This is a genomic window from Vreelandella neptunia, assembly GCF_000712975.1.
Classification (GTDB): Bacteria; Pseudomonadota; Gammaproteobacteria; order Pseudomonadales; family Halomonadaceae; genus Vreelandella; species Vreelandella qaidamensis.
This window is the reverse complement of sequence record NZ_JHQL01000002.1, coordinates 515,675-629,590: the sequence shown is the minus strand read 5'-3', so window position 1 is coordinate 629,590 and position 113,916 is coordinate 515,675. Positions and strand designations below refer to the sequence as shown.

The window sequence follows — 113,916 nt, the reverse complement described above, 5'->3', positions numbered from 1 at the left end:
GGGTTAAGCGTCAGTGTTTGTAGGGTGCGCCCTAAAGCAAGCTGAATACCTGCTGCTTGAAAAGCGTTACCCAGTGCTTGGCCTAACGGTTCGGGCAGTAGACGTGGCAGCGGCGCGCGCTCTGGCGCAATAAGGGTGACTTGATGGCCGCCAGCATATAAGTCATTAGCGAATTCACAGCCCACCAAGCCAGCCCCCACAATTGCTACCCGTGCAGGCGCTGTCGCCAAGGCATCATAAAAGCGGCGATACTCGTCTAAATCGTTCACCGTAAAGCACCGTTTGGCGACGTTTTCCGGCACGCTAAAGGGTGTACGTGGCGCCGCGCCAGTCGCTAGTACAAGGTCATCGTAGTGAAGCTGATGACCGTTACTGAGTACTATGCGCTGGTTACCCACATGCAGGTGTACGACCTGGGTGTGGGTAATTAGCTCGGCATTAAGCTCTTCGGCAACGTCGCGGGCGCTGCGCTGTGCCAGCTGGTCGGGCGTTAAGCGCTTCGCAAAGCCGGTGGAGAGCAGCGGTTTACTGTAATCATCGCCGCTATCCGCGCTGATGAGGGTAATGGTGCGTGTATCGCCTTGCCGGCGCAAGGCTCGTGCAAGGCCAATCCCCGCCATGCCAGTGCCAATAATAATCAGCGCTGAATGTGAATTGGACAGTAGTTGTGTATCGATTGCGGGCATGCAGTCACCAAAAGTCGGTGGAACAAAAGCCAGTATGGTCACCATGTTACACTAGCTCTATATGTATTGACCGCCTCGGAGACCCTGGTGAACGCCCCTACTTTTCGGCAAGCCTCTCTAGTCCCTCACCAACTCGTTACTCATCGACTATTTACTCATTGGCTACCCGTTGCGGCGGCTCGTCCTGGGATGAGCGCCCCGTGGTGGCAGTGGGTAGCCTCGAAGGATTCCTTGACAACACGGCTAACCGTCGCAGGCGACACCAAGGCGTTTCGGGTGCAACTGCTGCGCCAAACGGTTGGTTTTCCCCTGCGTGATGAAGCGCTGGCGCTGGGCATTGCCCCGCGACGCTATGCCTGGCTAAGGGAAGTGGCACTGTGTGTGGGAAATAAACCTTGGGTGGTTGCGCGCTCGGTAGCGCCACTTAGCCAGTTACAAGGCAAAGGCTTGGAAGGGCTGGGCGAGCGCTCGTTAGGCAGTTGGTTGTTTCGACAGCCCGATCTAGTGCGTGGACCGCTTTACGCTACCCGCCATCAGCCACGTTTTGTCGTCGAACAGTCTGCGCTATTGGCAGACAGTGTATGGGGGCGGCGCTCAGTGTTTCAGCACAGCGGACTGTCGCTATTGGTACAGGAATACTTTTTATCAAGCATGGCAGATGATCTTGACCTGCCTTCGCGCTAGGCTAGTGCCAGCGTATTCTTTTTGAGAGGTAAGCATGGATCGTTCTCTGTTGCGGCCAACGGGATGGGCCCGAGTGGCAGATTTTTTACATTTAATGCGCTTAGATCGCCCGATTGGCACCTGGCTACTGATGTGGCCAACGTTATGGGCGCTTTGGATAGCGGCTGATGGTGTGCCTGAGCGTAATGTGCTGCTAATTTTTATTGCTGGTGTGTATGTGATGCGTGCCGCGGGCTGCGTGGTCAATGATTACGCTGACCGTCACTTTGATGGCCATGTAAAGCGCACTAAGCATCGCCCATTAGCCACTGGGCGTATCAGTGAAACCGAAGCGCAGCTACTGTTTATCGCGCTGGTTGCCGCCGCTTTCGTTTTAGTGTTGCTGACCAACTGGTTTACGGTGCTGCTTTCAATCGGCGGTGTTGTTTTAGCGTTTATTTACCCCTTTATGAAGCGGTATACCCACTTCCCACAAGTGTTTTTGGGAGCGGCGTTTTCTTGGGCGATCCCCATGGCATTCGGTGCAGTATTGGGGTACGTTCCGTTTGAAGCGTGGCTGTTGTTTAGTGCGAACGTTTTATGGACAGTGGCTTACGATACCCAATACGCCATGGTCGACCGCGACGATGACCTTAAAATTGGCATTAAATCTACCGCGGTGCTGTTTGGTAGTGCTGACCGCTTTATCATTGGTGTGCTGCAAGCAGCGACATTGTTGCTACTTGCATGGGTGGGAATACGCGTTGGTTTGGGAGGGTTTTTCTGGCTTGGGTTAACGGGGATGGCCGCTACGTTTGCCCACCAACAGCGGCTAATTGCTGGCCGTGAGCGTGACCGCTGTTTCCAAGCATTTCTAAACAATCACTGGTCTGGCTTATTGATTTTTGCAGGAATAGTACTGAGTTGGTGGCCAATCACTGGCTAAATATCGTCTTTGTCATAGAATTGTCATCAAGTCATGGTGTTATCGTCATTGACATGTCACTGAACTGTTTTGTTGAACTGTTCTTTCGAACCAGTTTTCATTGAACACCGTGAGGCCCCTGGAATGACCGCCAAGACCGTTTTGATTGTCGATGATGAAGCGCCTATCCGCGAAATGATCGCCGTGGCGCTTGAAATGGCTGACTATCGCGTACTTGAAGCGGATAACGCCCAGGATGCCCACGCCATGATGGTTGACCATCAGCCAGATCTACTTTTGCTGGATTGGATGATGCCCGGTACCAGTGGTATTGAACTGGCAAGGCGTTTGAAGCGTGAAGAAGCGACAGCAGAAGTGCCTATAATCATGCTAACCGCCAAAGGCGAAGAGGATAATAAGATTCAAGGGCTTGAAGCTGGCGCTGATGACTATATCACCAAACCTTTTTCGCCCCGTGAGCTGGTAGCGCGCTTAAAAGCAGTGTTACGCCGTACTACGCCTCGTGGCGTCGAAGATCCTATCGAAATCAATGGCTTGCTTTTAGACCCTGTCAGCCATCGGGTGAGCGCTTATGGCAAAGCATTGGAAATGGGGCCGACAGAGTACCGTTTGCTGCAGTTCTTTATGACCCACCAAGAACGCGCGTACACACGTAGCCAGTTACTTGATCAAGTGTGGGGCGGTAACGTGTATGTTGAAGAGCGTACCGTAGACGTCCACATTCGTCGTTTACGCAAGGCCCTCGGGGAAGCCCACCAAAACCTTATTCAAACGGTGCGTGGCACTGGATACCGCTTCTCTGCCCGGGTGTAACCGTGCGTTTGTGGAGCCGAGAACTGTGGCGCTTTGTTTTGTGGGCAATGCTAGGCCTTTTCCTAGGGTGGCTGGTGGCAGTTCCAGGCATCGGTCTAGCGGCGGGCCTTACCGTTTGTCTTGGCTACCATTTACGTCAACTACGTGCGCTATTTAAATGGTTAACGCTTCATCCCCATGATGAACCCCCTGCAGCGAACGGGATATGGGGTGAGCTATTTGATCGCTTGTATCGCTATCAAAAAAGCCAACGGATTACCCAGAACCGCTTACGCGCGACGTTGGCACGTATTCAGGAATCATCTGAAGCAATGCGTGATAGCGTGGTTATGTTGGACCGGCATGGTGACCTAGAGTGGTGGAACAGCGCAGCGACAGAAATGCTGGGCCTACAAACGGCTCATGACCGTGGCCAGCACATTACCAACCTGCTTCGTGACCCAAGATTTATCAGCTATTTTAACGCGTGTAAGTACGGTGAGCCGCTAACCTTGACGTCGCCCATCGATGAACGGCGCATCCTTCAATATCAAATTACCCTTTATGGCGATGATGAACGCTTAGTAATGGCGCGAGATATTACTCGCCTCCATCGTTTAGAGCAGATGCGTCGTGACTTTGTGGCGAACGTTTCCCATGAGCTACGTACCCCGCTTACAGTGTTAACGGGGTATTTAGAAACCTACGGCGAGCTGAAAGATCAGTTGCCGCCGCGGTTAGGTCGCGGGATTGGCCAGATGGAAGAGCAGACTAAACGCATGCAAAATTTGGTCAATGATTTGCTGCTACTTTCGCGGTTAGAAATTGATCAAGGGGGAGAGGATCACCAACCGCTAGCGGTAGGACCGTTACTCGATAATATCCGCCGCGATGCGCTTGCACTTTCTAATCAACAACACAGTGTTCATGTTGTGCTTGAGAGCGATGCGCGGCTCATTGGTAGCGAACAAGAGCTGCATAGTGCTGTTTCTAACCTTGCCTTTAACGCTGTGCGGTATACCCCAACAGGTAGTCAGATAACGCTTCGCTGGAAAACGCTACCGAATGGTGGCGCCTGCATTGACGTTGATGATGACGGTGAAGGGATAGACCCGGTTCATATTCCACGCCTAACAGAGCGCTTTTACCGTGTTGATAAAGGGCGTAGTACAGCAACGGGTGGCACGGGCCTTGGCCTTGCGATTGTGAAGCATGTACTACTAAGACATGATGCACTGCTACACATTGAATCCCATCCTGGCGAAGGAGCCCTCTTTCGCTGTGTTTTTCCCTCCTCCCGGGTTGTTGAAAACGAGCATAGCCTGACATAGGGCTTGTAAATACAAATATTGTATAAGTGTGCCATGCTGTCATATAAGTATGGATACATAATGCTCATGTGCCATTTCTAACCAGTTTGCCCCCCTTATTTCGAAAGACTTATATTGTGCTTGCGCCTCTTTTTTTTCCTTAAGTTTTTGTTTATTAAAAATATTATTGTTTTTTTTGGCTTTTGGCATAACGAATGCAAGTATATGGGTAAGAGAGAACACCACAGGAATTGGTAAGCCGAAAGGCAATCTTTCTTACCATTTAAGCAGTATTGAACAGCGATCGAGGAGATGGAATATGATGTCCAAGGAACTACTCAAGAAAGCTGGTATTTTAAGTGTAGCGTTCGGTCTAGTTGCTAGTCCTGCGGCATTCGCTCAAGAGCCAGCAGACCCAGCGAATAATATTTCTCCAGATGAACAGCCGGTTGGTAGCCAGTCTGATGACGCGTCAGGCACTACCGGAACTGCTGGATCTACAGGAACTGGTGAGTATGACAAACAAGATTTGACCCATGACGAAGGCGATAACGCTAGCGACATGGAACCTAACTCAATGGAACATGGCGAATCAGATGCTGGCTATGACAGCACGGAAGAATTGCCAGAAGAAAATAGTGGCATGTAAGACTTACCCGTCTAGTATTAACTTTAGTAACTGATATTTTCTAAAGTCAGTATAGCTCTTACTCTTATGGATGAGTCATTTAGCAACACGGATGTTTCATTGCACGGATGCTCTTAAATTCAAGGATTGAATTATTCGACGATTATCACGCTGGTTAGGGTTAATTCCAAGGTTGGAGTCCCTCAAATGGATAGGAAGCCAGCAGTGCACATCGCGATCAGTAAGAGCGCTCAAGACCCCACCTCGGTGGGGTCTAATTTTTTGCGTAGATTAATTTTTGTGTGTAGCTCACATTTTATTGGTAGTTGAAAGGGGGTTCATACCCTATTGCCTTGTTAATGCCTGAGTTATAGTGAGTGCTTAGAGCTAATATATTCAAATATAGTGCTTGGTGACTGACAAAAAGGTATCTCGTATTATTAGCCTGTCGGTTACTCCATGTAGTAGGTGGTCAAGGAGTTTTAGGTATGTTGTTGACATCATTAATTAAAAAAGCAGCTGTTGTAGGTTTGTTGTTTGGTCTAATCACTAGCCCAATGGCATTTGCGCAATCTTCTATAGAGCTGAATCAGGAACGCGCTGATAATCAAGAAATTATTCAGCCTGAATCGCGCAATACCTCGGGTCCTGCGAGCTATTCAGCTAAGGATTTAATCAACGATAACGAAAATACGCTGATCTACTCTCCTTCTAGCCGTAATAGCAAAGATGATGAAGAGTCTAAAGCTAGATCAGGTTATCGTGCTGAAGAGCTAAATCGTGAAGAGGGGAGCAGTACACGCTGGTAACCAGTGTGACGGCTAAATTTATGAGGTAAAGCACGCGTGTTTATTAATAAAGCCCCACTTCTATGGGGCTTTTATATGGTGGCACCGCTCAGGGCAACGCACGCTGTGGTTATTGCTGATGATGGTGATCAGCATCTGTGCTTCCTTGCTGGGCATCTTGTACCCAAACCTCTATTTCAATGTCGTCTTGTTGAGCAAACTCTAACGTAATGGGAAAACGCTCACCCTCTACCAGTGGCTGGTGTAAGCCCATTAACATCAGGTGATAGCCGCCACCCGGGCGCATCGTCAGTGTTTCATCTTTAGCGATTTCAATGGCGCTGACATGGCGCATTGTCATCATATCGCCATCCATTTGCATGTCATGCAGCTCAACACTGTCACTCACAGGTGACTGCGCACCAACTAGTGTGACGGGTTCTGTACGAGCTGTAATATCCAGATAAGCGGCACCGTTTACCACGCCAGGAGGAGTTGGTGTGGCAAAAGGGTGAACAATCCTTAACTGGTCGGTTTGAACGTCGTGAGCCGATGCAAAAGAGACGCTGCTAGAGAGGAGAGCCGTTAGCCAGAGTGCGCGGGTCAGCATGGTCGTATTCCTTGTAGGAGCCTTGTTTCTTAACAAGGCTTATGCTTAATCTTGATAACACTAGGTAAGCCAAACAACCTTAAGGTAACAAATAGGTTGGGCTAGCGTTATAGCAGATAGGCCATTAGCGATGAGACGTAATGTCGCGCGTACCACGGTAATGGTCATCCCACATTAATACGGCACCTGCCACCGCGCCGGGAATCAAGAACAGGTTGGCGAGGGGGATCCAGGTCACTAGCATAATTAATCCGCCGTAGGTGAGACTGGGCCACCACCGTTGCGATAGTCGTGTGCGCATATCTCTAAAAGTTATCTTATTGTTATCCATGGGATAATCTAAATAAGTAATCGCCATGATCCAGGCAGAAAAGAGTATCCATAAAATAGGGGCTATCAGGTTTAGGCCGGGTATCCAACTAATGACAAACAGTATCAGCATACGAGGCAGAATATAGCCGAGTTTGACTAGCTCGCGGCCTAAGGCGTCGACGGCGGTTTTGGCTAGCCCGCGGTCGTCCAGTGGTTCACGCCCTGTCGCTTGGCGTTCTACCTTGGCTGCTAAAAATCCATAGAAAGGTGCGGCAATTAAGTGGGTAACCAGGGTAAAGGTAAAAAAGATTACCAGCAGCAGACTGATAAAGAACAGAGGCCAGATGAGCCATGACAACCACTCTAACCAGCTTGGTACCATCATCATGGCGCTGTCTAGCCAGCCAGAAAAGCGGTTGACTACAAAACTCAGCATGCCAGCATAAACGAAGATATTGACCAGAATGGGTAGGAAAATATAGCGCCGCAAGCCCTTTGTGTACACCAGACGTGTACCTCGACTTAGCGCTGTTATCGCATCCAACATGCCTGCTCCTTATAAAAACGCCCAGATAAATTATCTGGGCGTATTGCAGGAGGAATTGAGTGCTAGGTCAAGATTTTTTAAGCACTTGCGGGTCGATAGAATCGGGGTCGCTGTGGCGTATATCTAACCCTTTTACTAGGTAGACGACGTACTCAGCTAGGTTATTGGCATGATCACCCACGCGTTCCAAGGCGCGTAGCACCCACATGATGCTAAGCACGGAGCTAATCGAACGCGAGTCTTCCATCATAAAGGTCATTAGCGAGCGCATGGCGCTACCGTACTCGTCGTCAACGAACTCATCTTCGCGGACAACTTGCATCGCAAGTTCGGTATCAAAACGCGCGAAAGCGGTAAGCGCATCGCGTAGCATTTTACGCACATGCTCGCTAATATGGCGCACTTCTACTAGACCGCGAATATTGCCGCTATTTTCGCTTAAAAGTAATGCATTTCGAGCAATTTTGCTGGCTTCGTCGCCGATGCGCTCAAGGTCAGATGTTGCGCGAATCACCGCTAGCACCAAGCGCAAATCGGAAGCCGCTGGCTGACGACGAGCCAGTACGCGGGTGCATTCATCGTCAATCTGCAGTTGCAGGTCGTTTACTTGGCGATCATTATCGCGCACTTTTTCAGCAAGACGGCTATCGCCTTCAAGTAGCGCAAAAACTGCATCTTGCACTTGTTTTTCCACCAGGCCGCCCATGGCCATCAGGTGGGTTTTTAGCTCTTCCAATTCTTGGTTGAATTGGCGAGAGATATGCTGGCTGTGGGTATCGCTCGTAATATCCATTGAGCACTCCTGACGTAATGTCTTTAGGGCCTAGGTAATGCGGCCGGTGATGTAGTTTTCGGTGCGTTGTAAACGCGGGTTGGTGAACACTTGATCCGTTGGCCCGTACTCAATGAGTTCACCGTGCTGCAAAAAAGCCGTGTAGTCAGAAACCCGCGCGGCTTGCTGCATATTGTGGGTAACCAGCACCAGGGTTAGCTGTGACTTTAGGTTACGGATTAGCTCTTCGATTTTTAAGGTTGAGATAGGGTCTAGCGCTGACGCTGGTTCGTCGAGTAGCAACACATCTGGCTGCACGGCCAGCGTACGAGCAATGACTAGGCGCTGTTGCTGGCCTCCGGATAGCTGCCACGCCGAGCGATGTAACCGATCTTTTACCTCATCCCATAGCGCTGCCGATGTTAGAGCCCATTCGATGATGTCGTCTCTTTTTCGCTTGGGTAAACGCTGTTGTAAACGTAGGCCAAAGGCAACGTTTTCATAAATCGACATAGGGAAAGGGTTTGGCGTCTGAAACACCATCCCAACGCGCCGCCGCAACTCGGTGACATTCATGTCTGGTGCATGAATATCTTGTCCTTCAAGCTGAATATGGCCGCTATGTGTTACCGATTCATTAAGGTCGTGTAGCCGATTGATTGCGCGCAACAGCGTTGATTTACCGCAGCCAGAGGGGCCAATAAAGGCCGTTACGCTGTGGCGCGGTAGGTCTAACGTTAGGTCGTTTAACGCCATTTTCCCCGCATAAGCGAGGTGAAAGTGGTGAATGCTCAAACAGCGTTGTTCAGCTGAAAAATGCGTCACGGGTGTTGGAGCCACCTTGTCGGACGATAAGGACGCTAACATTCGTTTCCTCGCTGACGCCTTAGATAATGACGCAGAAATATGGCAGTTAGGTTAAGCACTAGCACAATTAACACCAGTAGTAGCGCGGTAGCGAAAACCAAGGGAATGGCAGCCTGTACATCTTCACCGTGAAAGGCAGTATCAAATAAATGATAGCCGAGGTGCATAAATTTGCGCTCTAGATGAAGGTAGGGAAAGTCGCCATCTACAGGCATTTGAGGCGCTAACTTAGCAACGCCAACTAACATTAGTGGCGCTACTTCTCCAGCCGCTCTAGCAATCGCCAAAATTACCCCGGTTAGCATGGCGGGTGTTGCCATGGGCAGCACAACCCGCGTCAACATTTCAAAACGCGTAGCGCCCAGTGCAACCGCGCCTTCCCGTTGTGCATCGGGTATGCGAGCAAGCCCTTCTTCGGTAGCAACAATCACCACGGGTAATGTGAGCAAAGCCAGTGTTAGCGATGCCCACAATAGGCCACCGGTGCCAAAAGTGGGTGAAGGCAACTCATCACTAAAAAACCAGCTATCGATAGAGCCACCTATTCCGTATACAAATACCCCAAGACCAAACACGCCATAAACAATCGAGGGCACGCCTGCAAGGTTTCGTACGCCAATGCGTACCAAACGTGTTAAGCGGTTTTGATGGGCAATTTCGTTAAGGTAAATAGCAGCGAGAACTCCAAATGGGGTAACGATCACTGACATCAAAATGACCATTAATACGGTGCCAAAAATGGCTGGCCACACACCTCCGCCTGTATTCGCAGCACGTGGGCCTTCACTTAGAAATTGCCAGATGCGCTGCCCCCAGGCGATGGTTTTTTCCCCCCAGGACATAGCGTTCGGCGATTGAAAGTGGCTAACATTCGCCAGCGGTTGACGAAGGGTTTGGCCGTCTGCGGTGGCTAGCACTAACGTTCCAGGGGGCCGTTGGTTGACGGGTAAGGCAAGCGCATCTTGGATGAAGGCCCAGGCTGCCTGGTCTGTTAGTCGTTGATCGCTACTCTCCACAGCGGTTAAACGGCCGATAAAATCGCCCCATGGGGTACGCGTTAAGCGGATAAGATCTGCTGGCTTGGTCTGCTGGCTAATGTCATCAATGGCAATCCAGTGCCAGTTGCTTCCCGTCACCTCTTGATTACCAGTGAAATAGAGCCGCTCAGTCCCTGCTCCTTTAGGCAGCGCCATTTCACGTACCGGTTGTCCAATCACAACCTCACCTGAATTTAGGGTGACTTCCTCAAGAGATGCTGGCCAAAAATGGCCTAGCCCGCGAACCGCCAATAGCGTTATTAATGATGCCAACATTAATAACGAAAGCGACACACAGGCAGCACAAAGCCACGGCCAGAGCCCGCTACCGTTTATGTTTGAAAAACTGCTTTTTGACAAGCCAACACGCTGCCAATGCATTAGCGTGTGCCTCCTAAGCGTTGATAGCGTCGGCGCAGGCGTTGCCTGACTATTTCAGCTAACGTGTTCACCACAAAAGTAAAAATGAATAAGGCCAGTGCTGCCATTATCAGCAAGTGGTAGGTCAACCCACCCGGTGATGCCTCGGGAAGTTCAATGGCGATAGAGGCTGATAGTGAACGTAGACCTTCAAACGGACTGGCGCTAAAGAGCGCGGTGTTGCCGCTGGCCATTAAGACAATCATGGTTTCGCCAACGGCGCGGCCAGCACCAATCATCACGGCTGAAAAAACGCCGGGCGCTGCAGTGGGTAAGGCAACTTTCCAAAGCGCTTGCCAGCGACTAGCCCCTAGTGCCTGGGCGCCTTCCATTAAAGTAGGGGGCACATCCGCGAGCGCATCTTCTGCAAGCGAATAAATGCTGGGTATCACCGCAAACCCCATGGCAATGCCTACAATTAATGCATTTCGCGTGGCGTAATCAAGACCGTAACGTTGATCCAACAAACGACGCAGATCGCCGCCAAGCCAATGCTGCTCGATAAGGGGAGCCATCCACATAGCCAGAACCGTCATGCCGGCCAGCCAGGGAAGAAGCCATAAACCAGCCCAGGAAAGCGGCAGCCGCTGGCGAAAGCGGGCAGCAATCCGGTGCCACAGGTACCCCGCAAAGACGGCGCTAAGTGGTAACCAAATGATGATTAGTAGGGTGCTGGCCAGGTGTCGCTCTACCCAAGGGGCGAGTAGTAAACCGGCAATAAAGCCAATGACAACACCTGGTACTGCTTCCATCAGTTCAAGCGTTGGCTTTAAACGGCTACGAAGACGTGCTGACATAAATAGCGCTGAGTACATCGCTGCACCCAGGGCAATGGGTGTTGCGAATAGCATGGCAGCCAGTGCGGCTTTTAACGTGCCCCAGGCCAGGGGCGAAAGTTTATTGAAAGAGACTGTGTCGCCAAAAGCGAGCAGCGGTAGCGTTTCCCATATTAGGAAAATGCCAATCGCTAAAATGGCCAATAAGACACCAATACCACCGGCGGTAATAAGCCCAGTGGCAAGTCTGTCTTGCATGTGGCGCAGCGGCTGACGCGAAAAGGGTAGCCGAGGAGGAGTCATGTCGACATCATAGAAAAGCGAAAGCCGTCACAAAAATAAGCATGCATGGTGGAGTCCCCTTACCCTATCGTTTGTTTGTGACAATTAAATGACAGCTCACAGGCGTTGGCGCTGAGCATCGCGTAGGCGTTTAGGGAGCGGCACAAAGCCTGCTGCTTTAACAATCTGCTGACCTGCGTCGGAAAAAATAAGCGATAGAAAGGCTTGTTCCACGGGCGGTAGTGATTCGCTGGGAGGCAGATTAACGTAAAGATAGAGGTCGCGTGACAATGGATAGTTTCCCTGTTGTATGGAGCGTTCGTCAGGCGCAATAGCGGTGCCGTGCTCATCTACTAGGCGAAGTGCACGTACCATGGAATTCAGATGGTTATAGCCTGCATAGCCTATGGCGTTGAAGGATTCACCGACAGCAGCGATGACCGCTGACGAGCCTAGGTGTTCGCTGATATCGCGCCTGAACTCGCCGTTGCAAAGAGCTTTTTCTTGGAAGAGTCCATAGGTTCCTGATGCTAGATTTCGACCATGCGGAGCTATTTGGCCATAGGGCCAGTCTGTTGCTGTCATCAGTGTGCTCCAACGCCGGATGGGCTGGGGAGCACCGCAAGCGAGGCTAGTTGAAAAAATGGCATCGACTTGTTGGAGTGTCAGGGTGTCCAGCGGGTTATGGCGATGCACCACCACGACTAGTGCATCCTGGGCAACGCGAAGTTCAAGCGGTGGATAGCCGTAGCGGTCAATAAATTGCTGGCGTTCTGCTTCGCTCATTGGGCGCGACATAGGACCTAGTCGAGTTGTACCAGCCACCAGGGCAGTCGGTGCGCTAGCTGAGCCGCCAGCTTGAAACTGCAGGTTAATATCTGGATAGCGAGCGCTTAAGGCTTCGCCCCAGCGCAGCACCAAGCCTGCCATGGTGTCAGAACCGACAGCACCTAATGTGCCGCTCACCGAGGCTGGCTGGCTCCAGGCAAAGTTACTTGTCATTAGAAGCCAACCAGTGACAATCAGCAGCAACCGATATTTCCTCGTTCGTCGTAAATTGTAACGCTTCAAACGACACCCCTCTTGTGATTAACTATTACCAGCCTATTGCGATGCAGCAACATCACAACAATAACCTTTTGAAGCGACTACCTTATGACACCGCTGGATACTGATTTGGACGATGTACCTGCTCCGCAGGGGCAGCTCACCTTAAAGTTACTGGCTTCTCGGCAAGATACCAATCTCTATGGTGATATTCCGGGTGGCTGGCTAGTTAATCAAATGGACCAAGCCGCCGAGCTGGCCGCAGGCAGAGAGGCAGGCGGCCGCACAGCAACCGTAGCAATTGAAGCGATGGATTTTTTAAGCCCAGTGCGTGTAGGTTCAATGGTAAGTGTTTACACCAGCGTGCGGGAAATAGGCCGTAGCTCGATTAAGATTAATGTTGAGGTATGGGTGCGTCCTCCCCATGGTCGCTATTTGGAAGAGCGACAGAAAGTGACCGAAGCACGTTTTGTCATGGTGGCGTTAGACGATAATGGACGTATTCGTGCAGTACATGGCTGAAAACGTTGACAATCATTAGAAATGAAAAGGGCGCCTTGGCGCCCTTTTTTAGTGCTACTAACAGACCGTGGTGTCTCTAGGCACCGACATTATCGCGGTTTTTCAGGTAAGCGTATTCACCTACATCGCTGAACGGACGCACTACTTTTTGAAAGGCTGAGTAGGATTCATAAACACGGCGTGACTCTTCGTCATTGTCTACTTGGCGTTGAATGGCCTCTTTTGAAGATTCATACAGTGCCGCCATTACATCTTCCGGGAAGGTGCGTAGTTGAACGCCATGCTCATCGACCAGAGTTTCCAATGCCTGGGCATTACGATAGGCAAATTCGCTAATCATGGCGAGGTTAGAGGCTCGCGCGGCTTCACGAATAACATCTTGAAGGTCTTCAGGTAGCGCATTCCAGGCGTCTAGATTAACAGTGCCTTCTAGTACGGCTGTTGGTTCATTCCAAGCAGAGGTGTAGTAGTAATCCGCCACTTGGTGAAGACCAAATGCCATGTCATTGTAAGGCCCAACCCAGTCAGCGGCATCGAGAGCGCCGGTTTGCAACGAGGTAAAAATTTCTGAACCAGGCATGTTGACAGTACTAACGCCAATGCCGTTCATGGCTTCGCCAGCAAGGCCCGGAAGACGCAGTTTCAGGCCCTGCATGTCATCTAGGGAGTTGATCTCTTTTTTAAACCAGCCGCCCATTTGTGTGCCGGTGTTGCCGACAGCAAAAGGCTTTAGGTTATGGTTGGCGTAAATTTCATCCCACAGTTCCTGACCGCCACCGTGATACAGCCATGCGTTCATTTCAGTGGTGTTCATACCGAACGGTACCGCGGTGAAAAACTGTGAGGCTGCGACCTTGCCGCGCCAGTAGTAGGACGCGGAATGTCCCATCTCGGCAGTACCAGCAGCGACTGCATCAAACACTTCAAGTGCAGGAACAAGTTCACCAGCGCCGTGTACGCGTATGCGCATGCGGCCATTGGAGAGTTGCTCAACTCGACGTGCGAAGTCATTGGCACCTGTACCAAGCGCGGGGAAGTTTTTCGGCCAGGAGGTGACCATGTCCCAAGTGTAGGTTTCGTTGGCGCTAGCGGTGGAAACAAAAGGCGCAGCAGCGACACCGGCGGCACCTAGGCCGGCGGTTTTGAGAAATTGACGGCGTTGCATGGCGGGCATAACTCCGAAATTATCTGATGTTTTTTTATTAACGCGCAGTGAGCGCAGTGTCCACTAGCCAGTATGCGCTAAGCAGGTTTTAATGGGCAAGTGCTCGCCTACAGCTTTACGCTTACGTTAACACCGATCAAAGTGGGGCGAGTTTGGCAAACCCTAGTACGAGCCATTTCACCCCTTCCCCTTCAAAGCTGACTTGAACCCGAGCGCGGGCTCCTTCGCCTTCTGCATTAAGAATAATGCCTTCGCCAAACACTGGGTGCATTACCCGCTGGCCAACATGTAGAGCAGGCAGATCGCCGTCGCTTTCAACACGCTGCTGCGTAAAACTTGAGCGTGAAGCGGTAACGGGACGCGAAATATGACCACGTAGGCGGACTTCTTCCAATAGATGGGGGGGAAGTTCACGTAGAAAACGCGATGGCCTGGGAAACACTTCTTTGCCGTGCAGACGGCGGGTTTCGGCATGGGTCAGGTAGAGTTTCTGCATTGCGCGGGTAACGCCGACATAGCAAAGTCGCCTTTCCTCTTCGAGTCGCCCTGGCTCTTCGATCGACATTTTATGAGGAAACAGGCCCTCTTCAACGCCGGCAATAAACACCACGGGGAACTCCAAGCCTTTGGCAGAGTGCAGTGTCATCAATTGCACACTGTCTTCAAACTCATCGGCTTCATGGTCGCCTGCGTTAAGCGCCGCTTCAGAAAGAAATGCTTCCAGCGCCGCCATTCCTTCCCCCGCTTCAGGGGTTTCGAAGGCATCGCCATGGGTAAAGGCGCGAGCAGCGGTCACCAGTTCTTCCAAGTTTTCCACGCGCGCTTGCCCTTTTTCGCCGCGCTCGCTCTTGTGATGCTCGATAAGGCCAGTATGAGCGGTGACATGGTCGATAATTTCATGCAGTGGCAAGCCAGATGCATCGTTGTCTAATTGCTCAATGAGGTTGGCAAATGTCTGCACGGCGTTGGCTGCACGGCCTTTTAGCGTGCCGTCTTGGATGGCATCGTGCAGCGCCTGCCACAGTGAAACGCTTTGCTCTCGGGCGCGATGGCGCACAATTTCAACCGTGCGGGTGCCAATCCCGCGGGTGGGCACGTTAATCACGCGCTCCAGAGAGGCATCGTCATCACGATTAAGCAGTAGCCGCAGGTAGGCGAGGGCATTTTTGATCTCTAAACGTTCATAGAAGCGATGTCCTCCGTAAATACGGTAGGGCATCCCTTGGCGGATCAGCGTCTCCTCCAGTAAACGCGACTGAGCATTAGAGCGGTAAAGAATGGCAATATCGCGGCGATTAAACCCTTCATCGACCTTTTCTTTGATGGTATCGACGATATAGCGGGCTTCTTCTAAGTCGTTAAACCCGGCGTAGATAGAAATAGGGTCGCCTTCGACACCGTCAGTCCACAGGTTTTTGCCTAGCCGCTCACTGTTATGACTAATCAGCGTGTTAGCGGCCTCCAGAATCGCGCTAGTGGAACGGTAGTTCTGCTCTAGGCGTACAGTGTGCGTATCAGGAAACTCCTCCTCAAAGCGGCGAATATTTTCCACTTTAGCACCGCGCCAACCGTAAATTGACTGGTCATCGTCACCGACAGCGGTCATCGGTGTTTGCTGCCCGGTGAGAAGCTTTAACCATGCATATTGCAGCGTATTAGTGTCCTGAAACTCGTCTACCAATACATGACCAAAGCGTTCGCGGTAATGATTGAGAAGTGGCGGGTTGTCGCGCAACAGCTCAAGACTGCGCAGTAGTAGTTCGCCGAAGTCCACTAGGCCGCCGCGTTCGCAGGTAAATTGATAGCGCTCATATAGCTCGACCATCTGGCCAAGATAACCATCGCCGTCCACGTTTACTTGATGTGGGCGGAGCCCTGCCTCTTTGCAGCCAGAGATGAAGCCCTGCACCTGACGGGGCGGGAAGCGCTCATCATCGATGGCGTAATCTTTGAGCATTCGCTTTACCAGCCGTAACTGGTCATCGGAGTCGATGATTTGAAAGTGCTGTGGTAGCCGAGCATCCTGCCAGTGAGTGCGCAGCAAGCGGTGAGCGATAGAGTGAAAGGTGCCGACCCATACATGGCGCATGGAGATACTTAGCAGCGCTTCCAGACGGGTGCGCATTTCCCGCGCGGCTTTGTTGGTAAACGTAACCGCCAACAAGGCATACGGTGAAAGCCCTTCAGCCTGCATTAGCCAAGCAATGCGATGAACCAGCACGCGGGTTTTACCGGACCCGGCTCCCGCCAGTACCAGTAAGTTGCCTTGGGGCGCGCTTACCGCTTCGCGCTGGGCAGGGTTAAGCTGATCAAGTATCGCCGTGACGTCGTCCATATAAGCCGCTGCCGGTTCGAAAAATGGGCGGCCAGTTTAGCACAGCCAGCGAACTGGCTGTGCATACAGTCGATAGGCACTACGACTCTTCGGGGTAACGCAGCGTATTCAGGCTCTTCTTGACGGCTTTCAGTTGTTCAGCAAGCTTTGGGCCACGCGTTTTGGCAACGCCAACGGCAAGGACGTCGATCAGTACCAAATGGGCGATTCGTGAGCTAAGCGGAGTGTAGATTTCGGTATCTTCATGCACGTCGATGTACAGCGGCAGGCTCACTTCGCTGGCCAGCGGCGAGTCACTCGGGCACAGGCCAATAACGGTGGCTCCTGCCTCACGCGCTAAGCGAACGCTAGCGACCAGCGCTTTGGTTCGGCCTGTTTGTGAGATGGCGACCACCACATCACCCTCTTTGAGCGTGACCGCCGACATGTTCTGCATATGAGGGTCGGCATAAGCTGAGGTCGATATTTGCAGGCGGAAGAACTTGTGTTGGGCATCGAAAGCCACGGCACCGGACGCCCCAAAGCCATAGAACTCGACGCGGTTTGCCATGGCAAGCGCATTGACGGCCCGCCCAAGGGCATCATTATCAAGACGGTCGCGTACCGATAAAAGCGTGCCCACCGTGGAGTCAAAAATACTGTGGGAAAACTCAGCAACCGAATCGCTATCGTTCATCGAGAACTGGGCAAACTGACTGCCACTGGCCAGCATTTGGGCAAGCTGGAGCTTAAAGTCTTGGAACCCGTTGCAGCCAAGCGCGCGACAGAAGCGCACGACGGTGGGCTCGCTGACTTTAGCCTCTGTTGCGAGGTCGACAATCCGCATGTGGATGACCTCGTCTGGGTTGCGCAGTACAAACCGCGCAACCTTTTGTTCGGAGCGACGAAAATGCTCCATGCGGCGTCTCATTTCATCGAACAGGGCGCGGCTCACGTTCAGCTCCTTAAATTCTCTTTAGTGCTTATGCAGGCATACTGATAACAGTATGCCTGAGTGTTCTCTGCAGCGTACGTTGCAGAGGGCACGATGCAGAAACAGTATAAATGCGATTTACTCATGCGTTTAAACGTCGTTAAGACATTTCAGCAGGATTCGTCATCATTTTGTCAAGTAGGTTATAGTAAGAAGTGAAGTGCCGCACTGCATCATTTGAAAAACAGTCGTCACGGATGCAGGTGGACGTAGGCATATTCACCTGGAGGAACGTCGATTATGAGAAATATCGAACGAATTACCTCGGTAAAAAGCGAACTGCTCGACATCTTTATGAGTATAGAAGTCGATGAACATGTTCAACGTCGGCGCAGTGCAGCCCAGCGCAGCCTGCGGGCGCGTCGGGGAATTGAACTGCATCGGGAGTTTCAGAAGTTATCGCGGGATATCGCTCCCTTGCCAGATGATGAAGAACAGCAAGAGAGCGAATTGCATTAATTAAAAAGCGCACTTAGAGATAAGCGGGCGGTGCATCAGATCCGCCCCGTTCACGCTTAGGGCGGTATCCTGCGTTACGGTCGTCAGCGAAGGCTTAAAGTAGCCCGGTGACAAACACAACAATAACCCCCGCGGGCGCTACGAAGCGTGCGATGACATTCCATACGCTAACGCCAGTGGATGAAAGCCCAAGCTCGGCTTCTACGCTGTCGCGCTTCAAACACCACGCAACAAACACAATGGCCCCTAAGCCGGTTAGTGGTAGTAGGATCTTGCTAGTAAACGTATCGAGTAGATCGAAAATATTGAGGCCGAAGAACAGTACCTCTGACCATACGTTAAACGACAACAATGCGGCAACGCCAAGCAGCCATACGCCAATCCCGCTCGCTAATGTGGCGGTGACACGAGACATTGGCGTACGCTCCTCGAGCATTTCTACCGTTGGCTCCAGCAATGAAATCGCTGATGTTAAGGCCGCAAAGGTCAGCAGCAAGAAGAACATCAAGCCCAAAATTGTACCGCCTGCCATATTACCGAACGCCAATGGCAACGTGACAAAAATCAAGCCTGGACCTTCTCCAGCACTAAGGCCATTCGCAAACACAATGGGGAAGATTGCTAGCCCCGCCAGCAGTGCAATCACCGTGTCAAGAATGATCACCGTGCGTGCCGTGCTAATAAGATTAACGTCTTCGCCAAGGTAAGAGCCGTAAGCCATCATGATGCCCATACCCAGCGATAGGGTGAAGAAGGCTTGGCCCATGGCAGCAAGTACGACACCACCATTCAGCGCACTCCAGTCAGGGCGGAACATAAACGCTAGCGCTTCACCAAAATAGCCGCTGGCTACGCCATAGCCCACCAGTATCAACATTAATACCACCAGGGCAGGCATTAGCAGCCGTGCTGCGCTTTCCAGGCCTTTAGTAACGCCTCGCGCCACAATCCCGATGACAAGCACCATAAAGGCGGTATGCCAAAGAAGTAGGGTAACCGGACTAGCCAGCATGCCGCCAAAAAGACCGCTAATTGCGTCAGCATCTTGGCCGTTAAACGTACCAATGACTGAACCTAGGGTGTAGTTCAGTGACCAGCCCCCAATGACACTGTAAAAAGACAAAATCAAAAAGGCTGCCAACACGCCGCTCACGCCAACTAATGCCCATGCTTTTGATTTACCGTGATCAGCAGCTAGGTCAGCCATGGTATTAATTGGGTTTTTCTGGCCACGACGGCCAATCATCCACTCAGCGACCAAAATGGGCAGGCCTACTAACGCCACGCACGCAAGGTAGACAAGCACGAAAGCTGCACCACCGCTGTCGCCCACCATATAAGAAAAGCGCCAAATGTTGCCAAGGCCAACGGCCGAACCAGCGGCCGCCAGCACAAACCCCATGCGCGATGACCACTGTGCATGTGCAAGTTTTGCCATGAAATCACCTGTTTAGTTAATTGTAATAAGGCGTTATTAGCCTAATGTGCCGATTTTCGGAAAATAGAAAGGTTCCAGCGTTATTTTCCGAAAGTACGCGCAATTTATCCGATCATGGTGGGGGTTGCCAGTCAGTTAGCCTAAAAAGACTGATCAAAACAGTTGGCTCTGCTTCTCACCAGCGAATGACGAAAGGGCGGGCAAAGTAACGCGGTGTTGCACTTCATGGTACAAACAGCGTGCTAGTTCTGGTGACGCGTGGTTATCGGCAGTATGCACAAATAAGAAAGGGGTTTTCCCCTGACTTATCCACAGGGCAAGCCGATCAATCCACGGCGTGAAATAGTCTGTATTAATTGTTTTGTCAATATGCCCAATGAAGCGAATGACTGGATAATTTGCTGTGGAAAGCACGTGTAGCGGGAGTTTCGGCTTTTCTTGCTGAGCATGCGCTAAGCCAGGATGGCCATTAGCAGGGGTTGAAAACACCGGACGAACATCAAGCATCACGCGGTTAGCTGAATAAGTTATTAACAAGCGGTTAAGGGCTTTTTCAGCATCGCCTTTGAGGAAAAAAGCGGGGTGGCGTACCTCCACTGCACACGGTAAGTGGGCCGGCCATTGTGCAAGGAGTGTTTCTAGCTGGGGCAGCTCCGAAGGGCCGAATTCGCGCGGTAGCTGAATCATGGTGGGGCCAAGACGATCATGCAGTGGCGCGAGTGCCTCTATAAACGCCCAGGCATTTTCGGGTTGGGTTAAACGCTGGTCATGGGTGATCGTGGCAGGCAGTTTAAAGCAGAAACGAAAATGGGGTGGAGTTTGCCGCGCCCACGCGGCCACTATTTCTGGCTTTGGTGCGCCGCTATAAAACGTTGTGTTGCCCTCAACGCTTGAAAAAACCGCCGCATAGTCATTCAGCAGATCCGTTTTAGCGTGGCGTGGGTACAGGCTGCCCAACCAGTCTTGATTGGCCCACATGGGGAGACCAAGGTATAGCGGTGGCGTCATGGCGGGGTTTTTCATGGGCGTTTAAGCTTCTTTTTTATCTTCATTTTGATCGTTAGTGTAACTCTATTTGGCAACTACCTGACGGAACGAGGGTGGCATAGCGCGTCATGAAAGGCGTTTAAATGAAGGTAAACGCGAAAATTATGAAATTTTTCTGATGCTGGCAGCGCTACTATGCCAACTAGCTCCTCGACAGTCATGTTCGCCATGTCTAAATGTGTTGCCAATCAATAGGACTGCCCATGTGTTCCGATTACGTTAGCTCTGATGATATTCGTGACCAGTTTTCGAAAGCGATGTCAGCGATGTATCAACAGGAAGTACCCCAATACGGCACGCTGCTTTCGCTGGTTGAAGTGGTGAATGATGACGCGCTCAGTCAGGATCCTGCGCTAGCGGATGCGTTAGCGGCCACAGGGGAGCTTTCACGTATTAACGTTGAACGTCATGGGGCGATTCGTGTGGGGCTACCGGAAGAACTTTCGTTGTTGCGACGGATGTTTGCGGTTATGGGCATGGTGCCAGTAGGCTACTACGATTTAGCCGCTGCGGGGGTGCCGGTTCACTCTACGGCCTTTCGGCCCGTCGATGATGAAGCACTGAAGCGTAACCCATTTAGGGTATTTACATCGTTACTGCGCCTTGAATTAATTGAAAACGCGGCGCTACGAGAGCAGGCACGGGAAATTTTGCAGCGCCGTGAGATCGTTACGCCCCAAGCAGTCGCGCTAATAGAGCGCTGTGAACAGCAGGGCGGTTTGAGCACGAATGATGCTGACGCCTTTGTAGAGGCCGCCCTTACGACGTTTCGCTGGCATCACGATGCAACGGTGGATGTCGAGACCTACCACCGATTGCACAAAGAACACCGCCTGATCGCTGATGTGGTGTGCTTTCATGGGCCGCATATCAATCATTTAACGCCACGGACCCTGGATATTGATGAGGTGCAACGTCGCATGCCGGACGTTGGAATTAATCCAAAAGCGGTGATTGAAGGCCCACCGCGTCGGGTGTGTCCTATTTTGCTACGCCAAACCAGTTTTAAAGCGCTCGAAGAAACCATCACCTTTGCTGATAATGCCCAAGGCCACCACACTGCCCGCTTTGGTGAAATTGAACAGCGTGGCGTTGCCTTGACCCATAAAGGCCGCGAGCTTTACGACCATTTACTGGCAGAATCACGGTCATTACCCGTGGCACCGGACAACGCGACTCATCAAGCGCAGCTGGCGGAGGTGTTTCAGGCATTTCCCGATGACGACGCCACGCTGCGGCGGGAGGCATTAGCGTTCTTTCATTACTACGCAGTGCCAGGTAAGCAGGTAGCTTTGCCAGATAACGTGGATGCCGCTGGGGTTGAGGTGTTAATTGAGCAGGGCGCACTGGTTTGTCAGCCGATGATCTATGAAGATTTTTTGCCTGTGAGTGCTGCAGGTATCTTCCAATCGAACCTGGGCGAACATCAGCGTGATGAGTACTCAAGCCATGCGAATCAGGCTCAGTTTGAGCAACACCTGGGGGCTGCGGTAATTGATGAGATTGCGCTCTATGCTCAGCGCCAGCAGGCATCTCTTGAGCAGGCGCTGGCAGTGTTACGAGGAAGGTGATAGAACGGGGCTTTAGCGTTATTTTTGCCGATGAATGTTAGGCCCAATACACCGTTCAGGAGAACGTCATGCGTCAGGGAAAAGTCTTGGTGCTTCATGGACCGAATCTCAATTTGCTGGGGAGTCGCCAGCCAGAGATCTATGGCTACGACACCTTAGAAGACGTAAATAATCTTCTGCGTGAAAAAGCAGTGATGTCAGGTTGTGATATTACATGCCTGCAAAGCAACCACGAAGGCGAGCTGATCGATGCTATCCATGCCGCGCGTCTTGATAGTACCCAGGCGATTATTATTAATCCGGCGGCTTATACCCATACCTCTGTCGCGATTCTTGACGCGCTGAATGCGTTTGATGGCAAAGTAATTGAAGTCCATTTATCCAATGTACATAAACGTGAAGCGTTTCGGCATCACTCCTATGTCTCTTTACGGGCTGATGGTGTGATTGCAGGCTTAGGGGTTCAAGGGTATTGCGCAGCACTGGAGGCAGTGCTGTTATCGTTGGCTAAATAGCCAGGAATGCTGGCGTACAATGCTATGCATATGAATGGACAGGTATCAACGCGTAAATATACAAAAGGGTGCTCAATGAGCACCCTTTTTGATTGTTGCTGTTTAGATTGTTACGCGCTTTTCTTAACGGATGTTTGGGGTTCGCTTTGCTTGCTGTCATTAGCATCGCTTGGCTGTGGGAGCGAAGGCAGTGACTTAGCGAGCATATCGACGCTGTGGCGGTAATAGAGCTGACTTTTGTTGTGCTCACCAAGACTTGCGTAGAGGCGTGCAAGTTCTGCACAAACTTCACCACTAGGACGTTGGCGCTGGCTAGCTTCAAAGTACTCCAGCGCTTTCTCCCATTTGCCAGTCCGCAGCGACAGCCGACCACAGGCCAGCAGGAGTTCGGGGTCGTTAGGACGCTCTTGCAACCACTTTTCCGCTTTTGCTAATTGGCGGGCGGCATCAACGTTGATTAAGCCATAACGTTTAACCAAGCGCGCATCCCAGTGGTTATCCAACGAATGGTTGAGCAAGCGCTCGGCAATCGGCTCTTCGTTGGCTTGTAAAAGCGCTTCGGTGTAAAGCACGATGAGTTCGGTATTGCCCCGTAGATAGTCCGGCATATCGGCCCAGAGGCCTCGCACGCGCTCAATGTTAGTGGGGTTTTTAGCCTCAAAAACAATCAGCTCGCGGTACGCTTTAAACTCCAGTTGTTCACGCTCTTGCTGGGTGATCAGTTTTTGTGCAGCTAGACGCGGTATTAAACGGCGTAGGCCTTCCCAGTCGTTAACGCTTAGGTGGACTTGCTTAAGAAGCTTGAGCACTTGAGGGTGGTTGGGCAGTTTCTTATCCAGCCGGTTCAGAATGGCCAGTGCCTCTTCAGGCTGCTGACGGTCAATCATCAGTTGAGCCTGCATTAGGCCGATGGCCGTGTCGGCTCCGTCGGTGGTGAGCTGTGCTTGATTCAAATGCTCCTGGGATTTTTCATGATGGCCTTGGTAATGCGCTGCCAGTGCCGCAGAAAGATAATTCACAAGAGGTGTGCTGGAATCGTCAGCCGCGCGTACCAACGTTTTCTCAGCTTTTTTCCAGCGGCCTTCAGTTAAAGCAACCAAACCACGCACGGTGCGTTTCATCGCACGACGGTTGCGGGCTCGGCTGTTCCAAGTGCGAAAGCGTCCGACTGGGCGAATAATGCCGGAGAGCAAACGTAGCGCAAAATGCAAAACAATAAACGCGCCTAGCAGCAGCACCAAGCCAAACCAGAATGACGTTTGTAGCGAGGTGTCACCAACGCGTATTAGCCAATAACCAGGCACTGACATCATCAGGTGCCCAAACAGTGCGCCGACCGCGAGACCGGCAACAATTAAGAGAATTAATTTTCTCATGCATCACCTCCACCTTGGCGACGCGACTCAAAACGGTTCTCAATGAAGCTCGCTAGCGCCTGTTGAGAAGCGCTGATATCCGGTAGCTCAGGTTGTACCTGGGTTTGCTTCAATTCTTGCAGGCGAGCAATAACGCTTTGCGTCTCTTCGCGTTCGATGTCGTAGTAGCCGTTGAGCAGTTCCAGCGCCTTATCAATACTTGCTTCGTACAGTTCTTGCTCTTCTTTGAGCAGCGCCAGCTGGGACTGTTCAAGGATCAAGCGTAGGCTTTGACGCAGGTAGGACTCTTGCTCTGGAGTAATCAATGTTTCTAATGCCTCGTCATGCTGACGGATCACTACAAGATCTTTTAACTCTTCACCAAAGCGGGCCAACTGACGTTGGAAGGTGCCCGTGGGCGGCTGCTCAATACCAGAGGTAACGGCACGCTCCTCAATTTCTTGCGATAGGCGTAGGCCAGCGATACGCTCTTGTTGAGCGTTCAGCGCAAGATAGATGCCAGTGCGGTCAACTTGCGGCACGGCGTCAAGAGCAGCCAGTTCATTAGCAATTTCACGGCGTACTGGTGTTAACGCTGGATTGTCGGCATCGACTAAGCGCGCATCAGCAGTGCGCAGCAATGCAGCAGCGCCTTCAACATCACCTTCCAGCTGCAAGCGCTGGTTAGCTAGACGCAGCAGATAAGCGGCTTCGGCGTGTAACCAGTCGCGCTCGTCGGTCTCCTGCTCTTGAGAAAGCTGCGCCAGCACGTTGTCTAGTGTGTTGTTGACCTCACCACGATAACTATCCAGCTCGCTACGTAGTTCACTCATCGTGTTTTCTAGCGCCTGGCTGCGTTCAGCTTCACTGCTTTCAATACGCGATGTTAGATCGTTCACTTCCTGCTGTGAGGCATTGTTTTGCGTTTGCTGGGCGAGCTCGTCAATACGCTGCTGCTGGTTATCCAAGCGCTGCCATCCTTGCCAAGCGACAAAACCAATGGCCAGAGCCAGGATAATCACCAGCACAATGGCGATACCACTGCCTTTGTTACCACCACCACTGTTGTTGCTAGCGTTGTTGGCAGTAGGTGGGACGTGCGCAGCATTTCCAGACGCATGACTGCCACTGTTTGTTGGCTTAGCGCCTGCCGTTTTGGCGCCTGCTGACGGTTTATCGTCTGCTGCTGGCTTTGTATCGGCCGCTTGTTTGGTATCAGCACTTGATTGGGTCGAAGCTTCACCATGGCTGGCATTCGTTGACACTGTGCTGGCGTGGGGAGTGCTGTTGCCTCCCTTGTTACGGCGACGCGAGCGGCTGTTTTTAGCAGCGTAAGAAGATGCTGCCGCATTGCCTGGCGTTGACGTCTCATTGCTTGGCGAAGCTGACGCGGAAGTGTCGCTCGGTTTAGCGTCGCTTTGAGATGCCTCGGCAGACGTGTTCTGTACGCCTTCCTGATCGTTTGGTTGTTTGCTCATCTGTCGCTAGCCCTTATTAAGTTCCTTGATCGACATCGGCACCCTTTGGGTTGCAGAACCGACTTAACGCCGCTGCCAATGCAGCGGGCGTTGCTCCCGACGCCACCTTGAGGTCACGAAAACCCAGTTTACCGGCCAGTTTAGCTAAACGGTGACTGGAAACGATTAGCGGTTGGTTCAACGCTGCGTGTTCACACCATTTTGCCAGATGTTCAAGCAGTTCGCTGCTCGTCACGATTAACGCTCGATAATCGCCGGTTAATAGACGTTGTTGCATGGCTGGTAGGGGCGCTTGATATACGCGCCGGTACACAGCAACACGGGTAACGTTGGCCCCCCGCGCACTCAGCGTCTCGGCTAATAATGTGCGGCCACCTTCTCCAGCTACCAGAAGTACACGCTGATGCGTGAGCGTTTGGAGTGAGGCAAGAGACAGCAGTGCCTCACTCGTGTCTTCTCCATGGCTAGGCGAAGGCATATGAACACGTACGCCTAGCTGTTCAAATAATACATTTGCCGTAGCTCGGCCTACGCTGTAGTAGTCGATGCCCACAGGAAGCTGTGGCCAATAGCGATCAAACGCTTCGCTTAAACAGTAAGCGGCGAAAGGACTGACCACCACTATTTTGTGGTACTGATCAATGTTTAACCATGTGCTTCGCAGGGCGGGATCTTCAGGCAGTGTTTCCAAACGCATGACATCAAGGTGCTCCACAAGAGCACCTTGAGCATGCAGCGTGGCTGCTAACGCCTCTCCGCGGTCACCAGGGCGACAGATCAGTACCGGTAGACTCATACGTTGCGGCCATACACCTCGGCTAAAATATCGCCGGCCCCTTGATCCAGCAGCTCTTCGGCGATACGGATGCCCAAGGCTTCAGGTTCATGGATAGAGCCACTGCCCTCGGCGCGTAGTACCTCGGTGCCTTCAGGATTGCCGACTAGGCCACGTAGCCAAATAGTGTCGTTTGTCTTATCAAGTATGGCATGTCCTGCGATAGGTACTTGGCAGCCGCCTTCCAGGCGAGTGTTCATTGCACGTTCGGCACGCACACGAGTCGCTGTATCGGGGTCATCCAGTGGGGCTAATAAGCCAATTAACTCTGGGTCATGCAGACGGCACTCGATGCCTAGTGCCCCTTGACCACAGGCGGGAAGGCAGATTTCAGGTGGAAGTGCCTGAGCAATGCGCGCATCAAGTCCCAGGCGCTTTAAGCCAGAGGTGGCGAGAATAATGGCATCGAAGTCACCCGCATCTAATTTTGCCAAACGGGTCTGTACGTTACCGCGTAGGTTGAGGATTTGCAGATCAGGGCGTGCTTCTCGCATCTGCAAACCACGGCGCAAACTAGCAGTACCGATTCGAGCACCCTCAGGTAGCTCGTCAATGCTGTTATAATGATTGGATACAAATGCATCGGTTGGGTCGGCACCTTCCAAAATAACGGAAAGCCCTAGCCCTTCAGGAAAATGCATAGGCACATCTTTCATTGAATGTACGGCAATATCGGCGCGTCCATCGAGCATGGCATCTTCCAGCTCTTTGACAAAAAGACCTTTACCGCCAATTTTTGAAAGCGGTGTATCGAGAATCTTATCGCCTTTTGTGGAAAGTGCGATGAGCTCGACTTCCAAGCCGCTGTGTGCCGCCATTAAACGGTCGCGGACGTGTTCGGCCTGCCACATGGCTAACTGACTTTTACGCGTAGCGATGCGCAATTTAGTAATGGATGACACGTTATTCTCCCTTTGCCGCTGACACTGCGCGACGAACTATGATAAGTCTCATCATAAAGCACCCAGCCACACAGTAAAAATAACCGGTCAAATTTATGACGGCACTGTTTGGCCATTCACCCGTTAGGTGGCGCCATGCCCTTTGTTAATCCTCAAGGCAAGCTAGACCAATTCTTCCTGTTGTCACAAGACTTATTCATCTGTATTGATTTCGCAGGTATCTTACTCAACATCAACCCGATGTTTGAAAACTTGCTGGGTTATTCCACTAGCGAATGGGTTGGTAAGCCATGTGGCAAGCTAGTAGACCATCGAGATATCCCGGTTATTGAAGAGGCGTTGTCGCGTCTCCAGTCCCACAAGAAAGTAGCTCCGTTTGACGTTCGAGCACTGACGGCAGAAGGAAAAGTGGTGTGGTTAGAAGTGACCGCCGCAGCGGGTGATCGTGTTATCTACGTGATCGCCCGCGATATTTCCCGCCGAAAAGCCGTTGAGAAACAGCTCATTCGTAATCAACGGCTGTTTCAAATTGCTGGCGAAACGGCGCTGATAGGGGGCTGGTACGTGGATATGGCCGAAGGGTTGCCCATTTGGTCGAATGAAGTGTGCCGTCTACATGGCGTCCCCGATGGTTTTAAGCCGACCATTGAAGAAGCGATGACCTTTTACGCGCCTAGCTCTCGGCCACGTATCCGTGAAGTGTTTAGTGCCTGTTGCGAGAGCGGAACCAGCTTTGATGAGGAGCTAGAAATCGTTACTCGGCAAGCGGTAAGGCTGTGGGTGAGAGTGATTGGCAAAGCCGTACGTGATGAGTTGGGGCAGATTATTCAGGTTCAGGGATCAACCCAAAACATTACTGAGCGCAAGGCGACTGAACGACAGCTCACACTGCTGGAGCGTAGCGTTGAAGCAAGCACAAACGGCGTAATTATCGTTGATGCCCAGCGTCAAGATTTACCGATGGTTTATGTGAACGCAGCCTTCGAGCGGATTACGGGCTACTCCCGCACTAAGGCGTTAGGGCAAAATTGCCGGTTTCTTCAGGGTAAAGAAACGGACCCAGCTACCTTGGCTAAGCTGCGCAAAGGCATTTATGCCCAGCAAGACGTACATGTCGTTATACGTAACTACCGATGTAATGGAGTGCCGTTTTGGAATGACCTATATGTGTCTCCTGTACGAGATGCCGCTGGCCTGGTGACGCACTTTGTAGGCGTACAAAATGACATTACCGCGCAGCGTGAATATCAAGCTCAGCTGCGCCATAACGCCAATCATGATGCATTAACCGGCCTACCTAACCGATTAATGCTTGATCAGCGGCTGTCACAAGGTTGCCTGTTAGCCAAGCGTTATCGCCGATACATTGCCGTGCTATTTGTCGACCTGGATGATTTCAAGCCGATCAACGATACGCTAGGGCACGATGTAGGCGATCACATTTTAATTGAGGTCGCCAAGCGCCTGGAAGAAGAGCTGCGTCCCTGGGATACCGTGGCGCGTTTTGGTGGTGATGAATTTATCGTTTTGCTACCTGATTTGGCTCACGAACAAGATGTGTTGCAGGTAGTGGAACGACTGCTTGCGCGTCTTTCTGCTCCCTACTGGTATCGTGACAGCGAGTTGCGTATTACGGCGAGTATGGGCATTGCCACTGATGATGGAACGATTAGCGAGCCGCGCCAGCTAATACAACAGGCTGATTTAGCGATGTATAAAGCCAAACGGCAGGGGCGCAATACTTATCAGTGGTACACCGATGAGTTAAATCGAAAAGTGACTAATCGGGTTAATTTACGACACGCGTTACAACAGGCCATCGAACAGTCGCAGTTTGAGCTGCATTATCAGCCGCAAATACAGGGTGCTACTGGCCGGGTAACGGGGGTAGAGGCACTGATTCGCTGGTATCACCCCGAGCGTGGTTATATTTCCCCCGCCCAGTTTATTAGTCTGGCAGAAGACACTGGGCAGATCATGCCGATTAGTGAGTGGGTGCTGGAGAGGGCATGCCGTGATGCGGTCGAGCTGAATGCGCGCACAACGATGCCCGTTACAATGGCGGTTAATATTTCGCCGATGCAGTTTCAGCGTGCTGGCTTTTTGCTATCTATTCAGCGTGTGCTTGAGCAGACAGGCCTTGCGCCTGATTTATTAGAGTTAGAGCTTACCGAAGGCGTGCTAATGGACAGTACTGAGCACGCCATACAAACATTGCAGGATCTGCGCGCATTAGGTGTGCATATTGCACTGGATGATTTCGGAACCGGTTTTTCAAGCCTTAGCTACCTAAAACGTTTACCGATCAACAAGCTTAAAATCGATCGTTCCTTTATTCGTGATGTCGTTAACGACACTCGGGACGCTGCCATTGTTGATGGTGTGGTGACCATGGCTGTTAAGCTGGGCCTGGAAGTTTTAATTGAAGGTGTGGAGACAGCCGCACAATATGCGTATCTCAATGCCCGTTATTGTGCGCATTTTCAAGGCTTCTACTTTGCCCGCCCGATGCCCATGTTAGCGATCAGTAGCTACTTAAATGAATCTCACCACCCCCGCAATGATGCTGAGCCGCACCCCATGTGAAAAACGACTAAAAAACGGCATGCCGCTGAGTGCGGCGACTCTGGTACACTTTCTTATAACGATTCCTTTAGTTTTGTCAGCAGGATATGCCTCCGATGAGCCAAGCTACGAACCAGTCTTGGGGCGGTCGCTTTAGCGAGCCCACCGATGCCTTTGTTGCACGCTTCACCGCGTCTGTGACTTTCGATCAGCGCCTAGCGCGTCAGGATATTCAGGGCTCGATTGCCCACGCCACTATGCTAGCGCGAGTCGGTGTACTAACCGATGATGAGCGCGACACCATTATCAATGGGCTCACCGAGATTCAGGGCGAAATTGAGCGTGGCGAGTTTAACTGGTCAATCCCGCTTGAAGACGTGCACATGAATATTGAAGCACGGTTGACGGATAAAATTGGTATTACCGGTAAAAAGCTACACACAGGCCGTTCACGTAACGACCAGGTGGCGACGGATATTCGCCTGTTTATGCGCGATGAGATCGATGTGATCGAAGCGGAGTTGGTTCGCCTGCGCGAAGGCATGATTGAGCTTGCCGATCGTGAAGCCGATACCATCATGCCCGGTTTCACCCACTTACAAACGGCGCAGCCGGTGACCTTTGGCCACCACCTATTGGCATGGCAAGAGATGTTAACCCGTGACCACGAGCGCCTGTTGGACTGCCGCAAGCGCGTCAATGTTATGCCCTTGGGCGCAGCGGCGCTGGCCGGCACCACGTATCCCATTGACCGCCATGTCACCGCCGAATTGCTAGGCTTTGATCGCCCCGCAGAAAACTCGCTGGACGCCGTGTCCGACCGAGACTTTGCGATCGAATTCACCAGCTTCGCCAGCATTTTGTTAATGCACCTGTCGCGGATGAGTGAAGAGCTGGTGCTGTGGACCAGCGCCCAGTTTGACTTTATCGACCTGCCTGACCGCTTCTGTACTGGCTCTTCTATTATGCCGCAGAAGAAAAACCCGGATGTGCCCGAACTGGTGCGTGGCAAAACCGGTCGAGTCTATGGCCACCTAATGGCGCTGCTTACGCTAATGAAGTCTCAGCCCCTGGCCTACAACAAAGACAATCAGGAAGATAAAGAGCCGCTGTTTGACGCCGTTGATACCGTGCGCGACTGCTTAAAAGCCTTTGCCGACATGGTGCCTGCTATTGAACCGAAAAAAGACAGCATGTATGAAGCAGCGCGTCGCGGATTCTCTACCGCCACGGACCTTGCTGATTACTTGGTTCGCAAAGGCGTCGCCTTCCGCGATGCCCATGAAATTGTCGGTCAATCGGTGGCTTACGGCTTGAAGACTAAGAAAGATCTGTCTGAAATGACCCTTGAAGAGTTGCAGCAGTTCTCTGCCACGATTGGGCAGGATGTGTTTGAGGTGCTCACATTAGAGGGTTCTGTTGCCGCCCGTAACCATATCGGTGGCACCGCGCCTGACCAGGTTCGCGCCGCTGCCAGCCGTGCTAGCGAGGCGTTAGCTGCGCTGAAAGGTGATGCATGAAGCGTGTGACTACCATCTTTAGTACGGTGCTGCTGGTCACGCTGTTATTAGTGGGCTGCGGCCAGAAAGGGCCGCTTTATATGCCTGACGAAGACACTCAGGGTTCGGCTGCCGAGCAGGAGGGGTAATGGATCACTTTAACTATCGTGATGGCGTGCTTTATGCCGAAGATGTCCCGCTTACTCAGGTCGCTGCTGATCTTGGTACGCCCTGTTATGTCTACTCAAAAGCAACGTTAGAGCGCCATTTTCGAGCCTATACCGAAGCCCTGGGTGGCCATCCTCATCTGATTTGTTATGCAGTGAAAGCCAATTCCAACTTGGCGGTGCTGGGTTTGCTCGCACGGTTAGGGGCTGGGTTTGATATTGTTTCGATCGGCGAGCTTGAGCGCGTACTGAAAGCGGGCGGCAACCCATCAAAAGTGGTGTTTTCAGGCGTGGCCAAGCAGCCGCATGAAATGGCCCGCGCGCTTGAGGTTGGCATTAAATGCTTTAACGTTGAATCCCGTCCTGAGCTTGAGCGGCTAAATGCTGTCGCAGCAGAGCTTGGCAAGGTGGCGCCGGTATCACTGCGAGTTAATCCAGATGTGGATGCAGGCACCCACCCGTACATTTCTACTGGGCTGAAAGATAACAAGTTTGGTATTCCAGTGGATGAGGCGCTAGATGTTTACAGCCTCGCCGCCAGTTTGCCTAATTTGCGCGTCACCGGGCTAGACTGCCATATCGGTTCTCAACTTACCGAAACTGCACCATTTCTAGATGCGCTAGAGCGGCTCTTGATGTTAATGGAGCGGCTGCGTGAGCGTGGTATTGAAATTGATCACTTGGATCTGGGTGGTGGGCTAGGTGTTCCCTATCGTGATGAAAAGCCACCCCAACCGTTTGATTATGCAAGCCAGCTGCTGGCGCGCCTGTCTCGCTGGGAGGGTGGTGAAGCGCTTACGTTGCTTTTTGAGCCAGGTCGCTCTATTGCGGCTAACGCGGGCTTAATGTTGACCCGTGTAGAGTTTTTAAAGCCCGGTGAAACCAAAAATTTCGCGATTGTTGATGCCGCTATGAATGACCTGATCCGTCCCGCGTTGTATCAGGCATGGCAAGCTATTGTGCCGGTGGATACCCGCCAGCAGCGTGAACGTGCGGTCTATGATGTTGTTGGTCCTGTCTGTGAAACTGGTGATTTTCTCGGTAAAGAGCGCGATCTAGCAATTGCTGAGGGCGATTTACTGGCCGTTCGATCAGCAGGCGCTTACGGCTTTGTGATGGCGTCGAATTACAATAGCCGTCCGCGCCCTCCTGAAGTGATGGTCGATGGCAGCAGCTACCATGTGGTGCGCGCACGGGAAAGCCTGGAAAGCCTGTGGGCCGGCGAAACACTTCTGCCGGAAGGGGGGCGCTGATGCTGTTGCACTTCACCAAAATGCATGGTCTGGGTAATGATTTTATGGTGGTGGACCTAGTTACTCAGCGGGCTCGCCTGCGTGATGAACAGATTCGCCAGCTGGCAGATCGGCGCTTTGGTATTGGTTTTGACCAATTACTGGTGGTTGAGCCACCCCGAGATCCGGAAATGGATTTTCGCTACCGCATTTTTAATGCCGATGGCAGTGAAGTTGAAAATTGCGGCAATGGGGCACGCTGTTTTGCTCGTTTTGTCCGTGATCAGCGCCTGACCCATAAGCATGAAATTCATGTGGAAACTGCCGGTGGGCCCTTGGTACTTAATGTTCAGCACGACGGTATGGTGCGTGTTGACATGGGCCGGCCGCGCTTTAACCCCGCCACACTGCCGTTTGAGGCACCGGGTGATCAGCCGCTACACGCTGTCGATGTCGATGGTGACACGCTGGAACTAGGGGTTGTCTCAATGGGCAATCCCCATGCCGTGTTACAGGTGGAAAGTGTTGATAGTGCGCCCGTTGAGCATCTTGGGCCGCTGCTTGAGTCCCACCCTCGCTTTCCTAAGCGGGTTAACGTGGGCTTTATGCAGGTGGTGTCACCCAGCGAAATTCGTTTGCGAGTATATGAGCGCGGCAGTGGTGAGACGCTTGCCTGCGGTACCGGTGCCTGTGCTGCGGTGGCTAGCGGTATTCGGCAGGGGCTGTTGAAAAGTCCGGTGAATGTTCATTTGCCAGGAGGGCAGCTCAGTATTGAGTGGCCAGACCCTGAATCATCGCTGGTAATGGTGGGCCCTGCCACACGTGTTTTTGACGGGCGTGTCACGCTCAACTAATTCGAGGAGTACGGCGATGTCTCAAGCTCTTGAGCCGCGCAAAACGCTCGACCCTGATCAAGTGGCGTTTTGGCTGGCTCGCCATCCCGATTTTTTTGTTGGCCGTGAAGGCTTGCTGCAGCAGCTCAAGGTGCCGCATCCCCACATCGATGGGGCGGTATCGCTGCTAGAGCGTCTGGTGATTGACTTACGTCAGCGTGCTGAAACAGCAGAGGGGCGGCTTGAGCATCTTCTGGAAACCGCGCGGCATAATGAATCACAGTACCGTCGTCTGCGTGAGACGCTGCTCAGCTTGGTTGAAGCTGAAGATCGCGATACGTTGGCCCAAGCGCTGGCCATCCAATTAAGCGAGCACTTTCAAACCCCCGCTATGGCGCTATGGTGCCCATCTTCATTAAGTGACGATGAACCCACACCGCCCCAACCTCCGCGGCATGTGTTAGATCAGCATGCCAGCGCACGTCTTGCCGCGCTGCTTGATGGGCGCACCAGCCGTTGTGTCAAGCTCAGCGTTAGCGATTGGAAATGCTTGTTGCCGCATACCAAAACACCCCGGCGGGCGGGCTCCTGCGCCATTTCGCGGCTTTCCGCAGGCGAGCAGCTGGGCTATTTACTTCTCGCAAGCCCCGACCCGGACTGTTACCGCGCCAGTATGGATACGTTATTTACCGAGTACTTGAGCGATATCGTGGCACGGCTACTGCTTCGCCTAGATCATCATGGGTAGCCCAGGCTCCTTAACGACGCAGGTCGACGTGTATTTACGTAAACTTGCTGCCCATGCAAGCCCTGCCACGGTGGCGGCGTATCGTCAGGATTTAAACGCTCTGCTGCGTTTTTCTGAGCAACGCGGTGTAACCGATGCAGAGACGTTAGACACTGCATTTCTGCGCGCCTTTTTAGGGGCCGAGCGAAGCCGCGGTCTTGCGCCGAGAAGTTTAGCCCGCCGCCGCGCTGCGCTATCACGTTTTGCTGACTATCTTGTGCAGCAGCACGTACTTGCCGACAACCCTGTGGGATTACTGCGCACGCCAAAGCAGCCAAGCCATTTACCAAGGCCGCTTGATGTTGATGCGCTATCACGTTTTTTAGATACGCCGCACGATGGCACGCCGCTGGCAATACGTGACCAAGCAATGCTTGAGTTGTTTTACTCTAGCGGCCTACGGTTAGCGGAACTTGCTGCGCTGGATGTGAGTCACTTAAATGCCCATCATGTGAGAGTGGTGGGTAAGGGCAGTAAGCCTCGGCAAGTGCCCGTTGGTAAGCGAGCAGATCAAGCGATTAAGGCGTGGTTGCTGTGTCGCTCTGAACTGGCGGCAACGGGTGAAATGGCGCTATTTGTCGGCCAGCGTGGGCAGCGCTTAGGGCATCGTGGTATTCAAAAACGGTTGGCGCAACTTTCTATTGTGCGGGGTTTGCCCGAACACCTTCATCCCCATCGATTGCGGCACTCGTTCGCAAGTCATTTATTGGAGTCCAGCCAAGACCTGCGGGCGGTTCAGGAGTTGCTGGGGCATGCTAATTTATCGACGACTCAAGTCTACACCCGCCTCGATTGGCAGCATTTAGCCGAAAGTTATGATGCAGCTCACCCCCGCGCTAAACGCCGCCCTACACGGAGTTAACCATGGCTTCGCTACAAGCGATTACGTTTGATCTTGATGATACGCTGTGGGACAACCAAGGCGTGATGTTAAAAACGGAAGAGGGCCACTATCGTTGGCTAATTGAAGCGCTGGCGGTGTGGCGCAAAACTCGCCATGAAGCGCCATTAGCGCTGAGTTACCAGCAGGGGCTGGCCGATTACCTAGAGCGCCGCCAAGAGTGGGCCAAGCGAGTGCCAGAACGGCGCGGTGATTTTACCTGGCTGCGCTTGCGGGCGTTAGAAGCACAGTTGGAAGCCCAAGGCTTAACACGCAGTAGTGCATTGCTGTGGGCTGCCGCTGCTATGAATGAGTTTCATCGCCTGCGGGTTCAAGTAACGCCGCACGCTGAAGCCGCTGGGCTGTTATCCGCGTTGAGCGAGCGATACCAACTAGCGGCTATTACCAATGGCAATATTCATCTTAAACGTCAGCCGTTAGCAGCGTACTTCCCAGTCGCTATTGCAGCCGGGGAGTTATTGGCACCAAAACCAGATCCTAAGCCGTTTCTCACTGCCCTGGAGCGTCTTAACGTAGCGCCCCATCGCGCGATGCATGTAGGTGACTCCTGGCAAGAAGACGTAGTGCCTGCCCAGCAGCTGGGCATGCATGCCGCATGGATTGCCGCGCAAGGCGATCAAGCCTTGCCCGCACGTATTCACCGCATTGCCCACGTGAAAGAGCTGCCCGAACTAATCGAGTGGTTAGAACGACGCCCCTAATATAGCGGTTGCGGCGGATTTTAAGTAGCCAGGCTTGGTTGGCAAGATAATGTATCGTTAGCAAGGTTCAGCTTGTTTGGGAAAACTTGGCTTGTTCGGCAAACCTTGGTTTACTCAGGGGTATGCAGCCACTGGTCAAGTTTTTGTGAAAGTGTATCCACACCATCGCGTTTGAGCGACGAGAAAAGCTGAACTGAGACTAGGTCTTCCCACTCTTTAAGGCGAGAGCGGACTTTTTGCAGCGTGGCACTAGCAGGACCTTTTTTTAATTTATCGGACTTGGTGAGCAGAATATGCACGGGCATTTCGCGCTTGTCGGCATAGTTGAGCATCATTTGATCAAATTCGGTTAGCGGATGGCGCACGTCCATTAGCAGTACAAGACCGCGTAGGCTGAAGCGACCGCGTAGATAATCAGACAGGTGCTGCTGCCACTCAAGCTTCACGGCTTCCGGTACTTTGGCGTAGCCGTAGCCGGGTAAGTCGACTAAGCGGCGTGACTCGTCGTTCATGATGCTGAAAAAGTTGATTAGCTGAGTACGGCCCGGTGTACGTGAGGTACGGGCTAAGGCATTTTGTTGGGTAAGTGCATTAATCGCACTTGATTTACCCGCATTGGAGCGCCCGGCAAACGCTACTTCTGCGCCAGTATCATCTGGGCACAGGGCAAGTGTTGGTGCACTGATCATAAAGCGGGCAGTGGGGTAGTTCAGCCGGGCGATTGGGTTATCATTAGCAGTAGACATGGTGTTAATCCTGAAAAACAGACGTATAAGACGGCCCGTTTCACCACGTTAACGTGAGTAAATGACGGTACCGCGACGAATTACCCCAAAAGCAGACCTGGACTTGCATTCCCGCCGCTAGGGTGATTCGTTATAATGCAAGCGGTTTATAACTGCGACCTGGGGCGCTAGTGTACCATCGCGCTCTAGCCAGCAGCGACCAACACGACATGTTGTTCGTTTTGGCGGAGCTGACCCTGGTAAAGTGCTGAACCTGGGCAGCGCCCAGGGTGCGTACCAGTCAATAATCAAACGGCATAGTGGAATAGCAATGAGAAAGTTACTGGCAAGCCTGGCAATTACCATGGGTGCCGTTGGCACCGTACATGCTCAAACCGACCACCAAGCGGACGCGGATGCGGCGGCTGGTCGTGAAATGGCTCAAACCTGCGCGGCCTGCCATGGTCAGCAGGGTATTAGTCCATCGGGCGCTTTTCCCAACCTAGCAGGACAGCAAATGTCCTACCTAGCTAAGCAGATCATGGATATTCGCGACGGTAACCGCGTTGTCGCGCAAATGGCGGGGCTGGTTGACGATTACTCTGATCAAGACGCTTGGGACGTTGCTGCTCATTTCGCAGGACAAGATGCGAACCTTGGTCAGACCAGCGACGAAGATGCTGAGCTTTTAGCCCGAGGTGAAGAGTTGTACCGGGCAGGTGATATGACCAAAGGTATTCCTGCGTGCAGCGCTTGTCATACCCCCACGGGGGCTGGCATCGGTAGTGCGGTATATCCGGCACTTTCAGGCCAGCACGCAGAGTACACGGTGTCTACGTTGCAAGACTTTGCTTCCGGTGAGCGTGCCAACAGCCCGAATAACATCATGGGCGATATCGCTTCCAAAATGAGCGATAACGACATGGAGGCTGTAGCGAATTATCTATTAGGCTTGAACTAGTCGCTGCTAATCAAGGTGCCCTATCTCACTGGTAATTAAAGAGATGGGGAACCTCTGTATATGCTTAGCGGTCATAGTCTCGCTTATTCTTGGAGAATTTTTGCTATGTTGAAAACGTTAATGGTCGCGGTAGCTGGTTTAGGCCTTTCTGCCTCAGTGAGTGCCCAGGAGCTGGTGGAAGGACAGCACTACACGCTGCTTGAGTCGCCGGTAGCAACCCAGGTAGATGAGGGACAGATTGAAGTGACCGAAGCGTTTTGGTTTGGCTGCCCGCATTGTTATCGGCTGCAAGAACCAGTAAGCGAGTGGTACGCAACCCTTGAAGATGACGTTAGCGTTGTTCATATGCCTGCAACGATGGGTGGTGATTGGAATACCCACGCGACAGCGTTTTATGCGGCGGAATCACTGGGCATTGAAGAGCAACTGCACGCTGATTTCTTTGAAGCGATTCATGAAGATGGTCGCTCGCTGACTGACCCAGATGAAATCGCTGAATTTTTCTCTAATTACGGTGTAAGTGAAAAAGAAGCCAAGCAAGCATTGACGGCATTCGACGTTCGCAGTGAGGTCAATAAAGCAAATGGCCGCATGCGTGAAATGCGCCTGATGGGCGTGCCTGCCTTAGTTATTGATGGCCGCTACCTTGTGTCTCCCAGCACCGCCGGTAGCTTGGAGAATATGCCGCAAATTGCGGATGCGCTCGTTGAGCGTGTGCGTAATGAGCGCACACAATAACCGTGTTAGAGCAGGGGCACGCAGGGGGGCAAATAGGCTTGCCTGCGTCATCTCTGGCTGAACGTGGTCACCTTCGTCTGCTGACGTTTAATTTACAGGTGGGTATTCAAACGTCAGCGTATCACCATTATCTTACCCGTAGCTGGCAGCATGTACTGCCCCACCCACAACGTCTTAAGCGCTTAGCGCAAATGGGAAATGTGTTAGCGCCATTTGATGTGGTTGGGTTACAAGAGGTCGATGGTGGCAGCTTCCGTTCTGGCCGTGTTAACCAAGTTGAATACCTTGCTTCCCAGGCGCGATTTCCCCACTACTTTCAACAATTAAATCGTAATTTGGGGCAGTTTGCCCAGCATAGTAATGGGCTATTGTCGCGCATTGTGCCTAGCCATATCGAAGAGCATCGCTTGCCTGGGATGTTGCCAGGTCGTGGTGCTATTCATGCGCGCTATGGAGAAGGGCCAGATGCACTGCATATCTTTGTAGCTCATTTGGCGCTGAGTCACCGCGGACGGGTTCGTCAGCTTAATTATCTGAGTAACATTATCGAGCCGTTGCGTCATGTGGTGGTGATGGGGGATCTTAATTGTACGCCTGAGCAGCTTCATGCCCATGAACGTTTTAGTACGTCGTTGCCGCTTCACCCGGTTAAGCCACTGCTTAGCTACCCCTCCTGGCAACCTCGTCGTGCTCTAGATCATATTCTGCTGTCTCAAACCCTCGAAGCCGCCGATGTGCGCGTATTGGATCATTTGTTTTCAGACCATCTGCCGATTGCTGTGGATTTACCGCTACCTGCAGCTTGCCTGGCGGCAATTCGTCAAAGCGTTTAACGTTAGTTTACTTGGTGGTGTACAGGCGCTGCATTGTCTGCGTATATGCGCTATTGTCTGCCCCCTGACTCCACTAGCCGTTTTACGCGAGACACTTCCATGTCGGACACAACACAACTACCTGCGTTTATCGCTGCGCTGGACCGCATTTCGGAGTGGTTTGGACGTAGCCTTGCGTGGCTGATCATCATTATGATGTTGATTCAGTTCGCGATTGTACTGCTTCGTTATGTTTTCAGCGTTAACAGCATTTTTATGCAAGAACTGGTGATGTATATGCATGCCAGTGTCTTTATGCTCGCTGCGGCCTATACCTTTCGCCACGATGGTCATGTACGGGTTGATATTTTTTATCGTGGAATGACGCCCCGCCGCCAGGCGGTGGTTAATATTGTGGGCATTATCACTTTGTTAATGCCCGTGATGATTTTTATCATCGCTTCCAGCTTTGGTTACGTTGCTAACTCTTGGCGTATTATGGAGACCTCCTCAGACTACGGTGGCATTCCAGCTGTCTTTGCACTGAAAACGTTAATACCGCTCTTTGCTGCGCTGATGATCCTGCAAGGTGTCATTGAAGTGGTGCGCAATGGCTACGTATTTACTGGCCGGATATCCCCGTCTATTGGTGATGACAACCATCTTGAGGAGCGCGTTTGATGCTGGAATTTATGCCAATTATTTTATTTGCCTCCATCTGCATTGTGTTGATGTTTGGCTTTCCGGTGGCGCTTTCGTTAGCAGGTACCGCGCTGCTATTTGCAGGCATGGGATTAGGTTTAGAAGCCATAGGTATCGACGCTAACTTTGATAGTGGTTATCTCGCTGCGTTGCCCAATCGGCTTTACGGCATTATGACCAACCAAACGCTGCTGGCAGTGCCACTGTTTGTTTTAATGGGCGTCTTGCTTGAAAAGTCTAAAGTAGCTGAAACACTACTTGATGCCATGGCGCTGCTGTTTGGTGCTATGCGTGGCGGCTTGGGTATTTCGGTGACGTTGGTAGGAATGCTGATGGCGGCCTCCACCGGTATTGTAGGTGCGACGGTGGTTACCATGGGGCTTATGTCGCTACCCACTATGTTAAAGCGTGGTTATAGCACCTCACTGGCAACCGGTACTATTTGTGCAACTGGCACGTTAGGGCAGATTATTCCGCCTTCTATTGCGCTAGTCCTTTTGGGTGATGTGCTGTCCTCGGCTTATCAGCAGGCGCAGCTCTCTATGGGCATTTTTAGTCCTAAAACAGTCTCTGTAGGCGACTTATTTATGGGTGCCCTGGTGCCAGGGCTGATCCTGGTGGTGATGTATATGATTTATGTTGCCCTGGTGGCGCTATTTCGGCCGCACATGGCACCAGCCGCTAATCGTGAAGAGCTGATGGCAGAGCTTGGGCATACCTCAGGCCTGGGAATGCTACTGTTGAAAGGCTTAGTACCTCCCGTAGTGCTTATTGTGGCGGTACTTGGCTCGATTTTAAGTGGTTTTGCAACGCCTACTGAAGCATCGGCCGTTGGCGCCTTTGGTGCTTTGGTGTTAGCCCTTGCTTATCGTCAGTTGGATTGGGCAACGCTGAAAGACGTGCTGCGTTCAACTACCCATGTGACGACCATGGTGTTCATGATTTTGATCGGTGCTGCCCTGTTTTCGTTGGTCTTCCGGGCTTATGGTGGCGAGCATATGGTCACTGAACTGTTTGAAGGTATGCCCGGTGGGGTAGTGGGCGCGACCATTATTGTCATGCTAGTCATCTTCCTACTTGGCTTTATTCTCGACTTTATCGAAATCACCTTTGTGGTGGTGCCTATCGTTGGGCCGATTCTTCTGGCCATGGGGCTTGACCCGATTTGGTTGGGCATCATGATCGCTATTAATCTGCAAACATCGTTCTTAACCCCGCCATTTGGTTTTGCGCTGTTCTATTTACGTGGCGTGGCACCACCCTCGGTGCCTACTTCGGCGATTTACCGTGGGGTAATCCCGTTTATCTTGATGCAGCTTGCCATGTTACTGATGCTAACGTTTTTCCCGCAGCTCGCCACATGGCTGCCAGGGCTACTCTGACATACGCTGTTTTGATGAGTGCCGAGTTGAAAAATATCGTTACTATCAACGGCACAGAGTGGCAATCTTAAGTAAAGCCGCAAAGCTATAAATAGTCACGGCTTGTAACAGACCGCCTGGCCAATAGTGCTAGGCGGTAATCTCTCTACCCATAACAGTAAAAATAGAAATAAGAGGGTTCGTATGAAAGCCAAAGCTCTACCTGTCGCTATTGCGATGACAACTGCGCTATCCGCTAGCTTGCTGGTGGTTTCAAGTTTTGATAATCAGGCCCAGGCGCAAGAAAACTTTCGCTGGAAAATGGTCACCTCTTGGCCGAAAAACTTCCCAGGTGTAGGGCAGGGGCCTGAGCGGCTCTCGCAGTTGGTGGAAGAGATGTCCGATGGTCGCCTGACCATTGAAGTCTTTGGCGCTGGTCAGTTGGTGCCGGGGTTTGAAGTATTTGATGCTGTATCCGATGGTACCGCTGAACTTGGCCACTCGGCTTCTTATTACTGGAAAGGCAAAGCGCCCGCTGCGCAGTTCTTTGCTGCCGTACCGTTTGGCATGAACGCACAGGAAATGAATGCTTGGCTGCATTTTGGCGGCGGTATGGAGCTTTGGAACGAGCTGTATGATGACTTCGGTGTCGATGTGCTGGTGGCCGGTGCTTCTGGTGTACAAATGGGCGGTTGGTACAACAAGGAAATCAACTCGGTTGATGACCTTGATGGTTTGAAAATGCGTATGCCAGGGCTTGGTGGTGAAGTAATGAGCCGTATGGGCGTAGCGATAGTTAACATGCCGGGCGGTGAAATTTTCACCTCGCTACAGTCTGGCGCCATTGATGCAACCGAATGGATTGGCCCATATAACGACTTAGCCTTTGGCCTGCACCAAGCCGCTGATTATTACTATTACCCAGGTTGGCACGAGCCGACCGTAATGTTTGAAGCTATTGTGAACGAAGAAGCGATGGCTGAACTACCGGCAGATTTACAGGCCATTCTTACCACGGCCGTGCGCGATGTTAATGCTAATGTGCTAGACGAATACACCGCGCGTAATAACGATGCGCTAGTGACGTTGGTCAACGAGCATGACGTTGAGTTGCGCCGTATCCCTGATGATGTTCTTGCTCAAGCCCGTGAGCACTCTGCCGATGTCGTGGCAGAGCTGGCGGAGTCTAGCGAGCTGGCAACGCGTATCTATGAGTCGTACCAAGCGTTTCAGAATAAGGTAGAAGACTACCATGCGATTTCTGAACAGGCGTATTACAACGCGCGTAATCCCGAGGGGGATGCGAGGCAGTAAAGGCCTAGCAGTAAAGGCCTAATAGTGACATAAATATGCTACTGGCATTTTACGCTTGTTGAACATGCAATGGCCGCCTAAGGGCGGCCATTGTTTTATTTAAGCAGCCCTGTCTAAAAAGTCCTTGCTTAAGCAGTTCTTGTTTAGCTGCGCATTTGGGTATGCTAGAGAACTACTGAACCGTTAAGTAAGGAACCCCATGTCTATCGACTCCCGCCTTCGCAATGTACTCACCATCGCGGGTTCTGACCCTTCTGGTGGCGCAGGTATTCAAGCAGACCTCAAGACGTTTTCCGCTTTAGGTACTTATGGCACCAGTGTGGTGACAGCACTGACGGTGCAAAACACGTGTGGCGTGGCAGCGGTGTACCCTGTGTCGGCTCAGGTCATTCGTGAGCAGTTAGCGCACCTGTTAAATGACGTCGAATTAGAGGCAGTTAAAATTGGCATGGTCGCTAGCCGTGAAGTTGCTGAGGTCATTGCTGATGTGTTGCGCCAAAACCGTCCCCGTTGGGTCGTCTTGGACCCGGTTATGGTGGCAAAAAGTGGTGATATTTTGGTTGGCGATGCTGGCATACGCGCAGTGCGCGACATACTGGTACCTTTAGCGGACGTCATTACGCCTAATTTGCCCGAAGCGGCGGTGCTCTTAAATACCGAACCGCCTACTTCACTAGACGATATGGAAGCGATGCTGCCAGCGCTGGTGGAGTTGGGAGCGCCTTACGTGGTGCTGAAAGGAGGTCATCTGCGTGGGGATACTTGTCCAGATTTACTGGCAACCCCAAATGGACACACATGGCTTCCTGCCTCGCGTATTGCCACTGACAACCTGCACGGCACAGGCTGCGCACTCTCCTCTGCAATTGCGGCGTGCTTGGCGAAACTGCCTGCTGATGCAGAGGCCAGCGCGCCTAAGCAGGCAATTGGTGAAGCAAAACAGTGGTTGCATGCTGCATTAGAAGCGAGCGCTCGCCTCAATGTCGGTCGTGGGCGAGGACCTGTACATCATTTTCACGCGTGGTGGTAAGAGAAATGATCTAGCGCAATAAGCATGTAGAGCAGCGGTGGAAAAGGTAAGAGACACCTTGCGGTATGTACAAACGAACACCATGCTGAACAGTGCCTGTATGGCTATCTAACGTGCCTACTGACGGTGCCGACTTGATCGGCCAAGGAGTTGTGCCATGTCTCGCACGCTGCTATTTGCTACGGATCTTTCTCAGGATAACCGCGCTGCCTTTGCCCGAGCTTTACGGCTAGCCTATGCCCAAGGAGCGCAGCTCGACATTCTTCATGTCCTTGACCCCTATCTGCCCCGTCGTGTTCTTCACGACGTTGAAAGCGCGGTGAATGAAGACATCAGCGCCACCCTGACCGATCTGCGCGAAGATTACGCGCTGGAAGCGCCTTCGTTACTCATTCAGACCGTTGTGGGTGCGCCGCATGTTGAAATCGTTCGAGAAGCTCACGAACGCAATGCCTCGTTAATTATTATGGGTATGCACCGTAAACGCGGGCAAAAAGACCTTCTTTTAGGCACTACCGTTATGCGTGTGTTGAGAAGTGCGCCCTGCCCAGTGGTGGTCGCCTCTTATCTACCAACCCAGCCCTGGCAACATATCCTGGTGCCAATCGATTTTTCGCTTACCGCTCGTCAAACACTCAGGGAGGCACTCATTCGCTTCCCTGAAGCGAAGCTGACACTCCTGCATGCCTGGAGCTTGCCTGGAGAGCGCGAGCTGGGCTCTCAGGCTAATTTTGCCCAGTGGCGAGATCATGAAGTAGAGCGCTTACGTAGGACGCTGGATAACGAAATTGAGAGTTTAATGCGCGATCTTGATGGCGTGCCTGATGTCGAGCTAGTGCTTGAGCCAGGGCAGCCCTGCGATGTGCTCCACGATTATATGAAGCGCCACTCACCCGATTTAGTGATTATTGGTAGCCGTGGCCAGCCCCAGCACACTAGCCAAGTGACCGAAATGCTGCTGGGCGAACCTCATTGTGATCTCATGTTGTGTCGCTCTTGGTAATTGTTGTACGGAACCTTTATTTTTATTTTGTGTATGTATAGCTAATATTCCGAGTGAAAGAGGTTTTCGCTATGCTATCTGTACACAAATATCCTTTAGCGCTAGGCGCGCTGTTAACAGTAGGTATTTGCCTATTGGCGCCTAATGTATTGGCCGATAGCGTCACCGAGCGAGGGGAGCGCTTTGAGCGCATCGTGGACAGTGATGGGCAACGTTATGCGTTAATAGGGAGTGGGGTGTTTCGCTACATGATTTGGACGGCGTATGCAGGGGCCTACTATCAGCTTGAAGGGGAAACTGAACCACAGCCGTTGAGTAATGTGCCTCGGCGTCTTGAGCTAGCTTATTTTCATGATATTGAGGCAGCCGACTTTGCTGAAGCGACTGAGAAAACGCTAAAAGCGTCGCTGACACTCTACGAGTTTAATCAGATCGAAGAGGACCTAGAGCGGCTGAACCAAGGCTATCGTGATGTCACACCTGGTGATCGCTATCTGCTTAGTTGGGATGGGGAGGCGCTGCAGCTCACCCTTAATGGTGATGTGGTGTTTGAAGACGAGAGCGTAGAGTTCGCCAGTGCTCTGTTTGGTATTTGGTTGGGCGAGCGCCCACTAAGCGATGACTTTCGTAATGCACTGTTAGGCCAGCGTTAAGACGGTAAAAGGCTTTTGGCTGACGCCTAGGCAAGCGATTACACTATCTCTTCTTGGGATAATATCGTAAGGGGAAAGTGTGAAGGCACTGATTCAGCGGGTGAAAAATGCCAGTGTGACGGTCGAGGGTGAAACAGTGGGAGCCATTGACCATGGTTTGCTGGCATTAGTGGGTGTTGAAAAAGGCGATAGCGAGGCTGATGCTGAAAAACTATTGCATAAGCTGCTGCACTATCGTGTCTTCAGCGACCACGACGATAAGATGAATCTTAACGTACAGCAGGCAAACGGAGGCCTATTGCTAGTGTCTCAGTTCACCCTGGCCGCTGATACGCGCAAAGGACTGCGTCCCAGCTTCTCTAGCGCAGCTCCGCCTGAGGAAGGGCATCGGTTGTTTGATTACTTGGTGTCCAGCGTCCGCTCTGCTTGGCCCACTGTGGCTACCGGCCAGTTCGGTGCGAATATGCAAGTGGCGCTGGTTAACGATGGGCCGGTAACGTTCTTGCTTGAAAGCTAACTTTTTAGCGCTGGAGCGAGAGTGGCGCAACTTTGTAGTGGTGCGGTCTTAGGTGTCTTCGCTGGCCAACAGCTCCGCTTCCATGGTTTCTAACGCCTCCTCTGCTGCTAGCCACTGCTGTTCAGCGTTGTCCAGGCGGCTTTTGATTTTCGCCTGTTGGGCAAGTGCATCGGTAAGCTCTACTTTACGAGCACTGTCGGTATAAAGCATTGGGTCAGCCAGAATAGCTTCTACTTCTTCAAGCTCGCGCTGAGCTTTCTCCATGGTTTTTTCAGCTTGATCGCGCTCTTTTTTCAGCGGCCGTAGTTTCTCGCGCAGTTCCGCCGCTGCCTTACGGGCTGCTTTGCGGTCACCGCTGGGCTGTTGGCTTTGGCGGTCGCTTTTCTCACTGCGCGAATCCCGGCGGCTCTCTTCCAATCGTGCCTTCAACCATACCCGGTAGTCGTCGAGGTCGCCATCAAAGGGTTCTACCCGGTGGTCTGCCACCCGCCAGAACTCATCGACTGTGGCACGCAATAGGTGGCGATCGTGGGATACCAGAATGACGGTGCCTTCAAAGCTTGCCAGCGCCTCGGTCAACGCCTCGCGCATTTCCAGATCTAGATGGTTGGTTGGCTCATCGAGTAGCAGGAGGTTAGGTTTTTGCCAAGCAACCAGCGCGAGTGCCAAGCGCGCTTTTTCACCGCCTGAGTAGGTGCCAACTTCGCCAAAGGCGTCATCGCCCTTAAAGCCAAAGCCACCTAGGAAGTTGCGAATTTCCTGGTCGCTCGCGGTAGGAGAGAGCCGCTGCACATGGACAAACGGTGTCGTGGTCACGTCCAGGCTCTCCAGCTGGTGCTGGGCAAAGTAGCCAATGGCCAAATGCTCGCCAGGCACCCGCTTACCCTCTAGCAGCGCTAGCTCGCCGGTCAGTGACTTAATCAGCGTTGATTTACCCGCGCCGTTGGGGCCTAACAGGCCAATGCGGCTGCCGGGTAATAGCGTAATGTTGACTTTCTTTAATTGGGCGACATCCCCCGTATCGCCGCGATAGCCCAAGGTGGCTTGATCCAGCACTAGCAGCGGGTGTGAGGTCTTATCTGCTGCAGGTAGGGTGAAGTGAAAAGGAGAATCTGTATGAGCAACGGCGATATCGCCCATGCGTTCCAGCATCTTCACACGGCTTTGTGCCTGCTTTGCTTTTGTTGCCTGGGCGCGAAAGCGTGCAATAAAGCGCTCAATCTCTTCACGGCGAGCCTGCTGTTTGGCCGCTTCAGCCTGCTGCAAAGCAAGCTTTTCAGCTCGGGTGCGCTCAAAGCGGGAATAGTTGCCGCGGTAGAGCTCTAGCGTCTGGTGGTGCATGTGCACGATGTGATCACATACGGCATCTAGGAAGTCACGATCGTGCGAAATGAGCAGCAACGTGCCTGGATAGCGGGTTAGCCATTGTTCAAGCCAAAGCAGGGCGTCGAGATCAAGGTGGTTGGTCGGCTCATCAAGTAGCAATAAATCAGATGGCATAAATAGCGTGCAGGCTAGATTCACCCGCATACGCCAGCCACCGGAAAAGTCCGACAAGGGCCGCTGCAGATCCGCTTGCACAAAACCGAGCCCCACCAATAGCTGCGATGCTCGCGACTCTGCCGTGTAGCCATCCAGCGTTTCTATTAAGCCATGCAACTCGGCCTCGCGATGCGCATCGTCTGCTTTGCGTGCAGCCAGCAGATCAGTCTCAGCTTGACGCAGCGCGTGATCCCCATCAAGTACGTACTCCACAATGGGTCGATCCAGTGCTTCCACTTCCTGGGCCATGTGGGCTATCCGCTGGCCACCGCTCATCTCAACGTCGCCTTGGTCAGGGCCAAGCTCGCCTAGCAGAAGTTTGAATAAGCTCGACTTACCGGCGCCGTTTGCCCCGATAATGCCAGCTTTTACGCCGCTGTGGAGCGTAAGATCAGCGTTATCGAGTAGTGTTTGTGTGCCCCGTTGCAGGGCGACTTGGCGCAGTGCGATCATGCATTCTCCCGAGAAAAGTGGGTAAATCAATGTTCGATTCTAACCGATTACAGCGCTTACAGCAGGCTTCGCTATGGGATTTTGCACTGGCATTTTATGCTCAGCCAGGGGTTGAGCAAGCATGCCTTGTGCTACAGGACAGGGCCGGGGTTGATGTGTGTGAGCTTCTAGTCCATGGCTGGCTCTACCAATACGGCCTTCAGATAATGCCAGATGCGTTGGCGGTGGAGCGCAAAGCGAGCAATCACTGGCAGCAGTCAGTGACGGCCGTTTTACGCCAGCTACGTCGTGAACTTAAGCCACAAGCAGTAAACAATGGGGCCGTTGCGCAGTTGCGAAAGACGCTTCAACAGGCTGAGTTGCAGGCTGAGCGTGAGAATCTTCAACGCTGGCAGCAATGGATATTGCAAGCGTCTACCCATAAACAGCGTTTAACAAACTGCGCTATAAGCCAGCATGATGTTGCACAATGGCTGCAAGATAGGCTGTTTTTTGATGCGCTTGCACTTGAGCAAGTGGTTGTGCAACCTGAACGCGAGAAGGTTAGGGAGGCACTTAATAGGCTTGCGACACAGCTTGACCGCTACGAGCGACCGCGCTAGCCTGAAATTAAGCTATTTTTGAATAACGCGTGTTTATAAGAGTGTCATGGCTCTTTTTAACTGTTTTAAAAGCTATTTTTGAAGGCTGTTCTAAACGAATCAAAAAAGACATGCTTTTATGAATAATGCTGATAAAGACAGTTGTTTCAAGAGACCTGTGGCAACGAACGTAGCAATGAGTAGAGTGTTTTAGAGCAGCACGCATTATACAAAAATTGAATACTGGCGCACTCGTACAGCGCGCTTACCACTGCTAGGGGAACTTCGCATGAAGGCAAGCAAGTTAATTTCGACTCGTTCAGTAACGACCAAGTTAATGACGACTGCGAGCATCGGTGCACTTTTATTTGGCCTCAGCGCTGCCGCTCAAGCAGACAACTGGCGTTATGCCCACGAAGAGTACGAAGGCGACGTTCAGGATGTGTTCGCTTACGCCTTCAAAGAATATATTGAAGAGAATTCTGATCACAGCGTTCAGGTTTATCGTTTTGGTGAGCTAGGTGAGTCTGACGACATCATGGAGCAGACACAAAACGGTATTCTTCAGTTCGTTAACCAGTCACCTGGGTTTACTGGTTCGCTTATTCCAGAAGCGCAAATTTTCTTCATTCCTTACTTATTACCTACCGATGAAGAAACTGTCCTCACTTTCTTTGATGAGAGTAAGGCTATTAACGAGATGTTCCCGGAGCTTTATGCCGAGCAAGGTCTTGAGCTGCTGAAGATGTACCCTGAAGGTGAAATGGTCGTCACTACCGATGAGCCGATTAGCTCGCCGGATGATATGAATAACAAAAAAATTCGTACCATGACGAACCCTTTGCTTTCAGAAACTTATGATGCCTTTGGTGCAACACCGACTCCGCTGCCGTGGGGCGAAGTATATGGTGGCCTGCAAACCGGTATTATCGATGGTCAAGAAAATCCGATCTTCTGGATCGAGTCTGGCGGTTTATATGAAGTGTCACCGCACCTTACCTTTACAGGCCATGGTTGGTTCACTACCGCTATGATGGCGAATCAGGACTTCTATGATGGCTTGTCTGATGAAGATAAGGAGCTAGTACGGGAAGCGTCTGATGCTGCATATGATCACACAATCGAGCACATTAAAGGGCTAGCTGACGAAGCGTTAGCTAAAATTCAGGAAGCTTCCGACGAAGTGACAGTAACGCGCCTGAACGAAGAACAGATTCAAGCCTTCCGTGAGCGTGCACCGCAGGTTGAAGAAGCCTTCTTGGGCATGACGGGCGAGCGTGGTGCTGAGCTACTTGAGCAGTTTAAAGCTGATCTCGAAGCCGTAACTAACGAGTGATTTAGCGTTTAGCACCCTCGCTTCAACGAAAAATCACCTAGGGGCAGCCAGCGCTGCCCCTTTTTTGTTCTTAGATGCTTAGCCGGATCTGACGACTACGTAACAAAAAAAGCGCGTAACCATACGTAAAAGACAGAAAAATTTACGTCCATCCAGCGTTGAAGCGGAAAGAGTTATTAACCGTTACGCTACAAAATGAGCAAGGCCGGACACGCTCCGTTCGGTGGTCAGTGAAGGAAGAGGCGCTACGCAGCCCCGGATAGTTAGCCGCCACGCTGCATAAGAGGAGATCGGCGATGACCGAAGAAGAGTCTGAAATAAATTACCGTTCGGGTTTGCCCGGCATACTAGGTGTGATCGACACCGTAATTAGCAAAATCGAGTCAGTGATACTGGCGATGGGGGTTTTGCTAATGGCGTTGAATACGGTCACCAATGTTATTGCCCGCTTTGTATTTGGTAATAGCATTATGTTTTCAGGTGAATTAAACCGTATTTTAATCATTATGATTACCTTTGCGGGTATCGGTTACGCTGCTCGCCACGGCCGTCACATTCGCATGTCGGCAATCTACGATGCGTTACCGGTTGGTGGACGAAAGGTATTGATGATAGTTATTTCGTTATTTACCTCTCTCGTTATGTTCTTTCTGCTTTATTACTCCGTGGTGTACATACTCGACCTGCAAAGCAAGGGTCGCGTATTGCCGTCTCTTGGGATTCCCATTTGGATTATTTATATCTGGGTACCTATGGGCTTTCTGATTACAGGCATTCAATACCTGTTGACGGCGATTAAAAACCTGACCTCTCGAGATGTATATCTCTCTACTGGGGTAGTCGACGGTTACAAAGATACCGAAACTGAAGTGTAAAGCAGGGCTTATACTCTAGGGGAACGCTATGACGACGATAATGGTAGTCACCATGATTGCCCTGCTGCTGCTGGGCTTTCCTATGATGATTCCGCTGATTACGGCAGCGGTAATCGGCTTTTATATGATGTTTAATGGCTTTGGCCAAATGGATACGCTGATTCAGCAGATGATGGCGGGTATCAGGCCAGCCTCGCTGATTGCAGTACCAATGTTTATTCTGGCGGCCGATATTATGACGCGCGGCCAGTCGGCTAATCGGCTGATCGATATGGTGATGTCCTTTATAGGCCATATTAAAGGGGGGCTTGCGGTCAGTACAGCAACGTCTTGTACGCTGTTTGGTGCGGTTTCAGGGTCTACTCAGGCAACCGTAGTGGCAGTTGGGTCACCACTGCGGCCTAAAATGCTGAAAGCGGGCTACTCTGACCCCTTCACACTGGCTCTGATTATTAATGCTAGTGACATTGCCTTCCTGATTCCTCCTAGCATTGGCATGATTATCTACGGGGTTATTTCGGGCACCTCGATTGGCGAGCTGTTTATTGCAGGCATTGGGCCAGGGTTATTAATTCTGCTGATGTTCTCAATTTATTGCGTTATTTATGCTGTAGTAAAAGATGTACCTACTGAGCCGCGAGCTAGCTGGAAAGAGCGCGCAGTCGCCGTACAAAAAGCGCTTTGGCCGCTGGGTTTTCCTGTCATTATTGTGGGTGGTATCTACGGTGGTATTTTTAGCCCGACGGAAGCGGCGGCAGCATGCGTGCTCTATGCTGTGCTGCTTGAGTTTGTGGTGTTCCGTTCGCTGAAGATGAAAGATATTTATGCGATTGCTAAATCCACGGGCTTAATCACTGCGGTGGTCTTTATTTTGGTCGCTGTGGGTAATGGATTTTCCTGGATAATTTCATTCGCGCAGATTCCACAAATGATTCTGGAAGCGGTCGGCGTTAATGAGGCTGGGCCTACAGGCGTGCTGATTGCGATCTGTATCTCTTTCTTTGTTGCTTGCATGTTTGTTGACCCAATTGTGGTCATTCTGGTGCTTACGCCCATTTTTGCTCCTGCGATTGCAGCCACCGGCCTTGACCCTGTTCTGGTAGGTATATTGATCACGTTACAGGTAGCAATAGGTTCGGCGACACCGCCCTTTGGCTGCGATATATTTACCGCGATTGCGATTTTTAAGCGGCCTTACTGGGAAGTCATCAAAGGTACACCGCCCTTCATCTTTATGCTGATTTTAGCGGCAGCGCTGCTGATCATGTTCCCGCAAATTGCGCTGTTCCTGCGTGATGTTGCCTTCCGCTAAGCAGTCACAAGGAGATCGCGGATGTTTAATCGCATATTAATTCCCGTAGATGGTTCAAAAGGGGCGATTAAGGCACTGGAAAAAGCAGTTGGCCTGCATATGCTTACTGGTGCAGAGCTTTACCTGCTGTGCGTGTTCAAACATCACAGTTTATTAGAGGCATCTCTTTCTATGGTGCGGCCGAACAAACTGGACCTGCCTGATGATGCCCTTAAAGAGTACGCTACTGAAATAGCGGTACACGCTAAAGCCTACGCTATAGAAATGGGAGCAGATAGCGCACGAGTCAGAGCATTTGTGAAAGGTGGACGTCCCTCTCGCACTATTGTGCGTTTTGCCCGTAAGCGGGAGTGCGACTTAATTGTGATTGGCGCTCAGGGAACCAACGGCGAGAAAAATCTGCTGCTGGGTAGTGTATCCCAGCGTGTGGCAGGTGCGGCACACTGTCCCACGCTGGTCGTTTAAGCGACTAAACTACGGCATGTAATAGTGGTCTGAGTAACACCCGCCTTCTCAGGTAATGCAGCCTGAGGTGGCGGGTGTTAGTCTTTGAGGCACTCAAACATTTGGCGCGTTGCGCCGTTGGATAAGGTTCTTTTTCATGAAAGCATTGTTTTCTTCAACCGCCCTGGCAAGTTTTTTACTGGTCGCTCCCTTTGCAGCCGCAGCCCCGGAAACTGACGAACAGCGCCTTGCTTATAGCTTAGGCGTCACCCTTGGCGAGAGCATGCAGGCAGATATTGAAGACCTCGACCTTGATGCGTTTACTGACGGTATGCGTGATGTTTTTGATGGCAATGAATTAGCGTTAAGTGAGGAAGAGATGATGGAAGCGCTGGTCGCTTTCCAAGAGCGCTCTATGGAAGAGCGTGAGCAAGAAGCTGCAGAAATTGCTCAGCTTAATTTAGAGGAAGGCCAAGCTTATCTGGCTGAAAACGCTGAGCGTGAAGAAGTTGAAGTAACGGAATCTGGTTTGCAGTATGAAGTGCTTGAGTCTGGCGATGGCGCAACGCCTGGTGCTGAAGACACCGTTGAAGTGAACTATGAAGGTATGCTGCTGGATGGCACCGTATTTGATAGCTCCTTCGAGCGTGGTCAGCCGGTGAGCTTCCAAGTCAATCAAGTTATTGAAGGTTGGCAAGAAGCCCTACAGCTGATGAGCGTTGGCGATAGCTGGATGTTATATATTCCCGCCGAGTTGGCTTACGGTGAAGCTGGTCAAGGCCCTATTGGCCCGAATGAAATGCTGACGTTCCGCGTTGAACTGTTAGGCGTCGAGTAAATGATACGTTCCGCCGCTTCTACCTCTTGCCTGTTTAGCGCGCTCTTACTGTTAGCCAGCACGGCTGTTCATGCTGAAGCAGAAGACATGCCGCAGGATTTGCCGGCACTGAGCGCAGCGAGTGACCATGCTAGCGTGGTCGGTGTCTCATCAGGTGGTTACATGGCTGCGCAGTTGGCGGTTGCTTGGCCGGAACGCTTTAGTGGCGTAGGCGTATTAGCGGCGGGTCCGTGGAGCTGCGCCCAAGGCGCACTTAGCTTAGCTCTTAACCAGTGCATGAACACTCGCCGTGGGCTGCCTTCCCTGGATGAACTAGATCGACGTCGCGAGCGATATGAGTCCCTCGAGCAGGTGGGTGAGCGTGATGCGCTAAGCCAGCTGCGTGCCTATGTATGGCATGGTGATGAAGATGACACGGTCTCCCCAGAGTTGGGACGTTTGTTGGCAGAGCAATGGCAGCGCTGGCTGGCATCGCCAGAACAGCTGCGTTTCGTAAGCAGTGAAAACACGGGCCACGGTTGGCCCATAAAACTGCCAAAGCAGGCTGGTGCTAGCCCCCAGGCGCTTGGCGGTTGTCGACAGGGTGGGGGAAGCCATCTGCTTGCCTGTGATGAAGACGTTGCCGGAGACATGCTTTCATGGCTATATCCTGAGCGTGATGCTGCTGCTAGCGAGGGCGAAGTGATCGCCTTTGATCAGTCAGAGTTTGCTGTTAAAGGCTTGGCTGACGTGGGTTATCTGTTTATTCCTGAAGCATGTGAGGCGGGCGGCTGCCCTGTCACTATAGCGCTGCATGGCTGTCAGATGAGCACGGACGCGATAGGCGATACGTTTATACGCCATAGCGGCTTAAATCGCTGGGCAGCAGACCATGGTCAAGTAGTGCTCTACCCGCAGGCTGAAAGCAGTATGGCCAACCCGCAGGGGTGCTGGGACTGGTGGGGCTTTGCCGAGAGCACTTGGCAACTCAATCCGCTGCATGACACACGGAGTGGCACTCAGGCTAGCGCATTAATGGCAATGCTTGAGCAGCTACAAAGCGCGCCTTAAACTCAGGCGCGTTGTTGGTATGGCGTTTGTTATATTGCTTACTAGCGGGCTAGCTCATTCTCTAGCGCTGACACTAATCCGTGTGGCGCTGGAGAGTAAAGTACTCTCTGTAAAATATCGCCGTCTCTGTTAACCAAAAAAAGCGATGCGCTGTGGTCAATGGTGTAGGCCATGGCGGAATCGGGTGCTTCCACACGCCGCCAAATAACGCCATAGCGCGCCGCGACGTCGTTAAGCTGCTCTTGACTACCTACTAAGCCGATAAATTGCTCGCCAAAGAACTGCATATACTCTTCCATGCGTGGCAGCGTATCGCGTTCAGGATCTACCGTTACCATGATTGGCACGACGCGCTCACGCTGAGTATCGCTTAGTTGGGCTAGCGCTTGGCGCTTAACAGCCTGATTCATCGGGCAAACGTCAGGGCAGTAAGTGTAGCCAAAGGAAACAATCGCAATATCACCTTCCTCTAGCTGAGACAGTGAAAAATCCCCCTGAGTAGACGGCATTTCTATGGGCCCTCCCGACACATCTCCCTCGTCAGGCTGGAAGGCAAACTGGTAAAGGCCGATAGCGGAAACGGTTAGCAGGGCAAATATAAGTAGTAGCCCTAGCCATAGTGATTTACGGTTAATGGGTTTAGCTGCCATGCGCATTAGCTCCTAATCACGTCGAAGTCGAACCAACTGCCCAGCTTGCCTTCTGGCGTCTCCAGGATAACCCGCGCCCGCCACGGCATCACGTCTTGCGTACAAATACCGACCTGCCCTTGGCCATGAAAGTGTCCTGGCGCTGTGGCGGTTAACGCAAAGCGGTGTAAGCCCATATCCATATCGCGACCAATAAAGTCGACTGTTACATGGCTGGGGTTGAGGCCCTCAACTTCGACATCCAGGGGCAGGATATCCAGTGCGTCGATTCGGCCATCGGCATCAACGGTCAGGGTTAAGCGGCCTTTATCTCCTAGAATCGCTGAGCAGGTGCTGGTGTGTAGATTGCAGTTGGCGTTTGGTGTAAACCAGGTGATATCACCATCATCGCGTAGCCAATTGGCGAACACGTACCACGTACAGGCAGCCAGTGCGATGCCAGTAATGAGGATAAGCACTTTAAGCGCAGGAAACCCCGTAAAGTAGGCAGGTTTAGGCAAATTCTTCATGGCAAAATGGTCACTACGCAGGCCGTAAGGTGGAAGTTGGTTTCATGGTAACAGTAATCGGACGGATGTCGCTGTGCTGGGATGTCGCAGTTAATAAGGAATCATAATGGAGAGCATTACTGGCGCACTTGGGCCACTGTTTTTATTGATTTTACTCGGTGCCGCTATTGGCTACTGCCGTTGGCCAAGTGCTGGTTTTTGGCCGCAGATGGAACGTCTGATCTACTTTGTGCTGTTTCCTGCGATGCTGATAAGTACGCTGGCGACTGCCGATGTCAGCCAAGTGCCGGTTGCTCGCTTAGCACTGGTACTGCTCGGCACAATGGGGATTTTTGGCCTAGTACTATGGCGCTTCCGTGGCTATTTGGGACTAACGCCTGCGGCTTTCACCTCGGTGTTTCAAGGTGCTGTGCGTTTTAATACCTATGTAGGCGTCGCAGGGGCCGCGGCACTGCATGGCAGTACAGGAGCTACTGTCGCGGCTGTAGCGGTAGCGCTTATGGTACCGGTAGTGAACGTGATGTGTGTCGCAAGCTTTGTGGCAGCAGGTACGCTGGGTAGTGCAAGCCTTGGACAAAGTGCTCTTGCGTTGGCTAAAAACCCGCTGATTTTAGCCTGCCTGGCGGGAGTAGGGCTTAATCTTTCAGGGGTTGGCTTGCCTGGTTGGAGCCAGGATACGGTAGGGCTGCTGGGTGCTGCAGCGCTGCCGCTAGGGCTAATTGCCGTGGGTGTGGCGCTGCGCCCTGCGGCATTGTTGCGCCTTGACCGTGGCGTGATAGCGACGAATAGCATCAAGCTGCTGCTGATGCCTGCGTTAGTACTGCTATTGGCTAACTTGGTGGGCCTGGAGCCTATCAGCCGTGACGTGGCGCTACTTTTTGCAGCGCTGCCTACCGCCACATCAGCTTATATTCTTGCTCGCCAACTAGGTGGTGATGCAGAGCTGATGGCGGCCATTATTACCGGTCAAACACTGCTTGCAATGCTAACACTACCGTTATGGTTGCAGCTGGTGGGGTAGTGTAAAAACACGAGTTTAAAAATAAATAAAAAGTATTCGCATTTGGGTTGACGGGGTAAATGAGAATGATTATATTGTGATGGTCAGCGTTTGATGAGACGCTGGCAACCAAGACAGCTACTTGGCAAAAATTAGCGCCAGTTTTCTGTCATGGTTTCTCCCTCTCATTGCTAGTCACGGTCTTTTGCCGCTCCCTTTGGAGCGGCTTTCTTTTTTCTAGCAATACTTTTTCCTAGCAGTACCTTTTTCTAGCAGTACCTTTCTTGTTTTTAGTGGCTGCTTTCTTTGACCCCGATGTCTATCTTCTTTGACCTCGATGTCTATCTCCTGCTCTGTTTCAGTAGATAATAGCCAAATTGCCTATGCTGAACTTCCTTCAAGAGCCAGGACTACTGCTATGCGCGTTGCTGTTTTTAGTGCTAAACCTTATGACCAAACCTTCCTTACCCGTGCCAATGCTGCGAATTGTCATGAACTCAGCTTTTTTGATGCGCGCTTGGTCGTCGATACGGCGCCGCTTGCGAAAGGGTTTGAGGGCGTCTGCGCCTTTGTAAATGACCACTTACATGCCGATGTGTTAGAGCAATTACACAACGGCGGTACACGCTTAGTGGCCCTGCGTTCAGCAGGGTTTAACCATGTTGACTTAGCCGCAGCCGAACGGTTGGGTATTACCGTGGTGCGGGTGCCCGCTTATTCTCCTCACGCGGTGGCTGAGCACGCGGTAGCGCTGGTGATGAGTCTTAATCGCATGACGTTTCGTGCCTACAACCGCGTGCGCGAGGGTAATTTCGCTCTGGATGGTCTGCTGGGGTTCGATTTGCACGGTAAAACCGTGGGCATCATTGGTACCGGACAGATTGGGTTGATCTTCGCTGATATCATGCATGGCTTTGGCTGCCGAGTAGTTGCCAACGATCCCTTTCCAAACCCAAATGCCAAGTCGTTTGTAGAGTATATGCCGTTGGCGTCGCTCTATGCCCAGGCGGATATTATCTCGCTGCACTGCCCGTTGACGCCTGAAACTGATCACCTGATTAATGCTGATGCCATCGCTCAGATGAAGCAAGGCGTGATGCTGATTAATACCGGGCGTGGGCGAGTGGTGGACACACAAGCGGTCATTGCGGGCTTAAAAAGCGGCCATATTGGTCGTCTGGGGTTAGATGTCTACGAAGAAGAAGAGCAACTGTTTTTCGAAGATCTCTCGGACAAGATGATTGATGACGATCAGTTTATGCGCCTAACAACCTTCCATAACGTGCTGATTACAGGGCATCAGGCATTTTTTACCGGTGAAGCGTTGACCAACATTGCCGAGACCACACTGGCAAATATTGATGCCTTTGAACGCGGTAGCGGTACGCTGCATCGCGTCGTTTACGATAAGTGAACATAAACGACGCTTAGCTTGCCGTTAATCGCTGCCTTTAATGGCTACTTTTAAACCTCACGGCGGTAGATTAAGTCCCATACGCCGTGGCCAAGCTTTTCGCCGCGGGCTTCAAATTTGGTGAGTGGGCGGAACTCAGGCCGTGGCACGTAGGGCGCTGTTTCTGAGCTAGCAGTATTGGCATAGCCGTGTGCAGCGTCCATCACCTCGGCCATCCACTCGGCGTAGGCTTCCCAGTCGGTTGCCATATGGAAAGTACCGCCGGGCTTTAAGCGCGTGCGAATCAGCTCAACAAACGCAGGCTGCACAATACGCCGCTTGTGGTGCTTCTTTTTTGGCCACGGGTCAGGGAAAAACAGCTGCAGGGTGGTCAATGAACCTTCCGGTAAGCACTGCTCAAGTACTGCTAGGGCATCTTCGCGATAAACGCGCAGGTTGGTTAGGCCGCGTTTATCTACCTCATCTAGCAGCTTGCCCACCCCTGGTGCGTGAACCTCAATGCCAATAAAGTCAGTATCCGGGTGGCGCTCGGCTTGCTCAATAAGTGAGTTGCCCATACCAAAGCCGATTTCTACCACCCGTGGTGCTTGGCGGCCAAACAGGGCGTCCAAGTCCTGGCGCCCATCGGCAATCGTCAGTCCTAAGCGTGGCCAAACGTCTTCCAAGCCACGGCTTTGCGCTGGCGTCATGCGTCCCGCGCGAATCACGTAGCTCTTAATTCCCCGCCGGTGTAATGGGGCATCAGCGTTTTCAGGGCCGGTGGTGGCGGTGTTAGCGCTGTTGGGCACGGTGTCGTTGGTATCGGTCATGGTATCTCTGTGTATCAGCCGTTAATCCGGCCTGCAAAAGGCGAAGAGGGGTCGGCGCTCTGGCGGCGTTGCATGCGGCCCGCTAAGAAGGCATCGCGGCCAGCTTCTACAGCCAATTTCATCGCGCGGGCCATACGCAGCGGGTCACGGGCGTGAGCAATCGCCGTGTTGAGCAGCACACCGTCACAACCTAGCTCCATTGCCATGGCGGCGTCAGATGCGGTGCCAATGCCCGCATCGACCAGCACAGGCACACTGCTTTGCTCAACAATCAGGCGTACATTATGCGGGTTTTGAATGCCGTGCCCTGAGCCAATCAGCGAGCCCAGCGGCATGATGGCGCAGCAGCCCATGGCTTCTAATTCACGTGCCACAATGGGGTCGTCGCTGGTGTACACCATGACATCAAAGCCGTCAGCCAGTAGTGTCTCAGCGGCTTTTAATGTCTCGACCACATTAGGGTAGAGCGTGTGATCGTCGCCGAGTACTTCTAGTTTGACCAGGTTATGACCGTCGAGTAGTTCACGCGCTAAGCGGCAGGTGCGTACAGCGTCTTTGGCGTTGTAGCAGCCTGCGGTGTTTGGCAGCAGCGTGTAGCGCTGAGGGGAAACGACATCGAGTAGATTAGGCGCGTCAGCATCCTGGCCTAAGTTGGTGCGCCGCACGGCAAAGGTGACAATTTCCGCGCCACTTTGGGCAATGGCTGCGCCGGTCTCGGTAAAGTCTTTGTACTTGCCAGTACCCACCAGCAGGCGGGAGCTGAACTCGCGTCCAGCAACGGTAAATGGTGTATCAGTTAGTGGCGTCATAGCGGTTCCTTGTGAAAGCAAAAACGGGTGACGGGCTGCGCTAGCCGCCGCCGATGGCGTGAACGACTTCAATCTGGTCGCCATTGGCTAAATGCGTTTGGGCAAGCTGGCTTTTGGGTACGATTTGTTCGTTAATTTCCACCGCAATGCGGCGCCCAGTCAGGCCTAATTGCTCGATCAGATCGGCGGCGCTAAGGCCGGCTGCCAGCGTATGTGGTTCGCCATTGAGTGTCAGTTGTATCGACTCATGAGGAGTGGACATAACGGTAAGTATTCCCAGTCGGTGAAGCAAATTATTGTCTATTGTAGCGGTTTCGTACCGCTCAAGGTACGTGACCGTGTTAATCAGCTTAGTGGCGTATCGATCGCGTATTTTGGGTACTTGTGATGCGTATTCATAGCAAATACTTATAGTAAGTACTTATAGTCAATAGTTATAAAAGGTAGTTATAAACAGTGGCTATAAACAGTAGCTATAAACAGGAGTAATGCATGCAGCGAGCAGACAAGCCCTGGTGGTGTTTAGTGGCACTCTCAGGCGCATTAATGGTGATATTAGGGGCTTATGCGGCTCACGGCTTAGCATCGCGTACCAGTGCTGCTATGGTCGACATCGTTGAAACCGGCGTGCGTTACCAAGCGTGGCATACGTTGGCCATGCTTGCGGTGCTGGTTTGGCGCAGCCAGGGTCCTCAGCCAGGGCAACAAATAGTGCTGGGGCTATGGGCAGTGGGTATCACAGCATTTTCAGGCTCGCTTTACCTAATGGCCCTCGTAGGGCTTAGCGTTGGTATTGTAACGCCCATCGGTGGTTTGCTGCTGATGGCAGGCTGGTTAGGCTTAGCCGTCACCGCATTGCTCAGTCGTTAGCGCGGTGGTTGGCCCGTTGGGCTGTCTGGCAGCGCATAGCTCGCGGTAATATGCGCAACCGGCTTAGTGTCATCGCTGACAGAAAAAATCTGCACTTCGCCTACCGCTAAACGGCGGCCTAGCTTGATAAGTTTGGCGTGAGCAACAATATCGTGTTCGCCAGAGGCCGCGCGTAAGAAGTGGCAATTTAAGTCGCTGGTGACTGCCATGGCTTCCGGGCCAATTTGCGCCAAAATGGCCACATACAGCGCTACATCGGCAAAGCCCATCATGGTCGGGCCAGACACGCGTGGGCCAGGGCGCAAATGCTCATAACCGACGGTTAAACGCATCGTGGCACACATTTCTCCAACGCTTTCAATTTTGCCCATCCGTTGGGGAAACACCTCATCTAAAAAGTGCTCAATCTGCTCGGCAGTCATTACGGTCATTATTATTGTCCTTTATAAAAAAGCCCCGAGGCGTGCGCCTCGAGGCTGATGATACCGTAAAACGGGTTTACTTCGCTTTATGCACCTGGCGCCATGCGTGGAGTAGCGGTTCGGTGTAGCCAGAAGGTTGTACACGACCCTTGAAAACTAGGTCAGAGGCTGCTTTAAAGGCAGTCGAGCCTTCGAAGTCGGCGCTCATGGCTGTGTAGGTGGGGTCGTCAGCGTTCTGCTTATCAACCACTTTAGCCATCCGCTTAAGCGTTTCTTCTACTCGTGGTGCATCGACAATGCCGTGGTGCAGCCAGTTGGCAATATGCTGGCTGGAAATGCGCAGGGTAGCGCGGTCTTCCATTAGGCCGACGTTATGAATGTCCGGTACTTTCGAGCAGCCTACGCCGTGTTCTACCCAGCGAACTACGTAACCAAGGATGCCCTGGCAGTTGTTATCCAGCTCTTGCTGAATCTCTTCATCCGACCAGTTGGCATTTTCGGCGACTGGCACGGTGAGCAAGTCATCTAAGAAGTCAGGCTCGCCCTGGGCTTCCAGCTCGCGCTGAACGTCCGTGACGTTGACTTGGTGGTAGTGAAGCGCATGCAGCGTCGCCGCCGTTGGTGAAGGTACCCATGCCGTGTTGGCACCCGCCTTGGGATGGCCAATCTTCTGCTCTAGCATATTGTGCATCAGATCCGGCATCGCCCACATGCCTTTACCAATTTGAGCACGGCCACGCAGGCCACAGGCTAAGCCTACCTGCACGTTGTTCTTCTCATAGGCGGTGATCCACGCAGCGCTCTTCATATCGCCTTTGCGAACCATCGGACCAGCTTCCATGGCGGTATGCATTTCATCACCGGTGCGGTCAAGGAAGCCGGTGTTGATGAACACAACCCGAGAAGCCGCTTCAGCAATACACGCCTTCAAGTTGACGGTAGTGCGACGCTCTTCATCCATAATGCCCATTTTCAGGGTGTCGCGGCTCATGCCTAGAATGTCTTCAACGCGACCAAACAACTCGTTGGCGAACGCTACTTCTTTTGGCCCGTGCATTTTCGGTTTAACGATATACACTGAGCCTGCGCGGGAGTTACGCGGCTGATCGGCGTCTTTCTTCAGGTCGTGTAGCGCCAGCAGCGAGGTCACTACCGCGTCTAAAATGCCTTCCGGCAGTTCGTTGCCGTTTTCGTCTAGAATGGCGGGTGTGGTCATTAGGTGACCCACGTTGCGCACGAACATCAGCGAACGACCCGGCAGTTTAACGGTGCTGCCATCAGTGGTTTGCCAAGTACGATCAGCGTGTAGCGTCCGCTTGAAGGTTTTGCCACCTTTGTCGATGTTCTCTTCCAGGTCGCCCTTCATCAGGCCAAGCCAGTTGCTATAAACACCGACTTTATCTTCAGAGTCGACGGCAGCAACGGAGTCTTCGCAATCCATAATGGCAGTCAGTGCTGCTTCCACTACCACGTCTTTCACGTGAGCGGGATCGGTTTTACCGATTGGGTGGCTGTCGTCGATCTGGATTTCAAGGTGCAGGCCGTTGTTGGCCAGTAGGATTGCTTCCGGCGCGGAAGCGTCGCCGTTAAAGCCGATCAGCTTGCCGGAGTCTTTTAGGCCGGTTTCACGACCGCCTTCCAGGCTAACCACCAAGTGGCCGTCACGAATAGTGTATTTCACCGCATCACGGTGAGAGCCTGTAGCCAGTGGGGCAGCACGATCAAGTACGCCACGGGCATAGGCGATAACTTTTTGACCACGTTTTGGGTTGAAGCTGGTGCCTTTTTCAGCGCCATCTTCTTCTGAAATCGCATCAGTGCCGTACAGGGCATCGTACAAGCTGCCCCAGCGAGCGTTAGCGGCGTTCAGTGCATAACGGGCATTGCTGACAGGTACCACCAGCTGTGGGCCTGCTTGGACAGCCACTTCGCGGTCTACGTTGGCAGTAGTGGTTTTAACGCTGTTCGGCGCATCCACTAGGTAACCGGCTTCTTTTAAGAAGCTGCGGTAAGCCGGCATATCGCTCACCGGGCCAGGGTTTTCACGGTGCCAAACATCCAGCTTCTCTTGAAGTGCGTCGCGCTCTTCAAGCAGTTGGCGGTTTTTCGGTGTCAGCTCATGGAACAGCGCGTCAACGCCGGCCCAGAAAGCGTTTTCGTCGACGCCAGTGCCCGGTAATGCCTGTTCATTGATGAAACGGTCCAGGTCTGCTGACACCTGTAAACGGTGACGCGTGATACGCTCGCTCATGGGGTTCTCCTGTGAAGGTGCCCGTGGGATATTATCGTGCCACGGTCAGGGTAAAGGTATATTTGTGGAAAATACTTCCACAACTGCGTGGGCATGTAAACAGCCTATACCCTAAAGCAGCAAAATGCTCGACCAAATGATGAGAGCGGCAATGGTCTCCGCTGTCATTCAGCCAATGGATAGGTGGCGTTCATGGAGAGACGTTGATGCATAATTTCCAACACCTGGAAGGGTTGTTTCGGCAAGCGGCAGGCGAATCATCGCTCTCTCGGCTTAGACCGGGTGACGCGCTAACAGACGCTGTGCACGACTATTTTCGCCACTACGGCTTAGAAACGCTCTTAAACGACACCAGCGAAGTGCACGCAGGTTTTATTGATACTGGACGATTTGCTCTTTGGTGCCAAGTCTGGAGCCCACCTGTTCCCACTGGCACCGCGTTTGTCATTCACGGCTACTTTGATCACTTAGGCCTTTATCGCCATTTGCTAGGTTGTCTGCTAGCCAAAGGTTGGCGGGTAGTATTGTGGGATCTTCCCGGTCATGGCCTTTCCAGCGGCCCACGGGCTGAAATTGAAGATTTTGACGACTATCAGCACTGTCTTGTGCATTTACAGTCGACCTTGCGAACCCTGGGAATGGCACCTATGCCGTGGTTAGGAGTGGGGCAGAGTACCGGGGCGGCGATATTAGCGACTGACGCGCTTACTCGCCGAGAGGCAGCAGGCTGGGCAGGTATTGTGCTGCTAGCACCCTTAGTGCGCCCTTGGCGTTGGAGCCAGGCAAGCTGGCTTCATCTAATTGCCAGCCCCTTTCTAAAAGAGCTGCCGCGTAAGTATCGGCCTAATTCAACGGATGAACAGTTCACCGCGTTTCTGCGTGATCAAGACCCACTGCAACCCGAGCGGTTGAGTGTTATGTGGATCACCGCAATGCGACGCTGGATGCCGCGTTTGCTAGCGTTGGAACCTAATCCGTTGCCCACACTGATTTTGCAGGGTGAGCAAGACCTAACCGTAGACTGGGAGTGGAACCTAGCGGTATTGGAAGAGAAATTTCCTAATGCCGAAATCCACCGCCACCCAGAAGCCCGACACCACTTAGTCAATGAAGCCGAGCCAATTCGACAAGTCTTGTTCGATGCTTTGGATAACTTTGTCGAGAATGTTCACTAGGCTCCCCTTAACAGCCTGTCTAGCTGCCGATAGCCGATGGCTTCGATAAAGTGCGGCTGGCTGGGCTTGGGTTCGCCTTGTAGGTCAGCCAGGGTGAGCGCGACCCGCAGCACGCGATGGTAAGCTCGGGCAGAGAGCTTAAGTTTTTCCAGTACCTCCGCTAACCACATGCGCTCTTCATCGCTTAGCGCGCAGGCGGCTTCTAGGGCTTTGCCACTTAGTTGGCTGTTGAGTGCGCCTCGCGCCATCTGCCGCTCACGGGCGGCCATCACCCGCTCGCGCACCGCACTGGAAGGTTCACCCTGAGTTTGGGCAGTAAGCTGTTCGGGTGGTAGAGCGGGCACTTCTACTTGCAGGTCAATGCGGTCTAATAGCGGGCCAGAAAGCCGTGCCTGGTAGCGTTGAATCTGGCTGGCGCTGCACTGACAGCGCTGGCGTGGGTCACCCAAATGGCCGCATGGGCAGGGGTTCATGGCGGCTACAAGCTGAAACCGTGCTGGGTAACGGCGCTCGTGACTGGCGCGAGATAAATGTATTTCCCCCGTTTCCAGTGGCTGCCGTAAAACTTCTAATACGTTGCGGGAAAATTCCGGCAGCTCGTCTAAAAACAGCACGCCGTGGTGAGCAAGGGAGATTTCCCCAGGTTTGGGCTTTGAGCCTCCTCCTACTAACGCGGCGGCGCTGGCGCTGTGGTGGGGTTGGCGAAATGGCCGCTGGCCCCAGTCTGCTTCCAGGGGCAGACCACATACCGAACGCACGGCAGCCACCTGCAGCGCATCGTCTTCGGAAAGCGGTGGCAGAATGCCCGGTAAGCGACTAGCGAGCATGGTCTTACCGGTGCCCGGTGGCCCTGCTAACAGCAAATTATGGCCACCAGCGGCCGCTACTTCCAACGCGCGGCGCGCTTGGTGCTGGCCGCGCACGTCGGCTAAGTCGGCCATGGGAGCCGTGGATCTCACCGAGGCAGACAGTTGGTGGGGCGGGATTTTCTCTTGCCCTAGCAAATGAGCAACGACCTGCCAAAGGGTGTCGGCTGGTAGAACGGGCAAATCACCCGCTAGAGCAGCTTCATCAGCGCAAGCGCGGGGAATAATCAGTACTTTATTGGCGCGCCGTGTGGCAAGTGCAAAAGGCAGTACGCCAGGCACGGCGCGTAGTTTGCCATCCAGCGCCAGTTCACCAGCGCACTCCATGCCTTCTAGCGCATCCACTGGGATTTGGCCGGAGGCGGCCAGAATGCCGAGCGCTATCGGTAAATCAAAACGACCGCCCTCTTTGGGCAGATCGGCGGGTGCAAGGTTGAGGGTAATACGTTTGGTGTTGGGGAAATCAAACCCAGCATTGATGAGCGCGCTGCGCACCCGCTCGCGGCTCTCTTTGACGGCGGTTTCTGGCAGACCCACCAGTGTTAGCCCAGGCAACCCATTAGCTAAATGGACCTCAACATGCACGGCGGGTGCTTCCAGCCCCACGCCGGCGCGTGTGGCCACAATGGCTAGTGTCATGGCGCTCCCTCGCTAGTTTTAAATTCCTGACGTAACCCTACGTTAACTGGAACGTTTAAAAATAGCGTGCACCCTGAAAGACAACCTTAGTTAACAATTAAATCAGTTATTTGAGTTGTGTCACGTGTCACAAGGGCAGCGGACAGTTCCCGAGCAAAGCGCTGGGCAGAAGGGAGTGCTCCAAAGCTCCAGACCGGCGGTAGGTGCAATAGCTGGGCGTTCTTTACACTGGGTAAATGCTGCCATAAACCGCTGCTTTCGAGCTGTGACGCAACGCCTTCAGGAAGCGGTTCGATGATGGCAAGCGTTGCCTCTGGGTAGCGGGCTAGGGCTTCAATCCCGACTAACGAAAAGCCCCAGGCGTTGGTCGGCTGATCCCAGGCGTTAGGCAGTGCTAGTTGCTCTAGGACAGCGTTGTAGAGGCTGCTTTCCCCAAACACTCGGACATGGCGGGCATCCATAAACTGCACTAGGAGTAATGGTGCGCTCTCGGGAAGCTGGCCTCGCAATTCAGTCATTAGAGCCCGAGTGTTGTTGATCAGCCTTTCTGCCTGGGCGTCACGGTCGGTTAGTTCACCCAGCTGGCGCGTCAGTGTTTGCATCTCCTGCCACGTATCGGTCTCCGGCGAATAGAGCGAAAAGGTGCTGACAGGCGCAATTCGCTCTAGTCGGGGTCTTAATCCGGCAAACATAGGAGATATCAGTATCTGTTTCGGAGGCGCTTGTGCTAGTAGTTCCAGGTTAGGCTGGGAACGTAACCCCATGTCAGTGGCGCTACTGGGTATCCGAGGCTCGCTGACCCAGGTGTGGTAATCGCTGTGCTGGGCAACGCTGCTGACAGGGGCATCTATTGCCAGTAATGTTTCTGCAATGGTCCAGTCAACGGTTGCCCACTGAGCATGGCTAACAGCCGATAACAGTAAGCCCACAACAAGTACAGCGCTGTGTAGGGTATGTCGTAGGGGAAAACGGCACATAGGATCCAAACCTGGCAGTAAGTGCGCTATTTAAACGAGTCTCTTTATCAATTGCAAATAGCAATACTTAAAAACGAGGCTAAGCTGGTGGCGGTCAAGAAAATCACGCGTGTTTGGCCGTTTGGAGCCTATTTGTCACTTAGGCGTGTCAACTAGAAAAAGCACAACCAAAAACGGCCACTAGCTGTATTAGCTAAGTGGCCGTTTTTGATAGTGTTCTTGGTCGGAATAGCAGGATTCGAACCTACGACCTCTGCCTCCCGAAGGCAGCGCTCTACCAAGCTGAGCTATATTCCGAAGGTTGTTGAAACAGTGCCGTTAAAAACGTGCCGAGCAGTGCTTAACAACGGAGCGAATCATACGCAGGCGAAGGGTTTTTTTCAAGTCTCTTTTTACGCGCTGCATTGCTTTGTAGTGCTGACTTTATGCTTTGCGATCAACCGCTAACCGGGCGATATTCGCCATGCTATCGCGGTAGGGGCTGGGCGGTAGGGCATCTAGTTCGGCCAGGGCTTTATCGGCCATCTCAACGGCTCGTGCGCGGGTGTACTCCAGCGCGCCGGTGGCGTTGATGATCTCAAGCACGTCGTCGAGCTGTTCCAGCCCGCCTTTGCGAATCACTTGGCGGATTAACTTGGCTTGTTCAGGCGTGCCGCGTTCCATGGCATGTATCAGTGGTAATGTCGGTTTGCCTTCTGCCAGGTCGTCGCCGACATTTTTGCCCATGGCCTCGGCATCGCCTTGGTAGTCCAGCAGGTCATCGATGAGCTGGAAGGCGAGGCCTAAATAGCGGCCGTAATACTGCAGGGCGCGCTCTTGCTCAGGGGTGGCATCGGCCAGCACGGCACCGCTGTGGGAGGCGGCTTCAAACAGCATCGCTGTTTTACCTTGAATGGTTTCAAAGTAATCCGCTTCAGAAATGCTCGGGTTACCGATATTGGTGAGCTGCAGTACTTCGCCTTCGGCAATCACGCAGGTTGCGCCGGACAGAATTGCCATAATGCGCATTGATCCTACGTCCACCATCATTTGGAATGAGCGCGAATAGAGGAAGTCACCCACCAGTACGGATGGTGCGTTACCCCAGGCATCGTTGGCGGTTTTTTTGCCACGCCGCATGTGCGACTCATCGACCACGTCGTCGTGCAGCAACGTCGAGGTGTGCATAAATTCGATCAGCGTGGCGAGGGTGATGTGTTTGTCGCCCTGATAGCCCAGTGATCGGGCCGCTAGCAGCACGAGCAAAGGACGCAGGCGCTTGCCGCCGCTTTCAATAATATATTGGCCGATGGTTTCTACCAGCGGCACCTTGGAATTCAACTGCGCAACAATGGTGCGGTTTACGGCGTCAAAGTCATCGGCCACCACGGCGTGCAGCGGTGAAGGCGTTGGGCTGGCAGGCGGGGTTTGAGAGACGTTGGCTGTCATGGGTTCCGTTCATCGCGGGGTGGGGTAGTTGGGGCCATGCTATGGGGCTGCCTGTGAGGCGTCAAGGTAGCGATAGGCGTTCGTGGCGCGGTGTATGATTGACAATGCCCTATAGTCTTGTGATAAGCAGTGATAGTCGCTATAATTCGCGACCCACTCATCATGCTCCCTGTCAGATGGCTGCCAAAAGGGGCGCCACTCGCAGCAGGTCGATAAGAGCGGAAGGCGATGAGCGTTGGTTACGCGGGGCGTAACCGGCATTAACGACAAGTCCGGAGAGCGACATGTACGCAGTTATTAAAAGCGGTGGCAAACAGTACCGCGTTCAAGAAGGTCAAACCCTCAAGCTCGAAAAAATCGAAGTCGCTACCGGCGAAACGATTGAGTTTGATGAAGTGCTGCTGGTTGCAGACGGCGATGACGTCAACGTTGGCGCGCCTTTAGTAAGCGGCGCTAAAGTGTCTGCTGAAATCGTTTCCCACGGCCGTGGCGATAAAGTAACGATCATCAAGTTCCGTCGCCGGAAGCACCATATGAAGCGTCAGGGCCACCGTCAGTGGTTCACTGAAGTCAAAATTACTGGAATTTCTGCGTAAGCAGCTGATTTCCTTTAGGAGGATTTTGCAATGGCACATAAAAAGGCAGCCGGCTCCACGCGTAACGGTCGCGATTCCGAGTCCAAACGCTTAGGTGTGAAACTCTTTGGTGGCCAAGCGGCAACTGCGGGTAACATCATCGTTCGTCAGCGTGGCACACGTTTTCATGCTGGCACTGGCGTTGGCTTAGGCCGTGATCACACGCTGTTCGCTTTGAACGACGGCTTCGTGAAGTTCGAGACCAAAGGTCCGAACAACCGTAAATTCGTTAGCATCGTTTCTGCCTAAGCAACACTTGTTGCGCAGGACGAAGATGACGAAATAAAAGCCCCGCCATGGCGGGGCTTTTTTGTCTTTTCGATCCCTTTTGCCCGTTACTAACGGGTGAGATATTGCAGTTAGGGCGGCGGAAGCGGCCGGGAGAATCCAATGCAGTTCGTCGATGAAGCCTCAATTATTGTTGAGGCAGGTAAAGGCGGCAATGGCTGTCTGAGCTTTCGCCGCGAAAAATATGTGCCCAAAGGTGGCCCCGATGGTGGCGATGGTGGCCATGGTGGCAGCGTCTACCTGATTGGTGACGATTCCCTAAACACCTTGATTGACTTCAAGTTTCAACGCTTTTACAAAGCTGAAAATGGCCAGGGCGGTATGGGCCGCCAGATGAGCGGTAAAGCCGGTGAAGACCTGCATGTGAAAGTGCCGGTGGGCACCACGGTGATCGATGAAGATACCCTTGAGGTGATCGCCGATGTCACCGATATCGGTCAGGTGGTATTAGTGGCCGAAGGTGGTCGTCGTGGTTTGGGTAATATTCACTTTAAATCTTCGACCAACCGTGCACCACGGCGCACCACGCCGGGCACCGAAGGCGACCGCCGCAACCTGCGCCTGGAAATGAAGGTCATGGCTGATGTCGGCCTGCTGGGCATGCCGAATGCAGGTAAGTCTACGCTGATCCGTTCGGTATCTGCGGCCAAACCCAAAGTAGCGAACTATCCGTTCACTACCCTAGTGCCTAACCTGGGTGTTGTGAAGCTGGGTATGCATGAGCACTTTGTGATGGCCGATGTGCCAGGGCTGATTGAAGGTGCTTCTGATGGCGCTGGCCTGGGGCTACGTTTCTTGAAGCACCTGACCCGTACGCGGCTACTGTTCCATGTGGTGGACGTGGCGCCGTTTGACGAGTCGGATCCGGTGGAGGCGGCCCAGGCGATTATTCACGAGCTAGGTCAGTTCTCTCCGGCGCTTTCTGAACGGCCGCGCTGGCTGGTACTGAACAAGTTCGATTTGCTGCCGGAAGAGGATCGCGAAGCTCGCGCCCAGGCAATCATTGACGCGCTGAACTGGGATGGCCCGGTGTTCCGTATTTCGGCCATCAGCAGCGACGGCACTGACAAGTTGGTACAGGCGGCGTACCGCTGGCTAACCGAGCAGCAGCGCTTGGAAAATGAAGATGAAGAAGCCCACGCCCGCGAGCAGGAAATGCGCCGCCGCATGGAAGAGGAGTCGGTGGCCCGTACCGAAGCGCGTCTTGGCCGTCGCCGTAAGCGTGACGACGACGATGAAAATGACGACGACTTTGACGATGATGATTACGATGTCGAAGTAGAGTACGCCCCGTAACCGATCCGTCGGCCGAATGGGGAGCGTCAGCAGGGTTGACGGATTTAATCGCGTGAGCGGGATGGCTTGGGAGAGTCGCGACGTGGAAAGCAATGAGCAGTTGCCCGGCCGTGAGGCGTTAAGCGGAGCCCGTCGGGTGGTGGTGAAAATTGGTAGCGCGCTGCTCACCAACGATGGTCGTGGTTTGGATGAGGCGGCCATTGGCGGCTGGGTTGACCAGATTGCCACGCTGCATCAGCAGGGCAAAGAGGTCGTGCTGGTCTCTTCTGGCGCAGTAGCCGCGGGCATGGTGCGCCTAGGATGGCAGGCGCGCCCTAGTGCCGTTCATGAGCTTCAGGCGGCCGCGGCGGTAGGCCAGAACGGCCTTACCCAGTGCTATGAGCAGCATTTTGCTCGCCACGGTATGTTAACGGCTCAGATTCTGCTTACTCACGATGACCTTTCTAACCGAAAGCGCTATCTCAACGCATTGTCGGCGCTGCGTACCTTGGTTGAGATGCGCGTGGTGCCGGTGATTAACGAAAACGATACCGTGGTCACCGACGAGATTCGCTTTGGCGATAACGATACGCTTGGCGCACTGGTGGCTAACCTGTTAGAAGCCGATGCGCTGCTGCTGCTCACCGATCAGGAAGGGCTGTTTGACGCTGACCCTCGTCACGATCCCAATGCTCAGATGATTGCTGAAGGCCGTGCCGACGACCCGCGCTTAGCCGCTGTGGCAGGCAGTGGCGGTGCTTTGGGGCGCGGTGGCATGAGCACCAAAATCCGTGCTGCACAGCTGGCTGCCCGCTCTGGCGCGGTCACGGTGATCGCGAGTGGCCGTCAGCCGGAGGTTATTTCCCGCATCATGGCAGGTGAAGCGTTGGGCACCCTGTTGCGCCCAGACCAAGCGCCCATTGCTGCTCGTAAGCGCTGGCTAGCAGGTCAGTTGCAGGTGCGTGGCACCTTGGTGCTGGATGCCGGGGCGGTGAATGTGCTGCGTGGCAAAGGCTCTAGCCTGTTGGCGGTGGGCGTACGTGACGTGCAGGGCAGCTTTAAGCGCGGTGATATGGTGCTGTGCGTGGATGAGCAGGGCGCACGCGTGGCCAAAGGGTTGGTTAACTACGGCGCGGATGAAGCCCGTCTGCTGGCGGGCCAGCCGAGCCATCAGATTGAAGCCATCCTGGGTTACGTGGAAGCTCATGAGCTGATCCATCGCGATAATTTGGTGGTTGTTTAACGAGATAGTTGCCTAACGAGATGGCTGTTTAACCGCGCGCACGGGGTGGTAGCGGCACTTGGCGTGGCCAGTCATTGGGGACAATGATAAGACGCTCCATTTGCTGTTTCTTTGTTTCTGCCTCCGAGTCGTAGAGCATCACCTGCTGTGGCCCGTAGCGTTCAATCAGCGGCATTACCATGGCCATTTCCTCGTTGGCTGGCTGAAAAGCTGCCTGTTGGGGTGGCGCCAGCCAGTGAGGTTTTTCTAACCACGCCATGTGTAATGACTCGCCTTTTTCGGCCGCAAGCGCTGGCCAATCGTTTAAATAACACCACTTACCACGCCGATGATCGACCGTTGCCCCGATGGGCGGTGGCATTGTCGTGTGCCAGGGATAAAACAACACGCCGGGCATGGCTAGGCGCTGTGTCAGCGGATAATGGGGTAGTGCATGGCCGAGATCTCTAGGGGATAGCCATTGGGCGATGATCGCTTGCGCGATGGCAGTGCTCGACATCGGCAACTGATGATGGCGAAGATGGCTGCATTTCAGTGCTAGGCTATCCAGCCCGCCAGGGCCAATCCAGCGGCTTTGGCTGGTGGCATCTCCAGGGCCTTCTGGTAGTCCAAGGTAGAACTTTATCGCTACTTCCAGATGGATAGGGTTGGGGTTATTCCGCGTTCGATAGAGCATGTCCAACTCGCCCAGGGTATTACGCCGTTGGGTAATGCGCAGGTTCTTGGCGAGCAGTCGAGTGTTAGGTGCGTTATCTAACATTAGGTGCCACAGTCGCTCATGGTAGTGCCCCATGCGCGTCGCCAGCTTGCCATCTAGCGCATTCACCAGTGTTGAAAGACTCGCCAACCAGTCATCAACTGAATCTACTAAGCCAAGCTCCTGGCGTGTTGGCCTGCCTGAATAGGTAATAGGTCCCGATAGTTCAATTACATCAGGCGTGACCAGCAACCACGCAAGGTCACGCAGTACTGCGTGTTCTAAACGGTCGCTTACGCCCTCGTCGGTGGTGGGTAGCAAAGGCATCTCCCTTGGTTACATACGTCTATGCTGAGAGTACGCATTAGGTGGCTAATGGCTATGTTATGCACATTACAATGCGACGTTAACAACGTCCTTTACAAGAAATCCTTTACAGTGCTAACACAAAAAAGCGGGCCGTGAAGGCCCGCATGATGTTTTGCGTTAGTTAATGCCGGATTGTGCTATTCAGTTAATCGCGGTCAATTTCGCTCACTTGAAAGGAGCCTTGGCGCAGACTGATTTCTAGTTCACGGCCATTTTCATCACGGCCTTCAACATCGATCATGCCGCTTTTATCAATGTCGATATCTTCAAATTCGACCATGCCTTCTTGGCTCGCTACTTCTAATGCCTGGCGGATATCATCTTCGCTCATGCCCCAGGCACCGGTAATTAGGCGCTCACGCTCTTCTTTTAGTGTTTCGCCACTATCGATAGAAAACTCAATGTCAGCGTACCATTCGTCGTCTAGCCAACCTTCTACCTCGGCGCGGCCACGACTTTTAATACTGATCTCTTCGTAATGGGTGAACCCATAGTCAGTGGCATGGGTTAGTACACTATCAATCTGATCAACGGGTAACGAGTCAGCTTGCACGCTACCTGCAGCTGCAGTGAGCAGCAACGCGGAGGCCGGAATCAGCAACATTTTTTTCATAGCGTTCATGTCAAATTCCTTCTTGGTTTGTTAAATGACTTGGTCTGTTGAATGAGACAGCATTCGCAGTAAGACAATGAAGTTATAACACCGCGGTTCTTTCCGTAAGCTGACAAAGCCGTTCATCTAACGTTCATGTTGCCTTTGGCATTCTAGTAGAATGAATAAAATGCCCCTCATGCCAACCCTTTCACATTATTGGCAGCGTCTGCCACACATGCGCTTGTGCAAGGTGGTACCTGTGTGCGTCGTTGCAACGGTGTTTGCCATTGCACTGGCCGGTAGTGCCGCCATTGCTGACCAGCACTGGGAAACGTTGCACAGTGAAGTGCGGCGCGGAGACGTCGTGCCCTTAGAGTCCATCCTAGATTGGTTGGAGGCTAATTATATCGGCGAAGTAATAGAAGTAGAGATAGAGCGTGAGGATGGCCATGTGGAGTATGAGATCAAGCTGCTGGGTGCTCAAAATCAAGTGGTTGAGTTTGAGTTTGATGGCCATAGCGGGCAGTTAATGAAAATAGAAGGTGTGCGCATTAATGAGATGCGCCGCCAATAAGGTAGCTATTCATGAAGTGTTTACTGGTAGAGGACGACCAGGCGCTCGCCCGCGAGCTTATTCAAGCGCTACGTGAGGGCGATTGGCTGGTAGAGCATGCTGAAAATGGTCAGGAAGCAGATTTTCTGGTGCGCACGGAAGCCTATGACACGGTAATTCTCGATGTGGGTCTGCCCGATGGTGAAGGCACGCGTTGGCTCTCTGCATGGCGTGAAGATGGTATTGATCTGCCAGTACTGATTTTAACGGCACGCGAGCGCTGGGCGGATAAAGCGGCGGGCTTTACCGCAGGGGCCGATGACTATGTGACGAAACCCTTTGAACCTGCCGAGGTTCTGTTTCGGCTGCGTGCTCTGGTGCGCCGTAGTCATGGTCATGCCCATCCCGTTCTGAAAGTGGGTGAATTACGCTTAGATACCCATACCCAGCATGTCACGTTGGCGGGCCGGCCGGTTAGCATCACTGCTCAGGAAACGCGTCTGCTCAGCTACTTAATGCATGCTGCTCCTCGCGTGGTTAGCCGCAGCGAGCTCTCTGAACATGTTTATGACCGTAATCATGAGCCCGACTCCAACGTAATTGATGTTCAAGTGAGCCGGTTGCGGCGTAAATTAGGTGCGTGGCGGATTGCCACGTTGCGTGGTCAGGGATATCGCTTACTGGCTGAAGAGCCCACCGGCGCATGAGGTCAGCAATTATCCGCTGGGCCCAACGTTGGTCGACCCGTTCGATTACGTTGCGTCTTCTGCTAGCGGTACTATTAATGGTGTTGCTAGCGTTGCCATTGGCGGGCTGCTTGCTCACCCATCATTATCGTACGTCAGCCATACATGCCTTTGATGAACGCTTGGAGACAACGCTGAATGTGATCATTGCGGGCGTTACCTTTGACCCGATCGACCAGCAGATAAGTTTCGATCGATCACTGGGTGATCCGCGTTTTGAACAGGTTTATTCCGGCTGGTATTGGCAAATTACCGACTATGACCACCTTACGAAAACGTCGCGCTCGCTGTGGGATCAGCGCCTACCGGTTATCGATAATAAAAACGTATCGGCTCGCACGTTGAGGGGCCCGCGAGGCCAGCAGTTGCGCATTGTCGAGCGAGACATTTATCTTGCCCCGTTGGAAACCCCGTTGCATGTTAGCGTTGCCGCCCGTGACAACGCGTTGCGAGAAGATATTCAGCAGTTTCAACAAGCTTTATGGCTAGGGCTGGGGGGCCTGGGTGCGCTGTTGCTAGGCGTGCTGGCATTGCAGGTGCGCTGGGGTTTGGCGCCGCTGCGGCGTATGAATGTTAATTTACTTGAGGTTGAGCAGGGGACGTCTGAACGGCTTGATACGCATCTACCCGATGAGCTAGCCATGCTGGCGGAGTCAATGAATGCCGTGCTTGCACGTGATCAGCGCTTAATTGAACGAAGCCGCCATACCGCAGGCAACCTTGCTCACGCGTTAAAAACCCCGCTGAGTGTTATGCGGCTACTGGTCAAGCAATTACCCAGCGAAAGCCGCGCTCATTGGGAGGTTGAGCTTTCGCGCATCGACAACGCGGTGCGCCACCACTTAGCGCGGGCATCCGCTGCTGGTGAGGGTGCGCGTTTCGCCCCTATTGCTGTGCAGAATACGCTGGCGGCGCTGATTGCTGGACTTACGCGTCTGGCGCAGCGACGTCATATTTGCCTGCGGCAAAACGTAGACAGCAGCATGCGCGTCCATATGGATGGGCAGGACCTTCAGGAAATCGTCGGTAACCTGTTAGACAACGCACTTCGCTGGGCGACAAGCGAGGTAAGCATTGGCTTGCAAGCCGATGGTCAAAGGCTGTTACTGCGGGTGAGTGATGACGGTCCGGGTATGTCTGCACAGGAGTGCCAAGCTGCCGTGCAGCGCGGGAAACGTCTCGATGAGCAACGTTCTGGTAGTGGGCTTGGTTTAGCCATCGTGACGGATCTTGTCGCGCTGTATCAAGGGCAAATGCACCTGCAACGCGCCGAAGCAGGTGGATTGGATGTGGTTATTGAGTTACCTGTAGTTGCTCGGTAGTCACTATGCATGACCTAACCAAGAGACAATGACATGACGCAAATCGCCAAGACATTGCCAGACGTGCTGGTGGGGCCACTGCTGCGCCGACTTTCGCCTTCGCGGCTAGTACTGTGGCTAGTCGCTTCGCGTCCGCTAACGATGCAGCTGGTACTTTACCCTGAGCAAATGGGTGCCCAGACGTACCCATTGGATAAGTCGCATCAATGTGTGGCGATTGGTCAGCACGCCTATATTCATTTTATTGACCTGAGTTTGCCGACCGCGCTGCCCACCGATGAGCGAATTGCCTACGACCTGCAGGTGCAGAATACGCAAGGCGAATGGCAACGCTTGCCGGATTGGGCTCCCTGGTTATGTCATGAAAGCGAGATGTACCCAGGCTTTGTATTGGCCTCTCGGCATCACCGGCTAATGCACGGTTCGTGCCGTAAGCCTCATCACAACAGCGCCGATGGCTTGGTGCGGGCAGATACATGGTTAGCCGAACGCCAATCAACTCCAGAAGAGTGGCCAGCTTGGCTGCTAATGACCGGAGACCAGGTCTACGTTGATGACGTTGCCGGCCCGATGCTGCGCGCCGTACACGCACTGATTGAGCGTTTGGGGTTGGTAGATGAGCAGTTGGAAGGAGCCACGGTAGATGATAGCCAAGCGCTTTATTCCGCCCGCGAAAGCTATTATCACCGTGAAGCGTTGTTACCGGATGTGACCAGTAATGCTGCGCTACGGGAGCGTTTCTTTGGCGGTGTTAAAAAGCCCGTATTTACCTCCGCCAATGCGCAAAACCACTTGATGACACTGGCGGAAATGCTCGCCATGTACTGCTTGGTATGGTCCCCAACGCCATGGCGACTCATTGCCGTTGCCCCCCCTGTACTGGGCAACAAAGAAACTGATGCCTACCAGCAAGAGCAGGTGGTGATTGATGACTTTGTTGCCGGGTTGCCTCAGTGTGCAAGGCTAATGGCTCACATTCCCAGTCTGATGATCTTTGATGACCACGATGTCACCGATGACTGGAACTTGACGGCTGACTGGGAGCGTTGTGCCTACGGCCATCCGTTTTCAAAGCGAATTATCGGCAATGCGTTAGTGGCTTATTTATTGTGCCAGGGATGGGGCAATGCGCCGGATAAGCTTAATCCGCTGTTGCTTCAAGCCTCGACACTCTTTGAAGGGGATGGCCCGCTTAATGCGAGCGTCCAGGATAATTTCATTGAGCGATTACTGCGCTTTCAGGGTTGGGAGTACCAGGTGCCTGGCACGCCTGCCCTAATTGTGCTGGATACGCGTACCCGCCGTTGGCGCAGCGAACGTAGCCCTAACCGCCCTTCGGGTTTAATGGACTGGGAAGCGTTGATGGAAATGCAGCAGGCGTTATTGGGTACTAAAAGCGCCGTTATCGTTTCTCCTGCCCCGATGTTTGGGGTCAAGCTGATAGAGATCATTCAAAAGCTATTTACCCTAGCGGGCAAGCCGTTGGTGGTGGACGCTGAAAACTGGATGGCGCATCGCGGGGCTGCCAATGTGCTACTGCATATTTGGCGACACTCAAAAACGCCAGGTAACTACGTGATTTTATCTGGCGACGTCCACTATTCGTTTGCCTACGATATTGTTGTACGCCGACAAAAGCAGGCACCACACCTTTGGCAAATCACCTCCAGTGGGATCAAAAATACGTTCCCCAAACAGCTGCTGAATACGTTCGACCGCTTGAACCGTTGGCTCTATGCGCCGTTATCGCCGCTCAACTGGTTTACCAAGCGCCGCAAGCTGAGCATTCATCCTCGCGACCCGGACCGGGCCAGCGCCGGAGAGCGGCTATGGAATGCTAGTGGGATTGGGCTGGTAAGCCTGGATGAGCAGGGCCACCCGACGGATATTCGCCAGCTAGACGTCGATGGCGGCGATGTGGTGTTTCCGCCCCCCGAGCTCTCTCGTTCTTAGTCGGCCGCTGTTGGTTGTCTTGTCATACAAACGACACAGAAATGTCGCACGATTGCTGCCCGAATGCTTTCCTGATGGAATTTTAAAAATCAGATGGAGCTATAAACATCAAAGGAACAGGCGACGTTTGATAGGGCAGCAGGTATATGACCGCACAAGAAGCGCAGTGGTTGAACCAAATTATCGCAACAGAAGAGCTCCATGTGCTGTTTCAGCCTATTGTGGATGCCAATCAGCAGGCTATTTATGGCTATGAAGCCCTTATTCGCGGCCCTAAAACATCGCCACTGCATTCGCCATTACGCCTGTTTGAGGTAGCCACTCAGGCCGGGTTGTTAGTCGATCTTGATTTACTGTGTCGACGGTTAGCGATTCAGCGTTTTGCAGAACTTGAGCTGCCAGGATTGCTGTTTCTGAACGTGATGCCGCTGACGATTGTTGAGCGGGACTTTCGTGAAGGCTTAACACTGAGTTTCATCCAAGAGAGCGGCCTGCCCGCCGAACGGGTGGTGATTGAACTCACTGAACATGTGCCTATTCACGACTACGACCTAATGCGCCAAGCAGTGGCCCACTATCGAGACATGGGCTTTCAAGTGGCATTGGATGACTTAGGGGCTGGCCACTCCAGCTTGCGGCATTGGTCTGAACTTCGTCCTGATTTCGTCAAGCTCGACCGTCATTTTATTTCTGGCATTGATCAAGAGCCGGCTAAGCGTGAGTTTTTACGCTCGATTCTAGATGTGGCGCGCAGCTTAGACTGCCAGCTGATTGCTGAAGGAGTTGAGACTGCCGCCGAGCACCTTTGTTTGTGGGAATTAGACCGTGGGCTGGCGTTATTACAGGGGTTTTATTTTGCACGACCAAGCCCCCATCCGCCCTTGCAGTTACATATGCTGTTGCCTGCCACGACACAGCTAAAAAGCCCAGCGGGGCGCACCGCCCACTCTATTTTGCGTTCAATAAGTACTGTCACTCCGGCGTGCTCTGTGCCAGAGCTCGCCGAACGATTTCGTGACATGACAAGCCTGCGCTGTGTTGCAGTGGTAGATGAAGGCGTGCCTATCGCTGTGGTACGCCGCAATGCGTTCTTAACCCTATTTACCAACCCCTACAGCCATGCGCTGTATGCCAAGCGTCGTGTGCTGGAGATTGCAGATCCTAAAATGTTAGTGGCCGAGGCAGATTTGTCTCTGGAGGCGCTGAGCCAGCAACTAACCGATAGCCGCGATATCGAACAGGAAGATTTCGTGATTGTAGATAGTCACGGCCGCTATCTGGGGATGGGCAATATTGTTGACCTGTTACGAGAGATTACCGCCATCCAGGTGCGCCAAGCTCGTCATGCCAACCCGCTTACCGGTTTGCCGGGTAATATTCTAATTAACGAAACGCTGGTCACTTATCTCGATCAGAGCGAAGGATTCGCGGCCGCCTACGTCGATTTAGATAATTTCAAAGCATTTAACGATGCCTATGGCTATGCCCGCGGAGACCACGTGATTATTTCTCTGTCACGGTTGCTTCAGGCGCAGGTAGAGAGTGCTGGCGGGTTTATCGGTCATATTGGCGGCGATGACTTTATGATGCTGCTTCCCTTAGAGCAATGGGAGGGCGTCTGCCAGCAAATATTGCACTCTTTTGAAGTGATGGCGCCTGGGTTTTATGAAGATGCAGACCGTCAGCAGGGCGGAATCCACATAGAAAACCGCCAGGGAGCAGTGGCTTTTATTCCCTTTGTGAGCGTTTCTATTGCCGTTAAGCCTGTTACCGATACCGCCAGATGCAAGGCACTAGATATTGCCGCCCAACTTTCCGAATTAAAGCACCAAGCAAAAAAAATAGCGGGCAACAGTTTGTTCGTCGAGCGCCGAGGATGCTGTGTGGTCCCAGCGGGAAATAGGCAACGCTGAGTTTTCAGTTGTTGAGTCTTCAATTACAGGACTGTCACTGAGAGGTCATCGCCTTGTCATTTTAGTGTCCTTTCACTGTCATGGTTGGGTATCACCATAGCGGCATTGTTAAACAACCCGCTTAGGTGATGTATGCAACCCCTCTGTCTGTCTCAATCGTTTACTCGTACGTTAATTAGTGCTGCTGTGGTGAGTGCGTTTTCACTGGCGGCCGTTAGCGCCTCCGCTGACCTCTCTTCGCGCTATGTTGATAATGACGGCGACATGGTGGCTGATGTGCCCAGCGACGAGTCCCAGTGGGTTGACCCGGACACGTTGGTTTTTGCCTACACGCCGGTTGAAGATCCAGCCGTATACGCCGATGTTTGGGCTGATTTTCTCGAACACTTAAGCGATGCCACCGGCAAGCGGGTACAGTTCTTCCCGGTTCAGTCCAATGCGGCTCAACAAGAAGCGCTGCGTGCAGGCCGCTTGCATGTGGCTGGTTTCAACACAGGTGGCGTACCGGTTGCGGTTAACTGTGGGGGATTCCGCCCCTTTGCCATGATGGCCGCTGAAGATGGCAGCTTCGGTTATGAGATGGAAATCATCACTTATCCTGGCAGCGGCATTGAGTCGGTTGAGGATTTGGCGGGGCGCCAGCTGGCATTTACCTCTGAAACGTCTAACTCTGGTTTCCGCGCGCCATCTGCGCTACTGCGTTCCGAGTACGGTCTAGAGGCTGGTGAAGATTTTGAAACCGCGTTCTCCGGTTCCCACGACAACTCCATTTTAGGCGTGGTGAACAAAGACTACGACGCTGCCGCTATTGCTAACTCTGTTGGCACGCGGATGATCTCTCGTGGCGTTGTCAATGAAGGCGATTACGAGATTATCTACACCTCCGAAACGTTCCCCACCACCGCCTATGGGCTGGCCAACAACTTGAACCCTGAACTTGCCGAGAAAATTCAAGATGCCTTCTTCAGTTATGACTGGGAAGGCACCGCTCTTGAGGCTGAGTTTACCAATTCCGGTGAAGCGCAGTTTATCCCGATTACCTACCAGGAAAACTGGTCGGTCATTCGCACCATCGCCGATGCCAATGGCGTGACCTACGACTGCGATTAATACGCTAGTCGTTCTAAAACCCTATCGGCCAGGAAGGCAACTTTCTGGCCGAATTGCTATGTACCTGACTATTCGTTAATGAGGCACTCTCATGTTAACTCTTACCGGCGTTGGCAAACGTTACCCCACTGGGGATCGTGCGTTAACCGATATACAACTGACGCTACCTAAGGGCCAAGTGATGGCGCTGATTGGGCCATCCGGTGCAGGGAAAAGTACGCTGATTCGTTGCGTGAACCGTTTGGTAGAACCCACCCAAGGCAGCATTCGCCTGGAAGATGTAGAGCTGACCAAACTTTCGGGCAATCGTCTGCGCCACGCACGCCGCTCCATGGGGATGATTTTTCAGGAGTATGCACTGGTTGATCGATTAACCGTGATGGAAAACGTGCTGTCTGGCCAGCTAGGCTATGTGGGTTTTTGGCGTAGTTTTTTGCGCCGTTACCCACAAGAAGCGGTGGCCGAAGCCTTTCGCTTGCTGGAACGGGTTGGCTTACCACACGCCATTGATAAGCGCGCTGATGCGCTTTCCGGTGGGCAGCGCCAGCGGGTCGGTATTGCTCGTGCGCTGTTACAAAGCCCAAAGCTACTGCTAGTTGATGAACCCACTGCCAGTCTCGATCCGAAAACGTCGCGCCAGATCATGCGACTGATTCGTGAACTATGCGCCGAGCGAGAGTTGGCCGCGATTATCAACATTCATGATGTCGCGTTGGCGAAGCAGTTTGCTGACCGTATCGTAGGGTTGCGGGCTGGGGAAATCGTCTTTGACGGGCAGCCTAGCGAGCTTACCAGCGAGATACTCACCACCATCTATGGTGAAGAGGATTGGGATACCACCCCAGAACACTCCGACGATGATGAAACGGAAGAGAAAGCAAAAGTGAAAGCGAAAGAGAGCGAAGCACATCGCCCTCACGCTGGCCGTGAGCTGCCTCCGCTCGCAAGCCTGACGAGTGGAGGCACACGATGAGTGGTAGCGGTTCGTTGGCGCGCCAACAGGCCGCACGTGATGGCCAATGGCGGCGCTTGCCCCTGATTGATAACCCACGTGTGCGTTGGGGGTTGGTGCTAGGTGCCATGGTTTATCTGGTACTTGCACTCGCTTCTGTGGAAGTGAACTGGGCGCGTGTGGCGGAAGGGGCTGGGCGCGCACTCAATTTTCTTGGCGCATTTCTGCAGCCGGACTTCGTTAGCCGCCAGAGTGACATTATCGCTGGCCTGCTGGAAAGTCTGACCATGACGTTAACCTCTACAGTGATTGGCGTGTTATTGGCCATACCGGTGGGGTTGGGGGCGGCACGCAATATCTCGCCATTACCGATTTATGCCGTGTGCCGCGCGATTATTGCCGTTTCACGGACCTTCCAGGAAATTATCATCGCCATTCTGTTTGTGGTGATGTTCGGCTTCGGACCGTTTGCGGGCATGTTGACCCTGGCGTTTGCCACCATTGGCTTTATGGCCAAGCTGCTGGCAGAAGATATTGAAGATCTCGACTGGCGCCAGGTAGAGGCCGTACGTGCCACCGGGGCGAGCTGGTGGCAAACCATGAATCATGCCATTCAACCTCAGGTGATGCCGCGCTTAATTGGCCTCTCTATGTACCGTCTGGATATCAACTTCCGCGAGTCGTCAGTGATTGGCATTGTTGGTGCAGGTGGTATCGGTGCCACCCTGAACACCTCGTTGAGCCGCTACGAATACGGCACATCTGCTGCCATCCTGCTGATCATCATCGCTATTGTACTGATGAGTGAGTATGCCTCCAGCTATGTTCGCCGCTGGACACAGTAACGGCGCGCCACTTGTCATAAGAGGAAACGTTATGCCTGTTTCAACCTCCCCCCAAGGGGCGCCGCTGTGGCAGCGGCGTACTACCCGTGCTCAGTGGCTGCAGTTCGCCGCCTGGCTTGTCGGCATCAGCCTGTTTCTGCTGTGCTGGAAAGTGATTTCTGATAACACCATGTGGGTGTTTGTTGAAGATGCTGGCCGCCAGGGCAGCGACTTAATCAGCCGTATGATGCCGCCGCGTTGGGAGTACGCCAACGTGCTATGGAAGCCCATGTGGGATACCTTAAACATTGCTACGTTAGGAACGGCGCTAGGCATTGCCATGGCCTTTCCTGTGGCGTTTTTAGCAGCACGTAACACCACGCCACATCCACTGGTGCGTAGCCTAGCGCTCACTATTATTGTGTCGTCACGCTCTATCAACTCGCTGATTTGGGCCATGCTGCTAGTCACCATTCTTGGCCCTGGCGTCTTGGCGGGCATTATCGCCATTGCGCTGCGTTCCATTGGTTTTGTGGGCAAGCTGCTTTATGAAGCCATTGAAGAGATCCACCCAACGCCTGTGGAAGCGATTAGCGCCACCGGCGCCAGCCGCCTGCAGGTGATGAACTACGGTGTATTGCCCCAAGTTATGCCGGCTTTCGCGGGTATCAGCGTGTATCGCTGGGACATCAATATTCGTGAGTCTACCGTGCTGGGCCTAGTGGGCGCTGGTGGTATTGGCTTGCAGCTCAATGCCTCAATTAACAGCCTCGCCTGGAATCAGGTGAGCGTCATCTTTGTGATGATTTTTGCCACGGTACTGGTGTCCGAGTGGGTCTCTGCCCGTGTGCGCCACGCGATCATCTAGTCAGCCTGTCGAGGAACAGAAACCATGCGCTTTCCAAATGCAGACATCACCACCATCGATATTATGCGCCATGGTGAACCAGTAGGCGGGCGTATGTTACGTGGCAGCACCGATCATCCACTGAGTGAAACAGGTTGGAAGCAAGTGAGCGATGCCGTTATGCGCCACAGCGAAGATGGCAGGCCACCTTACGATGCGATTGTCAGTTCGCCGCTGCTGCGTTGTCGCGAATTTTCGCTGTGGCTAGGCGAGGAGTTTGATGTGCCTGTGCAAGTCGATGACGACTTAGCCGAGCTTTATTTGGGGCGCTGGGAAGGTAAAACCCATGCTCAGGTATTTGCCGATGAGGGCAGCGAGCAAATGAGTGCGTTTTGGTTTAACCCCTGCCAAGCCGCGCCGCCGGAAGGGGAAACGCTGGCCGCGCTGGATGCGCGGGTCAGCGAATCCTGGCAACGGCTGCTAGCCAATCCGCCCGGTCAACACGTGTTGGTGGTGGCACACCTGTTTGTCTGCAATGCGCTGCTGCGCCAAGTGCTGGAGCAGCCGCTTAGTAACGGCTTAGTGATGGACTTGCCCTACGCCGCGATGAGCCGTTTGCGCCATGAGCGCCATTCGCTGGGCGAAACCACCTTTATAGAGTGGATAGGGCGTTAGTTACAGTGCGTTAGTAATAACAACCTACGAATCAGTAGCGGGTAAGCTGCGCATAGGCCATGATAAAAGCACTTCTTACGTGCTGAGCCGGAGCGATGTATGCCGTTTATCCGTCTATCTTCATTGTTAACGCTATTTACGCTGCTTCTATTGGCAGGATGTGCCAGCAAAGAGACCACCACCCTTCCTGAACCAAGTGCTCAGGCGGGCATTTCAATGGAGCGCGCACTAATTCTCTCTCATGCCCAGCAAGCGATTGGCACTCCGTATCGCTTTGGCGGCAATACACCGGAGGGGCTGGATTGTTCGGGGCTTGTAGAAATGACTTATCGCGCTGCGGGTATCCGCGTGCCACGCACCGCTGATGATCAGTTTCGCGCGCTGCCACAGGTAGATGCGCCTCGCCCAGGCGATTTACTGTTTTTTGGGGAGGGCGCTAAAGCCACGCATGTAGGTATTTATGGCGGTAATCGTCAGATGATTCATGCACCCGGCAGCGGCCGAGCCGTGGTCAGTGTGCCATTGGATATCGATTACTGGAATCAGCGCTTTTTAGGTGCTGCTTCACCAGCACCCTAAGCGGCATCAATAGGATTAATAAACTGATTCCAATGTGGGAAAAGCAATGGATCAGGCTGCTTGCTCATTAGGCGTTGCTGTCACATCTTCTGTCGTTGCTTCCCCAGCACTTCGTGCGGCATTCATTTCGCTTTGCTCGCGAGCGGCTTCCAGCTTGGCTTCCAATAAATACTGTCTTGCCTGAGAAGCCACCTGTATATCTTTAGAAGACGGTTCTGCGGGCGCTAACGCTGCCGCGATGACGGTTTGCATTTTTTCAATAGTCGCTGTGGGATTGCCTGGTACGGGGCCGTAATCAATAGGTACTTCACCCGCAACTGCATAGCGTTTGCCGTCTGGCCCAACTTCGTACTCATAGCTAGCGCCGCCAGTGTAGGGGCCGCCTACTGTCTGGTGGGCCATTTCATGTTGGCGAACTTCCCTGTCAGTTTGCTTAAGCTGCTCTAAATGCTGGATCTCCTCAGGTGCTAGCGGCGTACCGTCGGGGCGCGTAGGACCAGTCGTTTCACTACTGGCGGAGGAGTCCGTCTCTTCACTGGCTTGTGCAGTCTCAGAGGAGTGAGCCTTCTGCTCTTCCGGCTGCATCCGATTAGCCTGCGCGCTGCTTACCTTAGGCTGCGGTAACGTATATGAAGAAACAAAAGGGTTTAGAGTAGAAAGATCCATAAGCAATTACCGAAGGATAAGCTGTTTGCGTTAGCATAGAGCATCTATGAAAGAATCGCAGCACGTAATCGTCGTGTCTAAAACGACCGCTTAGCTATTATTTGGTTAATCATTCACATGCCCATAATTGATGTTGTTATTCATCTATCAAAAAGTGAGTGCCTAGCGCATTACGAAGGGCGTTACAGCAATGTTCGTACGCGCAGTGTTGATGGTCGCTGGGTCATTTTTCCGGCTGAAGCGCTGCGCCGTGTGGTAGGGCAAGAAGGTGTTCATGGCGTTTTTCGCCTTGAGTTTTCTGACCAAGGCCGTTTTATCAACATTCAATCTCTCCCAGGGAGTTGACTTGGCATATGCACCATAGTGATTCAAAACTAACGCTCCATGAACTCATCTATTCCGTTATACCCAATTTAAATAGTGCAGAAAAATTAGTACTGAATACCCTGGAAAGCTTAATTGATGCGGCAGAAAACCCGTTAGACGTGTTTCAACGTAACGAACAAAAACATGCTTTTTCGCTAGAAATACACCGTATCCGTATCAACCTAGAACATCTTTTAGAACGCTATCGTACTGATGTTGAAACTATTTTAAACAAAGATAGAGAAATGGACGGCCCTGTGATTATGCCGGATGCCCAGGAGGCTGAAGCGATTAATAGCGCCATTGATATCTATCTGCACGTAAGAGCTTTTCAGCGTGGCGAACGTCGACAGCCAATTCCTAGCCGTTAGCAACCACCTTATCGTCACATGGCATCATGATTGCTTGTATAATGTGTATCGTAGCCTTTGGGTTTACCCACCTGAAAGCAAACAGCTTGCCTACCCGGCAATTCGCTGTGACCACATTAGGAGATATATCATGTCTGCCTCACCTGTCACGTTAATGGTCGCTCGCCGAGTAGCAAGCGGTCGTTATCAAGATTTTAACCGTTGGTTAAACGAAGGCCGCGAGTTGGCGGCTGATTTTCCTGGCTATTTAGGCTCTGGTGTTTTGGCACCTCCCAATAGCGATGACGAATATCAGATCATTTTCCGCTTTAGCAGCAGTGACACACTAAATGCCTGGGAGCATTCGGCTTCGCGGAATGCATGGCTACAGCGAGGTAAAGGGCTATATGATGCGCCCCATGAGCACCGTGCCACTGGCTTAGATGCTTGGTTTCAGTCTAGCTCTGGCTCGACACCGCCACGCTGGAAACAGGCCGTCGCTGTATGGTTGGCTTTCTTTCCAATCTCACTGCTATTCAATTGGGTATTTGGCAGTGCTTTAGCGGACTGGCCGATGGTGCCCCGTGTAATGGTTAGTACAATGATGCTGACGCCTGTCATGGTGTTTTTATTCATCCCGCTTTCTACACGGCTACTTGCTCCTTGGCTGGAAGGAAAATGGTCTCCATTAGGTAGTTTGGCGCGCTGGCGCCATGAACATAGAATGTAATTGATAAATAAGTAACAGCAGTGTGTATTGTTAAAAACAATTAAAATCAAGGTGTTATCGTTCAATCGCTGCGTTAAGCATTTTTTCTGCTAGTAGGCTGATTACTAAGGTAAATAGTTCCTAAGCTTCTTCATGGGGTTCAACGCCGTAATAGTGCTAAGCTAAACACGCTTATCGCAAAAAGGATAATTGGCGTTAGCGCAATGCTAGCGTAACAAGTCGCCCCATGGAGTCGTTATGATCCGCGTTCATCATCTTGAAAAGTCCCGCTCTCATCGCATTTTATGGCTTTTAGAAACACTTGGCCTTGATTATGAGATTGAGGTCTATCAACGAGATAGTAAAACCCAACAAGCTCCGGAATCACTTAAAAAAATTCACCCACTAGGTAAATCGCCTATTATTACCGATGGCGAGCTGGTGGTGGCAGAGTCAGGGGCCATTATTGATTATCTCGTCAACTGCTATGGTGAAAGTAAAGAGCACTCTATTGATGAGCGCCGCAATGAGTGGGTCAATTATCGCTATTGGCTTCACTATGCAGAAGGGTCGTTAATGCCGCTCTTAGTGATGGGGCTAGTGTTTAGCCAGATACCTAAACAATCCCCTTGGCTAATCAGGCCTTTGGCAAAAGGAATCAGCTCAACGGTACAGCAGCGTTTTATTAACCCCCAGTTAAAGCAGCACTTGCATCTGGTAGAGACGCACCTAGAGAAACACGGTAATTTTGCCGGTGTTTGGCCAAGTGGTGCCGATATACAAATGAGTTTTCCTCTACAAGCGATTGCCGCGACACAATCGTTGACCTCTTATCCTGCTATTGCGTCGTTTGTATCACGTATCGAAAACGATCCTGCCTGGCAACGAGTTGTTGAGCGTGCTGGCCCCCTTACGATGCCGGGTGAATAGGTTTCTTTATGTCGAAGACGCTGGGCTATTTGAGTACATGCTCATCTTCTATGCACAAGAAAGGTGTGTGTAGTCTGCTCCGTCTAGTACTCAGAACGCTATTGTTGGGAGGCTGTTTAGCGCCCTTCCAGTTAATGGCTGAGACCCTGACAGTTGGCGTTTACCATAATCCTCCTAAACTTTTTGCTGACGACGAGGGGCGGCCTAGAGGCGTATTAGGTGATCTATTACAGGAGATTGCTAAGGAAGAGCAGTGGCAGCTTGAAAGTTATCAATGCGACTTCCAGCATTGCCTGACGCTGTTAAAGCAGGGTGATATCGACGTGCTTCCTGATGTTGCCTGGAGCGAAAGTCGTGCTGGAGATATTGCCTTTCATGAAGAGCCTGTGCTGCATAGCTGGTCACAACTTTATCAGCGAGAAGGTGTTGAGATTGAGGCTATTTTTGATCTTGAGCAGCGTCGAGTAGCCGTGGTGTCAGGCTCTGTTCAACAACGCTATTTAGCATCGGTAACCGAACGTTTTGATATTAATGTTACCTGGCTACCAGTAAATAGCTTTGCAAAAGGGTTTCAGGCTGTGGCTGATGGTGAAGCAGACATAGTGGCTGCAAATCATCTATTTGGTGACTGGCGTGCACACGATTATGGGTTGCGCGCTACTCCCGTCATTTTTCAACCAGTAAGGCTTTTTTATGCGGCATCGCCGCAGCTTTCTGAAGAAGTTCTCAGCCGTATCGATGATGTCCTGCGTCGCTGGAAGCAGGATAATGGCTCTATTTATTATGAAACGTTAAGTTTATGGCGGGCTAATCCAAAGCCACATCAAGCAATCCCTACGTGGTTATGGTGGAGTGTCAGCTTACTTTTTTTACTGCTTCTATTAGCACTTTTAGTTAATTTTCTGCTTAAGCGACGTATGAAAATTAATCGTGAACAGTTGAATACTAATGAAGCACTATTGTCGACTATTTTAGATAGCGTTGATGCGTATATTTATATTAAATCACCTTCTTTAAAGTATCGTTATGTGAATCGAAAAATAAGTGAACTTTTTAACTGCCCAGCTAAAGATATTATTGGGAAGCGCGACGATGACTTTTTTGATGAAGTAAGTACAGCAGCCGTTAAGGCAATTGATCAAAAAGTTTTAGAAACTGGCACTAAGATGACGGTTGAAGAACACCATAAGCTCCAAGGAGAGGAGCATGTGCGTACCTTTCTCTCAATTAAGATGCCACTCACTATGGTGGCAGGAGAAGCACCTTGTTTATGTGGCGTTTCAACAGAATTGACCGAATACCTGGAAATGCAAACAAAAACCCATCGTCTGGCATTTTATGATGCGTTAACAGGACTTCCTAATCGTCGTTTATTAATGGAATCGCTAGCAGAAGTTACTGAACAAGACAGCCATTTAAGCAGGTATAGCGCTGTTTTTATTCTTGACCTAGACAGTTTTAGATTGGTGAATGATATACAAGGCCATGAGAGCGGCGATCAATTGCTAATTAAGGTGGCTGATCAGTTGCAGCAACAGCTCCCACAAGAAGCCATGGTTGCACGTTTTAGTAGCGATGAGTTTGTTGTATTACTTAAGGTGTTAGACGAGCAGCAGGGGGATGCTACCCATAGGGCTGAACGCCTTGCACGGCAATTCTTAGAGACGATTACTAAGCTGCGTAATGATCGTGCTCTACCGGTTAGTGCCAGTATCGGCATTTCGTTGTTTGAGGGTACTGGACAAAGTGTGAACAGCGTTCTGCAGCAGGCCGATATGGCATTACAACAAGCGAAAGCGGCAGGCGGCAACACGTTGCGCTTTTTTAATATGGATATGCAAATCAGTGTGCTTGAGCGGGCCAGCTTGGAAGGTGACCTGCATCAAGCGCTAGAGCGTAATGAGCTATCGTTGCATTACCAAGTACAAGTAGATCATCACGGTGCTACCACGGGCGTCGAAGCGCTGTTGCGCTGGTACCACCCCCAGCGTGGGTGGGTGTCGCCAGCCACTTTTATTCCGCTTGCAGAAGAAAACGGCCTGATTTTGCCTATCGGTCACTGGGTACTGAAATCAGCCTGTGAACAATTGGCAAAGTGGGCAGAGCATCCTGCGTATTCGTCACTTACCATTTCGGTTAACGTAAGTTCCGTTCAGTTTCAGCAGCCTGAGTTTGTGCGTAATCTAGAAGGTTTATTGGCACACACTCAGGCCCCACCTGGCCGTTTGGTGCTGGAAGTCACGGAAAGTCTGTTAATGAATGAGCCTGCGCGAGTGCGCAGCACGATGTTGAAGCTTCGCGCCCAAGGCATTCGGTTTGCATTAGATGATTTTGGTACTGGCTACTCATCGCTGAGCTATTTAAAACGCTTGCCTTTAGACGAGTTAAAGATTGACCAGTCGTTTATTCGTGAACTATTAACTGACAAGACCGATGCGGCGATAGTAGATACCACTATTTTGCTAGCGGTTAGCCTGGGCTTAACGGTGGTTGCAGAAGGTGTTGAGAAAAAAGAGCAGCTTGACTGGCTGAAAGGCCATGGCTGCTACCGTTACCAGGGCTATTTGTTTGGGCGTCCTACGCCTATTGAGTACTTATTTGAAGCGTACTAAAAAGCCCGCGTAGTGCTCGTAAGCGCATGACGCGGGCTTGTTTTATGACAGCTGCTTGCTAGCCAAAGACGGCAAAGCTGTCAGCGTTAAGCCACATATGCACGATGATACTGGCAACGTAGCCAAGGAAAATCACCGGTGCCCAGCGCAGGTGGCCCATAAACGTGTAGGCGCCTCGTGCTTGGCCCATCACAGCAACACCCGCTGCTGAACCAATTGAGAGCAAGCTACCCCCTACACCTGCTGTCAGCGTAATCAGTAACCAATGGCCGTGAGACATCTCTGGCTCCATGGTAAGTACAGCAAACATTACCGGAATGTTATCGACAACCGCTGAAACAACCCCCAAGACAATATTGGCCCAGGTGGCATTCCAACCGGTGTAAAGCGCTTCGGAAAGCAGCCCAAGGTAGCCCATAAAGCCTAGGCCGCCGACACACATCACCACCCCGTAGAAGAACAACAGGGTGTCCCACTCGGCACGAGCAACACGGTTGAAAACATCAAACGGTACTACGCCACCTAACTGCTCAAGCTTCTTGTTGTCGCCCCGGCGACTGTAGCGTTCACGCTTGCGCTCCAGTGAACGGGGAAGGCTGCGACGTAGGTAATAGCCAAAAAATTGCAGATAGCCAAGGCCTGTCATCATGCCGAGTACAGGCGGCAAGTGCAGTAGTGTATGGCACATCACAGCGGTGGCAATGGTGATCAAAAATAGCGCAATAATTCTCCGTGCACCGCGCTTTAGCCAGACATCTTCATACACACTGCTGGGCTTCTGATCCTTGATAAATATGCTCATAATGACAGCAGGAATCAGGAAGTTAACCAAGGAGGGCAGGAATAGGATGAAAAATTCCTGGAATTGGATCAGTCCTGCTTGCCAAACCATCAGCGTAGTGATGTCACCAAAGGGGCTAAAGGCACCACCAGCGTTAGCAGCCACCACAACGTTAATACAAGCGAGATTAATAAAGCGCTTATCACCTTCAGCCACCTTGGTGATAACTGCGCACATCAACAGTGCCGTGGTTAAGTTATCAGCAATGGGAGACAGCACGAAGGCCAGGCCACCCGTTAGCCAGAATAACTGACGATAGCTAAAGCCTTTGCGCAGCATCCATGAGCGAAGGGCATCAAAGACGCGGCGCTCTTCCATGGCGTTGATATAGGTCATAGCAACGAGTAGGAACAGCATTAGCTCGGTGAACTCCAAAAGTGTCACACGAAACGCATACTCTGACGTTTCCGACATGCCATTTTGGACGTACACCCAGCCAATGAGTCCCCAAATAATACCGGCGGCTACCAAGACGGGCTTAGACTTACGCATGTGGATTTTTTCTTCTGCCATGACCAACCCATAGGCCAGTACGAAGATGGCAACAGCGAAAAAACCAACAGCAGACGTAGTGAGATCAATATCGCCTGTTACAGCGAACGCCGGTGTGCCAAGCAAGGGTAGTAAAGCTACTAATAAAAAAAGCCAGCGACGATAGGATCGTGGCTGACTTGAGTCATTATGCAAGGTAAGCATGCGACGTTATTCCCCATGGTTAAGTGGATGAAAGTGGTGTAGAAGCCGCGATATTGTAGCAGCCCGTATTGCAACGCAATATGTAATAAAAGCGAATGAAACTGCTAAATAAGAAGCTAAAAGAGACTTTTTTTATAAATTAATCGTTTCGCTAATAGCAATGTTAAAAAAACGGTGTAAAGAGACATTTTCATCCAAGAGTCATTTCCAAACTAAATAACCGTATCAGTGAGGTGAAAGCCCAGCGTCGATTGAGTGTCGAGCGTGAGCTCTTGCGTTCAAGCAACGGTTAGGTTCATGACGATGTTCGCAAAGGAAATGAGGGGTATTCTCCCAGCAGCTTAGCCAGCTCGTTACAGATAAAGCGTGGTTCTATCCATTGTGTTAGGTGTTCATGAACGTAATGCAAAAAGCGTTGTGCTGATTGTGGCAAGCGTTGGTCATTACGCACAATAAATTGCCAGTGGCTTTCAATAGGTAACCCTTCAACGGGTAAAACCACTAGGTCAGGGTGTTCATTGGGCAAAACGTGCTCGGATAACACTGCAACGCCCATATTAGCGGCAACACTGACTCGAATAGCCTCGTTACTTGCCATCTGCAACGTTTTTTGCATGGTTAGCCCGTGCTCCTGAAGCCAGCTGTCTAACAGCATGCGCGTAGCTGAACCAGGTTCACGCAGCAGTAAGCGTTCAGTGAGGAGCTGTTCCATAGAAACGCTGGCCTGCTGGGCAAGCGGGTGGTCAACACTAGCGATGGCAACTAAGGGGTTACGCATAAAGCGTGAAGCGACCGCGTGCGCGAGGGCGGGGGGATGGCTGAAGACATAAAGGTCATCTTCCTGACGCTCAAAGCGGGCAAGTACTTGGCGTCGATTGCCGATATGGACAGTGACATCCACTTCTGGGAACGCTTGGCTAAAGGGACCAAGCAGGCGCGGTAGCACGTACTGAGCAGTGTTCACTAGAGCAATACTAAAACGGCCTTTACTGCCGTGTTGTAAGTCGCTTAGCTGGTCGGCAAAATCGTCAAAGCGTCCCAGCACATCGCGGCTTGCCTGATAAAGAGCTTGCCCGGTTGCAGTCATCGCTAGTCGCTGGGAGTGCTGTTCTAACAATGGGCTACCCACTGCCTCTCTTAGCCTTTTTAGCTGTTGTGACACCGTTGGCTGGGTAAGGTGGAGCTGGCGTGCGGCTTCGCTAATGGAGCCGCATCGAACAACGGTGACATAGACCTGTAACAATCTGAAGGTCAGATGGCGAATATTCACAGTGGCTCATTACTCCTAGAAACGTATTAAAGATAAGTATAGAAAATTATCTATGGGTTTCTTTCAATATATTATTAGTTATCTAGTGTAGTCGCTCGCAAAATGCAGCCTCTTTTTGATCCTAAGGAGCAATGGCGATGCCAGATATTGTGGTGATGTTTTTCCTACTAGGCCTCGTTGCTGGAGCGGTAAAGTCAGACCTGCAAGTCCCCAAGGCTACTTACGACACCTTAAGCCTGCTACTAATGCTTACGATTGGTTTGAAGGGCGGGATGGCGCTGCATGGCAATATTCATTGGGGGTTAGTACCAGAGCTGGCTGGCGTCGCCTTGCTATCGGCGTTTATACCGCTATTGTTGATGCCGGTGCTTCGCCGTTGGGTGCGTCTTTCTCCCGCTGATAGTGCTAGCATCGCTGCTCACTATGGCTCCGTCAGTGCAGGTACCTTTGCGGTTGCGTTAGCGTATGTGGAAGCTCGCCAGTTAGTGGTTGGCAGTGAAGTGACGCTCTACTTAGTGGCGATGGAGTTGCCTGCGATTATGGTGGCAATAGCTCTATTTAGACGCCACCAAGGCGCTGCTGTTAAAGAGAGCACCAGTAAGCTATGGCATGAAACCCTAACCAACCGTGGCGTTATTTTATTGGCTGGCGGGGTCGTCATCGGCACGCTGTATGGGCCGTTTCAAGGAGAAGAAGTCACCGCACTGTTTACAGGGGCTTTTAAGGGTGTGCTGGCGCTGTTTTTGTTAGAAATGGGGTTAACCGCCGCGCAAACGTTACGTCCAATGCCTTGGCACCACTGGCGCTTAGTCACTTTTGCTCTGGTGACACCGCTATTGTTATCGCTACTGGGCATTCTAGTAGGAACTCTGGTTGGATTGCCGATTGGGTCTATCGTAATACTTGCCTCTTTGGCTGCCAGTGCGTCTTATATTGCCGCTCCCGCCGCCATGCGCGCCGCTATTCCACAGGCAAATATTGGCCTTGCCATGCTCGCTTCGCTTGGGATCACGTTCCCTCTCAATGTGATGTTAGGCATTCCGCTCTATCACAGGTTAATTGAGTACTTACTTACCTAACAAAAGAGTAGCGCTATTGGCCGCTCTCTCAACACTATCGCCACAATGTGATCGGCTTTAGTAATGTTTGTTATTTTTTAGTGGGGTTAAACACCCGTCTCGCTTTCAGCGAGACGGGTGTTTTTGCTTGGTCTATTTTTTGGCTTTTTGGCTATTCTGCAGATTTTTTAGGCTGCTAAAAGATATTTTTTTATTAAAAATACAGTGTTTGCTTTAGTTTTTAGGTAAATAAGTTAATTGTCTTAAAGTGTTAATTTTAAGCATGAATGTTTAGTCGTTGTGTGTTTCCCCTGAATGCAGCACGAAAACCCGAGAAATAGACACGTTAAGTCTTCGTTACCTTCGTATTCTTTTGTTATAGGGACGTGATTGCAATGCCGTTCGTATGTGGAAAGCGTAGTGACGCATTGTAAGTAGTCAGCTGACATAGATAAAAAGGCAGGACAGTACAATGCTAAAAAACATGTCTACTGCCAGTGATCTAAACGATAAATCTAAGAAACTCTAGTAATACGAGAATAATAGCTGCTGATAAACCTATCAAAAGCTCAATAATGACGAGGATAATAAGATGGAAGAAAAACCAAAAAGGGTTCGTCAAAAACCCAGCCTTGGGCTTGCCCTAACGCCTGTTATATTGACGCTCATCGCCATTGGTGTGCAGATTTTCTATTTTGGCGACTTTACCCCTCATATTCCGCTAGCCATCGGTTTAGCGATTACGTCGCTTGTTGGAATCAAACTAGGTTTTCGCTGGAAGCGCATTGAAGACGGTGCTTTTCACGTTATTAACGTCTCACTCCCCTCGGTTTCGGTGTTGATCTTAGTGGGCATGATTATTGGCGTTTGGATCGCTAGTGGTACCGTGCCCAGTCTGATCTATTACGGCCTTTTACTGTTGTCTCCTGCTTTTTTCCTTGCCGCAGCGATGTTGATTTGTGCGGTGGTGTCCGTTTCCTTGGGCACTTCCTGGGGTACGGTTGGTACCGTCGGTTTGGCGCTGGTTGGAATCGGTGCTGGATTTGATATTCCCATTTATTGGACTGCAGGCGCGGTAGTGTCTGGCGCTTTCTTTGGCGATAAGGTCTCTCCGCTGTCCGATACTACCAATCTAGCCTCTGCAGTAACCGGCAATAATGTCTTCTCGCACATCAAAAACATGATGCCGACGACGATTCCGGCCATGCTAATTGCGTTGGTGATTTATCTGGTGGTGGGTTTCACGATGATTGATGACCAAGCCGCCTCGTTTGAACGTATCAACGCCATTACTGCATCTCTGGATGAAAATTTCACGATTTCTCTATGGTTACTGCTTCCGGCCGTGCTGGTTATTATCTTAGCCGTTAAACAGATGCCCCCCATCCCCTCGCTATTTGCTGGGGTCCTTGCCGGTGCGGTAACGGCGATGGTGGTTCAGGGCGTAGGTCTGCACGATATTGTGACGTATGCCAACTACGGCTACTCCATTGAGACGGGTGTTGATGCCATGGACAGCTTGCTGAACCGTGGTGGTATTCAGTCGATGATGTGGACAATTTCGCTGATTTTAATCGCGCTGGGTTTCGGTGGTGCGCTAGAGAAAACCGGCTGTCTCGAGACGATCATTACGGCCATTATGGCTAAAGTGCGCTCTTTCAAAGGGGTTCAAACGTCTGCGATTGCCACGTCCTTTGCAACTAACTTAGTGGCAGGCGACCCCTACTTATCGATTGCACTGCCGGGTCGCATGTATGCGCCCACGTACCGGGGATTGGGCTACTCGACGCTTAACCTGTCACGGGGTATTGAAGAAGGCGGTACGTTGATGTCTCCTTTAGTGCCTTGGAATGCCGGCGGCGCCTTTGTCATCAGTGTCCTGGGACTGGGAATCACCGACGGAAACGTTGAGAACCTGCTGTATATCCCGCTGGCCTTTGCCTGCTGGCTAGCCCCAGTGCTCGGTATTCTTTACGCCCAGTTAGGCTGGTTCTCACCAAAAGCGACTGATGAAGAGCGTGCTTTGTGGGAGAGCCAGGGAGAAGCAATCGCCTCCTCATCAGCGCTCGGTGCCGCCGCTGATTCTGCTGTCACTAGCGCGACGCCGGTTTCCAGCTCAAGTGGCTAATTCTTAACGAATTAGACGTCGATTGTTCTAACGTTAGCGTAAGCATTTTATCGATTTGTCAGCACCCTGACCTGCTAAAGGCAGGGTGCTTGGCGTTTCCAGGAGAATAATAATGACCACAACGCATCCAGCCGTGGTGATCGGAGGTGGAATCGTTGGTATTTGCTGTGCGTTATATCTGCAAAGAGAGGGACTCGAGGTTACGTTGGTAGAGCCAGCTAGAGGTGCTACAACGGGACGCTTGGTAGCCGACCTACTGCATGGGCGTAAGAGTCCGTTGGACATTCGTCCTTTCAGCGCGTCGCGGTTTAAGCTGATGGGGCATTAACTGACGCTGAACGTTTCACAAACCTGAGAAATGCATCAATGACTCGGTTAGGGCGACGGTCATTGCGAGTGATCATTACAAATGGTATTTGATAGCGAAGGGTGGCAGCATCAATGGCGCGCATCTTGCCTGCGTTAACCCATTGCGCAGCAACATGCGCGGGTAGAAAACCAATGAAGCGCCCAGTAAGAATCAAAAAGGCAGTGCCTTCACGATCAGAGGCGGAAGCCTGTAGATTAAGTGCATCATGTGCCTCACGCGCACTGTTAGGGAGTGGGTAACGAGGCATTATCGCTGGATAAGATGCTATTTTTTCAGCGGTTAGAGTCTTATCTGTATCTGTATCTGTATCTGTAAATAGCGGATGAGTTGCTGCGCAGTAGAGGTAGGACGGCTCATCGTATAGATGGTGTGTTTCTAAGCTAGCGGGTAGGTTTACATCGGGAACCACGCCGACATGTAAGTGCCCGTCCATAACACTTCGAATAATGGCATCTGAGGGCTCCATGTGAATATTAATGGTGACTTCATGGTTTGGTGCTGTCAGCTCGGCGAGCGCGTTGGTGACATGCATCGCGGGTAAGGTGACCAAGTTATCAGTAATACCGATATTTAGTTCACCTTTAATAGTATGATGCAGCGCATTGACGTCGCTTTTAAAATCTTCAAGCGCAGTAAGTAGGGTTAAGCCCGCCTGGTAAATTTCTTTACCCTCTTCGGTTAAGCTAAACCCGCCTCTGCCACGTTGACATAACGAAAACCCTAGCCTGCCTTCTAAGTCGTTCATGTGTTGGCTAATGGCCGAACGACTGATGCCTAAGGCGGTCTCCGCAGCAGTAAAGCCGCCACACTCGACAACGGTTTTAAAAATACGCACTAAGCGCACTTCATAGTCACCCATTTGGCCTAACGATGCCATGGCAGCCTCTTGTTAAGTAAAATAACGTCGTTTAGTGAGTATTTTTGCTGAAAATTGATATACAACAAAAACAAGCCACGCCACTATTGAACCCTGCTGCTAAAGAGACGTAGTGGTGTATCGTCGTCTGTTTTTTTATATTGTACTAGGTGTGCTGTGAAGTACCTGAACAAGGTCTAACTATAATGCTGCTTTCTCGCAGTGGTAAAATAACTGAAAACAGGCAGCTAACCCCTGTCTATCGCCGTCAAAAACGTCGTGTTATTGCGATTTATATAGTGTCTCTATGTACGATGATGGCGTTGTTTGGTTGGTTGCTCAAAGGCCAATACCACCAAGAAGTCCATGCGGCTGAGTCCCGTATCATTGCACGCGCCAACGTGGTTTCTGAATGGGTAAAAGGCGTGTTTGGTCAAAGTGGTCAAGGGTTATTTAGCCTGGCTGAGCTGTTGGACGTTTATCAAATAACTACCTTAGATCAGAATCATTTAGAGGCTGAAACTTCGAGGGCTCTTCAGCAGGTGTTCAAAAATCTTGCTCAGTATGTGCCGTTGATTGATGAAGTAAGTATTCTGGATGACGAAGGGCGCGTATGGCTGGGCAGCGGTGATGAGCAGCATGTTGGAGATGAGCTAGGTAATAGCGTTTTTTTTCGTACGTTTGTGCAAGGTGAACAGGCTGAAAAAATGACGCCGCTACTTCGGTCAATGCATAGCGAGCGTTTTTACCTTTATCATGGTCAGCGTTTAGTAAATGATAATAACAATCTTGTGGGCGTGATTATGTCCCGTATTATGCCGCAAGTTTTGGTCGATACACTGAGGCAAATGCGGGTATACGACGGTGAGACTATTGCGTTAATAGATGAAAATTTACGGGTAATTGCTAGGCATCCAGCACCGGACGGGGGGATCACCATTGGTAGTCAGGTGAATGCACCCTCTACTCAGCAGTGGTTGGAGAGTGGTGATATTTCTCAAACACTCACCGCTATTTCGCCTATCGATGGGCATAAACGCTTATTACACATGCAAAGAATTAGTGACTATCCGGTATTTGTGGTGGTGGGGGTTGACCTACGTACACTGATGGCGGGATGGTATCAGCGACTATTGGTATTGTCCTTGGTCGCGATCTTAATGACGTTGCTCGGTGCATGGGGGGTTCGCCACTACCTCAATCGTCTCACACTAGCTTATCAGTTACATGAGCGAATAAAAGAACGAGAGCTAGCGCGGGCGGAAGCCCAAGCACGCGGCGCGCGTATGGATGCTCTGGTAAGCTCAATCCAGGATTTGATCTTTGTATTTGATGGGGATGGACGCTTTAGCTACATCCACGCAGTTGCCCCTGAGCAACTGCTCATTAATAGCCAGGATGCATTAGGCAAGCACTTTGCTCATGTTTTGCCCAGCGCGTTAGCGGCCGCTTTTACTGCTGTTTTTGAAAGAGTGCAGCAGTTTCGCCGGGTAGAAAGATTTGAATATCCATTGATTATAAATGCACAGCGACACCATTTTCATGCCACCGTTAGCCCGCTAATGAGTAGTGATGGTCAGTTTGAGGGAGTATTATCGGTGAACCGTGATATTACCGAAGCAAAGCGCGCAGAAGTGGAATTGAAGATTGCCGCCGCCGCTTTCCAGGCACACCTGGGCATTATGGTGACGGATGCCCAGGGAAATATTTTAAAAACCAACGATACGTTTAAGCGTATCACGGGCTATAGCGATGAAGAGGTAATTGGTAAAAACCCACGGATGTTTAGCTCTGGTCATCATAGCTCGTTGTTTTATAGACGTTTATGGAAGCGGGTAACAGCAACGGGGAGCTGGGAAGGGGAAATTTGGAATCAGCGTAAAAATGGCGAACTGTTTCCTGAATGGTTAACAATTAGTGCCGTATACGATGCAGAGGGCGACCTCACTAATTACGTTGCCACCATGAGTGACATTAGTGAGCGTAAAGCTGCTGAGCAAGAGATCCATCAATTAGCGTTTTACGATCCATTAACAGGCTTCGCGAACCGGCGTCTGTTTATGGATAGAATGGAAGTGGCCCTAAAAGAGCTCAATCGACACCAACGCTGCGGTGCGCTGTTAGTAATCGATATTGACCGTTTCAATCATATTAACGATACGTTGGGCCACCTCGCCGGCGACCAGCTATTGCAGCGTGTAGCCCAACGATTTGGTCAAATGTTACGTGATACCGATACGTTGGCGCGTTTGGGTAGTGACGAATTTGCTGTGCTCATCGAAGGTATTGATGGAAGCCCTCGGCAAACACGTCGCTTAGCAGAGCATATCGCCCAAAAACTGCTGGCGGCGCTTGATGAGCCCATTACTTTTTCTGAAGAGCATGTCATGGTGACTGCGAGTGTTGGCATCACTATTTTATCCGATAGCCAACTGAGTACCGAAGACTATCTTCAGCAGGTTGACATGGCCTTAGCGCAGGCAAAAACAAGCGGGCGTCGTGTTATACGCTTCTTTGATCCTGTCATGCAGGCAACGCTACTGGCGCGAGTCAAGCTTGAAGCCGACCTGCGCCAAGCCTTGGAAAGCCAGCAGTGGCGCTTGCACTACCAGCCCCAGGTTGGTCGAACTGGTCACATTACCGGCGTTGAGGCCCTGCTGCGCTGGCAGCACCCAGAGCGTGGCATGGTGTCTCCGGGCGAATTTATCCCGCTATTAGAAAGTACCGGGCTAATTAATGAGGTCGGTGAGTGGGTCATCGAGGATGCGTGCCGCCAGTTAGCCTGCTGGGCAACCATGCCGCATCTGCGTGAACTGACGATTTCTGTGAATATTAGCCCACTGCAGTTTCGCGATAGCGATTTTCTGTCTCGCTTACAGCAGGTTTTTATTCGCACAAAAGCGCCGCTTGAGCGCCTAAAGCTTGAGGTCACTGAGTCACTGTTTGTGGAAGCGCGAGATGATGCTCGCGATAAAATGCTTAGTCTGAAAGCCCAGGGCGTACGTTTTTCTCTGGATGATTTTGGAACCGGTTACTCATCACTGGCGTATCTTGCTCAGTTACCGCTTGATCAGCTGAAAATTGATCAATCATTTGTCCATCAAGTATTGGATAGCAGTGCCAATGCGGCGATTGTTGAAAGCACCATTGCCCTAGCGAAAAGCTTAAATTTAGATGTGATTGCCGAAGGGGTAGAAACAGATGCTCAACAAGCGTGGTTGTTAGCTCACGGCTGTCGTGCTTTCCAGGGTTATTTGTTTGGCCGCCCTATGCCCGCTGAAGATATTGAGGCAGCGCTCTTAGCTCAGCATTCCTAACCCTGTACTTCTAGTTCGGTACTTCTAGATCAGTACTTCTAGAGCTTACCCTAGCTCAGTGCTCCTGAAGATGATAGTTCTCTTAGTAAGCGAGTGTGGGTATGGGTGTCATTGTCAGGGGTAATGACTTCAAGCCGAGAATCCTGACGCCAAGCGCTGCTCCCAACGGTTAGCGTTCCGTCAGCTCGATTGAGTTGCTTCCAACCCAGCTCGGTATGAAATACGCCTTTGACGCGCGCAGTAGAGGGGAGCCCGCTTAAGTAAGCGGCTAAATGGTCAAGGTTAAAGTGTTCATTTGGATGCCAGCGTAGGCTAGTGCTGGTGTACCCAAGGGTGCTGGCGGTTTTTTGTTGAGGTTGACCAAGTAGAGGGGGAATATCAAAAAAACTGCCTTCCACGGTGGGGGTAGTTATCACTTGGCGGTGTGTATCAGGAATGGCTGAGCCCTCGTGAGTACGTGTTTGGCCGCCGTTCAGCAGCAGCGCTAGTGGTAACATGCCATGCTCAATGCAATGCACCCATTTGCGCGGTGGCCAGAGTTCAGTCACAAACTGCTGCGCCTGTTCGTATTGTTCGGCACTGGCTTGCTCTCCCATTGTGATCGCTACAGCATCTGCCATCGCCAGTTGATCTTGAAAGGTCTCGTGTTGGCGTACCCGTGGCTCATCTAAGCGACGCGGGTCCAGCGTGGCAATAATATCGTGCAAAACCACCACGTCCTGGAAAGCCTCACCACGCAGTATATCTAATAAGCCGGCCGGATGGCCCAGCCCCGAAGGCTCAATAATGACGCGATCGGGCTTATTGCGAGCGAGTAAATTGACCAGCGCAGCTTGCAGCACAAAGGCCAGCTGGCAGCATAAGCAGCCACCGGGCAGACCTTTAACGACAACATCATTGCGCTGCTCAAACATTGTTTGATCAATGCCGATCTGACCAAACTCATTGACTAAAATGGCCCATTTTTCATCCACAGGCTTTTGCTCGATCAGGCTGTGGATAAGCGTAGTTTTACCGCTGCCGAGAAAGCCAGTAATAATATGTACTGGCACACGATTGGCTGACAACGATTACCCCCCTGTCATATTCATAAAGCGCACCACCTGGACATCACCATCGGTGGTGAAGTGATGGCGCTCGGGCTTGAGCGGTAAGGCGTTAATAATGGCCAGTTTCAATGCCTGCATATTGCCAGGATGTCTGCGCAGTACGGCACGTAAATCGACAGAATGTTCATTGCCGAGGCAGAGCAATAGGCGGCCTTCAACGGTTACCCGCACGCGGTTGCAGCTATCACAAAAGTTGTGGCTATGGGGCGAAATAAAGCCGACCCGACTGTTGCTGTCGGCCATTTTAAAGTAACGCGAAGGCCCTGGCGTAGTTTCCGTGGTCGGTGTGAGTGGGTAACGCGTCTCGATCAGCGCTTGCACGTCGTCGCTGGAGTAAAATGTCTCGGCTCGGGAGTGATCAGACACGTCGCCCAGCGGCATCTCTTCAATAAAGCTGATATCCAGCCCTTCATGGCGGGCAAACGTGACGAGGTTAAGCACTTCGTCTTCATTGCGGCCTTTCATGATGACGGCGTTAAGTTTGATGCGTTTAAAGCCAGCTTCCTGGGCGGCGTGAATGCCGTCAATGACCTTGGCTAAATCACCGGTGCGGGTTAGCTGTTTGAAGCGTTCAGGGTCAAGAGAATCAAGGCTAATATTGAGCCTGCGCAGCCCGCCTTGATAGAGCCGGTTAGCGTGTTTGCGTAGGCTCGCGCCGTTCGTGGTCATGGTGAAGTCGTCAAGCCCTGGCAGCGCGCCAATGTCATCCACCAGCTGCTCAATACCTTTACGCACTAGCGGCTCGCCCCCGGTTAAGCGGATTTTCTCAACGCCAAGTTCGGTAAACGCCTGGGCCACCATGGCAAGCTCTTCCAGCGTAAGCACTTGGGCCCGTGGCAAAAAGGTCATCTCTTCGCTCATGCAATAAACGCAGCGAAAATCGCAACGGTCCGTCACGGAAATGCGTACATAACTGACACGGCGGCCGAAATCATCAATGAGTTTTTCGGCAATTGGTTGTTTAGTCATTGCCACCTCGTCAGTGGTTGAATGCAGACTGCCTCGCCTGGTTGAGCGCTTTCTTGATGGTCACCTAGTTCAATCAGGCAGTTGGCAGCTACCATCGAGGTCAATATTCCTGACCCCTGAGCTCCGGTGCTACGTACCTGTAACACGCCTTGGGCATTGCTTGAATAAATGCCACGTATAAAGTCGGTGCGTTTTAAACGGCTTTTTAGCGGTGTTTGGGCGATGGCTGTTAAGCGCCTAGGGGGAGAGGGAGTTTGCCCTTGTAATCGTTGCAGTAACGGCACCACGAATTGGCTAAAGGTTACCATGACCGCGACGGGGTTGCCGGGTAAGCCGACAAACGGTTTACGAGCCTCACCGAGCCAACCACAAGCCATAGGACGTCCGGGTCGCAATGCTACGCGCCAGAAAGCTAATTGTCCTAATGCTTCCAACGCTTCCCTTGTGTAATCAGCGTGGCCGACAGAAACGCCCCCACTGGTAATCACTAAATCGCACTGTTTGGCGGCGCTAGCCAGGGCGTTTTGAATGGTGGTGGGGTCGTCGGGCAGAATGCCTAGATCCACCACCTCGGCCCCCTGCTCGCTGAGTAGGCCGATCAGTGTAAAACGGTTGGTGTCGTAAATGCCGGCACTGGGCAGCGCATCGCCTGGGGGCGTGACCTCATTTCCGGTGGAAAAAATAGCCACTTTGGGACGCCGAAACACCCAAACCTCACCATAGCCCAATGAAGCGATTAACCCCAAGCAGGCGGCATCTAACCGCGTGCCTGCTTCCAGTGCTATCTCGCCAATTGCAATATCTTCCCCTGCTTGGCGCACATGCTGGCCCTGGCTAACTCGGTCAGGGGCGTCGATCATGACACTAACACCCTGCTCAATAAGCTGCTCGCGCATGATGACCGTGTCGGTACCTGGCGGTAAGGGAGCGCCAGTGGTAATACGGATACACTGGCCGGAAGGCACATTACCTTCAAATGCCTGACCAGCAAAGGCATCGCCAGCAATTGGCCAGCGCGTTTGATGAGGCTGCACGCTTGGCCAAGCCAGGGCAATGCCATCCATGGCTGCGTTAGTATGTTGGGGTACATTGATAGGCGCGATGATGTCGCTCGCTATCCGCCTGCCATAGGCTTGGCTAAGTGCTATAGGCTCTACCCCAACGGGATGCTCCACCAAGGTCATCAGCGCTTCCCGTGCGTCATCAACGCTGAGCATCTGCTCACCAAGCTCAAAGCACGACAGGCTCATGGTGTTTCCTGCGATGGCAAACCTTTGGAAGTTGTCGTTAGGGTTAGCTCCAAACGCGACTTTTCTTCCTCGGTATTGAGGTTGGCAAACGTTTCTGGGCAATCCGACATATCTACCTTGCACCAGGAGTGGCGTGCGTACCAACGATCGATTTTGCGCTCCCCCCCAGCTAGCGCGTTTGCTAGGTCATCGGCAAGCGAGGTACGCAGCAGCGCAACGACAGGGTGTAAGCGTTCGCCGTCAAACGCAACGGCGATATCGTACTCGCCACTCTCTGAGCTGATGCCTGCCACCATACGATTCACAAGGTCATGGGGTAGGGCGGGAGAATCGCAGGGAGCGACCAGCAGCCAGGGCGTTTCAGCCGCGCGCAGTCCACTGTAAATGCCCATCAACGGGCCTTTAAAGCCGCCTTCCGCATCTTCAATGACCCGTGTTGCAAACAGCGCATAGGCATCAGTATTGCGATTGGCATTGATCATGAGTTCGGCTACTTGGCCATCAAACCGTTTAGCCACATGAGCGACAAGTGGTAGCCCGGCAAAGGGTTCAAGCCCCTTATCGCGCCAGCCCATGCGACGGCCTTCGCCACCTGCGAGAATCATGCCGGTGAGGGTTTGCGGGGTGATCATATGCCAGCCTCCTTAGACGTGCGTGCGCTGGGTGGTTTGGCTGGTATGGCATCTAGCGTTAAGCGATTAGCCGTATTAATAGCCTGGAAGTTTTTGCCTTTAGCACGAGCAATCAGCATCACCCCGAAGCGCTCCGCTAGCTCGACGCCTTTTTGGGTAACCCCTGAACGCGAAACCAACACGCTGATGCCCATCTGAGCGACTTTTAATACCATCTCGGAAGTCAGGCGGCCGGTGGTATAAAAAATATCAGCACTACTGCTTTTCGCTTGATTGAGCCACTGGTGGCCTGCCAGCGTGTCTACCGCGTTGTGTCGCCCAACATCTTCAACGAAGTCAAGCACTTGATGTTGATTACACAACGCGCAGCCGTGCACTGCCCCAGCGCTGCGGTAGGTATCGTTATAAGTATTCAGATTGGTTAGCAGCTGGTAGAGCGTCGATTGGTTAAGCGGTGTCTTGGGCAACTCAGAAAGCGATGTTTGTTCCAGCAATTTGCCGAATACCGTTCCTTGGCCGCAACCGGTTGTAACAGTACGAGTGCTCAGCCGGTTTTCTAAATCGTCGGGTAAATAGTCGGTGACCACCGCGGCGGCTTCAACCTCCCAGTCGACCTGGACAACTTTCAGATCTTCCGCGCGGCGTAATAACCCTTGATTACGTAAGTAGCCCACCACCAGTGCTTCAGGATCATCGCCTAAGGTCATGAGTGTGACAATTTCGCGCTTATTAAGATAAACCGTTAGTGCGCGCTCTGCCGCGATGGCTTGTTGGCGAGTGTCGCCGTAAGCATCCATCACATTGATTGTTGTTGTAGCCGGTAAGCGGGCTTGGCTTAACTGAAGGGCGGGCATCCGCAATCCTCGTTGGAACCTAATGAAAAACCATCTACGAAATAATAGTTGAGTAAAACACTCTGAGTTGACGATGATGGCGCTCAAAAGGCTTACTTGTCTACCCGTTCAAGGTCTAAGGTGGTCTATTTCGTATGAGTGATAATCTGCGTTCGTTGAGTATTACCTTGGTAGCCGAACCCAAGCAGGTCAGAGGGTTTAATTTAACGCAGTGGCGTATTGCTGATCTCGCCCTGGGAGGGGAAGGCGACAATGTGCTAAACCTTCAACTTTATATGACCGAGCGCGCTGCCTACCGTTTTAACCTCACTTCGGCTACGCCTAGGTTATTTGTGCGCGCTGGTTTTACCGGCCAAACACCCAAACCTGATGCCATTACCGCAAGCCAAGATGTGGCGGCGGGCTGGTTGGATGGCGAACAGCAGGTGTTGGAAGCACCGATGCCGATGGCGATTCAAATATGGCTGGAAAGTTATTTGGCACGCCATGGGGAAGCGCCGCCAGAACGGCGTAAAAAGAAGCATAAGGGAGCCGGTCGGGGCAAAGAAACGCCGACCAAGGAGCAACCCCAGTGAGCAGATTTGAACGCTGGTCACGTAAAAAGCGCGGCGTTGAAAGCGACGAAGCAGACACCGAGTTCAATAACTGTTCCATCGGCAATGCAGAGTCAGAGGCCAATGCGCTTACTACTTCCCGCGATGATGAGACGTTGGATGAGGCGTCGTTACATGAGGCGTCGTTACATGAGAGGGGGCTGCAGACAGAGCCACCTGTTGACGATGCGCCGCTTGCGCCTGGCAGTTTGGATCACACCTTACCTGACCCCGATCACTTGCCCGCAGGCAGTGACTTCAGCGCGTTCATGTCGTCTGGGGTTAGCGCTGCCTTACGCCGTCGTGCCCTGAAACGGCTGTGGGCCACCGGTAACTACAACGTACGCGATGGGTTAGATGACTACGATGCTGATTACCGTCAACAGCTAAAGCCTATGGCCAGCGAACTGGCAGGCAAGCTTCGACGCTGGGCAAATAAAACAGAAGAGGCGCTAGAGCGGCCAGCAGATGCCGATGATGAAAACCGCATGGCGGACGATGCTGCTACCCCAGCAGAAGATGTTAATAGCTGTACAAGTGACGCCAATGTTGTACAAAACTCGCGACTAGACGACCAGTCTGATTCATTTGATGGCGAGGTAGACGAATGTATAAAGAAGTAATAATTTTTTTATAAACAATAGCTTAACGTAGGTTCTGCAATGAAGCGTTGAGACGCTCAAGCGCTTTAAAGTGGCAAAAAAAGCCTAGGCACCATACGCTCAAGGTAGAGAAAGCGCTAAGATATACCCTCAAAGTAAAAAACGATGACATTTAATTATAAAAAAAACGATTTTCTGACCGTGAGAATGCATGAACCAACGAATTCAACTGGCATCGATAGATGACCAGATCAATGTCACCGCTCGTGAAGCGGTGCGTCAGCGTATCTCGTGGCCGGTTAACTTAACGCCCGCTAACGTGACGTATCACAGTCGTGGCCATGCGCTGTTGCTAGGTAAGGCGCACGAGGTTAGCTATGCTGCCCGCGTGCTACAAAACCGTGGCCTCGCCTCATTGACGCTTCTGACAACCGATATCGCCCCCGACATAGCAGCTGCTAGCGAGCCGCTAATCTGTCACACGCTGACAGACCTTCAACGATCACAGCTAAGCATCACCGGCTATTTAGGTGCCTTTCGCGCTGAAGTAGCCGTTGCTGACGACGACACACTTAATTTGGCGCAAGCGCTGATTGAGCGTGAATCGTTTGACGTGGTGCTCGACGTAACGGCTGCGGACATATCGAACAGTGATCAATCCTGGGAAATCCCCCCGCCAGGCTACATTCGCCTAGACTGGCTAACCCAGGAAGCTCAACGCAACGAAATTCTGGACAGCGTTGTCGAGCTGGTTGGTGAGTTCGATAAGCCACGTTATTTTCAGGTTAATAGCGATCTTTGTGCGCACTCATCGAGTGGCAACGTTGGCTGTACGCGCTGTTTGGATGTTTGCCCAGCTGATGCTATTTCCAGTGTTCAGGGACGCATTGAATCGCGCATTGAAATTGACCCGTTCCTTTGTCAAGGGGTGGGCAGCTGTACCAGCGCTTGCCCAACCGGCGCAATTGAATTCCGCCTGCCTGAAACCCGTCGTCAGCAAGACACGTTAGCGACGTGGCTGGCTGCCTACCGCGAAGCGGGTGGTCAAGCGCCTGTTATGCGCTTTGTCACTCATGACTTCCTCGATACTGAGCGCAAAGCTGGTGTTGTTACGCCGGGCCACGTACTAGATGCTCCGCTTGAAGAGCTGGGTGCTGCTGGCCACGACCAGTGGCTTACCGCACTCGCGAACGGAGCGGCTGAAGTGCGTATTCAGTTGCACGATGAGATGCCGCCTCGTTTAACCACGTTCATCACCCATCAAGTCGCCCAAGCCCATGGGCTGCTGAAGGCACTGGGGCATGATGCTACGCGGGTTAAGTTATTGCAGCCGGAGCAGGCGGAAGAGCGCGATGCACTACCTAGCCTGACGCCGCTAACCGACGAAGCGTTACGCTTTACCGAACCCCACAAGCGCACTCGCTTTAATCAGGTGCTCGCCACACTCACAGCACTTGGGGCTCCTAGCAATGAGCGTTATGTCATGCCTGAAGGGGCTGCGTATGGCGGCATTGAGGTCGATCGTGAAGCCTGCACGCTTTGCCATGCCTGCGTTAGCAACTGCCCAACACCGGCGCTAAAAGCAGGGGGTGACACACCAGCGTTGAGCTTTCTGGAAGCTGATTGTGTGCAGTGCGGGCTGTGCGAACAGGCGTGCCCTGAAAACGCGATTACGCTGCTGCCTGGTTTTTTGGCTGCGTCGGAACGCGACACTCGGCACATTTGCCACGAAGAGGCGGCCTTTGAGTGCATTGGCTGCGGCAAGCCGTTTGCTACTGCCAGTACGGTAGCGACGATCAAAGCGAAGCTAGCTGACCACCCCTATTTCGCGGGCGATGCGCTAGCACGGCTAGAAATGTGCGAGGACTGTCGGGTCAAAGATGTGTGGAAAGCCATGATCCGTGATCCTGATGCGCAACTGAAGGTGTAACGCAATGAGTGATGCAATGCCCACACTAAGCGATACCGATGCACTGCGGGCCGATATTTATCAGCTTTTAGCCAGCCTGCTACGCCAAGCACCTGACTGCGAGCTATTAACCTGGCTCGCTAACCTAGACATTGAACAAGACGGTAGTCGTCTGGCTGAGTGCTGGGCAGCACTTTCTCACGCCGCTGGCCAAAGCAGTCCTGAGAGTCTTCAGCGCGCGCACTTTCGCCTTCTTGTTGGCGTTATTCAGGGCGAAGTAGTGCCTTACGCCTCTTGGTACCGCAACGGAGAACTAATGGAAGCCGCACTAGTGGCCCTGCGTCAGGATCTGCGGGCACTGGGGTTTGAGCGCAGCGAGCATACCCGCGAGCCAGAAGACCACCTGGCGGCTGTCTGCGAGGTCATGGCGATGCTGATTACGGCGCAAAGCGGCGAACAAACTTACTTCTTCCAACAGCACATTGCTCCTTGGGTGAAGCACTGCTTTGACGACCTTACTAAAGTAGACACTGTTTTTTACGCATCGCTTGGCCAGTTGGGCGGCGCGTTTATGGAAAGCGAACAGGCAACGTTGAGCGAAAGAGCGGCCTATCAACCGGTGCGGTTTGTGGAGCCAACGACAGACGCAGCCGGCGCGGCGCGCGACGTCACACCGTGAGTGGCAGTGCGCAGTGGTAAGCAAATAGCAAGGCCTGCGGGCCATGTATAAGAAAAAGGGCATGATAGAGGAGAAACCCATGCACACGTCACATAACCCTGAGCGCCGCCGGTTTATGAAAACCGTTGGTCTAGGTACCGCCGCCGCTGGTGCGGCCGCCGCAGTAGGTCACGTCACGCTAGCTCAAGCCGATAACACCCCCTCGGTTGAGCCTAAAAAAACAACGAATTACCACGAAACCGACCATATCCGCGCTTACTATGCGTCGCTGCGTGATTGACGGCACACTGCCAGGAGAACTGCCATGCGTCTAACTCGCAAAACCAACACTCCCAATGCTTCAGGGCTTGGAATCTCCCGTCGTCAATTCTTAAAGCGTAGTGGTGTCGCCACCGGTGGTGTAGCAGCTGCAGGCTTTATGGGTGCGCCAATGATGCAGCGCGCTGAATCGGCGACTAAAACCCCCGTATTAGATTCCCCCGTCGAAACTAAGCGCACCATCTGCTCGCACTGCTCGGTGGGCTGTGGTGTGTATGCCGAAGTTCAAGAAGGTATCTGGACAAAACAAGAGCCTGCCTTCGACCATCCGATTAATCGTGGCGCTCATTGCGCCAAAGGGGCCTCACTACGCCAGCACGGCCACTCCACTCGTCGTCTCAAGTACCCAATGAAGTTAGTGGCGGGTGAATGGCAACGGCTGAGTTGGGACGACGCGGTTAATGAAATTGGCGACAAGCTGCTTGAACTGCGTGAAGCCCACGGACCCGACAGTGTTTACTGGCTTGGCTCAGCCAAATTCAATAACGAGCAGGCGTACTTAATGCGCAAGCTGGCCTCCATGTGGGGCACCAATAACACCGATCACCAAGCGCGAATTTGTCACTCCACCACCGTGGCAGGTGTTGCAAACACCTGGGGTTACGGCGCGATGACCAATTCGCTCAATGATATGCAGAACAGCAAGGCGATTCTGTTCATCGGCTCTAACCCGAGTGAAGCTCACCCAGTAGCGATGCAGCACATCCTGATTGCTAAAGAGCGTAATAATTGCGACATCATCGTCGCGGATCCACGCTTTACGCGCACCGCAGCAAAAGCCAATAAATATGTACGTCTGCGTCCAGGCTCGGATGTTGCCTATATCTGGGGTCTGCTGTGGCACATCTTTGAAAACGGCTGGGAAGATAGTGAATATATCAGCCAGCGTGTTTACGGCATGGATGAAGTGCGCGCAGAGGTGGCACAGTTCACGCCGAGTGTCGTGGAAGACATTACTGGCGTACCGGAATCAGAGATGTTTGATGTGGCCAAACGGCTTGCTGACAATCGTCCGGGCTGTGTGGTGTGGTGTATGGGTGGTACCCAGCACACTACCGGTAACAACAACACTCGTGCGTACTGCATTTTAGAGCTGGCGCTGGGCAATATTGGTAAATCCGGTGGTGGTGCCAACATTTTGCGGGGCCACGATAACGTACAAGGTGCCACCGACCTTGGCCTAGGCTGCGACTCATTGCCAGGTTATTACGGTTTGGCCGAAGGCGCATGGCAGCACTGGTCTCAGGTGTGGGATGTCGATTATGAGTGGCTAAAAGGCCGCTTTGACGATACCGAATACGCTGATGGTAAGCCGATGTATTCTAGCGGTATTACCGTATCCCGCTGGGTAGATGGCGTACTGGAAGAAGACGAAAATATCTCCCAGCGCACCGCGCTAAAAGCAATGTTCTACTGGGGGCACGCGGTCAACTCGCAAACCCGCGGCGTGGAAATGCAAAAAGCCATGCAGAAGCTTGAGATGATGGTCATTGTTGACCCTTATCCCACGGTTGCCTCGGTGATGCATGACCGTTCTGATGGTGTTTATCTACTGCCTGCGGCGACCCAGTTTGAAACCACCGGCAGCGTGACGGCAACCAACCGCTCTATTCAGTGGCGCGACCAAGTCATTGAGCCGCTATTTGAATCAAAGCCTGATCACGAAATTATGTACCTGTTTGCCAACAAGCTTGGCTTCGGTAATGAGTTCGTGAAGAACTTTGAGATGAACGGCAACGAGCCTCTTATTGAAGACGTGCTGCGCGAAATTAACCGTGGCATGTGGACCGTTGGCTATACCGGCCAAAGCCCTGAGCGTCTCAAAGAACACCAGAAAAACTGGCATACCTTTAGCTTCGAGAACCTGCGTGCCCAAGGTGGTCCCGCCGACGGAGATTACTACGGACTGCCATGGCCGTGCTGGGGCACACCAGAGTTTAAACACCCCGGCTCGCCCAACCTGTATGACACTAGTGTGCCTGTCATGGAAGGCGGCATGGGTTTCCGCGCCCGTTTTGGTATTGAGCGCGACGGCGTTAATTTGCTGGCTGAAGGCTCAGCGCCGGTTGGTGGTGAGATTGATGACGGCTACCCCGAATTTACCGACCAGCTGCTTAAAGACCTCGGTTGGTGGAATGATCTGACCGATATTGAGAAAGTGGCCGCTGAAGGCAAAAACTGGAAAACCGATCTTTCTGGCGGTATCCAACGGGTGGCGATTGGACGAGGCTGTGCGCCTTATGGCAACGCGAAAGCGCGCGCAGTGGTATGGACTTTCCCAGATGCCGTGCCAAAACACCGTGAGCCGCTTTACACCACCCGTCGTGATCTGGTCGAACGCTATCCCACGTGGGATGACTTTGACTCGATTATGCGTCTGCCCACGCTGTACAAAACCATTCAGGATCGCGATAACAGCGCCGATTATCCGATCATTCTCACGTCAGGTCGTTTGGTCGAGTATGAAGGGGGCGGTGAAGAAACACGCTCCATGTCTTGGCTAGCTGAGCTGCAGCAAGAGATGTTTGTCGAGATGAACCCAGCCGATGCCAACGATATTGGCGTACGCGACGGTGACGACGTATGGGTGGAAGGTGCCGAAGGTGGCCGTGTGAAAGTGAAAGCGCTGGTGACGCCGCGAGTGGATCGTAAGGTCGCCTTTATGCCGTTCCACTTTGGCGGCATGTTCCAAGGTGAGAGCCTGCGTGATCGGTATCCGGATGGGTCTGACCCGTACATTATTGGTGAAGCGGCGAACACCGCCACGACCTATGGCTATGACCCGGTGACACTCATGCAAGAAACCAAGTGCACCATCTGCCGAATTGAGCGCGCTTAAGCTAATAAACGTCTCGACTGACCTGACAGAACCCAGCGTGGCCTAGTGCCGCGCTGGTGAGAGGAGAACACCATGGCTCAAATGAAATTTATGTGTGACGCCGAGCGCTGCATCGAGTGCAACGGCTGTGTCACCGCCTGTAAAAACGCCAATGATGTAGAGTGGGGCATTCAGCGACGCCGCGTGGTGACGCTTAATGACGGCGAAGCGGATGAAATGTCGATTTCAGTTGCTTGTATGCACTGTGACGACGCGCCCTGTATGGCCGTTTGTCCGACCGACTGCTTCTATAAAACCGACGATGGCATCGTGCTGCACGATAAAGACTTGTGCATTGGCTGTGGCTACTGTCTTTATGCGTGCCCCTTTGGCGCACCGCAGTTCCCTCAGCAGAATGCATTTGGTGAGCGCGGAAAAATGGACAAGTGCACTTTCTGTGCAGGCGGCCCAGCAGAGAGCAAAGAGGAAGAGTACGAGAAGTACGGCTCCAACCGCATCGCGGAAGGCAAGCTGCCGCTATGCGCGGAAATGTGCTCTACCAAAGCCCTTCTAGCGGGTGATGCTCAAGATGTTGCCGATATTTTCCGTCAGCGTGTCGTCCATCGTGGCCATAAAGATGGTGCTTGGTCGAATAACCCCCAGGCCAGTACTGACAACCTTGCCTACGATGCTGCCCGTAAAGGGTAAGGAGGCGTGTCATGACATCAATGACCATAACAACAACGACCTCTCAGGTGCCTTCACAGGCACCTTGGTTGAGGGCGTTTTTCCAGCGCTGTTGGCGTATCGGCATCCTGTTACTGCTGGTGGTTGCAAGTTTTGGCATGTCTCAACTAGCGGTTGCCCAAGCTGATACAGACCGCGAAATGGTAACCGCTGCTCCTGGTATTAGTGCCGACCAGTGGCGGCAGGTTCGCAGTGGAGAAACAGGGCCTAACTATCGCGACTCGCGTTTTGACAGTAACTACAACCTGATTAATTCAAGTGGTGAAACTTGGCGGCAGATCCGCAACCGTTGGGTGTCACCGTTTGGGTTGATTACGGTTGGTGGGATGATTGCAGTGATTGCGCTGTTCTACTTTATTGTTGGGCGCAAACACCTCGATGAACCGCGCACAGGGCGAAAGCTTTTTCGCTGGTCGTTGCTTATGCGGTCGCTTCACTGGACCGTGGCTACGCTGTTTATCACCTTAGCGTTAACCGGTTTGAATCTGCTATTTGGTAAATTTGTGTTTCGCACGCTGTTTGGCGATGCCGTTTGGGCGTGGATGATCTCCGCTTCCAAAGTACTGCATAACTACCTCGGCCCGGTGTTTGGCATCCTGTTGGTGGTGCTGCTGCTCAAATTGCTGAAAGACAACATTCCGAAAAAGCACGATTTGCAGTGGTTCAAAATGGGTGGTGGGCTGGTGGGTAAAGGCCACCCAGATGCAGGCTTTGCCAACGGTGGTGAGAAAGCGTGGTACTGGCTGTTAGCAACTGCTGGGTTGGTGGTGGTAGCCAGTGGCTTTGTACTCGACTTCCCCAACTATGGCCAAGGCCGTGACACTATGCAGTGGGCAAATATTATCCACGCAGTGGGTGCGCT

At 52.3% G+C, this 113,916-nt stretch carries 111 protein-coding genes and 1 tRNA gene (2 of these 112 only partly in view); 71 read left to right on the top strand and 41 right to left on the bottom strand.

The annotated features are described in order from the left end of the window. Positions 1-686 carry the 5' portion of an NAD(P)/FAD-dependent oxidoreductase gene (locus CR46_RS0107635; protein ID WP_030071530.1) on the bottom strand. 508 nt of this gene lie to the left of the window's left edge, so only the first 686 of its 1,194 coding nucleotides appear in the window; it begins with the start codon at positions 684-686; the stop codon falls past the left edge of the window. An 87-nt stretch (positions 687-773) separates the two neighbouring features. Between CR46_RS0107635 and CR46_RS0107630 the strand changes: the two genes are divergently transcribed. The 6 genes from CR46_RS0107630 (at position 774) to CR46_RS0107600 (ending at position 5,834) form a co-directional block, all read left to right on the top strand. Next, positions 774-1,370, top strand: coding sequence for a chorismate--pyruvate lyase family protein (locus CR46_RS0107630; RefSeq protein ID WP_232222355.1), 597 nt, complete (start codon positions 774-776; stop codon positions 1,368-1,370). A 34-nt stretch (positions 1,371-1,404) separates the two neighbouring features. Next, positions 1,405-2,295 carry a 4-hydroxybenzoate octaprenyltransferase gene (ubiA, locus tag CR46_RS0107625; protein ID WP_030071526.1) on the top strand — a complete coding sequence of 297 codons (891 nt, stop codon included), beginning with the start codon at positions 1,405-1,407 and terminating at the stop codon, positions 2,293-2,295. 123 nt (positions 2,296-2,418) lie between these two features. Beyond that, on the top strand, positions 2,419-3,108 hold the full coding sequence (phoB, locus tag CR46_RS0107620; RefSeq protein WP_030071524.1) for a phosphate regulon transcriptional regulator PhoB: 690 nt from the start codon (positions 2,419-2,421) through the stop codon (positions 3,106-3,108). A gap of 2 nt (positions 3,109-3,110) precedes the next feature. Further along, positions 3,111-4,418, top strand: coding sequence for a phosphate regulon sensor histidine kinase PhoR (gene phoR / locus CR46_RS0107615; protein WP_030071522.1), 1,308 nt, complete (start codon positions 3,111-3,113; stop codon positions 4,416-4,418). Positions 4,419-4,716: 298 nt separating this feature from the next. Continuing rightward, on the top strand, positions 4,717-5,046 hold the full coding sequence (locus CR46_RS0107605; RefSeq protein ID WP_030071518.1) for a hypothetical protein: 330 nt from the start codon (positions 4,717-4,719) through the stop codon (positions 5,044-5,046). Between the two features lie 467 nt (positions 5,047-5,513). Next, positions 5,514-5,834 (top strand): hypothetical protein, encoded by a 321-nt coding sequence (locus CR46_RS0107600; RefSeq protein ID WP_030071516.1) that lies wholly within the window; start codon positions 5,514-5,516, stop codon positions 5,832-5,834. A gap of 109 nt (positions 5,835-5,943) precedes the next feature. Here the strand turns inward: CR46_RS0107600 and CR46_RS0107595 are convergent, their stop codons facing one another. From CR46_RS0107595 to CR46_RS0107565, 7 genes are all read right to left on the bottom strand, one after another. After that, positions 5,944-6,423, bottom strand: coding sequence for a copper chaperone PCu(A)C (locus CR46_RS0107595; RefSeq protein WP_035536388.1), 480 nt, complete (start codon positions 6,421-6,423; stop codon positions 5,944-5,946). A 124-nt stretch (positions 6,424-6,547) separates the two neighbouring features. Continuing rightward, positions 6,548-7,282: a sulfate transporter CysZ gene (cysZ, locus tag CR46_RS0107590; RefSeq protein ID WP_030071513.1), complete on the bottom strand. Its 735-nt coding sequence runs from the start codon at positions 7,280-7,282 to the stop codon at positions 6,548-6,550. Positions 7,283-7,349: 67 nt separating this feature from the next. Continuing rightward, positions 7,350-8,075: a phosphate signaling complex protein PhoU gene (gene phoU, locus CR46_RS0107585; RefSeq protein WP_030071511.1), complete on the bottom strand. Its 726-nt coding sequence runs from the start codon at positions 8,073-8,075 to the stop codon at positions 7,350-7,352. A gap of 30 nt (positions 8,076-8,105) precedes the next feature. Next, the gene (gene pstB / locus CR46_RS0107580; RefSeq protein ID WP_030071508.1) at positions 8,106-8,921 is read right to left on the bottom strand and encodes a phosphate ABC transporter ATP-binding protein PstB; all 816 of its coding nucleotides are present in this window, start codon (positions 8,919-8,921) and stop codon (positions 8,106-8,108) included. Further along, positions 8,915-10,339, bottom strand: a complete 1,425-nt coding sequence (gene pstA, locus CR46_RS0107575; protein ID WP_030071506.1) for a phosphate ABC transporter permease PstA — start codon at positions 10,337-10,339, stop codon at positions 8,915-8,917. The genes pstB and pstA overlap by 7 nt, the downstream gene beginning before the upstream one ends. Beyond that, positions 10,339-11,457 carry an ABC transporter permease subunit gene (locus CR46_RS0107570; protein WP_030071504.1) on the bottom strand — a complete coding sequence of 373 codons (1,119 nt, stop codon included), beginning with the start codon at positions 11,455-11,457 and terminating at the stop codon, positions 10,339-10,341. The genes pstA and CR46_RS0107570 overlap by 1 nt, the downstream gene beginning before the upstream one ends. A gap of 96 nt (positions 11,458-11,553) precedes the next feature. After that, positions 11,554-12,507, bottom strand: a complete 954-nt coding sequence (locus CR46_RS0107565; protein ID WP_030071503.1) for a PstS family phosphate ABC transporter substrate-binding protein — start codon at positions 12,505-12,507, stop codon at positions 11,554-11,556. Positions 12,508-12,591: 84 nt separating this feature from the next. Between CR46_RS0107565 and CR46_RS0107560 the strand changes: the two genes are divergently transcribed. Then, the gene (locus CR46_RS0107560) at positions 12,592-13,005 is read left to right on the top strand and encodes an acyl-CoA thioesterase (protein WP_030071501.1); all 414 of its coding nucleotides are present in this window, start codon (positions 12,592-12,594) and stop codon (positions 13,003-13,005) included. Between the two features lie 76 nt (positions 13,006-13,081). On the opposite strand, the gene CR46_RS0107555 is transcribed toward CR46_RS0107560, so the two are convergent. From CR46_RS0107555 to hexR, 3 genes are all read right to left on the bottom strand, one after another. Then, the gene (locus tag CR46_RS0107555; RefSeq protein ID WP_030071499.1) at positions 13,082-14,170 is read right to left on the bottom strand and encodes a TRAP transporter substrate-binding protein; all 1,089 of its coding nucleotides are present in this window, start codon (positions 14,168-14,170) and stop codon (positions 13,082-13,084) included. A 136-nt stretch (positions 14,171-14,306) separates the two neighbouring features. Further along, complete coding sequence (gene uvrD, locus CR46_RS0107550) at positions 14,307-16,505, bottom strand: DNA helicase II (protein WP_030071496.1); 2,199 nt, start codon at positions 16,503-16,505, stop codon at positions 14,307-14,309. Between the two features lie 79 nt (positions 16,506-16,584). Beyond that, complete coding sequence (gene hexR / locus CR46_RS0107545; protein ID WP_009723260.1) at positions 16,585-17,439, bottom strand: transcriptional regulator HexR; 855 nt, start codon at positions 17,437-17,439, stop codon at positions 16,585-16,587. Between the two features lie 279 nt (positions 17,440-17,718). Between hexR and CR46_RS0107540 the strand changes: the two genes are divergently transcribed. Then, positions 17,719-17,937 (top strand): PA3496 family putative envelope integrity protein, encoded by a 219-nt coding sequence (locus tag CR46_RS0107540; RefSeq protein ID WP_030071494.1) that lies wholly within the window; start codon positions 17,719-17,721, stop codon positions 17,935-17,937. Positions 17,938-18,031: 94 nt separating this feature from the next. Here CR46_RS0107540 and CR46_RS0107535 read toward each other — a convergent pair whose 3' ends face one another. After that, positions 18,032-19,375: a sodium-dependent transporter gene (locus tag CR46_RS0107535; RefSeq protein ID WP_030071493.1), complete on the bottom strand. Its 1,344-nt coding sequence runs from the start codon at positions 19,373-19,375 to the stop codon at positions 18,032-18,034. A gap of 153 nt (positions 19,376-19,528) precedes the next feature. Further along, a complete protein-coding gene (locus CR46_RS0107530; protein ID WP_030071491.1) occupies positions 19,529-20,383 on the bottom strand; it encodes a DUF72 domain-containing protein in 855 nt (284 codons plus the stop codon). A gap of 242 nt (positions 20,384-20,625) precedes the next feature. Between CR46_RS0107530 and hglS the strand changes: the two genes are divergently transcribed. Beyond that, positions 20,626-21,993, top strand: a complete 1,368-nt coding sequence (gene hglS, locus CR46_RS0107525; RefSeq protein WP_030071488.1) for a 2-oxoadipate dioxygenase/decarboxylase HglS — start codon at positions 20,626-20,628, stop codon at positions 21,991-21,993. Positions 21,994-22,061: 68 nt separating this feature from the next. Then, positions 22,062-22,508, top strand: coding sequence for a type II 3-dehydroquinate dehydratase (gene aroQ / locus CR46_RS0107520; RefSeq protein ID WP_030071486.1), 447 nt, complete (start codon positions 22,062-22,064; stop codon positions 22,506-22,508). A 110-nt stretch (positions 22,509-22,618) separates the two neighbouring features. On the opposite strand, the gene CR46_RS0107515 is transcribed toward aroQ, so the two are convergent. Genes CR46_RS0107515 through hemC form a run of 4 tightly spaced genes read right to left on the bottom strand, consistent with a single transcriptional unit; the run spans position 22,619 to position 27,078 of the window. Next, positions 22,619-23,884: a heme biosynthesis HemY N-terminal domain-containing protein gene (locus CR46_RS0107515; protein WP_030071483.1), complete on the bottom strand. Its 1,266-nt coding sequence runs from the start codon at positions 23,882-23,884 to the stop codon at positions 22,619-22,621. Beyond that, positions 23,881-25,341, bottom strand: coding sequence for a uroporphyrinogen-III C-methyltransferase (locus tag CR46_RS0107510; RefSeq protein WP_030071481.1), 1,461 nt, complete (start codon positions 25,339-25,341; stop codon positions 23,881-23,883). Before CR46_RS0107510 ends, CR46_RS0107515 begins: the two co-directional genes overlap by 4 nt. A 16-nt stretch (positions 25,342-25,357) precedes the next feature. Further along, positions 25,358-26,137 carry a uroporphyrinogen-III synthase gene (locus tag CR46_RS0107505; protein WP_030071479.1) on the bottom strand — a complete coding sequence of 260 codons (780 nt, stop codon included), beginning with the start codon at positions 26,135-26,137 and terminating at the stop codon, positions 25,358-25,360. Then, positions 26,134-27,078, bottom strand: coding sequence for a hydroxymethylbilane synthase (hemC, locus tag CR46_RS0107500; protein WP_030071478.1), 945 nt, complete (start codon positions 27,076-27,078; stop codon positions 26,134-26,136). Before hemC ends, CR46_RS0107505 begins: the two co-directional genes overlap by 4 nt. Positions 27,079-27,213: 135 nt before the next feature. Here hemC and CR46_RS0107495 point away from each other — a divergent pair, with 135 nt between their 5' ends. From CR46_RS0107495 to CR46_RS0107460, 8 genes are all read left to right on the top strand, one after another. Next, a complete protein-coding gene (locus CR46_RS0107495; protein ID WP_030071477.1) occupies positions 27,214-29,664 on the top strand; it encodes a sensor domain-containing protein in 2,451 nt (816 codons plus the stop codon). 95 nt (positions 29,665-29,759) lie between these two features. Then, positions 29,760-31,163, top strand: coding sequence for an argininosuccinate lyase (argH, locus tag CR46_RS0107490; protein ID WP_030071476.1), 1,404 nt, complete (start codon positions 29,760-29,762; stop codon positions 31,161-31,163). Further along, on the top strand, positions 31,160-31,291 hold the full coding sequence (gene lptM / locus CR46_RS18110) for an LPS translocon maturation chaperone LptM (protein ID WP_084180399.1): 132 nt from the start codon (positions 31,160-31,162) through the stop codon (positions 31,289-31,291). The genes argH and lptM overlap by 4 nt, the downstream gene beginning before the upstream one ends. Next, a complete protein-coding gene (lysA, locus tag CR46_RS0107480; protein ID WP_030071475.1) occupies positions 31,291-32,562 on the top strand; it encodes a diaminopimelate decarboxylase in 1,272 nt (423 codons plus the stop codon). The genes lptM and lysA overlap by 1 nt, the downstream gene beginning before the upstream one ends. Next, on the top strand, positions 32,562-33,395 hold the full coding sequence (dapF, locus tag CR46_RS0107475) for a diaminopimelate epimerase (RefSeq protein ID WP_030071474.1): 834 nt from the start codon (positions 32,562-32,564) through the stop codon (positions 33,393-33,395). Before lysA ends, dapF begins: the two co-directional genes overlap by 1 nt. Positions 33,396-33,411: 16 nt before the next feature. Further along, entirely contained in the window at positions 33,412-34,122 is a 711-nt protein-coding gene (locus CR46_RS0107470; RefSeq protein WP_030071471.1) for a DUF484 family protein, read from the top strand. Beyond that, positions 34,115-35,023 (top strand): tyrosine recombinase XerC, encoded by a 909-nt coding sequence (locus CR46_RS0107465; protein ID WP_030071469.1) that lies wholly within the window; start codon positions 34,115-34,117, stop codon positions 35,021-35,023. The genes CR46_RS0107470 and CR46_RS0107465 overlap by 8 nt, the downstream gene beginning before the upstream one ends. A gap of 2 nt (positions 35,024-35,025) precedes the next feature. Then, positions 35,026-35,763, top strand: coding sequence for an HAD family hydrolase (locus CR46_RS0107460; RefSeq protein WP_030071467.1), 738 nt, complete (start codon positions 35,026-35,028; stop codon positions 35,761-35,763). A gap of 110 nt (positions 35,764-35,873) precedes the next feature. On the opposite strand, the gene yihA is transcribed toward CR46_RS0107460, so the two are convergent. Further along, the gene (yihA, locus tag CR46_RS0107455; protein ID WP_030071466.1) at positions 35,874-36,509 is read right to left on the bottom strand and encodes a ribosome biogenesis GTP-binding protein YihA/YsxC; all 636 of its coding nucleotides are present in this window, start codon (positions 36,507-36,509) and stop codon (positions 35,874-35,876) included. A 310-nt stretch (positions 36,510-36,819) separates the two neighbouring features. On the opposite strand from yihA, the gene CR46_RS0107450 reads away from it, so the two are divergent. From CR46_RS0107450 to dtd, 10 genes are all read left to right on the top strand, one after another. Continuing rightward, positions 36,820-37,449, top strand: a complete 630-nt coding sequence (locus CR46_RS0107450; protein ID WP_030071463.1) for a c-type cytochrome — start codon at positions 36,820-36,822, stop codon at positions 37,447-37,449. 105 nt (positions 37,450-37,554) lie between these two features. Then, positions 37,555-38,187, top strand: a complete 633-nt coding sequence (locus CR46_RS0107445) for a thiol:disulfide interchange protein DsbA/DsbL (RefSeq protein WP_030071461.1) — start codon at positions 37,555-37,557, stop codon at positions 38,185-38,187. Positions 38,188-38,225: 38 nt separating this feature from the next. Further along, complete coding sequence (locus tag CR46_RS0107440) at positions 38,226-39,020, top strand: endonuclease/exonuclease/phosphatase family protein (RefSeq protein WP_232222354.1); 795 nt, start codon at positions 38,226-38,228, stop codon at positions 39,018-39,020. Positions 39,021-39,119: 99 nt separating this feature from the next. After that, positions 39,120-39,680, top strand: a complete 561-nt coding sequence (locus tag CR46_RS0107435) for a TRAP transporter small permease subunit (RefSeq protein WP_030071456.1) — start codon at positions 39,120-39,122, stop codon at positions 39,678-39,680. Then, positions 39,680-41,083 (top strand): TRAP transporter large permease, encoded by a 1,404-nt coding sequence (locus CR46_RS0107430; protein WP_030071455.1) that lies wholly within the window; start codon positions 39,680-39,682, stop codon positions 41,081-41,083. Before CR46_RS0107435 ends, CR46_RS0107430 begins: the two co-directional genes overlap by 1 nt. Positions 41,084-41,266: 183 nt before the next feature. Next, positions 41,267-42,376 carry a TRAP transporter substrate-binding protein gene (locus tag CR46_RS0107425; protein ID WP_030071453.1) on the top strand — a complete coding sequence of 370 codons (1,110 nt, stop codon included), beginning with the start codon at positions 41,267-41,269 and terminating at the stop codon, positions 42,374-42,376. 199 nt (positions 42,377-42,575) lie between these two features. Continuing rightward, positions 42,576-43,406 (top strand): bifunctional hydroxymethylpyrimidine kinase/phosphomethylpyrimidine kinase, encoded by an 831-nt coding sequence (gene thiD, locus CR46_RS0107420; RefSeq protein ID WP_030071452.1) that lies wholly within the window; start codon positions 42,576-42,578, stop codon positions 43,404-43,406. 157 nt (positions 43,407-43,563) lie between these two features. Beyond that, positions 43,564-44,409 (top strand): universal stress protein, encoded by an 846-nt coding sequence (locus CR46_RS0107415; RefSeq protein WP_030071449.1) that lies wholly within the window; start codon positions 43,564-43,566, stop codon positions 44,407-44,409. Between the two features lie 71 nt (positions 44,410-44,480). Further along, complete coding sequence (locus CR46_RS0107410; protein WP_030071447.1) at positions 44,481-45,062, top strand: chalcone isomerase family protein; 582 nt, start codon at positions 44,481-44,483, stop codon at positions 45,060-45,062. A gap of 79 nt (positions 45,063-45,141) precedes the next feature. Next, positions 45,142-45,579, top strand: a complete 438-nt coding sequence (gene dtd, locus CR46_RS0107405) for a D-aminoacyl-tRNA deacylase (protein ID WP_030071446.1) — start codon at positions 45,142-45,144, stop codon at positions 45,577-45,579. Between the two features lie 48 nt (positions 45,580-45,627). Here dtd and CR46_RS0107400 read toward each other — a convergent pair whose 3' ends face one another. Next, a complete protein-coding gene (locus tag CR46_RS0107400; RefSeq protein WP_030071445.1) occupies positions 45,628-47,574 on the bottom strand; it encodes an ATP-binding cassette domain-containing protein in 1,947 nt (648 codons plus the stop codon). 29 nt (positions 47,575-47,603) lie between these two features. Here CR46_RS0107400 and CR46_RS0107395 point away from each other — a divergent pair, with 29 nt between their 5' ends. From CR46_RS0107395 to CR46_RS0107365, 7 genes are all read left to right on the top strand, one after another. Beyond that, positions 47,604-48,176: a TIGR02444 family protein gene (locus CR46_RS0107395; RefSeq protein ID WP_030071444.1), complete on the top strand. Its 573-nt coding sequence runs from the start codon at positions 47,604-47,606 to the stop codon at positions 48,174-48,176. A gap of 268 nt (positions 48,177-48,444) precedes the next feature. Continuing rightward, positions 48,445-49,491 (top strand): TRAP transporter substrate-binding protein, encoded by a 1,047-nt coding sequence (locus CR46_RS0107390; RefSeq protein WP_030071443.1) that lies wholly within the window; start codon positions 48,445-48,447, stop codon positions 49,489-49,491. 296 nt (positions 49,492-49,787) lie between these two features. Next, complete coding sequence (locus tag CR46_RS0107385; protein WP_030071441.1) at positions 49,788-50,366, top strand: TRAP transporter small permease; 579 nt, start codon at positions 49,788-49,790, stop codon at positions 50,364-50,366. A gap of 28 nt (positions 50,367-50,394) precedes the next feature. Further along, positions 50,395-51,678: a TRAP transporter large permease gene (locus tag CR46_RS0107380; RefSeq protein ID WP_030071438.1), complete on the top strand. Its 1,284-nt coding sequence runs from the start codon at positions 50,395-50,397 to the stop codon at positions 51,676-51,678. A 21-nt stretch (positions 51,679-51,699) separates the two neighbouring features. Continuing rightward, a complete protein-coding gene (locus CR46_RS0107375) occupies positions 51,700-52,143 on the top strand; it encodes a universal stress protein (RefSeq protein ID WP_030071435.1) in 444 nt (147 codons plus the stop codon). A gap of 136 nt (positions 52,144-52,279) precedes the next feature. Then, complete coding sequence (locus tag CR46_RS0107370; RefSeq protein WP_030071433.1) at positions 52,280-52,960, top strand: BamJ family beta-barrel-assembly machinery protein; 681 nt, start codon at positions 52,280-52,282, stop codon at positions 52,958-52,960. Further along, the gene (locus tag CR46_RS0107365) at positions 52,961-54,010 is read left to right on the top strand and encodes an alpha/beta hydrolase family protein (protein ID WP_030071431.1); all 1,050 of its coding nucleotides are present in this window, start codon (positions 52,961-52,963) and stop codon (positions 54,008-54,010) included. Positions 54,011-54,051: 41 nt separating this feature from the next. Here the strand turns inward: CR46_RS0107365 and CR46_RS0107360 are convergent, their stop codons facing one another. Together CR46_RS0107360 and CR46_RS0107355 are read right to left on the bottom strand one after the other, a co-directional pair. Beyond that, on the bottom strand, positions 54,052-54,660 hold the full coding sequence (locus CR46_RS0107360; RefSeq protein ID WP_030071429.1) for an SCO family protein: 609 nt from the start codon (positions 54,658-54,660) through the stop codon (positions 54,052-54,054). Between the two features lie 5 nt (positions 54,661-54,665). Beyond that, on the bottom strand, positions 54,666-55,169 hold the full coding sequence (locus CR46_RS0107355) for a hypothetical protein (RefSeq protein ID WP_030071427.1): 504 nt from the start codon (positions 55,167-55,169) through the stop codon (positions 54,666-54,668). A 106-nt stretch (positions 55,170-55,275) separates the two neighbouring features. Between CR46_RS0107355 and CR46_RS0107350 the strand changes: the two genes are divergently transcribed. Further along, a complete protein-coding gene (locus CR46_RS0107350; protein WP_030071425.1) occupies positions 55,276-56,190 on the top strand; it encodes an AEC family transporter in 915 nt (304 codons plus the stop codon). Between the two features lie 397 nt (positions 56,191-56,587). Then, positions 56,588-57,583 (top strand): 2-hydroxyacid dehydrogenase, encoded by a 996-nt coding sequence (locus CR46_RS0107345; protein ID WP_030071423.1) that lies wholly within the window; start codon positions 56,588-56,590, stop codon positions 57,581-57,583. Between the two features lie 50 nt (positions 57,584-57,633). Here CR46_RS0107345 and trmB read toward each other — a convergent pair whose 3' ends face one another. Genes trmB through thiS form a run of 3 tightly spaced genes read right to left on the bottom strand, consistent with a single transcriptional unit; the run spans position 57,634 to position 59,463 of the window. After that, positions 57,634-58,392, bottom strand: a complete 759-nt coding sequence (trmB, locus tag CR46_RS0107340) for a tRNA (guanosine(46)-N7)-methyltransferase TrmB (protein ID WP_030071420.1) — start codon at positions 58,390-58,392, stop codon at positions 57,634-57,636. A gap of 14 nt (positions 58,393-58,406) precedes the next feature. Next, on the bottom strand, positions 58,407-59,201 hold the full coding sequence (locus tag CR46_RS0107335) for a thiazole synthase (protein WP_030071418.1): 795 nt from the start codon (positions 59,199-59,201) through the stop codon (positions 58,407-58,409). Between the two features lie 40 nt (positions 59,202-59,241). Continuing rightward, complete coding sequence (gene thiS / locus CR46_RS0107330; RefSeq protein ID WP_030071417.1) at positions 59,242-59,463, bottom strand: sulfur carrier protein ThiS; 222 nt, start codon at positions 59,461-59,463, stop codon at positions 59,242-59,244. A 230-nt stretch (positions 59,464-59,693) separates the two neighbouring features. Here thiS and CR46_RS0107325 point away from each other — a divergent pair, with 230 nt between their 5' ends. After that, entirely contained in the window at positions 59,694-60,071 is a 378-nt protein-coding gene (locus CR46_RS0107325; protein WP_030071411.1) for a DUF423 domain-containing protein, read from the top strand. Here CR46_RS0107325 and CR46_RS0107320 read toward each other — a convergent pair. Both CR46_RS0107320 and CR46_RS0107315 read right to left on the bottom strand, forming a co-directional pair. Beyond that, positions 60,068-60,502: a PaaI family thioesterase gene (locus tag CR46_RS0107320; RefSeq protein WP_030071408.1), complete on the bottom strand. Its 435-nt coding sequence runs from the start codon at positions 60,500-60,502 to the stop codon at positions 60,068-60,070. The genes CR46_RS0107325 and CR46_RS0107320 overlap by 4 nt on opposite strands. A gap of 67 nt (positions 60,503-60,569) precedes the next feature. After that, a complete protein-coding gene (locus tag CR46_RS0107315) occupies positions 60,570-62,744 on the bottom strand; it encodes a malate synthase G (protein WP_030071406.1) in 2,175 nt (724 codons plus the stop codon). 206 nt (positions 62,745-62,950) lie between these two features. Between CR46_RS0107315 and CR46_RS0107310 the strand changes: the two genes are divergently transcribed. After that, positions 62,951-63,919, top strand: coding sequence for an alpha/beta hydrolase (locus CR46_RS0107310; RefSeq protein WP_030071404.1), 969 nt, complete (start codon positions 62,951-62,953; stop codon positions 63,917-63,919). Here the strand turns inward: CR46_RS0107310 and CR46_RS0107305 are convergent. The 4 genes from CR46_RS0107305 to ispB form a co-directional block, all read right to left on the bottom strand. After that, positions 63,916-65,424, bottom strand: coding sequence for a YifB family Mg chelatase-like AAA ATPase (locus CR46_RS0107305; RefSeq protein WP_030071402.1), 1,509 nt, complete (start codon positions 65,422-65,424; stop codon positions 63,916-63,918). The genes CR46_RS0107310 and CR46_RS0107305 overlap by 4 nt on opposite strands. An 86-nt stretch (positions 65,425-65,510) precedes the next feature. Then, positions 65,511-66,401 carry an ABC transporter substrate-binding protein gene (locus CR46_RS0107300; protein ID WP_035536387.1) on the bottom strand — a complete coding sequence of 297 codons (891 nt, stop codon included), beginning with the start codon at positions 66,399-66,401 and terminating at the stop codon, positions 65,511-65,513. 220 nt (positions 66,402-66,621) lie between these two features. Beyond that, positions 66,622-66,698: transfer RNA gene (locus tag CR46_RS0107295), tRNA-Pro, on the bottom strand. Between the two features lie 126 nt (positions 66,699-66,824). Continuing rightward, positions 66,825-67,829, bottom strand: coding sequence for an octaprenyl diphosphate synthase (gene ispB, locus CR46_RS0107290; RefSeq protein WP_030071398.1), 1,005 nt, complete (start codon positions 67,827-67,829; stop codon positions 66,825-66,827). Between the two features lie 284 nt (positions 67,830-68,113). Here ispB and rplU point away from each other — a divergent pair, with 284 nt between their 5' ends. The 4 genes from rplU (at position 68,114) to proB (ending at position 71,270) form a co-directional block, all read left to right on the top strand. Continuing rightward, positions 68,114-68,425: a 50S ribosomal protein L21 gene (gene rplU / locus CR46_RS0107285; protein ID WP_030071396.1), complete on the top strand. Its 312-nt coding sequence runs from the start codon at positions 68,114-68,116 to the stop codon at positions 68,423-68,425. 30 nt (positions 68,426-68,455) lie between these two features. After that, entirely contained in the window at positions 68,456-68,713 is a 258-nt protein-coding gene (gene rpmA / locus CR46_RS0107280; RefSeq protein ID WP_030071394.1) for a 50S ribosomal protein L27, read from the top strand. A 141-nt stretch (positions 68,714-68,854) separates the two neighbouring features. After that, the gene (gene cgtA / locus CR46_RS0107275; protein ID WP_030071393.1) at positions 68,855-70,048 is read left to right on the top strand and encodes an Obg family GTPase CgtA; all 1,194 of its coding nucleotides are present in this window, start codon (positions 68,855-68,857) and stop codon (positions 70,046-70,048) included. Between the two features lie 61 nt (positions 70,049-70,109). Next, positions 70,110-71,270 carry a glutamate 5-kinase gene (gene proB / locus CR46_RS0107270; protein WP_232222360.1) on the top strand — a complete coding sequence of 387 codons (1,161 nt, stop codon included), beginning with the start codon at positions 70,110-70,112 and terminating at the stop codon, positions 71,268-71,270. A gap of 28 nt (positions 71,271-71,298) precedes the next feature. On the opposite strand, the gene CR46_RS0107265 is transcribed toward proB, so the two are convergent. Beyond that, positions 71,299-72,288 (bottom strand): DUF1853 family protein, encoded by a 990-nt coding sequence (locus tag CR46_RS0107265; protein ID WP_232222353.1) that lies wholly within the window; start codon positions 72,286-72,288, stop codon positions 71,299-71,301. A 193-nt stretch (positions 72,289-72,481) separates the two neighbouring features. Next, entirely contained in the window at positions 72,482-72,958 is a 477-nt protein-coding gene (locus CR46_RS0107260; RefSeq protein WP_030071387.1) for a PepSY domain-containing protein, read from the bottom strand. A gap of 169 nt (positions 72,959-73,127) precedes the next feature. Here CR46_RS0107260 and CR46_RS0107255 point away from each other — a divergent pair, with 169 nt between their 5' ends. From CR46_RS0107255 to CR46_RS0107205, 11 genes are all read left to right on the top strand, one after another. Further along, positions 73,128-73,505, top strand: a complete 378-nt coding sequence (locus CR46_RS0107255) for a PepSY domain-containing protein (protein ID WP_030071385.1) — start codon at positions 73,128-73,130, stop codon at positions 73,503-73,505. Positions 73,506-73,516: 11 nt separating this feature from the next. Then, on the top strand, positions 73,517-74,191 hold the full coding sequence (locus tag CR46_RS0107250; RefSeq protein ID WP_030071383.1) for a winged helix-turn-helix domain-containing protein: 675 nt from the start codon (positions 73,517-73,519) through the stop codon (positions 74,189-74,191). Beyond that, entirely contained in the window at positions 74,188-75,552 is a 1,365-nt protein-coding gene (locus tag CR46_RS0107245; RefSeq protein WP_030071380.1) for a sensor histidine kinase, read from the top strand. The genes CR46_RS0107250 and CR46_RS0107245 overlap by 4 nt, the downstream gene beginning before the upstream one ends. A gap of 33 nt (positions 75,553-75,585) precedes the next feature. Further along, positions 75,586-77,505, top strand: a complete 1,920-nt coding sequence (locus tag CR46_RS0107240; protein ID WP_030071378.1) for a metallophosphoesterase family protein — start codon at positions 75,586-75,588, stop codon at positions 77,503-77,505. 146 nt (positions 77,506-77,651) lie between these two features. Then, positions 77,652-79,418 carry a bifunctional diguanylate cyclase/phosphodiesterase gene (locus tag CR46_RS0107235; protein ID WP_030071376.1) on the top strand — a complete coding sequence of 589 codons (1,767 nt, stop codon included), beginning with the start codon at positions 77,652-77,654 and terminating at the stop codon, positions 79,416-79,418. Positions 79,419-79,550: 132 nt separating this feature from the next. Beyond that, on the top strand, positions 79,551-80,528 hold the full coding sequence (phnD, locus tag CR46_RS0107230; RefSeq protein ID WP_030071374.1) for a phosphate/phosphite/phosphonate ABC transporter substrate-binding protein: 978 nt from the start codon (positions 79,551-79,553) through the stop codon (positions 80,526-80,528). A gap of 91 nt (positions 80,529-80,619) precedes the next feature. Next, positions 80,620-81,501, top strand: a complete 882-nt coding sequence (phnC, locus tag CR46_RS0107225) for a phosphonate ABC transporter ATP-binding protein (RefSeq protein WP_030071372.1) — start codon at positions 80,620-80,622, stop codon at positions 81,499-81,501. After that, positions 81,498-82,325 carry a phosphonate ABC transporter, permease protein PhnE gene (gene phnE, locus CR46_RS0107220; protein ID WP_030071370.1) on the top strand — a complete coding sequence of 276 codons (828 nt, stop codon included), beginning with the start codon at positions 81,498-81,500 and terminating at the stop codon, positions 82,323-82,325. The genes phnC and phnE (CR46_RS0107220) overlap by 4 nt, the downstream gene beginning before the upstream one ends. Positions 82,326-82,356: 31 nt before the next feature. Next, positions 82,357-83,172 carry a phosphonate ABC transporter, permease protein PhnE gene (gene phnE, locus CR46_RS0107215; protein WP_030071368.1) on the top strand — a complete coding sequence of 272 codons (816 nt, stop codon included), beginning with the start codon at positions 82,357-82,359 and terminating at the stop codon, positions 83,170-83,172. A 24-nt stretch (positions 83,173-83,196) separates the two neighbouring features. Then, positions 83,197-83,826 (top strand): histidine phosphatase family protein, encoded by a 630-nt coding sequence (locus CR46_RS0107210; protein WP_030071366.1) that lies wholly within the window; start codon positions 83,197-83,199, stop codon positions 83,824-83,826. A 99-nt stretch (positions 83,827-83,925) separates the two neighbouring features. Beyond that, positions 83,926-84,405 carry a C40 family peptidase gene (locus CR46_RS0107205; protein ID WP_030071364.1) on the top strand — a complete coding sequence of 160 codons (480 nt, stop codon included), beginning with the start codon at positions 83,926-83,928 and terminating at the stop codon, positions 84,403-84,405. Positions 84,406-84,456: 51 nt separating this feature from the next. Here CR46_RS0107205 and CR46_RS0107200 read toward each other — a convergent pair whose 3' ends face one another. After that, on the bottom strand, positions 84,457-85,071 hold the full coding sequence (locus tag CR46_RS0107200; RefSeq protein WP_030071363.1) for a putative metalloprotease CJM1_0395 family protein: 615 nt from the start codon (positions 85,069-85,071) through the stop codon (positions 84,457-84,459). 117 nt (positions 85,072-85,188) lie between these two features. Here CR46_RS0107200 and CR46_RS0107195 point away from each other — a divergent pair, with 117 nt between their 5' ends. From CR46_RS0107195 to CR46_RS0107175, 5 genes are all read left to right on the top strand, one after another. Beyond that, on the top strand, positions 85,189-85,416 hold the full coding sequence (locus CR46_RS0107195; protein WP_030071362.1) for a DUF2835 family protein: 228 nt from the start codon (positions 85,189-85,191) through the stop codon (positions 85,414-85,416). 8 nt (positions 85,417-85,424) lie between these two features. Continuing rightward, positions 85,425-85,808, top strand: a complete 384-nt coding sequence (locus tag CR46_RS0107190) for a hypothetical protein (RefSeq protein WP_030071361.1) — start codon at positions 85,425-85,427, stop codon at positions 85,806-85,808. Positions 85,809-85,938: 130 nt separating this feature from the next. After that, complete coding sequence (locus CR46_RS0107185) at positions 85,939-86,517, top strand: antibiotic biosynthesis monooxygenase (RefSeq protein ID WP_030071360.1); 579 nt, start codon at positions 85,939-85,941, stop codon at positions 86,515-86,517. A gap of 237 nt (positions 86,518-86,754) precedes the next feature. Further along, the gene (locus CR46_RS0107180; protein WP_030071358.1) at positions 86,755-87,426 is read left to right on the top strand and encodes a glutathione S-transferase; all 672 of its coding nucleotides are present in this window, start codon (positions 86,755-86,757) and stop codon (positions 87,424-87,426) included. Positions 87,427-87,560: 134 nt separating this feature from the next. Beyond that, positions 87,561-90,038 carry an EAL domain-containing protein gene (locus tag CR46_RS0107175; protein ID WP_404813855.1) on the top strand — a complete coding sequence of 826 codons (2,478 nt, stop codon included), beginning with the start codon at positions 87,561-87,563 and terminating at the stop codon, positions 90,036-90,038. A gap of 58 nt (positions 90,039-90,096) precedes the next feature. On the opposite strand, the gene nhaD is transcribed toward CR46_RS0107175, so the two are convergent. Both nhaD and CR46_RS0107165 read right to left on the bottom strand, forming a co-directional pair. Further along, the gene (nhaD, locus tag CR46_RS0107170; protein WP_030071354.1) at positions 90,097-91,575 is read right to left on the bottom strand and encodes a sodium:proton antiporter NhaD; all 1,479 of its coding nucleotides are present in this window, start codon (positions 91,573-91,575) and stop codon (positions 90,097-90,099) included. 295 nt (positions 91,576-91,870) lie between these two features. Beyond that, the gene (locus CR46_RS0107165; RefSeq protein WP_030071351.1) at positions 91,871-92,845 is read right to left on the bottom strand and encodes a LysR family transcriptional regulator; all 975 of its coding nucleotides are present in this window, start codon (positions 92,843-92,845) and stop codon (positions 91,871-91,873) included. A 137-nt stretch (positions 92,846-92,982) separates the two neighbouring features. Between CR46_RS0107165 and CR46_RS0107160 the strand changes: the two genes are divergently transcribed. The 3 genes from CR46_RS0107160 (at position 92,983) to CR46_RS18420 (ending at position 96,359) form a co-directional block, all read left to right on the top strand. After that, a complete protein-coding gene (locus CR46_RS0107160; protein WP_030071349.1) occupies positions 92,983-93,924 on the top strand; it encodes a sodium-dependent bicarbonate transport family permease in 942 nt (313 codons plus the stop codon). 571 nt (positions 93,925-94,495) lie between these two features. Further along, entirely contained in the window at positions 94,496-96,031 is a 1,536-nt protein-coding gene (nhaC, locus tag CR46_RS0107155; RefSeq protein WP_030071347.1) for a Na+/H+ antiporter NhaC, read from the top strand. A gap of 112 nt (positions 96,032-96,143) precedes the next feature. Beyond that, positions 96,144-96,359: an FAD-dependent oxidoreductase gene (locus tag CR46_RS18420; protein ID WP_198023702.1), complete on the top strand. Its 216-nt coding sequence runs from the start codon at positions 96,144-96,146 to the stop codon at positions 96,357-96,359. On the opposite strand, the gene CR46_RS0107150 is transcribed toward CR46_RS18420, so the two are convergent. Beyond that, a complete protein-coding gene (locus CR46_RS0107150) occupies positions 96,340-97,278 on the bottom strand; it encodes a LysR family transcriptional regulator (protein WP_030071345.1) in 939 nt (312 codons plus the stop codon). The two genes, CR46_RS18420 and CR46_RS0107150, sit on opposite strands and share 20 nt — an antisense overlap. Positions 97,279-97,463: 185 nt before the next feature. Between CR46_RS0107150 and CR46_RS0107145 the strand changes: the two genes are divergently transcribed. After that, positions 97,464-100,574, top strand: coding sequence for a bifunctional diguanylate cyclase/phosphodiesterase (locus CR46_RS0107145; RefSeq protein ID WP_030071343.1), 3,111 nt, complete (start codon positions 97,464-97,466; stop codon positions 100,572-100,574). A gap of 50 nt (positions 100,575-100,624) precedes the next feature. Here the strand turns inward: CR46_RS0107145 and CR46_RS0107140 are convergent, their stop codons facing one another. From CR46_RS0107140 to CR46_RS0107120, 5 genes are read right to left on the bottom strand one after another with little or no spacing between them, the layout of a single operon-like run. Beyond that, entirely contained in the window at positions 100,625-101,641 is a 1,017-nt protein-coding gene (locus CR46_RS0107140; protein ID WP_035536386.1) for a CobW family GTP-binding protein, read from the bottom strand. Positions 101,642-101,644: 3 nt separating this feature from the next. Continuing rightward, complete coding sequence (gene moaA / locus CR46_RS0107135; protein WP_030071339.1) at positions 101,645-102,652, bottom strand: GTP 3',8-cyclase MoaA; 1,008 nt, start codon at positions 102,650-102,652, stop codon at positions 101,645-101,647. Continuing rightward, positions 102,649-103,902, bottom strand: a complete 1,254-nt coding sequence (gene moeA, locus CR46_RS0107130) for a molybdopterin molybdotransferase MoeA (protein ID WP_030071337.1) — start codon at positions 103,900-103,902, stop codon at positions 102,649-102,651. Before moeA ends, moaA begins: the two co-directional genes overlap by 4 nt. Beyond that, positions 103,899-104,534, bottom strand: coding sequence for a molybdenum cofactor guanylyltransferase MobA (gene mobA / locus CR46_RS0107125; protein WP_030071335.1), 636 nt, complete (start codon positions 104,532-104,534; stop codon positions 103,899-103,901). The genes moeA and mobA overlap by 4 nt, the downstream gene beginning before the upstream one ends. Next, complete coding sequence (locus CR46_RS0107120; RefSeq protein WP_030071332.1) at positions 104,531-105,388, bottom strand: formate dehydrogenase accessory sulfurtransferase FdhD; 858 nt, start codon at positions 105,386-105,388, stop codon at positions 104,531-104,533. The genes mobA and CR46_RS0107120 overlap by 4 nt, the downstream gene beginning before the upstream one ends. A gap of 134 nt (positions 105,389-105,522) precedes the next feature. Here CR46_RS0107120 and CR46_RS0107115 point away from each other — a divergent pair, with 134 nt between their 5' ends. From CR46_RS0107115 to CR46_RS0107080, 8 genes are all read left to right on the top strand, one after another. After that, positions 105,523-105,963 carry a DUF3305 domain-containing protein gene (locus tag CR46_RS0107115; RefSeq protein ID WP_030071330.1) on the top strand — a complete coding sequence of 147 codons (441 nt, stop codon included), beginning with the start codon at positions 105,523-105,525 and terminating at the stop codon, positions 105,961-105,963. Beyond that, complete coding sequence (locus CR46_RS0107110) at positions 105,960-106,604, top strand: DUF3306 domain-containing protein (protein WP_030071328.1); 645 nt, start codon at positions 105,960-105,962, stop codon at positions 106,602-106,604. Before CR46_RS0107115 ends, CR46_RS0107110 begins: the two co-directional genes overlap by 4 nt. A 190-nt stretch (positions 106,605-106,794) precedes the next feature. Next, positions 106,795-108,513, top strand: coding sequence for a 4Fe-4S binding protein (locus tag CR46_RS0107105; RefSeq protein ID WP_030071327.1), 1,719 nt, complete (start codon positions 106,795-106,797; stop codon positions 108,511-108,513). A 4-nt stretch (positions 108,514-108,517) separates the two neighbouring features. Next, positions 108,518-109,171, top strand: coding sequence for a TorD/DmsD family molecular chaperone (locus CR46_RS0107100; RefSeq protein ID WP_030071326.1), 654 nt, complete (start codon positions 108,518-108,520; stop codon positions 109,169-109,171). A 79-nt stretch (positions 109,172-109,250) separates the two neighbouring features. Continuing rightward, positions 109,251-109,451, top strand: coding sequence for a twin-arginine translocation signal domain-containing protein (locus tag CR46_RS0107095; RefSeq protein WP_030071324.1), 201 nt, complete (start codon positions 109,251-109,253; stop codon positions 109,449-109,451). A gap of 24 nt (positions 109,452-109,475) precedes the next feature. Next, positions 109,476-112,328, top strand: a complete 2,853-nt coding sequence (locus CR46_RS0107090; protein ID WP_030071322.1) for a molybdopterin-dependent oxidoreductase — start codon at positions 109,476-109,478, stop codon at positions 112,326-112,328. Positions 112,329-112,400: 72 nt separating this feature from the next. Beyond that, a complete protein-coding gene (gene fdh3B, locus CR46_RS0107085; protein WP_009722867.1) occupies positions 112,401-113,015 on the top strand; it encodes a formate dehydrogenase FDH3 subunit beta in 615 nt (204 codons plus the stop codon). A 137-nt stretch (positions 113,016-113,152) separates the two neighbouring features. Continuing rightward, on the top strand, positions 113,153-113,916 hold the 5' portion of the coding sequence (locus CR46_RS0107080) for a formate dehydrogenase subunit gamma (RefSeq protein ID WP_404813856.1). It continues 226 nt past the right edge of the window; only the first 764 of its 990 coding nucleotides appear in the window; the start codon lies at positions 113,153-113,155; the stop codon falls past the right edge of the window.

Bases quoted from the DNA above. Each gene is read 5' to 3' on its own strand.
- ubiA (WP_030071526.1), top strand. From the start codon at position 1,405: ATGGATCGTTCTCTGTTGCGGCCAACGGGATGGGCCCGAGTGGCAGAT.
- phoB (WP_030071524.1), top strand. From the start codon at position 2,419: ATGACCGCCAAGACCGTTTTGATTGTCGATGATGAAGCGCCTATCCGC.
- CR46_RS0107605 (WP_030071518.1), top strand. From the start codon at position 4,717: ATGATGTCCAAGGAACTACTCAAGAAAGCTGGTATTTTAAGTGTAGCG.
- CR46_RS0107600 (WP_030071516.1), top strand. From the start codon at position 5,514: ATGTTGTTGACATCATTAATTAAAAAAGCAGCTGTTGTAGGTTTGTTG.
- CR46_RS0107595 (WP_035536388.1), bottom strand. From the start codon at position 6,423: ATGCTGACCCGCGCACTCTGGCTAACGGCTCTCCTCTCTAGCAGCGTC.
- cysZ (WP_030071513.1), bottom strand. From the start codon at position 7,282: ATGTTGGATGCGATAACAGCGCTAAGTCGAGGTACACGTCTGGTGTAC.
- phoU (WP_030071511.1), bottom strand. From the start codon at position 8,075: ATGGATATTACGAGCGATACCCACAGCCAGCATATCTCTCGCCAATTC.
- pstB (WP_030071508.1), bottom strand. From the start codon at position 8,921: ATGTTAGCGTCCTTATCGTCCGACAAGGTGGCTCCAACACCCGTGACG.
- pstA (WP_030071506.1), bottom strand. From the start codon at position 10,339: ATGCATTGGCAGCGTGTTGGCTTGTCAAAAAGCAGTTTTTCAAACATA.
- CR46_RS0107570 (WP_030071504.1), bottom strand. From the start codon at position 11,457: ATGACTCCTCCTCGGCTACCCTTTTCGCGTCAGCCGCTGCGCCACATG.
- CR46_RS0107560 (WP_030071501.1), top strand. From the start codon at position 12,592: ATGACACCGCTGGATACTGATTTGGACGATGTACCTGCTCCGCAGGGG.
- CR46_RS0107555 (WP_030071499.1), bottom strand. From the start codon at position 14,170: ATGCAACGCCGTCAATTTCTCAAAACCGCCGGCCTAGGTGCCGCCGGT.
- uvrD (WP_030071496.1), bottom strand. From the start codon at position 16,505: ATGGACGACGTCACGGCGATACTTGATCAGCTTAACCCTGCCCAGCGC.
- CR46_RS0107540 (WP_030071494.1), top strand. From the start codon at position 17,719: ATGAGAAATATCGAACGAATTACCTCGGTAAAAAGCGAACTGCTCGAC.
- CR46_RS0107535 (WP_030071493.1), bottom strand. From the start codon at position 19,375: ATGGCAAAACTTGCACATGCACAGTGGTCATCGCGCATGGGGTTTGTG.
- CR46_RS0107530 (WP_030071491.1), bottom strand. From the start codon at position 20,383: ATGACGCCACCGCTATACCTTGGTCTCCCCATGTGGGCCAATCAAGAC.
- hglS (WP_030071488.1), top strand. From the start codon at position 20,626: ATGTGTTCCGATTACGTTAGCTCTGATGATATTCGTGACCAGTTTTCG.
- aroQ (WP_030071486.1), top strand. From the start codon at position 22,062: ATGCGTCAGGGAAAAGTCTTGGTGCTTCATGGACCGAATCTCAATTTG.
- CR46_RS0107515 (WP_030071483.1), bottom strand. From the start codon at position 23,884: ATGAGAAAATTAATTCTCTTAATTGTTGCCGGTCTCGCGGTCGGCGCA.
- CR46_RS0107510 (WP_030071481.1), bottom strand. From the start codon at position 25,341: ATGAGCAAACAACCAAACGATCAGGAAGGCGTACAGAACACGTCTGCC.
- CR46_RS0107505 (WP_030071479.1), bottom strand. From the start codon at position 26,137: ATGAGTCTACCGGTACTGATCTGTCGCCCTGGTGACCGCGGAGAGGCG.
- CR46_RS0107495 (WP_030071477.1), top strand. From the start codon at position 27,214: ATGCCCTTTGTTAATCCTCAAGGCAAGCTAGACCAATTCTTCCTGTTG.
- argH (WP_030071476.1), top strand. From the start codon at position 29,760: ATGAGCCAAGCTACGAACCAGTCTTGGGGCGGTCGCTTTAGCGAGCCC.
- lptM (WP_084180399.1), top strand. From the start codon at position 31,160: ATGAAGCGTGTGACTACCATCTTTAGTACGGTGCTGCTGGTCACGCTG.
- lysA (WP_030071475.1), top strand. From the start codon at position 31,291: ATGGATCACTTTAACTATCGTGATGGCGTGCTTTATGCCGAAGATGTC.
- dapF (WP_030071474.1), top strand. From the start codon at position 32,562: ATGCTGTTGCACTTCACCAAAATGCATGGTCTGGGTAATGATTTTATG.
- CR46_RS0107470 (WP_030071471.1), top strand. From the start codon at position 33,412: ATGTCTCAAGCTCTTGAGCCGCGCAAAACGCTCGACCCTGATCAAGTG.
- CR46_RS0107465 (WP_030071469.1), top strand. From the start codon at position 34,115: ATGGGTAGCCCAGGCTCCTTAACGACGCAGGTCGACGTGTATTTACGT.
- CR46_RS0107460 (WP_030071467.1), top strand. From the start codon at position 35,026: ATGGCTTCGCTACAAGCGATTACGTTTGATCTTGATGATACGCTGTGG.
- yihA (WP_030071466.1), bottom strand. From the start codon at position 36,509: ATGTCTACTGCTAATGATAACCCAATCGCCCGGCTGAACTACCCCACT.
- CR46_RS0107450 (WP_030071463.1), top strand. From the start codon at position 36,820: ATGAGAAAGTTACTGGCAAGCCTGGCAATTACCATGGGTGCCGTTGGC.
- CR46_RS0107445 (WP_030071461.1), top strand. From the start codon at position 37,555: ATGTTGAAAACGTTAATGGTCGCGGTAGCTGGTTTAGGCCTTTCTGCC.
- CR46_RS0107435 (WP_030071456.1), top strand. From the start codon at position 39,120: ATGTCGGACACAACACAACTACCTGCGTTTATCGCTGCGCTGGACCGC.
- CR46_RS0107430 (WP_030071455.1), top strand. From the start codon at position 39,680: ATGCTGGAATTTATGCCAATTATTTTATTTGCCTCCATCTGCATTGTG.
- CR46_RS0107425 (WP_030071453.1), top strand. From the start codon at position 41,267: ATGAAAGCCAAAGCTCTACCTGTCGCTATTGCGATGACAACTGCGCTA.
- thiD (WP_030071452.1), top strand. From the start codon at position 42,576: ATGTCTATCGACTCCCGCCTTCGCAATGTACTCACCATCGCGGGTTCT.
- CR46_RS0107415 (WP_030071449.1), top strand. From the start codon at position 43,564: ATGTCTCGCACGCTGCTATTTGCTACGGATCTTTCTCAGGATAACCGC.
- CR46_RS0107410 (WP_030071447.1), top strand. From the start codon at position 44,481: ATGCTATCTGTACACAAATATCCTTTAGCGCTAGGCGCGCTGTTAACA.
- CR46_RS0107400 (WP_030071445.1), bottom strand. From the start codon at position 47,574: ATGATCGCACTGCGCCAAGTCGCCCTGCAACGGGGCACACAAACACTA.
- CR46_RS0107395 (WP_030071444.1), top strand. From the start codon at position 47,604: ATGTTCGATTCTAACCGATTACAGCGCTTACAGCAGGCTTCGCTATGG.
- CR46_RS0107390 (WP_030071443.1), top strand. From the start codon at position 48,445: ATGAAGGCAAGCAAGTTAATTTCGACTCGTTCAGTAACGACCAAGTTA.
- CR46_RS0107385 (WP_030071441.1), top strand. From the start codon at position 49,788: ATGACCGAAGAAGAGTCTGAAATAAATTACCGTTCGGGTTTGCCCGGC.
- CR46_RS0107380 (WP_030071438.1), top strand. From the start codon at position 50,395: ATGACGACGATAATGGTAGTCACCATGATTGCCCTGCTGCTGCTGGGC.
- CR46_RS0107375 (WP_030071435.1), top strand. From the start codon at position 51,700: ATGTTTAATCGCATATTAATTCCCGTAGATGGTTCAAAAGGGGCGATT.
- CR46_RS0107370 (WP_030071433.1), top strand. From the start codon at position 52,280: ATGAAAGCATTGTTTTCTTCAACCGCCCTGGCAAGTTTTTTACTGGTC.
- CR46_RS0107365 (WP_030071431.1), top strand. From the start codon at position 52,961: ATGATACGTTCCGCCGCTTCTACCTCTTGCCTGTTTAGCGCGCTCTTA.
- CR46_RS0107360 (WP_030071429.1), bottom strand. From the start codon at position 54,660: ATGGCAGCTAAACCCATTAACCGTAAATCACTATGGCTAGGGCTACTA.
- CR46_RS0107355 (WP_030071427.1), bottom strand. From the start codon at position 55,169: ATGAAGAATTTGCCTAAACCTGCCTACTTTACGGGGTTTCCTGCGCTT.
- CR46_RS0107350 (WP_030071425.1), top strand. From the start codon at position 55,276: ATGGAGAGCATTACTGGCGCACTTGGGCCACTGTTTTTATTGATTTTA.
- CR46_RS0107345 (WP_030071423.1), top strand. From the start codon at position 56,588: ATGCGCGTTGCTGTTTTTAGTGCTAAACCTTATGACCAAACCTTCCTT.
- trmB (WP_030071420.1), bottom strand. From the start codon at position 58,392: ATGACCGATACCAACGACACCGTGCCCAACAGCGCTAACACCGCCACC.
- CR46_RS0107335 (WP_030071418.1), bottom strand. From the start codon at position 59,201: ATGACGCCACTAACTGATACACCATTTACCGTTGCTGGACGCGAGTTC.
- thiS (WP_030071417.1), bottom strand. From the start codon at position 59,463: ATGTCCACTCCTCATGAGTCGATACAACTGACACTCAATGGCGAACCA.
- CR46_RS0107325 (WP_030071411.1), top strand. From the start codon at position 59,694: ATGCAGCGAGCAGACAAGCCCTGGTGGTGTTTAGTGGCACTCTCAGGC.
- CR46_RS0107320 (WP_030071408.1), bottom strand. From the start codon at position 60,502: ATGACCGTAATGACTGCCGAGCAGATTGAGCACTTTTTAGATGAGGTG.
- CR46_RS0107315 (WP_030071406.1), bottom strand. From the start codon at position 62,744: ATGAGCGAGCGTATCACGCGTCACCGTTTACAGGTGTCAGCAGACCTG.
- CR46_RS0107310 (WP_030071404.1), top strand. From the start codon at position 62,951: ATGCATAATTTCCAACACCTGGAAGGGTTGTTTCGGCAAGCGGCAGGC.
- CR46_RS0107305 (WP_030071402.1), bottom strand. From the start codon at position 65,424: ATGACACTAGCCATTGTGGCCACACGCGCCGGCGTGGGGCTGGAAGCA.
- CR46_RS0107300 (WP_035536387.1), bottom strand. From the start codon at position 66,401: ATGTGCCGTTTTCCCCTACGACATACCCTACACAGCGCTGTACTTGTT.
- ispB (WP_030071398.1), bottom strand. From the start codon at position 67,829: ATGACAGCCAACGTCTCTCAAACCCCGCCTGCCAGCCCAACGCCTTCA.
- rplU (WP_030071396.1), top strand. From the start codon at position 68,114: ATGTACGCAGTTATTAAAAGCGGTGGCAAACAGTACCGCGTTCAAGAA.
- rpmA (WP_030071394.1), top strand. From the start codon at position 68,456: ATGGCACATAAAAAGGCAGCCGGCTCCACGCGTAACGGTCGCGATTCC.
- cgtA (WP_030071393.1), top strand. From the start codon at position 68,855: ATGCAGTTCGTCGATGAAGCCTCAATTATTGTTGAGGCAGGTAAAGGC.
- proB (WP_232222360.1), top strand. From the start codon at position 70,110: ATGGCTTGGGAGAGTCGCGACGTGGAAAGCAATGAGCAGTTGCCCGGC.
- CR46_RS0107260 (WP_030071387.1), bottom strand. From the start codon at position 72,958: ATGAACGCTATGAAAAAAATGTTGCTGATTCCGGCCTCCGCGTTGCTG.
- CR46_RS0107255 (WP_030071385.1), top strand. From the start codon at position 73,128: ATGCCAACCCTTTCACATTATTGGCAGCGTCTGCCACACATGCGCTTG.
- CR46_RS0107250 (WP_030071383.1), top strand. From the start codon at position 73,517: ATGAAGTGTTTACTGGTAGAGGACGACCAGGCGCTCGCCCGCGAGCTT.
- CR46_RS0107245 (WP_030071380.1), top strand. From the start codon at position 74,188: ATGAGGTCAGCAATTATCCGCTGGGCCCAACGTTGGTCGACCCGTTCG.
- CR46_RS0107240 (WP_030071378.1), top strand. From the start codon at position 75,586: ATGACGCAAATCGCCAAGACATTGCCAGACGTGCTGGTGGGGCCACTG.
- CR46_RS0107235 (WP_030071376.1), top strand. From the start codon at position 77,652: ATGACCGCACAAGAAGCGCAGTGGTTGAACCAAATTATCGCAACAGAA.
- phnD (WP_030071374.1), top strand. From the start codon at position 79,551: ATGCAACCCCTCTGTCTGTCTCAATCGTTTACTCGTACGTTAATTAGT.
- phnC (WP_030071372.1), top strand. From the start codon at position 80,620: ATGTTAACTCTTACCGGCGTTGGCAAACGTTACCCCACTGGGGATCGT.
- phnE (WP_030071370.1), top strand. From the start codon at position 81,498: ATGAGTGGTAGCGGTTCGTTGGCGCGCCAACAGGCCGCACGTGATGGC.
- phnE (WP_030071368.1), top strand. From the start codon at position 82,357: ATGCCTGTTTCAACCTCCCCCCAAGGGGCGCCGCTGTGGCAGCGGCGT.
- CR46_RS0107210 (WP_030071366.1), top strand. From the start codon at position 83,197: ATGCGCTTTCCAAATGCAGACATCACCACCATCGATATTATGCGCCAT.
- CR46_RS0107205 (WP_030071364.1), top strand. From the start codon at position 83,926: ATGCCGTTTATCCGTCTATCTTCATTGTTAACGCTATTTACGCTGCTT.
- CR46_RS0107200 (WP_030071363.1), bottom strand. From the start codon at position 85,071: ATGGATCTTTCTACTCTAAACCCTTTTGTTTCTTCATATACGTTACCG.
- CR46_RS0107195 (WP_030071362.1), top strand. From the start codon at position 85,189: ATGCCCATAATTGATGTTGTTATTCATCTATCAAAAAGTGAGTGCCTA.
- CR46_RS0107190 (WP_030071361.1), top strand. From the start codon at position 85,425: ATGCACCATAGTGATTCAAAACTAACGCTCCATGAACTCATCTATTCC.
- CR46_RS0107185 (WP_030071360.1), top strand. From the start codon at position 85,939: ATGTCTGCCTCACCTGTCACGTTAATGGTCGCTCGCCGAGTAGCAAGC.
- CR46_RS0107180 (WP_030071358.1), top strand. From the start codon at position 86,755: ATGATCCGCGTTCATCATCTTGAAAAGTCCCGCTCTCATCGCATTTTA.
- CR46_RS0107175 (WP_404813855.1), top strand. From the start codon at position 87,561: ATGGCTGAGACCCTGACAGTTGGCGTTTACCATAATCCTCCTAAACTT.
- nhaD (WP_030071354.1), bottom strand. From the start codon at position 91,575: ATGCTTACCTTGCATAATGACTCAAGTCAGCCACGATCCTATCGTCGC.
- CR46_RS0107160 (WP_030071349.1), top strand. From the start codon at position 92,983: ATGCCAGATATTGTGGTGATGTTTTTCCTACTAGGCCTCGTTGCTGGA.
- nhaC (WP_030071347.1), top strand. From the start codon at position 94,496: ATGGAAGAAAAACCAAAAAGGGTTCGTCAAAAACCCAGCCTTGGGCTT.
- CR46_RS18420 (WP_198023702.1), top strand. From the start codon at position 96,144: ATGACCACAACGCATCCAGCCGTGGTGATCGGAGGTGGAATCGTTGGT.
- CR46_RS0107150 (WP_030071345.1), bottom strand. From the start codon at position 97,278: ATGGCATCGTTAGGCCAAATGGGTGACTATGAAGTGCGCTTAGTGCGT.
- CR46_RS0107145 (WP_030071343.1), top strand. From the start codon at position 97,464: ATGCTGCTTTCTCGCAGTGGTAAAATAACTGAAAACAGGCAGCTAACC.
- moaA (WP_030071339.1), bottom strand. From the start codon at position 102,652: ATGACTAAACAACCAATTGCCGAAAAACTCATTGATGATTTCGGCCGC.
- moeA (WP_030071337.1), bottom strand. From the start codon at position 103,902: ATGAGCCTGTCGTGCTTTGAGCTTGGTGAGCAGATGCTCAGCGTTGAT.
- mobA (WP_030071335.1), bottom strand. From the start codon at position 104,534: ATGATCACCCCGCAAACCCTCACCGGCATGATTCTCGCAGGTGGCGAA.
- CR46_RS0107120 (WP_030071332.1), bottom strand. From the start codon at position 105,388: ATGCCCGCCCTTCAGTTAAGCCAAGCCCGCTTACCGGCTACAACAACA.
- CR46_RS0107115 (WP_030071330.1), top strand. From the start codon at position 105,523: ATGAGTGATAATCTGCGTTCGTTGAGTATTACCTTGGTAGCCGAACCC.
- CR46_RS0107105 (WP_030071327.1), top strand. From the start codon at position 106,795: ATGAACCAACGAATTCAACTGGCATCGATAGATGACCAGATCAATGTC.
- CR46_RS0107100 (WP_030071326.1), top strand. From the start codon at position 108,518: ATGAGTGATGCAATGCCCACACTAAGCGATACCGATGCACTGCGGGCC.
- CR46_RS0107095 (WP_030071324.1), top strand. From the start codon at position 109,251: ATGCACACGTCACATAACCCTGAGCGCCGCCGGTTTATGAAAACCGTT.
- CR46_RS0107090 (WP_030071322.1), top strand. From the start codon at position 109,476: ATGCGTCTAACTCGCAAAACCAACACTCCCAATGCTTCAGGGCTTGGA.
- fdh3B (WP_009722867.1), top strand. From the start codon at position 112,401: ATGGCTCAAATGAAATTTATGTGTGACGCCGAGCGCTGCATCGAGTGC.